Annotated in this window: 99 protein-coding genes and 2 pseudogenes (1 of these 101 running past the window's edge); 59 read left to right on the top strand and 42 right to left on the bottom strand. The window is 59.0% G+C overall.

Annotated elements, in window-relative coordinates; genetic code table 11:
• Both K0F88_RS07605 and tag read right to left on the bottom strand, forming a co-directional pair.
• Positions 1–503, bottom strand: partial view of a lysophospholipid acyltransferase gene (locus K0F88_RS07605; protein WP_219094722.1) — the 5' portion only. Its footprint begins 385 nt before the window's first position; 503 of the gene's 888 nt are visible here — the first part of the coding sequence; it begins with the start codon at positions 501–503; the stop codon falls past the left edge of the window.
• A 40-nt stretch (positions 504–543) separates the two neighbouring features.
• Positions 544–1,101 (bottom strand): DNA-3-methyladenine glycosylase I, encoded by a 558-nt coding sequence (tag, locus tag K0F88_RS07600; RefSeq protein WP_219094721.1) that lies wholly within the window; start codon positions 1,099–1,101, stop codon positions 544–546.
• A gap of 81 nt (positions 1,102–1,182) precedes the next feature.
• On the opposite strand from tag, the gene glyQ reads away from it, so the two are divergent.
• The 4 genes from glyQ (at position 1,183) to K0F88_RS07580 (ending at position 5,593) form a co-directional block, all read left to right on the top strand.
• A complete protein-coding gene (gene glyQ / locus K0F88_RS07595) occupies positions 1,183–2,136 on the top strand; it encodes a glycine--tRNA ligase subunit alpha (RefSeq protein ID WP_008155694.1) in 954 nt (317 codons plus the stop codon).
• On the top strand, positions 2,133–4,187 hold the full coding sequence (glyS, locus tag K0F88_RS07590; RefSeq protein WP_219094720.1) for a glycine--tRNA ligase subunit beta: 2,055 nt from the start codon (positions 2,133–2,135) through the stop codon (positions 4,185–4,187). The genes glyQ and glyS overlap by 4 nt, the downstream gene beginning before the upstream one ends.
• Before the next feature lie 4 nt (positions 4,188–4,191).
• On the top strand, positions 4,192–4,731 hold the full coding sequence (gmhB, locus tag K0F88_RS07585; protein ID WP_167362290.1) for a D-glycero-beta-D-manno-heptose 1,7-bisphosphate 7-phosphatase: 540 nt from the start codon (positions 4,192–4,194) through the stop codon (positions 4,729–4,731).
• 82 nt (positions 4,732–4,813) lie between these two features.
• Positions 4,814–5,593, top strand: coding sequence for a 1-acyl-sn-glycerol-3-phosphate acyltransferase (locus K0F88_RS07580; RefSeq protein ID WP_219094719.1), 780 nt, complete (start codon positions 4,814–4,816; stop codon positions 5,591–5,593).
• 265 nt (positions 5,594–5,858) lie between these two features.
• Here the strand turns inward: K0F88_RS07580 and gyrB are convergent, their stop codons facing one another.
• The 4 genes from gyrB to dnaA are packed head-to-tail and all read right to left on the bottom strand — an operon-like array spanning position 5,859 to position 12,075.
• Positions 5,859–8,282, bottom strand: coding sequence for a DNA topoisomerase (ATP-hydrolyzing) subunit B (gene gyrB, locus K0F88_RS07575; protein ID WP_219094718.1), 2,424 nt, complete (start codon positions 8,280–8,282; stop codon positions 5,859–5,861).
• Positions 8,283–8,287: 5 nt separating this feature from the next.
• Positions 8,288–9,391: a DNA replication/repair protein RecF gene (gene recF / locus K0F88_RS07570; protein WP_219094717.1), complete on the bottom strand. Its 1,104-nt coding sequence runs from the start codon at positions 9,389–9,391 to the stop codon at positions 8,288–8,290.
• A gap of 20 nt (positions 9,392–9,411) precedes the next feature.
• On the bottom strand, positions 9,412–10,515 hold the full coding sequence (dnaN, locus tag K0F88_RS07565; protein WP_008155702.1) for a DNA polymerase III subunit beta: 1,104 nt from the start codon (positions 10,513–10,515) through the stop codon (positions 9,412–9,414).
• Positions 10,516–10,554: 39 nt separating this feature from the next.
• Positions 10,555–12,075: a chromosomal replication initiator protein DnaA gene (gene dnaA, locus K0F88_RS07560; RefSeq protein WP_219094716.1), complete on the bottom strand. Its 1,521-nt coding sequence runs from the start codon at positions 12,073–12,075 to the stop codon at positions 10,555–10,557.
• A 566-nt stretch (positions 12,076–12,641) separates the two neighbouring features.
• Between dnaA and rpmH the strand changes: the two genes are divergently transcribed.
• From rpmH to K0F88_RS07420, 29 genes and pseudogenes are all read left to right on the top strand, one after another.
• A complete protein-coding gene (rpmH, locus tag K0F88_RS07555; protein WP_003213577.1) occupies positions 12,642–12,776 on the top strand; it encodes a 50S ribosomal protein L34 in 135 nt (44 codons plus the stop codon).
• Between the two features lie 16 nt (positions 12,777–12,792).
• A complete protein-coding gene (rnpA, locus tag K0F88_RS07550) occupies positions 12,793–13,194 on the top strand; it encodes a ribonuclease P protein component (RefSeq protein ID WP_219094788.1) in 402 nt (133 codons plus the stop codon).
• Positions 13,187–13,432 (top strand): membrane protein insertion efficiency factor YidD, encoded by a 246-nt coding sequence (gene yidD, locus K0F88_RS07545; RefSeq protein WP_074872215.1) that lies wholly within the window; start codon positions 13,187–13,189, stop codon positions 13,430–13,432. The genes rnpA and yidD overlap by 8 nt, the downstream gene beginning before the upstream one ends.
• 2 nt (positions 13,433–13,434) lie before the next feature.
• Positions 13,435–15,120, top strand: coding sequence for a membrane protein insertase YidC (gene yidC, locus K0F88_RS07540; RefSeq protein WP_219094715.1), 1,686 nt, complete (start codon positions 13,435–13,437; stop codon positions 15,118–15,120).
• A gap of 79 nt (positions 15,121–15,199) precedes the next feature.
• On the top strand, positions 15,200–16,570 hold the full coding sequence (mnmE, locus tag K0F88_RS07535) for a tRNA uridine-5-carboxymethylaminomethyl(34) synthesis GTPase MnmE (RefSeq protein WP_219094714.1): 1,371 nt from the start codon (positions 15,200–15,202) through the stop codon (positions 16,568–16,570).
• A 550-nt stretch (positions 16,571–17,120) separates the two neighbouring features.
• Positions 17,121–19,019 carry a tRNA uridine-5-carboxymethylaminomethyl(34) synthesis enzyme MnmG gene (gene mnmG, locus K0F88_RS07530; RefSeq protein ID WP_219094713.1) on the top strand — a complete coding sequence of 633 codons (1,899 nt, stop codon included), beginning with the start codon at positions 17,121–17,123 and terminating at the stop codon, positions 19,017–19,019.
• Positions 19,016–19,660 carry a 16S rRNA (guanine(527)-N(7))-methyltransferase RsmG gene (gene rsmG / locus K0F88_RS07525; RefSeq protein ID WP_102594524.1) on the top strand — a complete coding sequence of 215 codons (645 nt, stop codon included), beginning with the start codon at positions 19,016–19,018 and terminating at the stop codon, positions 19,658–19,660. Before mnmG ends, rsmG begins: the two co-directional genes overlap by 4 nt.
• 18 nt (positions 19,661–19,678) lie before the next feature.
• Positions 19,679–20,476: a ParA family protein gene (locus K0F88_RS07520; protein WP_090177596.1), complete on the top strand. Its 798-nt coding sequence runs from the start codon at positions 19,679–19,681 to the stop codon at positions 20,474–20,476.
• Positions 20,477–20,485: 9 nt separating this feature from the next.
• Positions 20,486–21,358, top strand: a complete 873-nt coding sequence (locus tag K0F88_RS07515) for a ParB/RepB/Spo0J family partition protein (protein ID WP_077748853.1) — start codon at positions 20,486–20,488, stop codon at positions 21,356–21,358.
• Positions 21,359–21,506: 148 nt separating this feature from the next.
• Positions 21,507–21,914: a F0F1 ATP synthase subunit I gene (locus K0F88_RS07510; protein WP_010465473.1), complete on the top strand. Its 408-nt coding sequence runs from the start codon at positions 21,507–21,509 to the stop codon at positions 21,912–21,914.
• 16 nt (positions 21,915–21,930) lie between these two features.
• Positions 21,931–22,800, top strand: a complete 870-nt coding sequence (atpB, locus tag K0F88_RS07505) for a F0F1 ATP synthase subunit A (RefSeq protein ID WP_162437614.1) — start codon at positions 21,931–21,933, stop codon at positions 22,798–22,800.
• A 133-nt stretch (positions 22,801–22,933) separates the two neighbouring features.
• Positions 22,934–23,191, top strand: coding sequence for a F0F1 ATP synthase subunit C (gene atpE / locus K0F88_RS07500; RefSeq protein WP_002555987.1), 258 nt, complete (start codon positions 22,934–22,936; stop codon positions 23,189–23,191).
• Positions 23,192–23,247: 56 nt separating this feature from the next.
• On the top strand, positions 23,248–23,718 hold the full coding sequence (locus K0F88_RS07495; RefSeq protein ID WP_007948090.1) for a F0F1 ATP synthase subunit B: 471 nt from the start codon (positions 23,248–23,250) through the stop codon (positions 23,716–23,718).
• 12 nt (positions 23,719–23,730) lie between these two features.
• Positions 23,731–24,267, top strand: a complete 537-nt coding sequence (locus tag K0F88_RS07490) for a F0F1 ATP synthase subunit delta (protein WP_059403768.1) — start codon at positions 23,731–23,733, stop codon at positions 24,265–24,267.
• A gap of 21 nt (positions 24,268–24,288) precedes the next feature.
• Entirely contained in the window at positions 24,289–25,833 is a 1,545-nt protein-coding gene (gene atpA, locus K0F88_RS07485; RefSeq protein WP_008007884.1) for a F0F1 ATP synthase subunit alpha, read from the top strand.
• Between the two features lie 50 nt (positions 25,834–25,883).
• Positions 25,884–26,744: a F0F1 ATP synthase subunit gamma gene (gene atpG / locus K0F88_RS07480; protein ID WP_219094712.1), complete on the top strand. Its 861-nt coding sequence runs from the start codon at positions 25,884–25,886 to the stop codon at positions 26,742–26,744.
• Positions 26,745–26,771: 27 nt separating this feature from the next.
• Entirely contained in the window at positions 26,772–28,151 is a 1,380-nt protein-coding gene (gene atpD, locus K0F88_RS07475) for a F0F1 ATP synthase subunit beta (protein WP_008155715.1), read from the top strand.
• A 45-nt stretch (positions 28,152–28,196) separates the two neighbouring features.
• On the top strand, positions 28,197–28,622 hold the full coding sequence (locus tag K0F88_RS07470) for a F0F1 ATP synthase subunit epsilon (RefSeq protein WP_007969909.1): 426 nt from the start codon (positions 28,197–28,199) through the stop codon (positions 28,620–28,622).
• Between the two features lie 116 nt (positions 28,623–28,738).
• Complete coding sequence (glmU, locus tag K0F88_RS07465; RefSeq protein ID WP_219094711.1) at positions 28,739–30,106, top strand: bifunctional UDP-N-acetylglucosamine diphosphorylase/glucosamine-1-phosphate N-acetyltransferase GlmU; 1,368 nt, start codon at positions 28,739–28,741, stop codon at positions 30,104–30,106.
• A gap of 217 nt (positions 30,107–30,323) precedes the next feature.
• Positions 30,324–31,100: a DeoR/GlpR family DNA-binding transcription regulator gene (locus K0F88_RS07460; RefSeq protein ID WP_010465456.1), complete on the top strand. Its 777-nt coding sequence runs from the start codon at positions 30,324–30,326 to the stop codon at positions 31,098–31,100.
• Position 31,101: 1 nt separating this feature from the next.
• Positions 31,102–32,934 (top strand): glutamine--fructose-6-phosphate transaminase (isomerizing), encoded by a 1,833-nt coding sequence (glmS, locus tag K0F88_RS07455; RefSeq protein WP_219094710.1) that lies wholly within the window; start codon positions 31,102–31,104, stop codon positions 32,932–32,934.
• Positions 32,935–33,580: 646 nt separating this feature from the next.
• Positions 33,581–33,739, top strand: a pseudogene (locus K0F88_RS32265) (flagellar hook protein FlgE); the annotation flags it as partial.
• 175 nt (positions 33,740–33,914) lie between these two features.
• Positions 33,915–34,661, top strand: coding sequence for a response regulator (locus K0F88_RS07450; RefSeq protein ID WP_219094709.1), 747 nt, complete (start codon positions 33,915–33,917; stop codon positions 34,659–34,661).
• Positions 34,658–35,722 (top strand): ATP-binding protein, encoded by a 1,065-nt coding sequence (locus K0F88_RS07445; RefSeq protein WP_219094708.1) that lies wholly within the window; start codon positions 34,658–34,660, stop codon positions 35,720–35,722. The genes K0F88_RS07450 and K0F88_RS07445 overlap by 4 nt, the downstream gene beginning before the upstream one ends.
• Positions 35,723–36,391: 669 nt before the next feature.
• A complete protein-coding gene (locus K0F88_RS07440) occupies positions 36,392–37,096 on the top strand; it encodes a glycosyltransferase family 25 protein (RefSeq protein ID WP_219094707.1) in 705 nt (234 codons plus the stop codon).
• Positions 37,097–37,244: 148 nt separating this feature from the next.
• Entirely contained in the window at positions 37,245–37,583 is a 339-nt protein-coding gene (locus K0F88_RS07435) for a YceK/YidQ family lipoprotein (RefSeq protein ID WP_219094706.1), read from the top strand.
• A gap of 161 nt (positions 37,584–37,744) precedes the next feature.
• Entirely contained in the window at positions 37,745–38,647 is a 903-nt protein-coding gene (locus K0F88_RS07430; RefSeq protein WP_094469868.1) for a LysR family transcriptional regulator, read from the top strand.
• A 130-nt stretch (positions 38,648–38,777) separates the two neighbouring features.
• On the top strand, positions 38,778–39,404 hold the full coding sequence (locus K0F88_RS07425; protein WP_094469869.1) for a glutathione S-transferase family protein: 627 nt from the start codon (positions 38,778–38,780) through the stop codon (positions 39,402–39,404).
• 65 nt (positions 39,405–39,469) lie between these two features.
• Positions 39,470–41,500: a pyridoxamine 5'-phosphate oxidase family protein gene (locus tag K0F88_RS07420; protein ID WP_094469870.1), complete on the top strand. Its 2,031-nt coding sequence runs from the start codon at positions 39,470–39,472 to the stop codon at positions 41,498–41,500.
• A 65-nt stretch (positions 41,501–41,565) separates the two neighbouring features.
• Here K0F88_RS07420 and K0F88_RS07415 read toward each other — a convergent pair whose 3' ends face one another.
• The 8 genes from K0F88_RS07415 to K0F88_RS07380 are packed head-to-tail and all read right to left on the bottom strand — an operon-like array spanning position 41,566 to position 50,552.
• Positions 41,566–42,696 (bottom strand): glycosyltransferase family 4 protein, encoded by a 1,131-nt coding sequence (locus K0F88_RS07415; protein WP_094469871.1) that lies wholly within the window; start codon positions 42,694–42,696, stop codon positions 41,566–41,568.
• 1 nt (position 42,697) lies between these two features.
• Entirely contained in the window at positions 42,698–43,828 is a 1,131-nt protein-coding gene (locus tag K0F88_RS07410; protein ID WP_094469872.1) for a glycosyltransferase family 1 protein, read from the bottom strand.
• Positions 43,812–45,179, bottom strand: a complete 1,368-nt coding sequence (locus tag K0F88_RS07405; protein WP_094469873.1) for a glycosyltransferase family 1 protein — start codon at positions 45,177–45,179, stop codon at positions 43,812–43,814. Before K0F88_RS07405 ends, K0F88_RS07410 begins: the two co-directional genes overlap by 17 nt.
• Positions 45,176–46,426: an ABC transporter ATP-binding protein gene (locus K0F88_RS07400; RefSeq protein WP_094469874.1), complete on the bottom strand. Its 1,251-nt coding sequence runs from the start codon at positions 46,424–46,426 to the stop codon at positions 45,176–45,178. The genes K0F88_RS07405 and K0F88_RS07400 overlap by 4 nt, the downstream gene beginning before the upstream one ends.
• Positions 46,426–47,223 (bottom strand): ABC transporter permease, encoded by a 798-nt coding sequence (locus tag K0F88_RS07395; protein WP_094469875.1) that lies wholly within the window; start codon positions 47,221–47,223, stop codon positions 46,426–46,428. Before K0F88_RS07395 ends, K0F88_RS07400 begins: the two co-directional genes overlap by 1 nt.
• Positions 47,224–48,666, bottom strand: a complete 1,443-nt coding sequence (locus K0F88_RS07390; protein ID WP_219094705.1) for a mannose-1-phosphate guanylyltransferase/mannose-6-phosphate isomerase — start codon at positions 48,664–48,666, stop codon at positions 47,224–47,226. It lies immediately after the preceding gene.
• 3 nt (positions 48,667–48,669) lie between these two features.
• A complete protein-coding gene (gene gmd, locus K0F88_RS07385; RefSeq protein WP_094469877.1) occupies positions 48,670–49,641 on the bottom strand; it encodes a GDP-mannose 4,6-dehydratase in 972 nt (323 codons plus the stop codon).
• Complete coding sequence (locus K0F88_RS07380; RefSeq protein WP_094469878.1) at positions 49,638–50,552, bottom strand: GDP-mannose 4,6-dehydratase; 915 nt, start codon at positions 50,550–50,552, stop codon at positions 49,638–49,640. Before K0F88_RS07380 ends, gmd begins: the two co-directional genes overlap by 4 nt.
• A 429-nt stretch (positions 50,553–50,981) precedes the next feature.
• Here K0F88_RS07380 and K0F88_RS07375 point away from each other — a divergent pair, with 429 nt between their 5' ends.
• The 6 genes from K0F88_RS07375 (at position 50,982) to K0F88_RS07350 (ending at position 59,307) form a co-directional block, all read left to right on the top strand.
• Positions 50,982–52,547 (top strand): glycosyltransferase, encoded by a 1,566-nt coding sequence (locus K0F88_RS07375; RefSeq protein ID WP_255142132.1) that lies wholly within the window; start codon positions 50,982–50,984, stop codon positions 52,545–52,547.
• The gene (locus K0F88_RS07370) at positions 52,541–53,839 is read left to right on the top strand and encodes a glycosyltransferase (protein WP_094469880.1); all 1,299 of its coding nucleotides are present in this window, start codon (positions 52,541–52,543) and stop codon (positions 53,837–53,839) included. The genes K0F88_RS07375 and K0F88_RS07370 overlap by 7 nt, the downstream gene beginning before the upstream one ends.
• 52 nt (positions 53,840–53,891) lie before the next feature.
• Positions 53,892–55,049: an acyltransferase gene (locus tag K0F88_RS07365; protein ID WP_219094704.1), complete on the top strand. Its 1,158-nt coding sequence runs from the start codon at positions 53,892–53,894 to the stop codon at positions 55,047–55,049.
• Complete coding sequence (locus K0F88_RS07360) at positions 55,043–55,864, top strand: class I SAM-dependent methyltransferase (protein WP_094469882.1); 822 nt, start codon at positions 55,043–55,045, stop codon at positions 55,862–55,864. The genes K0F88_RS07365 and K0F88_RS07360 overlap by 7 nt, the downstream gene beginning before the upstream one ends.
• A 145-nt stretch (positions 55,865–56,009) precedes the next feature.
• Positions 56,010–57,203 (top strand): DUF3142 domain-containing protein, encoded by a 1,194-nt coding sequence (locus K0F88_RS07355; protein WP_094469883.1) that lies wholly within the window; start codon positions 56,010–56,012, stop codon positions 57,201–57,203.
• Positions 57,190–59,307, top strand: a complete 2,118-nt coding sequence (locus K0F88_RS07350) for a hypothetical protein (protein ID WP_219094703.1) — start codon at positions 57,190–57,192, stop codon at positions 59,305–59,307. The genes K0F88_RS07355 and K0F88_RS07350 overlap by 14 nt, the downstream gene beginning before the upstream one ends.
• Before the next feature lie 3 nt (positions 59,308–59,310).
• On the opposite strand, the gene K0F88_RS07345 is transcribed toward K0F88_RS07350, so the two are convergent.
• Positions 59,311–59,940 (bottom strand): LysE family translocator, encoded by a 630-nt coding sequence (locus K0F88_RS07345; RefSeq protein WP_094469913.1) that lies wholly within the window; start codon positions 59,938–59,940, stop codon positions 59,311–59,313.
• Between the two features lie 146 nt (positions 59,941–60,086).
• On the opposite strand from K0F88_RS07345, the gene K0F88_RS07340 reads away from it, so the two are divergent.
• Positions 60,087–60,560, top strand: coding sequence for an Lrp/AsnC family transcriptional regulator (locus K0F88_RS07340; RefSeq protein WP_219094702.1), 474 nt, complete (start codon positions 60,087–60,089; stop codon positions 60,558–60,560).
• A 55-nt stretch (positions 60,561–60,615) separates the two neighbouring features.
• On the opposite strand, the gene lpdA is transcribed toward K0F88_RS07340, so the two are convergent.
• Complete coding sequence (lpdA, locus tag K0F88_RS07335; RefSeq protein ID WP_094469886.1) at positions 60,616–62,016, bottom strand: dihydrolipoyl dehydrogenase; 1,401 nt, start codon at positions 62,014–62,016, stop codon at positions 60,616–60,618.
• Positions 62,017–62,233: 217 nt separating this feature from the next.
• Between lpdA and hflK (K0F88_RS07330) the strand changes: the two genes are divergently transcribed.
• From hflK (K0F88_RS07330) to cfaB, 5 genes are all read left to right on the top strand, one after another.
• Positions 62,234–64,192 carry a protease modulator HflK gene (gene hflK, locus K0F88_RS07330; protein WP_219094701.1) on the top strand — a complete coding sequence of 653 codons (1,959 nt, stop codon included), beginning with the start codon at positions 62,234–62,236 and terminating at the stop codon, positions 64,190–64,192.
• Positions 64,189–65,226: a protease modulator HflC gene (hflC, locus tag K0F88_RS07325; protein ID WP_219094700.1), complete on the top strand. Its 1,038-nt coding sequence runs from the start codon at positions 64,189–64,191 to the stop codon at positions 65,224–65,226. Before hflK (K0F88_RS07330) ends, hflC begins: the two co-directional genes overlap by 4 nt.
• On the top strand, positions 65,223–66,281 hold the full coding sequence (hflK, locus tag K0F88_RS07320) for a protease modulator HflK (protein WP_219094699.1): 1,059 nt from the start codon (positions 65,223–65,225) through the stop codon (positions 66,279–66,281). Before hflC ends, hflK (K0F88_RS07320) begins: the two co-directional genes overlap by 4 nt.
• Positions 66,278–68,188, top strand: a complete 1,911-nt coding sequence (locus K0F88_RS07315; RefSeq protein WP_219094698.1) for a cation-translocating P-type ATPase — start codon at positions 66,278–66,280, stop codon at positions 68,186–68,188. The genes hflK (K0F88_RS07320) and K0F88_RS07315 overlap by 4 nt, the downstream gene beginning before the upstream one ends.
• A gap of 215 nt (positions 68,189–68,403) precedes the next feature.
• Positions 68,404–69,585, top strand: a complete 1,182-nt coding sequence (cfaB, locus tag K0F88_RS07310) for a C17 cyclopropane fatty acid synthase CfaB (protein WP_219094697.1) — start codon at positions 68,404–68,406, stop codon at positions 69,583–69,585.
• Here cfaB and cls read toward each other — a convergent pair.
• A complete protein-coding gene (gene cls / locus K0F88_RS07305; RefSeq protein WP_219094696.1) occupies positions 69,582–71,021 on the bottom strand; it encodes a cardiolipin synthase in 1,440 nt (479 codons plus the stop codon). The two genes, cfaB and cls, sit on opposite strands and share 4 nt — an antisense overlap.
• A 131-nt stretch (positions 71,022–71,152) precedes the next feature.
• Here cls and K0F88_RS07300 point away from each other — a divergent pair, with 131 nt between their 5' ends.
• Entirely contained in the window at positions 71,153–71,674 is a 522-nt protein-coding gene (locus K0F88_RS07300; protein ID WP_094469893.1) for a DUF3617 domain-containing protein, read from the top strand.
• A 79-nt stretch (positions 71,675–71,753) separates the two neighbouring features.
• Here the strand turns inward: K0F88_RS07300 and K0F88_RS07295 are convergent, their stop codons facing one another.
• Genes K0F88_RS07295 through folE2 form a run of 7 tightly spaced genes read right to left on the bottom strand, consistent with a single transcriptional unit; the run spans position 71,754 to position 77,901 of the window.
• Complete coding sequence (locus K0F88_RS07295) at positions 71,754–72,659, bottom strand: His/Gly/Thr/Pro-type tRNA ligase C-terminal domain-containing protein (protein ID WP_094469894.1); 906 nt, start codon at positions 72,657–72,659, stop codon at positions 71,754–71,756.
• Positions 72,660–72,689: 30 nt separating this feature from the next.
• The gene (locus K0F88_RS07290; protein WP_219094695.1) at positions 72,690–74,027 is read right to left on the bottom strand and encodes a dihydroorotase; all 1,338 of its coding nucleotides are present in this window, start codon (positions 74,025–74,027) and stop codon (positions 72,690–72,692) included.
• A gap of 2 nt (positions 74,028–74,029) precedes the next feature.
• A complete protein-coding gene (locus tag K0F88_RS07285) occupies positions 74,030–74,590 on the bottom strand; it encodes a DapH/DapD/GlmU-related protein (protein WP_219094694.1) in 561 nt (186 codons plus the stop codon).
• Entirely contained in the window at positions 74,587–75,462 is an 876-nt protein-coding gene (locus K0F88_RS07280) for a metal ABC transporter substrate-binding protein (RefSeq protein ID WP_219094693.1), read from the bottom strand. Before K0F88_RS07280 ends, K0F88_RS07285 begins: the two co-directional genes overlap by 4 nt.
• Before the next feature lie 11 nt (positions 75,463–75,473).
• Positions 75,474–76,340 (bottom strand): metal ABC transporter permease, encoded by an 867-nt coding sequence (locus K0F88_RS07275; RefSeq protein WP_219094692.1) that lies wholly within the window; start codon positions 76,338–76,340, stop codon positions 75,474–75,476.
• Positions 76,340–77,008: a metal ABC transporter ATP-binding protein gene (locus tag K0F88_RS07270; protein WP_094469899.1), complete on the bottom strand. Its 669-nt coding sequence runs from the start codon at positions 77,006–77,008 to the stop codon at positions 76,340–76,342. Before K0F88_RS07270 ends, K0F88_RS07275 begins: the two co-directional genes overlap by 1 nt.
• On the bottom strand, positions 77,005–77,901 hold the full coding sequence (gene folE2, locus K0F88_RS07265; RefSeq protein ID WP_219094691.1) for a GTP cyclohydrolase FolE2: 897 nt from the start codon (positions 77,899–77,901) through the stop codon (positions 77,005–77,007). The genes K0F88_RS07270 and folE2 overlap by 4 nt, the downstream gene beginning before the upstream one ends.
• An 86-nt stretch (positions 77,902–77,987) precedes the next feature.
• Between folE2 and K0F88_RS07260 the strand changes: the two genes are divergently transcribed.
• Positions 77,988–79,184, top strand: coding sequence for an N-acetylmuramoyl-L-alanine amidase (locus K0F88_RS07260; RefSeq protein ID WP_219094690.1), 1,197 nt, complete (start codon positions 77,988–77,990; stop codon positions 79,182–79,184).
• Here the strand turns inward: K0F88_RS07260 and K0F88_RS07255 are convergent.
• Positions 79,181–79,558, bottom strand: a complete 378-nt coding sequence (locus K0F88_RS07255; RefSeq protein ID WP_094469902.1) for a glutamine synthetase — start codon at positions 79,556–79,558, stop codon at positions 79,181–79,183. The genes K0F88_RS07260 and K0F88_RS07255 overlap by 4 nt on opposite strands.
• Before the next feature lie 143 nt (positions 79,559–79,701).
• Here K0F88_RS07255 and zigA point away from each other — a divergent pair, with 143 nt between their 5' ends.
• Positions 79,702–80,910, top strand: coding sequence for a zinc metallochaperone GTPase ZigA (gene zigA / locus K0F88_RS07250; RefSeq protein ID WP_219094689.1), 1,209 nt, complete (start codon positions 79,702–79,704; stop codon positions 80,908–80,910).
• Entirely contained in the window at positions 80,910–81,560 is a 651-nt protein-coding gene (locus tag K0F88_RS07245; protein WP_219094688.1) for a DUF1826 domain-containing protein, read from the top strand. Before zigA ends, K0F88_RS07245 begins: the two co-directional genes overlap by 1 nt.
• On the opposite strand, the gene K0F88_RS07240 is transcribed toward K0F88_RS07245, so the two are convergent.
• Positions 81,557–81,913, bottom strand: a complete 357-nt coding sequence (locus tag K0F88_RS07240) for an NADH:ubiquinone oxidoreductase (RefSeq protein ID WP_094469905.1) — start codon at positions 81,911–81,913, stop codon at positions 81,557–81,559. The genes K0F88_RS07245 and K0F88_RS07240 overlap by 4 nt on opposite strands.
• A gap of 27 nt (positions 81,914–81,940) precedes the next feature.
• On the opposite strand from K0F88_RS07240, the gene K0F88_RS07235 reads away from it, so the two are divergent.
• Complete coding sequence (locus tag K0F88_RS07235; RefSeq protein WP_094469906.1) at positions 81,941–82,906, top strand: GTP-binding protein; 966 nt, start codon at positions 81,941–81,943, stop codon at positions 82,904–82,906.
• On the opposite strand, the gene K0F88_RS07230 is transcribed toward K0F88_RS07235, so the two are convergent.
• Positions 82,903–83,316, bottom strand: a complete 414-nt coding sequence (locus tag K0F88_RS07230) for a DUF3301 domain-containing protein (RefSeq protein ID WP_010465383.1) — start codon at positions 83,314–83,316, stop codon at positions 82,903–82,905. The two genes, K0F88_RS07235 and K0F88_RS07230, sit on opposite strands and share 4 nt — an antisense overlap.
• A gap of 120 nt (positions 83,317–83,436) precedes the next feature.
• On the opposite strand from K0F88_RS07230, the gene pdxY reads away from it, so the two are divergent.
• Complete coding sequence (gene pdxY, locus K0F88_RS07225) at positions 83,437–84,309, top strand: pyridoxal kinase PdxY (protein ID WP_219094687.1); 873 nt, start codon at positions 83,437–83,439, stop codon at positions 84,307–84,309.
• 128 nt (positions 84,310–84,437) lie between these two features.
• Here pdxY and K0F88_RS07220 read toward each other — a convergent pair whose 3' ends face one another.
• Positions 84,438–84,920 carry an acyl-CoA thioesterase gene (locus K0F88_RS07220; RefSeq protein WP_219094686.1) on the bottom strand — a complete coding sequence of 161 codons (483 nt, stop codon included), beginning with the start codon at positions 84,918–84,920 and terminating at the stop codon, positions 84,438–84,440.
• A 204-nt stretch (positions 84,921–85,124) separates the two neighbouring features.
• Between K0F88_RS07220 and K0F88_RS07215 the strand changes: the two genes are divergently transcribed.
• Complete coding sequence (locus tag K0F88_RS07215) at positions 85,125–86,888, top strand: cation:proton antiporter (RefSeq protein ID WP_219094685.1); 1,764 nt, start codon at positions 85,125–85,127, stop codon at positions 86,886–86,888.
• Positions 86,889–86,909: 21 nt separating this feature from the next.
• On the opposite strand, the gene K0F88_RS07210 is transcribed toward K0F88_RS07215, so the two are convergent.
• The 4 genes from K0F88_RS07210 to uvrD form a co-directional block, all read right to left on the bottom strand.
• On the bottom strand, positions 86,910–87,317 hold the full coding sequence (locus K0F88_RS07210; RefSeq protein WP_010465379.1) for an SMI1/KNR4 family protein: 408 nt from the start codon (positions 87,315–87,317) through the stop codon (positions 86,910–86,912).
• Positions 87,318–87,453: 136 nt separating this feature from the next.
• On the bottom strand, positions 87,454–88,326 hold the full coding sequence (locus K0F88_RS07205; RefSeq protein ID WP_219094684.1) for a Tim44 domain-containing protein: 873 nt from the start codon (positions 88,324–88,326) through the stop codon (positions 87,454–87,456).
• A gap of 179 nt (positions 88,327–88,505) precedes the next feature.
• A complete protein-coding gene (locus K0F88_RS07200; protein ID WP_219094787.1) occupies positions 88,506–88,946 on the bottom strand; it encodes an EamA family transporter in 441 nt (146 codons plus the stop codon).
• A 157-nt stretch (positions 88,947–89,103) separates the two neighbouring features.
• Entirely contained in the window at positions 89,104–91,287 is a 2,184-nt protein-coding gene (gene uvrD / locus K0F88_RS07195; protein WP_219094683.1) for a DNA helicase II, read from the bottom strand.
• Positions 91,288–91,545: 258 nt separating this feature from the next.
• Here uvrD and K0F88_RS07190 point away from each other — a divergent pair, with 258 nt between their 5' ends.
• From K0F88_RS07190 to K0F88_RS07180, 3 genes are all read left to right on the top strand, one after another.
• The gene (locus K0F88_RS07190) at positions 91,546–94,419 is read left to right on the top strand and encodes an EAL domain-containing protein (RefSeq protein ID WP_219094682.1); all 2,874 of its coding nucleotides are present in this window, start codon (positions 91,546–91,548) and stop codon (positions 94,417–94,419) included.
• A 135-nt stretch (positions 94,420–94,554) separates the two neighbouring features.
• Positions 94,555–95,421: a transcriptional regulator HexR gene (gene hexR / locus K0F88_RS07185; protein WP_008027445.1), complete on the top strand. Its 867-nt coding sequence runs from the start codon at positions 94,555–94,557 to the stop codon at positions 95,419–95,421.
• Positions 95,422–95,582: 161 nt separating this feature from the next.
• Positions 95,583–95,792, top strand: coding sequence for a PA3496 family putative envelope integrity protein (locus K0F88_RS07180; RefSeq protein ID WP_017341588.1), 210 nt, complete (start codon positions 95,583–95,585; stop codon positions 95,790–95,792).
• On the opposite strand, the gene K0F88_RS07175 is transcribed toward K0F88_RS07180, so the two are convergent.
• Positions 95,734–96,696, bottom strand: a complete 963-nt coding sequence (locus K0F88_RS07175; protein WP_219094681.1) for a LysR family transcriptional regulator — start codon at positions 96,694–96,696, stop codon at positions 95,734–95,736. The two genes, K0F88_RS07180 and K0F88_RS07175, sit on opposite strands and share 59 nt — an antisense overlap.
• Before the next feature lie 189 nt (positions 96,697–96,885).
• On the opposite strand from K0F88_RS07175, the gene K0F88_RS07170 reads away from it, so the two are divergent.
• Both K0F88_RS07170 and oadA read left to right on the top strand, forming a co-directional pair.
• Positions 96,886–98,301: an acetyl-CoA carboxylase biotin carboxylase subunit gene (locus K0F88_RS07170; RefSeq protein WP_008156643.1), complete on the top strand. Its 1,416-nt coding sequence runs from the start codon at positions 96,886–96,888 to the stop codon at positions 98,299–98,301.
• Positions 98,302–98,312: 11 nt separating this feature from the next.
• Positions 98,313–100,121, top strand: a complete 1,809-nt coding sequence (oadA, locus tag K0F88_RS07165) for a sodium-extruding oxaloacetate decarboxylase subunit alpha (protein WP_219094680.1) — start codon at positions 98,313–98,315, stop codon at positions 100,119–100,121.
• A 136-nt stretch (positions 100,122–100,257) separates the two neighbouring features.
• Here the strand turns inward: oadA and K0F88_RS07160 are convergent, their stop codons facing one another.
• From K0F88_RS07160 to K0F88_RS07145, 4 genes are all read right to left on the bottom strand, one after another.
• Positions 100,258–102,117, bottom strand: coding sequence for an autotransporter domain-containing protein (locus K0F88_RS07160; RefSeq protein WP_094469931.1), 1,860 nt, complete (start codon positions 102,115–102,117; stop codon positions 100,258–100,260).
• A 708-nt stretch (positions 102,118–102,825) separates the two neighbouring features.
• Positions 102,826–103,599 (bottom strand): autotransporter domain-containing protein, encoded by a 774-nt coding sequence (locus K0F88_RS07155; RefSeq protein WP_374039710.1) that lies wholly within the window; start codon positions 103,597–103,599, stop codon positions 102,826–102,828.
• 7 nt (positions 103,600–103,606) lie between these two features.
• Positions 103,607–104,443 carry an amino acid ABC transporter permease gene (locus K0F88_RS07150; protein ID WP_094469919.1) on the bottom strand — a complete coding sequence of 279 codons (837 nt, stop codon included), beginning with the start codon at positions 104,441–104,443 and terminating at the stop codon, positions 103,607–103,609.
• A complete protein-coding gene (locus K0F88_RS07145) occupies positions 104,440–105,261 on the bottom strand; it encodes an ABC transporter substrate-binding protein (protein ID WP_094469920.1) in 822 nt (273 codons plus the stop codon). The genes K0F88_RS07150 and K0F88_RS07145 overlap by 4 nt, the downstream gene beginning before the upstream one ends.
• A gap of 111 nt (positions 105,262–105,372) precedes the next feature.
• Between K0F88_RS07145 and K0F88_RS07140 the strand changes: the two genes are divergently transcribed.
• A complete protein-coding gene (locus K0F88_RS07140) occupies positions 105,373–106,272 on the top strand; it encodes a homocysteine S-methyltransferase family protein (RefSeq protein ID WP_094469921.1) in 900 nt (299 codons plus the stop codon).
• 133 nt (positions 106,273–106,405) lie between these two features.
• On the opposite strand, the gene K0F88_RS07135 is transcribed toward K0F88_RS07140, so the two are convergent.
• The 3 genes from K0F88_RS07135 to K0F88_RS07125 are packed head-to-tail and all read right to left on the bottom strand — an operon-like array spanning position 106,406 to position 108,174.
• The gene (locus tag K0F88_RS07135) at positions 106,406–107,077 is read right to left on the bottom strand and encodes a GNAT family N-acetyltransferase (protein ID WP_219094679.1); all 672 of its coding nucleotides are present in this window, start codon (positions 107,075–107,077) and stop codon (positions 106,406–106,408) included.
• A gap of 17 nt (positions 107,078–107,094) precedes the next feature.
• Positions 107,095–107,541, bottom strand: a complete 447-nt coding sequence (locus K0F88_RS07130) for a GNAT family N-acetyltransferase (protein WP_094469923.1) — start codon at positions 107,539–107,541, stop codon at positions 107,095–107,097.
• 9 nt (positions 107,542–107,550) lie between these two features.
• Complete coding sequence (locus tag K0F88_RS07125) at positions 107,551–108,174, bottom strand: FMN-binding negative transcriptional regulator (protein ID WP_219094678.1); 624 nt, start codon at positions 108,172–108,174, stop codon at positions 107,551–107,553.
• A gap of 90 nt (positions 108,175–108,264) precedes the next feature.
• Between K0F88_RS07125 and K0F88_RS07120 the strand changes: the two genes are divergently transcribed.
• Entirely contained in the window at positions 108,265–109,815 is a 1,551-nt protein-coding gene (locus K0F88_RS07120; RefSeq protein WP_219094677.1) for a PLP-dependent aminotransferase family protein, read from the top strand.
• A gap of 4 nt (positions 109,816–109,819) precedes the next feature.
• Here the strand turns inward: K0F88_RS07120 and K0F88_RS07115 are convergent, their stop codons facing one another.
• Together K0F88_RS07115 and K0F88_RS32260 are read right to left on the bottom strand one after the other, a co-directional pair.
• Positions 109,820–114,358, bottom strand: a complete 4,539-nt coding sequence (locus K0F88_RS07115) for a dermonecrotic toxin domain-containing protein (RefSeq protein WP_219094676.1) — start codon at positions 114,356–114,358, stop codon at positions 109,820–109,822.
• A gap of 141 nt (positions 114,359–114,499) precedes the next feature.
• Positions 114,500–115,343: pseudogene (locus K0F88_RS32260) on the bottom strand (hypothetical protein); the annotation flags it as partial.

Below are 115,343 nucleotides of genomic sequence, written 5' to 3'. Positions count from 1 at the left end.
GTGGAAGCGGCCACGCGGTTGCCCAATTGCACGCGCTGTTTGCGCAGCAAATCATCCACCGCTTTCAGTTTCGGCGGTCGGTAGAAAATGATCGGTTTGCACTGGTTGCAATAGAAGTGGTTCAACACTTCCCAGTTGCCCAGGTGACTGGTGATGCCGACCACGCCTTTACCGGAGGCTAGGGCGTCCTTCAACACGTCGAGCCCTTCGACTTCACGTACCAGGTCGATGGAACGCTGGGCCGGCCAGATCCAGGCGCAGGCGCTTTCGGTCAGGGACTTGCCGATGTCTTTCAGGCTCTGGCCGACCAGACGCTCGCGTTCAGCCGGGTCCATTTCGGGGAAGCACTTGGCGAGGTTGATCCGCACCACATCGCGGGAACGGTTGGGGGTTTTCCACATGACCCAGCCAATGGCCGAGCCCACGGCTTGCACCGCCCGCCACGGGAGCAGGGCAAACAGCCGCAGAGCGCCTACCAGCAAGGCGCCTTTAAACTTATCCACAGGTCACTCCTGATCTTGTGCTGTGCGCGAGGCGGCCATTCTAACCGCCGTTGGCGAGCTGAGCGTAGCGGTCGCAGTCTTGCGTATGGTCCATGACCATGCCCGAGGCCTGCATCAGCGCGTAGCAAATGGTCGGACCGACGAACGTGAAGCCGGCCTTTTTCAGGCCTTTGCTCATCTCCACCGCAGTCGGCGTGACCGCCGGCACCTCGGTGCGATCCTTGAAATGATTGATCAAGGGCGTTCCGCCGACGAAGGACCAGAGAAATGCTACCGGGTCCTCCAGCGCCAGCCAGGCCTGGGCGTTGCGACGGGCCGCATTGAGTTTGAGGCGATTGCGAATGATGCCCGGATCGAGCATCAATTCATCGATTTCCGCGTCGCTCATCTGCGCCACCCGTTGTACGTCGAAGCCGAACAATACCTCGCGATATCGCTCACGTTTACGCAGCACGGTGATCCAGGAAAGGCCAGCCTGGAACCCTTCGAGCAAAAGCAACTCGAACAAACCCTGCGCATCGCGTAGCGGCGTGCCCCACTCCTGATCGTGATAAGCCATGTACAGCGGATCTTCGGAACACCAAAAGCAGCGTGGCATAAGGCTCCAGGGGGCGTGCGCAGGACCGAATCGGGTATACTCCCGCTCTTTAAATCGCAGCCCAAGAAACAGGTGAATTTCGTGAGCCAGCCTACGCCAGCCGTGCGTACCTTCCAAGACTTGATCCTCGCCCTCCAGCAATACTGGGCCGAGCAAGGTTGTGTGGTACTTCAGCCCTACGATATGGAAGTAGGCGCCGGCACTTTCCACACCGCTACATTCCTGCGCGCCATTGGCCCGGAAACCTGGAACGCCGCTTATGTGCAGCCCAGTCGTCGCCCGACTGACGGCCGCTACGGCGAAAACCCGAACCGTCTGCAGCACTACTACCAGTTCCAGGTAGTCCTGAAGCCGAACCCGGACAACTTCCAGGAACTGTATCTGGGCTCCCTCAAGCACGTCGGCCTGGACCCGCTGGTCCACGACATCCGCTTCGTCGAAGACAACTGGGAATCGCCGACACTGGGCGCCTGGGGTCTGGGCTGGGAAGTCTGGCTCAACGGCATGGAAGTGACGCAGTTCACTTACTTCCAGCAAGCGGGCGGCATCGAGTGCTACCCGGTGACCGGCGAGATCACTTACGGTCTCGAGCGTCTGGCCATGTACCTGCAAGGCGTGGACTCAGTCTATGACCTGGTCTGGGCTGACGGCCCAATGGGCAAAGTGACCTACGGCGACGTGTTCCACCAGAACGAAGTGGAGCAGTCGACCTACAACTTCGAACACGCCAACGTCGAGAAGCTGTTCGAACTGTTCGATTTCTATGAAAGCGAAGCCAAGCGCCTGATCGAACTCGACCAGCCGCTGCCATTGCCGAGCTACGAAATGGTGTTGAAGGCCTCCCATACCTTCAACCTGCTGGATGCACGCCGGGCGATTTCGGTGACTGCGCGTCAGCAATACATCCTGCGTGTGCGCACCCTGGCGCGTTCCGTTGCGCAAGCCTACCTGCTGGCTCGCGCCAAGCTGGGCTTCCCGATGGCGACCCCGGACCTGCGTGACGAAGTACTGGCCAAGCTGGAGGCTGCACAATGAGTGCTCAAGATTTTCTGGTTGAACTGGGCACCGAAGAACTGCCACCCAAAGCCCTGAACACCCTGGCCGACGCGTTTCTGGCCGGTATCGACAAGGGCCTGCAAGCCGCTGGCCTGAACTACGAGACCAAAACCGTCTACGCCGCACCACGTCGTCTGGCTGTGCTGATCACCTCGCTGGCCACCCAGCAACCGGATCGCAGCATCAACCTCGACGGCCCTCCACGTCAGGCCGCGTTCGATGCCGAAGGCAACCCGACTCAAGCGGCCCTGGGCTTCGCCAAGAAGTGCGGCGTCGACCTGAGCGAAATCGATCAGAGCGGCCCGAAACTGCGCTACAGCCAAAGCATCGCCGGCAAACCGACCGCGAGCCTGTTGCCGACCATCGTTGAAGATTCGCTGAACGACCTGCCAATCCCGAAGCGCATGCGCTGGGGCGCTCGCAAGGAAGAGTTCGTTCGCCCGACCCAGTGGCTGGTGATGCTGCTCGGTGACCAAGTCATCGATTGCACGATCCTCGCCCAGAAGTCCGGCCGCGACTCCCGTGGTCACCGCTTCCATCACCCGGAAAGCGTGCGCATCACTTCACCTGCCAACTACCTGAGCGACCTGCGTGCCGCTTACGTACTGGCCGACGCCAACGAGCGTCGCGAACTGATCAGTAAGCGCACCGAAGAGCTGGCGACGATGCAGGAAGGTACTGCCATCGTTCCCCCAGCCTTGCTTGATGAAGTGACCGCGCTGGTTGAATGGCCGGTGCCGCTGGTGTGCTCGTTCGAGGAACGTTTCCTCGACGTGCCGCAAGAAGCCCTGATCACTACCATGCAGGACAACCAGAAGTACTTCTGCCTGCTGGATGCCGACGGCAAGTTGCTGCCACGTTTCATCACCGTGGCCAACATCGAAAGCAAAGACCCGCAGCAGATCATCGCCGGTAACGAGAAAGTGGTTCGCCCACGCCTGACCGACGCCGAGTTCTTCTTCAAGCAAGACAAGAAGCAGAAACTCGAAGACTTCAACCTGCGCCTGCAAAACGTGGTGTTCCAGGAAAAACTGGGCAGCGTCTACGACAAGGCCGAGCGCGTTTCCAAACTCGCCGCGTTCATCGCGCAACGCATTGGCGGCAACGCAGCCTGGGCTTCCCGTGCCGGCCTGCTGTCCAAGTGCGACCTGTCGACCGAAATGGTCGGTGAGTTCCCGGAAATGCAAGGTGTCGCCGGTTACTACTACGCCCTCAACGACGGCGAGCCGGAAGAAGTCGCTCTGGCACTGAACGAGCAGTACATGCCGCGCGGTGCCGGGGCTGAATTACCGACCACCCTGACCGGTGCGGCCGTGGCCATCGCTGACAAGCTCGACACCCTGGTCGGCATCTTCGGTATCGGCATGCTGCCAACCGGTAGCAAAGACCCGTATGCCCTGCGTCGTGCTGCACTCGGCGTGTTGCGCATCCTGATCGACAAGAAGCTCGACCTCGACCTGAACGACGCCGTGGCATTCGCGGTGAATGCGTTCGGTGCCAAGGTCAAGGCTGCCGGCCTCAACGATTCGGTATTGGAATTCATCTTTGACCGTCTGCGTGCCCGTTATGAAGACGAAGGCGTGGACGTCGGGACTTACCTGTCGGTCCGTGCCCTGAAGCCGGGTTCTGCCTTGGACTTCGACCAGCGCGTTCAAGCCGTGGAAGCGTTCCGCAAATTGCCGGAAGCCGCAGCCCTGGCCGCCGTGAACAAACGCGTTTCGAACTTGCTGAGCAAGGTCGAAGGCTCCATTCCTTCGGTCGTGGAAGCCAAGTATTTCGACAACGCCAACGAGTTCTCCCTGTACTCGGCGATCCAGCAGGCTGACCAGGCTGTGCAGCCAATGGCCGCTGCGCGTCAGTACAGCGAATCGCTGGCACGTCTGGCTGCCTTGCGCGAGCCGGTTGATGCGTTCTTCGAGGCCGTGATGGTCAACGCTGAAGACGCCAAGGTCCGCGCCAACCGTTACGCATTGCTGGCACGCCTGCGTGGGCTGTTCCTCGGCGTTGCCGACATTTCGATGCTGGGCTGAGGGACTGCTGTTGAAACTGCTGATTCTCGATCGGGACGGGGTGATCAACTACGACTCCGACGCTTACATCAAGTCGGTGGAGGAGTGGATTCCGCTCCCCGGTTCGATCGAAGCCATTGCGCAGTTGAGCAAGGCCGGCTGGACGGTGGCGGTGGCTACCAACCAGTCGGGCATCGCTCGTGGCTATTACGACATCGCGACCCTGGACGCCATGCACGAGCGCTTGCGCTCGTTGGTGGCAGAGCAGGGCGGCGAAGTCGGGCTGATCGTCTACTGCCCGCACGGGCCGGACGACGGCTGCGATTGCCGCAAGCCAAAACCCGGGATGTTGAAAACCATCGCCGCTCATTACAACGTATCGCTGACTCATCTATGGTTCGTCGGCGATACCCTTGGTGACCTGGAAGCCGCCAAAGCCGTCGACTCTCAACCAGTTTTGGTAAAGACCGGGAAAGGCGAAAAGACTCTGGGCAAGACCCTGCCGGTGGGCACCTTGATTTTTGACGATCTTGCGGCGATTGCCGCAGAACTTATCCACAATTAGAGTGCTTCGATTGTTCCTGACCAAGGATTGATCGGGAGTGCGCTTGAATAGGCGGGCAGTGCCCGCAACGGTAAATGTCGCCATGTCGATACTGCAGGCCATCAGAACCTTCCTCTTTTACCTGCTGCTGGGCACCAGCTCCTTGCTTTGGTGCAGCCTGAGCTTTTTTATCGCGCCGTTTCTGCCGTTCAAGGCGCGGTATCGCTTCATCAACGTGTACTGGTGCCGCTGCGCCTTGTGGCTGAGCAAAGTCTTTCTGGGCATCAGCTACGAAGTGAAGGGCGCCGAAAACGTGCCGGACCAGCCTTGCGTGATTCAGTCGAACCACCAAAGCACTTGGGAGACCTTCTTCCTCTCCGCCTACTTCGAGCCGTTGAGCCAGGTGCTCAAGCGCTCATTGCTGTTCGTCCCATTCTTCGGCTGGGCCATGGCCATGCTGCGACCGATCGCCATCGACCGCGACAATCCGAAAGCCGCGCTCAAGCATGTGGCGAAGAAAGGCGATGAATTGCTGAAGGATGGCGTCTGGGTGCTGATCTTCCCCGAAGGGACTCGCGTTCCGTATGGCACCATCGGCAAGTTCTCACGCGGTGGCACCGCGTTAGCGGTCAATGCCGCACTTCCAGTCCTGCCAATTGCGCACAATGCGGGCAAGTTCTGGCCGAAAACCGGGTGGCTAAAGAAGCAAGGCGTCATCACCGTCATCATCGGCGAGCCGATGTACGCCGTGGGCAGTGGGCCGCGCGCCATTGCCGAGCTGAATGACCGGGTGCAGAGCTGGAACGAGCAGATGCAGCGGGAAATGGGTTCGCTTCCAGCCGCTCCTGCGGCCCCCTCGGCCAACGATCAAGTGGCTGTCTGAGATTCTGTGGATAACCTGTGTACCGTTTTACCGAAAATTAACGTTTTATGAACATATCTTTATGATTTATATACATATTTCTTAAGCTCATAAAACTTGGGAAATGGTGCATAAGTTTTTTTCGGGCGCAAAAAAACCGGCTGATATAGCCGGTTTTTTTATGCCCGCGATTTGTGATGATTTTTGTTCTGAGGACATTTTTGAAGATGAAAAAAAAGCCAACGCTGAGCGTTGGCCTTTTTCGTTTGGCAGGTCCGCTACTGGATCAGAAGTCCAGGTTGGACACCGCCAGGGCGTTGCTTTCGATGAAGTCACGGCGAGGTTCGACCGCATCACCCATCAGGGTGTTGAAGATCTGGTCTGCGCCAATGGCGTCTTCGATGGTCACTTTGAGCATCCGGCGCTGGCTTGGGTCCATGGTGGTTTCCCACAGCTGATCCGGGTTCATTTCGCCCAGACCTTTGTATCGCTGGATGGTGTGACGCTTGGTGCTTTCAGCCATCAGCCATTCAAGGGCTTCCTTGAACTCGGTGACCGGCTTCTTGCGCTCGCCACGCTGGATGTACGCACCGTCGTCCAACAAAGTGCTCAGTTGAGCGCCCAGCGATACAACGGTTTTGTAATCGTTGCTGCCGAAGAAGTCACGGTTGAAGGTGACGTAGTTCGACAGACCGTGGGAGATCAGTTCGACCTCTGGCAGCCAGACGTTACGTTCACGGTCTTCACGCAGGCTGGCTTTATAGACCAGGCCAGACTTCTCGACAGTGCGCAGACGAACTTCGTACTGGGCCATCCAATCCTGCATCGCTGCGTGATCGGACAATTGCTCCAGGCTGACAGCCGGCAGGTAGATGAAGTGCTCGGTCAGTTCCTGTGGGTACAGGCGCGACAGACGCTTGAGGGTCTTCATTACCAGACGGAAGTCATTCACCAGACGCTCGAGGGCAGGTCCGGAAATACCCGGGGCATCCTCGTTCAAGTGAAGGCTCGCGTCTTCCAGGGCCGACTGCGTCATGTACTCTTCCATGGCGTCGTCGTCTTTGATGTATTGCTCTTGCTTGCCTTTCTTGACCTTGTACAGCGGCGGCTGCGCGATGTAGATGTAGCCGCGCTCGATCAGCTCCGGCAACTGACGGAAGAAGAAGGTCAGCAGCAGGGTACGGATGTGCGAACCGTCGACGTCAGCATCGGTCATGATGATAATGTTGTGGTAACGCAGCTTGGCGATGTTGTACTCGTCGCGGCCGATGCCGCAGCCCAGGGCGGTGATCAATGTGCCCACTTCTTGCGAAGAGATCATCTTGTCGAAACGCGCCTTCTCGACGTTCAGGATCTTGCCTTTCAACGGCAGGATGGCCTGGGTGCGACGGTTGCGACCCTGCTTGGCGGAGCCGCCAGCAGAGTCACCTTCCACGAGGTACAGTTCGGAAAGGGCAGGGTCTTTTTCCTGGCAGTCAGCCAGTTTGCCCGGCAGGCCGGCGATATCCAGCGCGCCTTTGCGACGGGTCATCTCACGGGCTTTACGCGCCGCTTCACGCGCACGAGCCGCGTCGATCATCTTACCGACGACCAGTTTGGCTTCGTTCGGGTTTTCCAGCAGGAAGTCGGAGAAGTACTTGCCCATTTCCTGTTCGACCGCGGTCTTCACTTCGGAAGACACCAGCTTGTCTTTGGTCTGGGAGCTGAACTTCGGATCAGGCACTTTTACCGAGATGATCGCGGTCAGGCCTTCACGGGCATCGTCACCGGTGGTCGCGACTTTGTGCTTCTTCGCCAGGCCTTCCGCTTCGATGTAGGTGTTCAGGTTACGCGTCAGTGCGGAGCGGAAACCCACCAAGTGAGTACCGCCATCGCGCTGTGGAATGTTGTTGGTGAAGCACAACAGGTTCTCGTTGAAGCTGTCGTTCCACTGCAAGGCGATTTCCACGCCGATGCCGTCTTCGCGCTGGATGTTGAAGTGGAACACCTGGTTGACCGGAGTCTTGTTGGTGTTCAGGTATTCAACGAACGCACGCAGGCCACCTTCGTACTTGAACAGCTCTTCCTTACCGCTGCGTTCATCCTTGAGGACGATACCGACACCGGAGTTGAGGAAGGACAGTTCACGAATCCGCTTGGCCAGGATGTCCCAGCTGAAGTGAATATTCTTGAAGGTCAGATCGGATGGTTTGAAGTGAATCTGGGTGCCGGTGGTTTCGCTCTCACCGACGATTTTCATCGGTTCTTTCGGAACACCGTGAATGTACGTCTGTTCCCAGATCTTGCCGCTGCGGCGAACGGTCAGGACCAGCTCTTCAGACAGGGCGTTGACCACCGAAACACCTACACCGTGCAGACCGCCGGATACTTTGTAGGAGTTGTCGTCGAACTTACCGCCGGCGTGCAGCACGGTCATGATGACCTCGGCCGCGGAAACGCCTTCTTCTTTGTGCACGTCTACCGGGATGCCACGGCCGTTGTCGCGAACGGTGATGGACTCATCCGGGTGGATGATGATGCTGATATCGTCGCAGTGGCCAGCGAGCGCTTCATCGATGGAGTTGTCGACTACCTCGAAGACCATGTGGTGCAGACCGCTACCATCGTCGGTGTCACCAATGTACATACCGGGACGTTTACGGACGGCATCCAGGCCTTTCAGCACTTTAATGCTCGTTGAGTCGTAGGTATTCGTATTTTCTTCGCTCAATGCCTTCACTCCCGATGGTCGTGGGTCTGGGTGATACGGCCCTGTTCCACGTGGAACAGAGCGACTGGCGTTTCCGTCTGCCAGCCGTCCCTCAATAATTCGTGATCTACACAGGTGATAAACACCTGGCAGCGTAAGTCTTCCAGCAAGCGGCAAAGCGCGCGACGGTGGTGCTCGTCCAATTCAGACGGCAGGTCATCCACCAGATAAATACACTGACCACGTCGGGCCTGGCTCACCAGATGCCCTTGGGCAATCCGCAATGCACAGACCACCAACTTCTGCTGACCACGGGACAAGATGTCCGCGGCGTTATGTGCGCCCAATCTAAGTCGCAAATCAGCACGTTGTGGTCCGGCTTGGGTATGACCCATTTGCTGATCCCGCTGAAGGGACCCGGCGAGCACTGCACTTAACTCCCGGTCCTTGTCCCAACCGCGGTAATAGCTGAGCGTCAAACCCTCGAGCTCAACCAGTTCGCTCAAGGTCTGTTCAAAGACTGGTTTCAAGGCTTTGATGTAAGCGCGGCGGTATTCATCTATTTCAGCGCTGGCCTGGCACAGTTCCCTGTCCCAAACCGCTTGCGAAACGGCGTCAAGTGTACCATGCCGCAGCCAAGAGTTTCTCTGGCGCAGGGCCTTCTGCAAGCGCTGCCAGGTGGACATGAATCGCGGTTCCACGTGGAACACGCCCCAGTCTAGAAACTGCCGACGAATCTTCGGCGCGCCTTCCAGCAGGCGGAAGCTGTCCGGGTTAATCAACTGAAGCGGCAGGATCTCTGCCAGTTGCGCCGCACTGCGGGCATTCTGGCCGTCTATACGAATCTGGAACTCCCCCTGCCGGTCGCGAGATATCCCCAAGGCGCTGTGTCCGCCCTCGGCCAACTCAACCTGCCCAAACACCGTGCACGCCAGTTGCTCGTACTGAATGACGGGCAACAATCGGGTGCTACGAAACGAACGGCCAAGCCCCAGCAGGTGAATGGCTTCCAGAACACTGGTTTTGCCGCTGCCGTTGGCGCCGTAAAGAATATTGATTCGGGGGGAGGGGGAGAAGGTCACCGGGTGCAGATTGCGCACCGCGGTGACCGAGACGCGACTTAAAGACATCTAGCTTCTGCTGAGCATGATTACAGACGCATCGGCATGACAACGTAGGCCGAGTCGTCGTTGTCGGACTCTTGCACCAGCGCACTGCTGTTCGAGTCGGACAGGATCAGGCGAACCTGCTCGGTCGTCATCACGCCCAGCACGTCGAGCAGATAGCTCACGTTGAAACCGATTTCCAGATTGCCGCCGTTGTACTCAACGCCCACTTCTTCTTCAGCTTCTTCCTGCTCCGGGTTGTTCGCCTGGATCTTCAGCTGACCGTTGGCCAATTGCAGTCGGATACCGCGGTACTTCTCGTTGGACAAGATCGCTGTACGGCTGAACGCTTCACGCAGGGCTTGGCGATCACCGAGTACCAGCTTGTCGCCGCCTTTTGGCAGAACGCGCTCGTAGTCAGGGAATTTGCCGTCGACCAGTTTCGATGTGAAGGTGAACTCGCCAGTGGTCGCGCGGATGTGGTGTTGACCCAGCACGATGCTGACGATGCCGTCCGGCTCGGTCAGCAAACGCGCGAGTTCAAGGATACCCTTGCGCGGCACGATGACCTGGTGACGATCCGGCTGACCGATATCGGCCTTCATCGAGCACATGGCCAGACGGTGACCGTCGGTGGCTACAGCGCGGATGATGCCTTCGGACACTTCCAGCAGCATGCCGTTCAGGTAATACCGCACGTCCTGCTGGGCCATAGCGAAGCTCGTGCGTTCAATCAAACGACGCAGTTTGCTCTGCTCCAGGCTGCAAGTCAGCGACCCTGGGCCTTCTTCGACCGTAGGGAAATCGTTGGCCGGCAGGGTCGACAGGGTGAAGCGGCTACGGCCGGCCTTCACAACGAGCTTCTGCTCGTCGACCTTGATGTCGATCAGCGCGTCGTTCGGCAAGCTCTTGCAGATGTCCATCAGCTTGCGCGCAGGCACAGTGATGGAACCTGGGTCCGCAGGCTCTTCGAGTTGCACACGACCGACCAGCTCGACTTCCAGGTCGGTACCGGTCAGCGACAATTGCTGGCCTTCGACAACCAGCAGCACGTTGGAGAGCACCGGCAAGGTCTGTCGGCGCTCGACGACGCCTGCGACCAGTTGCAGGGGTTTCAACAGGGCTTCGCGTTGAATGGTGAAATGCATGGTCTAGTCCCTTGCCTTAATAAGCTGCGCTGGTGTTCATCAAGTGGTCAGTGTACGCAGCAGGTTCTTGTAGTCCTCGCGGATGTCCGCGTCGGATTCCTTAAGTTCGTTGATCTTGCGGCAGGCGTGCAAAACGGTCGTGTGGTCGCGGCCGCCAAACACATCGCCGATTTCCGGCAGGCTGTGGTTAGTCAACTCTTTGGACAACGCCATTGCAACCTGACGCGGACGTGCAACCGAGCGTGAACGACGCTTGGACAGCAGATCGGAAATCTTGATCTTGTAGTACTCGGCGACCGTGCGCTGAATGTTATCCACAGAGACCAGTTTGTCTTGCAGCGCCAACAGGTCTTTCAGGGATTCGCGAATCAATTCGATGGTGATGTCGCGGCCCATGAAGTGCGAGTGGGCGATCACGCGTTTAAGCGCGCCTTCCAGCTCACGGACGTTGGAGCGGATACGCTGGGCAATAAAGAACGCCGCATCGTGTGGCAGATCGACTTTGGCCTGATCGGCCTTTTTCATCAGGATCGCGACACGGGTTTCCAGCTCCGGCGGCTCGACGGCAACCGTCAGGCCCCAGCCGAAGCGGGATTTGAGGCGCTCTTCAAGGCCTTCGATTTCTTTCGGGTAGCGGTCACTGGTGAGAATGACCTGCTGGCCACCTTCAAGCAGGGCGTTGAAGGTGTGGAAAAACTCTTCCTGGGAGCGCTCTTTGCGGGCGAAGAACTGAATGTCATCGATCAGCAACGCATCGACCGAACGGTAGAAGCGTTTGAACTCGTTGATCGCGTTCAGCTGCAGGGCCTTGACCATGTCGGCGACGAATCGCTCCGAGTGCAGGTACACGACCTTGGCATTCGGGTTCTTCTTTAATAGATGGTTACCCACAGCGTGCATCAAGTGGGTCTTACCCAAGCCGACGCCGCCATAAAGGAAGAGCGGGTTGTAACCGTGCTTGGGGTTGTCCGCGACCTGCCAGGCCGCAGCCCGGGCCAGCTGGTTGGACTTACCCTCGACAAAGTTTTCGAAGGTGAAGGTGCGGTTCAGGTAACTGGTGTGCTTGAGCGCGCCTTCGACTTGCACCGTGCGCTGCTCGGAGCGAATAGGAGCCTGTTGCGAGCTGGCACCAGCCATCGGGTCGAAGCTGTCGCGAGACGGCTCTTCACTGACCTCGGCCACTTTTTGTGTCGCACGCTTGGTCGGTGCGGCGGTCTGGGTTGGCGCTGGAGCGCTGACAGGCGCTTGAGCGGCCTGAGCGTGGGAAGCCGCGGCGGCCAACGGTGCATTCGGTGCCGCACGCGGTGCCGAACTGCGTTTGCTGCCTATTAATAAGGAGAGCGCAGGCGCCATGCCATTGCCATGCTCATCCAGCAGTTCAAGGACGCGGCCCAGGTACTTTTCGTTGACCCAGTCGAGAACAAAACGATTCGGTGCGTAGACACGCAACTCGTCGCCTTCGGCTTCGACCTGTAGTGGACGGATCCAAGTGTTGAATTGTTGGGCAGGCAGCTCATCGCGCAAAAGCTCCACGCACTGCTGCCAAAGTTCCACTGACACGGATATCCCCTAAGTTGAAAGCCGGTGAGGCAAAAACAAGCGGCCATTGTAGCGGCCAGACGCCCACTTATCCACATGCAGGTTGCGCACAGGCCATGAATTATCAACGCGTTAACCGCCAAAAAGGCGACCAATGGTATGTGCATAAGCTCTGTGGATAACCGCCCATGAGGGCACTGGACAAGTGGAGGTGAAACTCGGTGGATAACCTGCCTGTGGATAACCAGCCATTCCACACACAGCTTATCCGACAGTGCAGCACAGGCTGCCCCCTGTTTTCCACCGTAGTTGTCATTCTCTGTACAGCACGGAATAGAAGGGCAAAAGGTAGTTATCCACAGATGATCGCCTCCCTAGCTTTTATAAGCTTTACAGAAAAGCTTTAAATAACTTCCTTCTTTATTTCTATATCTAGCGAAGACCTGCGGACGAGAAAACGCCTGGAGATCTATTTATAAGGAAACGCTGGTTGGAAATTGACCTAGAGGCTTGCTTTCTCTAGAATCCCCGGTCTCTTAAAACGGGGGCCATTCCGGCCCGTTGTGGACGAACCAGGTAACACGACAATGAAACGTACTTTCCAACCAAGCACTATCAAACGCGCTCGTACCCACGGTTTCCGTGCTCGCATGGCTACCAAGAACGGTCGTGCCGTCCTGTCGCGTCGTCGCGCCAAAGGTCGTGCGCGTCTGGCAGTTTGATAATCCGGCACTGGAGGTGAGTCAGGACTTCAGTCGGGAAAAGCGTCTGCTTACTCCCCGGCATTTCAAGGCAGTCTTTGACTCCCCTACCGGCAAGGTTCCGGGGAAAAATCTCCTGCTCCTTGCGCGCAACAACGATCTCGATCACCCCCGTCTCGGGCTGGTTATCGGGAAAAAGAGCGTAAAGCTCTCCGTCGAGCGCAATCGCCTCAAACGTCTGATGCGCGAATCGTTTCGCCTGAACCAGGATTCGCTGGTCGGTTGGGACATCGTTATCGTCGCGCGCAAAGGTTTGGGTGACGTAGAAAGCCCCGAATTGATTCAGCATTTCGGCAAGCTCTGGAAGCGTCTGGCACGTAGCAAGCCGGTACCAGCAGCCAAAACCGAAACTGTAGGGGTAGACAGTCCCGATGCGTAAACTGGCACTCGTTCCGATCCAGTTTTATCGCTATGCCATTAGTCCTCTGATGGCCAGTCACTGTCGTTTCTACCCCAGTTGTTCCTGCTACGCGTATGAAGCCATAGAAAATCATGGCCTTCTGCGCGGTGGCTGGCTGGCCTTTCGTCGTTTAGGTCGCTGTCATCCGTGGAATCCCGGTGGTTATGACCCGGTTCCATCTATCCCTACCTCCCGTTCTTCTTCGATGGCCGAGTAATCATGGATATCAAACGCACGATCCTGATCGTCGCCCTGGCAATCGTGTCCTACGTTATGGTTCTTAAATGGAACCAGGACTATGGCCAGGCTGCCCTGCCGACTCAGAATGTTGCTTCCAGTACTACCGCACCGGGCCTACCGGACACGGCGACTGGCAATAATGCTTCTGTCAGTGACGACATTCCACGCGCCGCAAGTGATACCAGTGCAACTGCACCTACTGAAACTCCAGTAGCTGTAAGCAAAGACCTCATCCAGATCAAAACGGATGTGCTCAACCTGGCTATCGATCCACAAGGTGGTGATGTTGCGCAACTGACGTTGCCGCTGTATCCACGTCGCCAGGACCATCCGGAAATTCCATTCCAGTTGTTCGATAACGGCAACGAGCGGACTTATCTGGCCCAGAGCGGTCTGATCGGCACCGACGGTCCGGACGCAAGTCCAGCCGGTCGCCCGGTTTACTCCTCGGAGAAGAAGATTTACCAGTTGGCTGACGGTCAGGACCAATTGGTCGTGGACCTCAAGTTCAGCAAGGACGGCGTCAACTACATCAAGCGTTTCACCGTGAAACGTGGCCTGTATGACGTAACCGTTTCCTACCTGATCGACAACGAAAGCGCCAAACCCTGGTCGGGTGCGATGTTCGCCCAGCTGAAGCGTGACGCCAGCTCCGATCCTTCTTCCAGCACTGCCACCGGCACCGCGACTTACCTGGGCGCCGCCCTGTGGACAAGTAACGAGCCGTACAAGAAAGTGTCGATGAAGGACATGGACAAGGCTCAGCTGAAAGAAACCGTTAACGGCGGTTGGGTTGCCTGGTTGCAACACTACTTCGTGACCGCGTGGATTCCGGCGAAGGGCGAAAACAACCTCGTCCAGACCCGTAAAGACAGCAAAGGCAACTACATCATCGGCTACACCGCTCCGGCAGTGACCGTTGCGCCAGGTGCAAAAGCTGAAGTCAGCGCTGTTCTGTACGCCGGTCCAAAAAGCCAGGCTGTGCTGAAAGAGTTGTCCCCAGGTCTGGAATTGACTGTCGACTACGGCATTCTGTGGTTCATTGCCCAGCCAATCTTCTGGCTGCTGCAACACATCCACGCGCTGATCGGTAACTGGGGCTGGTCGATCATCTTCCTGACCATGCTGATCAAAGGGATTTTCTTCCCGCTGTCGGCTGCCAGCTACAAATCCATGGCGCGCATGCGTGCAGTGGCACCGAAACTGGCTGCGCTGAAAGAGCAACATGGCGATGACCGGCAGAAAATGTCGCAAGCCATGATGGAGCTGTACAAGAAAGAGAAGATCAATCCGCTGGGTGGTTGCTTGCCAATCCTGGTGCAGATGCCGGTTTTCCTGTCGCTGTACTGGGTTCTGCTGGAAAGCGTTGAAATGCGCCAAGCGCCGTTCATGCTGTGGATTACTGACCTGTCGATCAAGGATCCGTTCTTCATTCTGCCGATCATCATGGGTGCAACCATGTTCATCCAGCAGCAGTTGAACCCGACTCCTCCGGATCCGATGCAGGCGAAGGTCATGAAGCTGATGCCAATCATCTTCACCTTCTTCTTCCTGTGGTTCCCGGCTGGTCTGGTGCTGTACTGGGTTGTGAACAACTGCCTGTCCATCGCCCAACAGTGGTACATCACTCGTAAAGTCGAAGCGGCTACCAAAGCAGCTGCCTGATTTACACTGTGGATAACCACTCAAAACGCCCCCTAGTGGGGCGTTTTGCTATCTGTCACTTTTGTCTGGGTACCGGTTTATGAGCGTTCCTCGGGAAACCATCGCAGCTGTCGCCACCGCCCAAGGTCGCGGCGGTGTAGGCATCGTCCGTATTTCCGGGCCGTTGGCGAGCCTTGCCGCCAAGGCGATCAGCGGTCGGGAATTGAAACCTCGATTTGCCCACTACGGCCCGTTTCTCAATGAAAACCAAGAGGTGCTGGACGAAGGCATCGCGCTGTATTTCCCGGGACCGAACTCCTTCACCGGCGAAGACGTGCTTGAACTGCAGGGGCACGGCGGGCCGATCGTTCTCGATATGCTGCTCAAACGTTGCCTGGAACTGGGCTGTCGTCTGGCTCGGCCAGGAGAATTCAGTGAGCGCGCCTTCCTCAACGACAAGCTCGACCTGGCCCAGGCGGAAGCCATCGCCGACTTGATCGAGGCCAGTTCTGCACAGGCTGCACGAAATGCCCTGCGCTCCTTGCAGGGCGCATTCTCCGAGCGTGTGCATAACCTCACCGAGCAATTGATTGGCCTGCGCATCTATGTCGAAGCGGCGATCGACTTCCCTGAAGAAGAAATCGACTTCCTGGCCGACGGCCACGTACTGGCCATGCTCGACAAAGTGCGCGATGAATTATCCACAGTGCTTCGTGAAGCCGGGCAAGGTGCCTTGTTGCGCGACGGGATGACCGTGGTCATTGCCGGCCGGCCTAATGCCGGCAAGTCCAGTCTGCTGAACGCCTTGGCCGGGCGAGAAGCCGCGATCGTGACCGAGATCGCCGGCACCACCCGGGACATTCTTCGCGAACATATCCACATCGATGGCATGCCGTTGCACGTGGTCGACACCGCCGGTCTGCGGGATACCGATGACCAGGTGGAAAAAATCGGCGTCGAGCGGGCGTTGAAAGCCATCGGCGAGGCAGATCGGGTGTTGCTGGTGGTCGATGCGACCGCTCCTGAGGCACTTGATCCATTCGCGTTATGGCCGGAGTTCCTCGAAACCCGCCCGGATCCAGCCAAAGTTACGCTGATTCGCAACAAGGCTGACCTGACAGGTGAAGCCATTGCGCTGGAGGTCAGTGAGGATGGCCACGTCACCATCAGCCTCAGTGCAAAATCCGCCGGCATGGGACTGGAACTGCTGCGCGAACATCTCAAGGCCTGCATGGGCTACGAGCAGACCTCGGAAAGCAGCTTCAGTGCTCGCAGGCGTCACCTTGATGCATTGCGACACGCCAGCGCATCCCTTGAGCACGGCCGAGCACAGCTGACACTGGCGGGCGCCGGTGAACTGCTGGCCGAAGATTTGCGCCAGGCTCAGCACTCTTTGGGTGAAATCACCGGCGCTTTCAGCTCCGATGACCTGTTGGGACGCATTTTTTCCAGCTTCTGCATCGGTAAATAGTCCTTCCGATATTCACAGACAGGCCGTTCGCGCCTGTCTGTTCATTCCCTTGTCTTAAATTTCCTCCAGTGCCGAGCGGATTCTTTCTGCTTGAGCGGATTTTCCGTGCCCGGGATTTGCTCGATCAGCACTTTTCTGTGGATTAAGCCCTGTGAGTAACTGCCACTAAGGGCAGTTGATAACAGGGCCTGAAAACTGAAGATAACCGCCCCTGTGGATAACCACCTCTTTCATCCACAGGCTTAAACCGGTTATCCAAGGGCCTCCTTGGCACATGACCACAGGGTTTTGAATCTCTGTACATATTGAATATAAAGGCTTGTAGAGATCTATCCACAGAAAGGTGGGTCAGTAGAAATAAACATAAAAACAAAGATTTAATAAATTTCTCTCTTTTTAATTTCTATAACCCCGACTTCTCCACAGCTGGTTAAATTTTGTGCAAAGGGTTCTTTAGGAAGGGCGAAGTCCCTATACTTGCCGACCAGGTCCAGAAACCTGAGCTCAAACTATTCCTGATTACCTAACTGAAGCAGGCACGAGGTGCGTGGTGGATTTCCCTTCCCGTTTTGAAGTGATCGTCATCGGCGGCGGTCATGCCGGTACCGAGGCAGCACTGGCCTCAGCACGTATGGGTGCGAAAACCCTGTTGCTGACGCATAACGTGGAAACCCTCGGTGCCATGAGTTGCAACCCTGCCATCGGCGGGATCGGTAAAAGCCATCTGGTGAAAGAAATCGATGCCCTCGGCGGCGCGATGGCCATGGCTACCGACAAAGGTGGTATTCAATTTCGCGTATTGAACAGCCGCAAAGGTCCGGCCGTGCGTGCCACTCGTGCTCAGGCAGACCGGGTTCTGTACAAGGCCGCTGTCCGTGAAGCATTGGAAAACCAGCCGAACCTGTGGATATTTCAACAAGCCGCTGATGACCTGATCGTCGAGCAGGAACAAGTGCGCGGTGTTGTCACCCAGATGGGTCTGCGTTTCTTCGCCGATTCCGTGGTGTTGACCACTGGCACGTTCCTCGGTGGACTTATCCACATCGGCTTGCAGAATTATTCGGGTGGCCGTGCCGGCGATCCGCCGTCAATTGCCCTGGCTCATCGTCTGCGCGAATTGCCACTGCGGGTCGGTCGCCTGAAAACCGGTACGCCACCGCGTATCGACGGTCGTTCTGTGGATTTCTCGGTGATGACCGAGCAGGCAGGCGATACACCGATCCCGGTGATGTCTTTCATGGGTTCCAAAGAGCAACATCCGAAACAGGTCAGCTGCTGGATTACCCACACCAACGCCCGCACCCACGAAATCATTGCCGCGAACCTCGATCGTTCGCCGATGTATTCCGCTGCCGGTGAGATCGAAGGCGTCGGTCCGCGTTACTGCCCGTCGATCGAAGACAAGATCCACCGCTTTGCCGACAAGGAAAGCCACCAGGTCTTCATCGAGCCGGAAGGTTTGACTACGCACGAGCTGTACCCGAACGGGATATCCACATCCTTGCCGTTCGACGTGCAATTGCAGATCGTGCAATCGATCCGCGGTATGGAAAACGCACACATTGTTCGTCCCGGCTACGCCATCGAGTACGACTACTTCGACCCGCGTGACTTGAAATACAGCCTCGAAACCAAAGTCATCGGCGGTCTGTTTTTTGCCGGGCAAATCAACGGCACCACCGGTTACGAAGAGGCCGGCGCCCAGGGTTTGCTGGCCGGTGCCAACGCCGCGCTGCGTGCACAGGGCAAAGATGCCTGGTGCCCGCGTCGCGACGAGGCGTACATCGGGGTGTTGGTCGACGACCTGATTACTCTCGGAACTCAAGAGCCGTACCGGATGTTCACGTCCCGTGCCGAGTACCGACTGATCCTGCGTGAAGACAACGCCGACCTGCGCCTGACCGAAAAAGGTCGCGAGCTGGGTCTGGTGGACGACGCGCGTTGGGCGGCTTTCTGCAAGAAACGCGAAAGCATCGACCTCGAAGAACAGCGCCTGAAAAGTACTTGGGTCCGCCCGGGCACTGAGCAGGGCGATGCGATTTCCGAGAAGTTCGGTACGCCGCTGACCCACGAATACAATTTGCTCAACCTGCTGAGCCGTCCGGAAATCGACTACGCTGGTCTGATCGCCGTGACCGGTGGGGGCGCGGAAGATCCACAAGTGGCCGAGCAGGTCGAAATCAAGACCAAGTACGCCGGCTACATCGATCGCCAGCAGGATGAAATCGCTCGTCTGCGGGCCAGCGAAGATACAAAACTGCCTGTGGATATCGATTACACGAACATTTCCGGTCTCTCCAAAGAGATCCAGAGCAAGCTCGGCGCGACCCGTCCAGAGACCTTGGGCCAGGCGTCACGTATCCCGGGCGTTACGCCGGCAGCGATTTCGCTGTTGATGATTCATTTGAAAAAACGCGGCGCGGGCCGTCAGTTGGAGCAAAGCGCTTGAGTTCGTTGGTCACCTCGCAACATGCCGAAGAGTTATCCACAGGTGCTCGCCAGCTCGGTGTCACGCTGACAGAAGCCCAGCACGCGCAGCTGCTGGGCTACCTGGCCCTGTTGATCAAATGGAACAAGGCTTACAACCTGACCGCCGTGCGCGATCCGGACGAAATGGTCTCCCGTCATCTGCTCGATAGTTTGAGCGTGATGTCGTTTGTCGAGAATGGTCGCTGGCTGGACGTTGGCAGCGGCGGCGGCATGCCGGGTATTCCGTTGGCCATCCTGTTTCCAGAGTCGCAAGTGACCTGTCTGGACAGCAACGGCAAGAAAACCCGCTTCCTGACACAGGTCAAACTCGAACTCAAACTGGATAACCTGCAAGTTATCCACAGTCGTGTCGAAGCTTTCCAGCCTGCCCAGCCATTCAACGGGATCATCTCCCGGGCGTTCAGCAGCATGGAAAACTTCAGCAACTGGACTCGCCACCTGGGCGATGCCGACACACGCTGGCTGGCAATGAAGGGCGTTCATCCGGCCGATGAGCTGGTAGCATTGCCGGCAGACTTCCACCTCGATAGCGAACACGCCCTGGCCGTACCTGGTTGCCAAGGCCAACGCCATCTGCTGATACTGCGCCGCACGGCATGATTGGGAACACAAGCAAGAATGGCTAAGGTATTCGCGATAGCGAACCAGAAAGGTGGTGTGGGTAAAACCACCACCTGCATCAACCTCGCAGCTTCCCTGGTCGCTACCAAGCGCCGGGTGCTGTTGATCGATCTCGATCCACAGGGCAACGCCACCATGGGTAGCGGTGTGGATAAACACGGGCTGGAAAACTCGGTCTACGACCTGTTGATCGGCGAGTGCGACCTGGCTCAGGCCATGCACTACTCTGAGCACGGCGGGTACCAACTGTTGCCGGCCAACCGTGACCTGACTGCGGCCGAAGTCGTTCTGCTGGAAATGCAGATGAAGGAAAGTCGCCTGCGCAGTGCGTTGGCGCCGATCCGTGAAAATTACGATTACATTTTGATCGACTGTCCGCCGTCGTTGTCGATGCTGACGCTGAACGCGTTGGTCGCGGCTGACGGGGTGATTATCCCCATGCAGTGCGAGTACTTCGCGCTCGAAGGCTTGAGCGACCTTGTGGATAACATCAAGCGCATCGCTGAATTGCTCAACCCGAATCTGAAAGTCGAAGGCCTGCTGCGGACCATGTATGACCCGCGCCTGAGCCTGATGAACGATGTCTCGGCGCAGCTCAAGGAACACTTCGGCGAGCAGCTGTACGACACCGTCATCCCGCGCAACATCCGTCTGGCCGAAGCACCCAGCTATGGCATGCCGGCGCTGGCCTACGACAAAGCATCGCGTGGCGCTATCGCCTACCTGGCGTTGGCCGGCGAGCTTGTTCGTCGTCAGCGCAAAAACTCACGCACCGCCGCCGCTCAGGCAACTTAAGGAATCCCCATGGCCGTCAAGAAACGAGGTCTCGGACGTGGACTGGATGCACTGCTGAGTGGTCCGACTGTCAGCTCGCTGGAAGAACAAGCGGTCCAGGCCGATCAGCGTGAGCTGCAGCACCTGCCCCTGGACCTGATCCAGCGCGGCAAGTACCAGCCGCGTCGGGACATGGATCCTCAGGCGCTGGAAGAACTGGCGCAGTCGATCAAGGCCCAGGGCGTGATGCAGCCGATCGTGGTGCGTCCGATTGGCAGCGGTCGTTTTGAAATCATCGCCGGTGAACGCCGCTGGCGCGCCAGCCAGCAGGCTGGCCAGGAAACCATCCCGGCGATGGTTCGTGATGTGCCGGATGAAACCGCGATCGCCATGGCGCTGATCGAGAACATCCAGCGCGAAGACCTCAATCCCATCGAAGAAGCCGTGGCCTTGCAGCGTTTGCAGCAGGAATTCCAGCTGACTCAGCAACAAGTGGCCGAAGCCGTGGGCAAATCCCGCGTGACCGTGGCCAACCTGCTACGCTTGATCGCGTTGCCGGAAGTTATCAAGACCATGCTGTCGCACGGCGACCTGGAAATGGGTCATGCCCGTGCTTTGCTCGGTTTACCGGAGAATCAACAGGTTGAAGGGGCGCGACATGTTGTCGCACGGGGGCTGACTGTGCGCCAAACCGAGGCACTGGTTCGCCAGTGGTTGAGTGGCAAACAGGAGCCTGCTGAACCGGTTAAACAGGACCCTGATATCGCCCGACTCGAGCAGCGCCTGGCTGAACGCCTAGGCTCTGCGGTGCAGATCCGCCACGGAAAGAAGGGAAAAGGGCAGTTGGTTATTGGTTACAACTCCCTCGATGAGCTTCAAGGTGTGCTCGCGCACATTCGTTGAAACATTTCCTCATGTAGCGTGCAGTCGGAAATCACTACCTGACAGTTGAATAGGGGCAGAACCGCCCCTATACTCTGCGCGCATTTTGTCGGCACAAATTATGCCAAGTTATTGAATTCTGGCAGCCGACCATTGGGGAGTAATTGTGATGGAAAGCCGCACGCCAAACCGCTTGCCGTTCCATCGCCTGGCAGTTTTTCCGGTGTTAATGGCTCAGTTTGTCGTTTTGCTGATCGCCGCTTTGGCGCTCTGGCAATGGCACGGAGTCGTTGCCGGGTACTCAGGACTCTGCGGAGGCCTGATAGCCTTGCTGCCCAATGTTTATTTCGCTCACAGGGCATTTCGGTTTTCCGGCGCCCGAGCAGCCCAAGCCATCGTCCGGTCTTTTTATGCCGGTGAGGCGGGCAAACTGATTTTGACGGCAGTGCTCTTTGCATTGACGTTCGCAGGTGTGAAGCCATTGGCGCCGCTAGCTGTATTCGGCGTCTTCGTGTTGACCCAACTGGTCAGCTGGTTCGCGCCCCTGCTGATGAGAACAAGACTTTCGAGACCTTAGGGCGTTTGAGGCAACCATGGCAGAAACAACCGCTTCGGGCTATATCCAGCACCACTTGCAGAACCTGACCTTCGGTCAGCACCCAACTGGCGGGTGGGGTTTTGCCCACACCGCAGCAGAAGCCAAAGAAATGGGCTTCTGGGCTTTCCACGTCGATACTCTCGGCTGGTCGGTCGCGTTGGGTCTGATCTTCGTTCTTCTTTTCCGCATGGCGGCGAAGAAGGCGACTTCCGGTCAGCCTGGTGCTTTGCAGAACTTCGTTGAAGTATTGGTCGAATTCGTCGATGGCAGCGTGAAAGACAGCTTCCATGGCCGTAGCCCGGTGATTGCACCGTTGGCACTGACCATCTTCGTCTGGGTCTTCCTGATGAACGCCGTCGACCTGATCCCGGTCGACTGGATTCCTCAGCTGGCCATCCTGATCACCGGTGATGCGCACATTCCGTTCCGTGCCGTATCCACTACTGACCCGAACGCTACCCTGGGCATGGCCCTGTCGGTGTTCGCGTTGATCATTTTCTACAGCATCAAGGTCAAGGGCATCGGCGGCTTCATCGGCGAACTGACCCTGCACCCGTTCGGCAGCAAGAATATTTTCCTGCAAGCGCTGCTGATTCCGGTGAACTTCCTGCTGGAATTCGTGACCCTGATCGCCAAGCCGATCTCCCTGGCTCTGCGACTGTTCGGCAACATGTATGCCGGCGAGCTGGTGTTCATTCTGATCGCTGTGATGTTCGGCAGCGGTCTGCTCTGGCTTAGCGGCCTGGGCGTAGTTCTGCAGTGGGCGTGGGCTGTGTTCCACATCCTGATCATCACCCTGCAGGCGTTTATCTTCATGATGCTGACCATCGTTTACCTGTCGATGGCGCACGAAGAGAACCATTAAGACCAGTCTCGACTAGTCTGATGTCCCACCCGGTCAAACGGGTGGGTGCCCGAACAGGGCTATGAAACGATTTGTTTTACCGCTTTAAAATCTAAAAAACCTAAACCATACGACGTAAAAGTCGGGAGGAAAGATGGAAACTGTAGTTGGTCTAACCGCTATCGCTGTTGCACTGTTGATCGGCCTGGGCGCACTGGGTACCGCAATTGGTTTCGGCCTGTTGGGCGGCAAGTTCCTGGAAGGCGCAGCGCGTCAGCCAGAAATGGTTCCAATGCTGCAAGTTAAAATGTTCATCGTTGCCGGTCTGCTCGACGCCGTAACCATGATCGGTGTTGGTATCGCTCTGTTCTTCACTTTCGCGAACCCATTCGTTGGTCAACTCGCTGGCTAATTACTCGAACCTTCGAGTAATTGGTGTGATGTGCAACGAACGAGCGAGGTGTTGGCGTGAACATTAATGCAACCCTGATTGGCCAGTCCGTTGCGTTCTTCATTTTTGTACTGTTTTGCATGAAGTTCGTGTGGCCTCCGGTCATCGCGGCTTTGCACGAACGTCAGAAGAAGATCGCGGATGGACTGGACGCTGCCGCCCGAGCAGCTCGCGACCTGGAGCTGGCCCAAGATAAAGCGGGTCAGCAACTGCGCGAAGCAAAAGCTCAGGCAGCCGAAATCATTGAGCAAGCCAAGAAACGCGGTAACCAGATCGTTGAAGAGGCTGTTGAAAAAGCCCGTATCGACGCTGACCGTGTGAAGGTTCAGGCTCAGGCCGAGATCGAGCAGGAACTGAACAGTGTCAAAGACGCGCTGCGTGCCCAACTGGGTAGCCTGGCAGTCTCTGGTGCCGAGAAGATCCTGGGTTCCACAATCGATCAAAACGCGCACGCGGAGCTGGTAAACAAACTGGCTGCTGAAATTTAAGCGAGGGCGATCATGGCAGAATTGACCACGTTGGCCCGACCTTACGCTAAGGCAGCCTTCGAGCACGCCCAGGCCCACCAGCAACTGGCCTCTTGGTCAGCCATGCTCGGCCTGGCTGCAGCAGTGTCGCAAGACGACACTATGCAGCGCGTGCTCAAGGCCCCGCGACTGACGAGCGCAGACAAGGCCGCCACGTTTATTGACGTGTGCGGCGACAAGTTTGATGCCAAGGCACAGAACTTCATTCACGTCGTTGCCGAAAACGACCGTCTCCCGCTTTTGCCGGAGATATCCGCTCTTTTCGACCTGTACAAGGCCGAACAAGAGAAGTCGGTAGACGTTGAAGTGACCAGTGCTTTTGCATTGAACCAAGAACAGCAAGACAAACTCGCCAAGGTTCTCAGTGCACGACTCAACCGGGAAGTGCGCCTGCAAGTCGAGGAAGACAAATCCCTTATCGGGGGCATTGTCATCCGCGCCGGCGACCTGGTTATCGATGGCTCGGTTCGCGGCAAACTCGCGAGCCTTGCCGAAGCATTGAAATCTTGAGTTTGAAGGGGCAGCAGAGCAATGCAGCAACTCAATCCTTCCGAAATAAGTGAAATTATCAAGGGCCGCATCGACAAGCTCGATGTGACCTCCCAAGCCCGTAACGAAGGCACTGTCGTCAGCGTATCTGACGGTATCGTGCGGATTCACGGTCTGGCCGACGTCATGTACGGCGAGATGATCGAGTTTCCGGGCGGCGTCTTCGGTATGGCTCTCAACCTGGAGCAAGACTCCGTAGGTGCCGTTGTTTTGGGCTCCTACCAGTCTCTGGCTGAAGGCATGAGCGCCAAGTGCACCGGCCGCATCCTCGAAGTTCCGGTTGGTAAGGAACTGCTGGGTCGCGTTGTCGACGCACTGGGTAACCCAGTTGACGGCAAAGGTCCGCTGAACAACACCGAGACCGATGCGGTCGAGAAAGTTGCTCCAGGCGTGATCTGGCGTAAGTCGGTAGACCAGCCTGTACAGACTGGCTACAAGGCTGTCGATGCCATGATTCCTGTCGGCCGTGGCCAGCGTGAGCTGATCATCGGTGACCGTCAGATCGGTAAAACCGCTCTGGCGATCGACGCGATCATCAACCAGAAAGACAGCGGCATTTTCTGCGTCTACGTCGCGATCGGTCAGAAGCAATCGACCATCGCCAACGTGGTTCGCAAGCTGGAAGAAAACGGCGCACTGGCTAACACCATCGTCGTGGCAGCGAGCGCTTCGGAATCTGCAGCACTGCAATTCCTGGCACCGTACTCCGGTTGCACCATGGGTGAATTCTTCCGCGACCGCGGTGAAGACGCGCTGATCGTTTATGACGATCTGTCCAAGCAAGCAGTGGCTTACCGCCAGATTTCCCTGCTGCTGCGCCGTCCACCAGGCCGTGAAGCTTACCCAGGCGACGTGTTCTATCTCCACTCCCGTCTCCTGGAGCGCGCATCCCGCGTTTCGGAAGAATACGTAGAGAAGTTCACCAACGGCGCAGTGACCGGCAAAACCGGTTCCCTGACCGCACTGCCGATCATCGAAACCCAGGCTGGCGACGTTTCCGCGTTCGTTCCGACCAACGTGATTTCCATCACCGACGGTCAGATCTTCCTGGAATCGGCCATGTTCAACTCCGGGATCCGTCCTGCTGTGAACGCCGGTGTTTCGGTATCCCGTGTGGGTGGTGCCGCTCAGACCAAGATCATCAAGAAGCTCTCCGGTGGTATCCGTACCGCTCTGGCTCAGTACCGTGAACTGGCGGCATTCGCCCAGTTCGCTTCTGACCTGGACGAAGCGACCCGTAAGCAACTTGAGCATGGTCAGCGCGTTACCGAGCTGATGAAGCAGAAGCAATACGCACCAATGTCGATCGCTGACATGGCGCTGTCGCTGTATGCCGCTGAGCGTGGGTTCCTGACTGACGTCGAAATCGCCAAGATCGGCAGCTTTGAACAAGCGCTGATTGCTTTCTTCAACCGCGATCACGCCGATTTGATGGCGAAGATCAACGTGAAGGGTGACTTCAATGACGAAATCGACGCTGGCATGAAAGCCGGTATCGAGAAGTTCAAGGCCACCCAAACCTGGTAAGCCGCAGCGGGAGCCGCAAGGCTCCCGCTTGCTAACCTGATAGGTGTTACATGGCAGGCGCAAAAGAGATTCGCAGTAAGATTGCGAGCATCAAAAGCACGCAAAAGATTACCAGCGCCATGGAAAAAGTGGCGGTCAGTAAAATGCGCAAGGCACAAATGCGCATGGCTGCTAGCCGTCCTTATGCGGAGCGCATCCGCCAGGTTATTGGCCATCTGGCCAACGCCAACCCGGAATATCGCCACCCGTTCATGCTCGACCGTGAAGTAAAGCGCGTCGGTTATGTTGTGGTGAGCAGTGACCGTGGTCTGTGTGGTGGCTTGAACACCAACCTGTTCAAGGCTTTGGTCAAGGACATGGCGGTAAACCGCGAAAACGGCGTCGAGATTGATCTGTGTGTTGTTGGTAGCAAGGGTGCGGCTTTCTTCCGCAACTTCGGCGGTAACGTCGTAGCAGCTATCAGCCACCTGGGTGAAGAGCCATCGATCAATGATCTGATCGGCAGCGTCAAGGTGATGCTGGATGCCTACCTCGATGGTCGTATCGACCGTCTGAGCGTTGTGTCCAACAAGTTCATCAACACCATGACGCAATCGCCTACCGTGGAGCAGTTGATTCCACTGGTGGCAACCCCGGATCAGGAACTCAAGCACCACTGGGATTATCTGTACGAACCGGACGCCAAAGAGCTGCTTGACGGCTTGATGGTCCGTTACGTGGAGTCGCAGGTCTACCAGGCGGTGGTCGAGAACAACGCGGCTGAACAAGCTGCGCGGATGATCGCGATGAAGAACGCTACCGACAACGCCGGTGATTTGATCAGCGATTTGCAGCTGGTCTACAACAAGGCGCGTCAGGCTGCGATCACCCAAGAGATCTCGGAAATCGTCGGCGGCGCTGCCGCGGTTTAACGGTTCAAATATTCAGAGGATCCAGCTATGAGTAGCGGACGTATCGTTCAAATCATCGGCGCCGTTATCGACGTGGAATTTCCACGCGACAGCGTACCGAGCATCTACAACGCGCTGAAAGTAGTGAGCGCGGCTGAAACCACCCTCGAAGTTCAGCAACAGCTGGGCGACGGCGTGGTTCGTACCATTGCGATGGGTTCCACCGAAGGCTTGAAGCGCGGTCTGGAAGTCACCGACTCTGGCGCTGCCATCTCCGTACCAGTCGGTAAAGCGACGCTGGGCCGGATCATGGACGTTCTGGGCAACCCGATCGACGAAGCTGGCCCGATCGACACCGAAGAGCGCTGGGGCATTCACCGTCCTGCGCCAACCTTCGCTGAACAAGCGGGCGGCAACGACCTGCTGGAAACCGGCATCAAGGTTATCGACCTGGTTTGCCCGTTCGCCAAGGGTGGTAAAGTCGGTCTGTTCGGTGGTGCCGGTGTAGGCAAAACCGTAAACATGATGGAACTGATCCGTAACATCGCCATCGAGCACAGCGGTTATTCCGTGTTCGCCGGTGTGGGTGAGCGTACTCGTGAGGGTAACGACTTCTACCACGAGATGAAGGATTCCAACGTTCTGGACAAAGTGGCACTGGTTTACGGTCAGATGAACGAGCCGCCGGGTAACCGTCTGCGCGTAGCACTGACTGGCCTGACCATGGCCGAGAAGTTCCGTGACGAAGGTAACGACGTTCTGCTGTTCGTCGACAACATCTATCGTTACACCTTGGCCGGTACTGAAGTATCCGCACTGCTGGGCCGTATGCCTTCCGCAGTAGGTTACCAGCCGACCCTGGCCGAAGAGATGGGTACTCTGCAAGAGCGTATCACTTCGACCAAGAACGGTTCGATCACCTCGATCCAGGCGGTATACGTACCGGCGGATGACTTGACTGACCCGTCGCCAGCGACCACCTTCGCCCACTTGGACGCCACCGTCGTTCTGTCCCGTGACATTGCTTCCCTGGGTATCTACCCGGCGGTCGATCCACTCGACTCGACTTCGCGCCAGTTGGACCCGAACGTAATCGGCCAGGATCACTACGACACCGCTCGCGGCGTACAGTATGTTCTGCAACGTTACAAAGAACTGAAGGACATCATTGCGATCCTGGGTATGGACGAGCTGTCGGAAGCCGACAAGCAGTTGGTAAACCGTGCTCGTAAGATCCAGCGTTTCTTGTCGCAGCCGTTCTTCGTGGCTGAAGTCTTCACCGGTGCCTCGGGTAAATACGTTTCCCTGAAAGACACCATTGCTGGCTTCAAAGGCATCCTCAACGGTGACTACGACCACCTGCCAGAACAAGCGTTCTACATGGTCGGCGGCATCGAAGAAGCGATCGAGAAAGCCAAGAAACTGTAATCCCGGCGCCTGGCAACGGGCGCTAATTTAGGTTGAGGCAATCAGATGGCTATGACAGTCCATTGCGATATCGTCAGCGCGGAAGGGGAAATCTTTTCCGGTCTGGTCGAGATGGTGATTGCGCACGGTGCACTGGGTGATCTTGGTATCGCCCTGGGTCACGCGCCGTTGATCACTAATCTCAAGCCGGGCCCGATCCGCCTGGTCAAGCAGGGCGGGGAAGAGGAGGTGTATTACATCTCCGGTGGTTTCCTCGAGGTTCAGCCGAACATGGTCAAGGTTCTTGCCGACACCGTGCAACGTGCTGCCGACCTGGACGAAGCCTCCGCTCAGGAAGCCGTTAAGGCTGCCGAGAAGGCCTTGCATGAGCGGGGCGCGGAATTCGATTACGGTTCTGCTGCCGCACGTCTGGCCGAGGCTGCAGCTCAGCTGCGCACCGTCCAGCAGATCCGCAAGAAGTTTGGCCACTAATAGGCCATTGCTTGTTGCGCGATTGATTAAAAAGGGTAGCCTCGGCTACCCTTTTTTCTTTTCCGATTTTCATAACCTGGTCGCAGCCGCTGACCACCCAGGATTGGTAGCCAGTCATGTCTCTTGAAATCGTTATCCTCGCTGCCGGCCAAGGCACTCGCATGCGTTCGGCGTTGCCGAAAGTTCTGCACCCGATCGCCGGCAACTCGATGCTTGGCCATGTTATCCACAGCGCCCGGCAACTTGATCCACAACGCATCCATGTGGTGATTGGCCATGGTGCTGAAGCGGTGCGCGAGCGTCTGGCAGCCGACGATCTGAATTTCGTCCTGCAGGACCAGCAGCTCGGTACCGGCCATGCGGTGGCTCAAGCCGTGCCGTTCATCGAGTCCGACACCGTACTGATCCTGTACGGTGACGTTCCGTTGATCGAAGTTGAAACCCTGCAACGTCTGCTCAAGAAAGTGGCCCCGCAGCAATTGGGCTTGCTCACCGTCGAGCTGGATGACCCGACCGGTTATGGCCGCATCGTCCGCGATGCCGCCGGCAAGGTCACGGCCATCGTCGAGCAGAAAGACGCCAACGAGTCCGAGCGCGCAATCACCGAAGGCAACACCGGCATTCTGGCCCTGCCTTTCGCGCAACTGGGTGGCTGGATGAGCCGACTCTCCAACAACAATGCCCAAGGCGAATATTACCTGACGGACGTGATCGCGATGGCGGTCAGCGATGGTCTGGTGGTGGCCACCGAGCAGCCCCATGACGCCATGGAAGTGCAGGGTGCCAACGATCGCAAGCAGCTCGCCGAACTCGAGCGTCATTATCAGTTGCGCGCCGGTCGCCGCTTGATGGCTCAAGGCGTGACCCTGCGTGACCCGGCTCGTTTCGATGTACGCGGTGAAGTCACCGTCGGCCGCGACGTTCTGATCGATATCAACGTGATCCTCGAAGGCAAGGTCGTCATTGAAGATGACGTGGTGATCGGCCCGAACTGTGTGATCAAAGACAGTACCCTGCGCAAAGGCGTGGTGATCAAGGCCAACAGCCATATCGAAGGCGCGATCCTGGGCGAAGGCAGCGATGCTGGTCCATTCGCACGCCTGCGTCCGGGCACGGTGCTTGAGGCTCGCGCGCATGTGGGTAACTTTGTCGAGCTGAAGAACGCGCATCTGGGTGAAGGCGCCAAGGCCGGTCACCTGACGTATCTGGGGGACGCCGAAATTGGCGCGCGCACCAACATTGGCGCGGGCACCATCACTTGCAACTACGACGGCGCCAACAAGTGGAAGACCGTGTTGGGTGAAGATGTGTTCATCGGTTCCAACAATTCGTTGGTGGCACCTGTGGATATCTCTTCCGGCGCAACGACGGCGGCTGGTTCGACCATTACCCAGAATGTGGATAACGCGCAGTTGGCGGTGGGTCGGGCGCGTCAGAAGAACATTGATGGCTGGAAGCGGCCGGTTAAGATCAAGAAGAGCTGAGTTATCCACATAGCATTTGCAGGTTTAGTTATACACAGCCTGATTGATCGTCATCGCGGGCAAGCCCGCTCCCACAAGGATTTCGCACGACCTTGTGGGAGCGGGCTTGCCCGTGATGCGTTTATCCACAGATATTTTTTCTTGCACCCGCTTGACGAAGTTTCGCCAATAGGTTTTGATTGCTTCCGTTATCTTTCGAATCGAAACTTACCAGCACATGTCGAAGCGCAATACCCCCCAACGCCGCCACAACATCCTCGCCTTGCTCAATGAACAGGGTGAAGTCAGTGTGGATGAGCTGGCCAAGCGCTTCGAAACTTCGGAAGTTACGGTTCGCAAGGATTTGGCCGCGCTTGAAAGTAATGGTCTGCTGCTGCGCCGCTATGGCGGAGCGATCACCATGCCTCAGGAGTTGGTCGCCGACATCGGCCAGCCGGTTTCCAAATACAAACAAGCCATTGCTCGCGCCGCTGTTACGCGGATTCGCGAACATGCACGGATCATCATCGACAGCGGCAGCACCACCGCCGCCATGATTCCGGAACTCGGCCAGCAACCGGGACTGGTGGTGATGACCAACTCCTTACACGTTGCCAATGCGTTGAGCGAGCTCGAACACGAACCGGTGCTGTTGATGACCGGTGGCACCTGGGACCCGCATTCCGAGTCCTTTCAGGGGCAGGTCGCCGAGCAAGTACTACGCTCTTACGACTTCGACCAGTTGTTTATCGGTGCCGATGGTATCGACCTGGTTCGCGGTACCACCACCTTCAACGAATTGCTGGGGCTGAGCCGGGTCATGGCTGACGTCGCCCGTGAAGTAATCGTGATGGTGGAGGCCGACAAGATCGGCCGCAAGATTCCCAACCTGGAGCTGCCCTGGAGCAGCGTCCATACCCTTATTACCGATGAACGCCTGCCACTTGCGGCGCGCGATCAGATTCAAGCCCGCGGCATCAATTTGATTTGCGCGGCTGTCAGTCAGGAGAAATAGCATGTGTGGAATTGTCGGCGCAGTCGCAGAACGTAATATCACCGCCATCCTGCTCGAAGGCCTCAAGCGCCTGGAATACCGTGGCTATGACAGCGCCGGTGTGGCGGTCTTCACTAACGACGAAAAGCTCGAGCGCATGCGTCGCCCGGGCAAAGTCAGTGAGCTGGAAAACGCGCTTGAAGCCGAGCCACTGATCGGTCGCCTCGGCATCGCCCACACCCGTTGGGCCACTCACGGCGCCCCGTGCGAGCGCAACGCGCACCCGCATTTCTCCGGCGACCTGGCCGTGGTCCACAACGGCATCATCGAGAACCACGAAGCCCTGCGCGAACAGCTGAAAGCCTTGGGTTACGTGTTCACCTCGGACACCGACACCGAAGTCATCGCTCACCTGCTGAACCACAAACTCAAGGACCTGAGCGATCTGACCGTGGCCCTCAAAGCCACCGTTAAAGAGTTGCACGGTGCTTATGGCCTGGCCGTTATCAGCGCCGATCAGCCGGATCGTCTTGTGGCAGCGCGTAGCGGCAGCCCATTGGTGATCGGCCTGGGCCTGGGTGAAAACTTCCTCGCGTCCGACCAGTTGGCCCTGCGCCAGGTCACCGACCGCTTCATGTACCTGGAAGAAGGTGATATCGCCGAAATCCGCCGCGACAGCGTGCACATCTGGGACGTGAATGGCCAGTCCGTCGAGCGCGAAACCGTGCAGTACCGCGACGGCGCCGAAGCGGCCGACAAGGGTGAATTCCGCCACTTCATGCTCAAGGAAATCCACGAGCAACCGGCCGTGGTTCAACGCACCCTCGAAGGTCGTCTTAGCCCGAACGGTGTCTTGGTGCAGGCGTTTGGTCCACAGGCTGCCGAGCTGTTCGCCAAAGTGCGCAACGTACAAATCGTCGCCTGCGGCACCAGCTACCACGCCGGCATGGTTGCCCGTTACTGGCTGGAAGAACTGGCCGGCATCCCGTGCCAGGTCGAAGTCGCCAGCGAATTCCGCTATCGCAAAGTCGTGGTGCAGCCGGACACCCTGTTCGTCACCATTTCCCAGTCCGGCGAAACCGCCGACACCCTGGCCGCCCTACGCAACGCCAAGGAACTGGGCTTCCTCGCCAGCCTGGCGATCTGCAACGTCGGTATCAGTTCGCTGGTGCGTGAATCCGACCTGACCCTGCTGACCCAGGCCGGTCGCGAAATCGGCGTGGCCTCGACCAAAGCCTTCACCACCCAATTGGTCGGCCTGCTGTTGCTGACCCTCTCCCTGGGTCAGGTTCGCGGCACCTTGGCCAAAGGCGTCGAAGCCACCCTGGTTGAAGAACTGCGTCGCCTGCCAGCCCGTCTGGGCGAAGCCCTAGCCATGGACAGCACCGTGGAGAAAATCGCCGAGCTGTTCGCCGAGAAAAACCACACCCTGTTCCTCGGTCGTGGCGCGCAATTCCCGGTAGCGATGGAAGGGGCCCTGAAACTCAAGGAAATCTCCTACATCCACGCCGAAGCCTACCCGGCGGGCGAACTGAAGCACGGCCCGTTGGCGCTTGTGGATAACGACATGCCCGTGGTCACCGTGGCGCCGAACAACGAACTGCTGGAGAAGCTTAAGTCCAACCTCCAGGAAGTCCGCGCCCGTGGCGGCCAGCTGATCGTCTTCGCAGACGAAAAGGCTGGCATGACCAACGGCGAAGGCACCCACGTTGTCCACATGCCGCACATCCACGACATCCTGTCGCCAATCCTCTACACCATCCCGCTGCAGTTGCTCTCGTACTACGTGGCGGTGTTGAAAGGCACGGACGTCGACCAGCCGCGGAACCTGGCGAAGTCGGTGACGGTGGAATAAGTTATCCACAGCTGACTGGCCGAAACCCCCGTATTTACGGGGGTTTCTTTTTTTGGGCTGAACTATCGTGCAGATTCTCCTCTTCGAGCTCAAGCAATCGCTAGCTCTATCGGAGTGCGGTACCCCAGATATCCGAAGACAGTGCTTCCTTGCGTTATGACCACGGATTTTTTATTAACAATTAATAAACTGATGTCAGTTGCAAATCCGTAGCTCGAACAATCAAATACCGCAGCGACCTTGAAGCCAAATAAGCCAGGAGAGTGTGGAACAACTTGAGATCGAGAGGCGTTTTTCCGGGCTGTTCAACACGTTCATTGGGCCATTGTCACTGAAGAAATGTTCAGTCCCGATTTGATCAAGACTTGCTCAGTAAGGTTATTACGCCCCCCATACCCCGTTCTTAGCAAAAAATCCTCATCTCCACCGTAACTCCACAAAACCTCCCGCAAAACAACATGATCCCCTGCACACAATGCAACCCGCTGCAGAAATGCCGGAGACGGGTTTCTCCGTTGCTCGTGAATTGACTGCAAGACACATTGAGGCTGAACACCTGAGATGGGGCATGCAGTCAAAATTCCTCCCTCCCAAGCTGTGCTCGCGCGCCCGCACACAATCTAAACCGGTAAGAGAAGGAGCTGGTATGTCTTTTAACAGTGGCCTAAGCAGCCTCTATGCAGCCAACGGAAAGTTGGATGTCACCGGTAATAATGTTACGAACGCTGCGATTACTGGCTTCAAATTCTCGCGCGCAGAAAACGCGGACGTATACTCTGCGACCAAACTGGGAAGCGGCCGCAAATGGTCATTTCTACCGCGAACGAGATGTTAGGCACTCCTTCGCAAACGCTTTAACCAACTGCATGCCTTGCACGCAGTCGCCGAAAATCTGTAGTCGATCTACGTGCGCGAATTCTGATGGCCGCCACGGTGGGATTACGTGCGCGACAGACGACTTTAAATTCATCGAGCAAAATATGAATGACTTCTCTGCTCTATCCCACCTGACGAGAAATGCCAGAGAAACGCACGCACTCATTTTGATTGTGGAGGACGAGCCAGATATAGCGGACATTCTGATTGCCTATTTGAAACGCAGTGGCTTTCGCACGGCTCATGCGCTTGACGGGCAACGAGCCCTACAGATGCATCAGACCCTCAAGCCCGACCTGATGTTGCTGGATGTGCTTATGCCGAATCTGGACGGCTGGAAGGTGCTGGCGGAGGTTCGCCATCGAGGCAACACACCGGTGATCATGCTTACGGCGCAGGATCAGGACGTGGACAAACTGATGGGGCTGCGTATCGGTGCCGACGACTACATCGTCAAACCGTTCAACCCGGCAGAAGTGGTCGCCCGGACCCAGGCGGTGTTACGGCGCTCCATCGATTACAAGCATGGCAGCGGCACGAGCGTGCTGCGGGTGGATGCATTTGAAATCGACATCGAAAGCCATGAAGTTACCGTGTGCATTGACGGTAACAAGGTACCGCTTGTCTTGACTGCAACGGAATTCAAGTTGCTGGTTCAGTTGGCAAAGTCCCCGAAAAAAGTGCTCAGTCGGGCAGAGCTTTTAGCCACCAGTTCTCCTGAGAGTGACAGTCTTGAACGTACCGTCGACAGTCACATCAGCAAGTTGCGCAGAAAGATCGAAGATTTGGGTTTACAGGGTGTACCAGCAAGTATCCGAGGCGTCGGCTACCGATTCGGGAGTATCGCGTGAAAATGCTCAATGGCTTGAGCGGCCAGATCATTTTGTCCATGTCTGCGGTGGTGTTGTGCGTTATCACCCTGGCGGTGATCGGCTCGTATGTATTTTATGCAATGTTATGGACATTCTGGCCGCTCTCCAACGAGGAGCTGGATCAATGGATGCCTTCCAGTATTGAATGGGTATGGATGGGCCTGACCACCTTTGTCAGCCTGGCCGTGGGATGTATCGTTGCTGTGAAGTTATCTCGACGAATTCTCATGCCCTTGAACTCTGTCGCCGCGAGCCTTCGAAAGTTGGCAAATGGCGATCTTGAAGTACAGGCCGTTGCCGGTGACCAATCAATAGGCGAAGCGGCGTTGTTAGTCGATGACTTTAATAGCATGGCCAAACGATTGAAACGCATGGCGGAAGAACAGGCTTTTTGGAATGCGGCTATTGCACACGAACTGCGCACGCCCCTCACTATCTTACGCGGCCGTTTGCAGGGTTTAGCTGAAGGGGTATTCGAACCGGACACTTTGCAATTCTGCAGCTTGTTGAATCAGGTGGAGGGGTTGACCCGGTTGGTTGAAGACCTTCGGGTGGTCGGCTTGGCGGACAGCGGTTATCTCGAGCTGAACCTGCGCGAAGCCGACCTGGCGACCGAGATAGAAGACGATATCCGGTTGTTCGAGCCCAGCCTGCAGGCAGCTGGTTTTGTCCTGCGACTGTATCTGCAAAGACGCCCTGTCCGCTGCGACCCGGCGAGGATCTGCCAAGCACTATTGGCACTGCTGGACAATATTCGACGTCACGCGACACCTGGGAATGTCGTCGTTCATCTGTCCACCCGAAATCAGATCAATTACCTGAGAGTAAGAGATGACGGCCCCGGCATTGATGAGCACCTTATCATGCGTATTTTTGACGCGTTCCAGCGCGGTGAAAACTCGCGCTCGCGGGCTCAGTGTGGCAGTGGATTGGGTCTGGCAGTAGTGCGCGCCATTGCCCTCGCACACGGAGGTACCGTTACCTGTCGAAACGTGGAAAACGGGGGAACATTGTTTGAACTTAGCTGGAATGCCAGATAAAAATCATATATGAAAAAGTACGTCTTTATTTTGAGATTCAAGAGAAGAATAAATTATCGACACTTTGCCTTGCTGGACCCCGATGGTGTTTGTATCACCTTAATGAGCTGTGGTACTAAACCAGAAAACGGGTACTGGGTAGAAGTCAAAGAAATGAATCTAACTTGGTTGGGCCGACCTCTCCCCAGTAGGTCCCTGATCGTTTAGCGATTGCGGGAAATTAAGCAACCTCGCGCATCTATCGTCATGCTCATTGGAATACAAAGCTTCTGTGGACTGCTTGGCGTAGATCAATGCTAAACGCACAACAAGGTCGAATTAACGCTTACTGATCAATGTTTGAATCCCTCCGATTCTCACCGAATAAAGCAAGGATACTAGCTGCTACTGGCTCACCCGTTGTTCGCCAGGCCGGTAGAATTCAACATTAACATTTAATCTCCATCGTGCCTCCATACACTCTCCCACAAAAATCCATCTTCCTTGCGCACAATCAACGTGTCTATCACCCACCATGACATTAGGCATTTACGTCGATTATTGATCCTACGCAGATAAGTGGGGGACACATGTGATGCGACAGCCGCTCCCCTTTCACATCCAAGTCCGGGCTTTGAGCTGAAACGGCACGATCAGGAGTGGCAATGTCTTTAAAATCGGAGCTTTCTCATGAACGCAGTTATTGACAACGGATTGCCCAAAAAAAAGGATTTGAGTCAACTGAAAATTGATGGCGTTTTCTGTATCAGTCTTCAGAAGCGGACTGATCGACGCGTGCTGTTGAATCGCGAGTTCGAAGGTAGTGGACTGACCATTGAGTTTGTGATTGTGGACCGTGATGACGAAAATCCAGAACGAGGCTGCTTTGAATCCCACGTCAGATGCGCGAAGTTAGCCCTGCAGCGAAACTACCGGCGCGTACTGATTCTCGAGGATGACGCAACACTGGTTTCGTTTAACCAGAGCCAAGTAAAGCAGATGAACGCATTTATGAACCTGCGCGAACCTGAGTTACTCTACTTGGGCGCGAACCTTGGGAAAGTTTGGCTAACCTGGAAAAGAGGCATTGCACGAGTGCGGGCAAAGGGAACACATGCCTACATTCTGTCCAATAGGGGATGCCGACATTTGTTAGGACACGCCCCCTACGCTGGCATCGCGATCGACAACGTTTATTCCAAAAACTTCAAAGGTTATATGGCGTTCCCGATGCTGAGCCAGCAGCAGCCTGGAGAAGTTTTTTCAAGCGACGTACAAGACCAGTCCGGTGCCAGGATGTCTCCATCTGCAGCGTACTGGCGTGAGAACTGGCGGAAGCAGTACACACAAGCATTCAAAAATATCGGGAAGACGATATTGCATTACAAACTTTGAACAGACATGACGTGGTTGTCGATACCTTATATTCAGGCGAGGTCGTCGAACGTTGGTGTAAACGTCCACTGACTGAGTTATCCCGATTCCAAATCGCGCCCAAGATTTTCGTTAAACTATCGGTTCTTGCTAATGGATGGAGCTGTGCATGATAAATACACGTAGCCTGTTGCTCGTCGCTATAGGTTTGTTTCTTTCGGGGTGCGGTACGATCAATACGGTTTTTCGTTCGGATGAGGTGGCCGGGCATAAACTCAAAGAGTGGAAAACAAATTGTGGCTCCATTCCGCGCGTTTACAGTGGATTTTTCTATGACTTTTGTGTTCTGGATGGCCCGCCTGATGTGAGTGAGAGGAATCCCGCGGCGCCTGCCGGTATTCCGTTGATGCTAATAGATTTCATACCGTCTGTTGTTTTTGATACGCTCTTCCTGCCTTACACGATTTATCGTCAGAATGTAGATGGCAATATAGAAATTCCTAACTAGAGACGATCTGCAATAAGCGCCATCCGAGATAATCCGCGAAAAGTCTTCATTACAACAAAGCTTCAATTATTGAAAGCCAGTTGTTACTGGCCTTTGAGGGTAGATTGAAACCCGCGATTCCGGATACCAGAGACTCATCTCCCTCCCACTAGGACTTTGCCATGGACAGATTCCAGGAAATGCAGGTTTTCGCCGCCGTGGCCCAAGACCAAGGCTTCTCTGCGGCAGCGCGGCGTTTGGGGATGTCGGCGGCCAGTGTCACCCGGGCGGTGGCGGCGCTGGAGAAGCGCATTGGCACGCAGTTGCTGACGCGTACTACCCGCAGCGTGCATTTGAGCGAGGCGGGGCAGCGTTTTCTGGAGGATTGTCGGAGGATTCTCGCCGAGGTGCAGGAAGCGGAGGATTCGGCAGCCGGCAGTCACGCACAACCTCGTGGGCAACTGACGATTACAGCACCGGTATTGTTCGGTGAGTTGTTCGTCACGCCGCTCACGGTCGGTTACCTCAACCAGTTTCCTGAGGTCACCATCAATGCGCTGCTCGTCGACCGGGTGGTGAGCATGGTCGAGGAGGGCATCGATGTGGCGGTGCGCATCGGTGAATTGCCTGACAGCAACCAACATGCGATTCGTGTGGGCGAGGTGCGGCGGGTGATTTGCGCCTCTCCGGAGTTTCTGGCGAAGCGCGGCAAGCCTCTGCACCCAAATGATTTAGACGGGGCGCCGATTATCGCCACCTCGTCCATTGGCCAATTGAGAACCTGGCCGTTTCTTGAGGCGGGGGAGCCCCTGAACATTCGCCCGGAACCGCGGCTTGTGGTCACGGCCAATCAGGCCGCCATTACCGCCGCGAGCCTGGGGCTGGGCCTGACCCGAGTCCTGTCGTATCAAGTGGCGAGCAAGGTTGCCGCCGGTGAGCTGGAAATCGTGCTGGCTGATTTTGAACTGCCGCCGTTACCCATTCATGTGGTCTATCACGGGGGACGCAAGGCGCCGGTGCGGGTCCGCAGTTTTGTCGATTTCGCGGTGAAGGTGTTGCGTGAGCACCCGGCCTTGCGCGGCTGACGGGTTATTGCGCTGGATGAAATAATGGATTGCGTTTTCTGGCTATTCTGTTGTTTTGGTTGAGAGGGCAAGATAGCTCCCATCGGCGCTGATCTTCCGTGAACGGCGCCTCCACCCAGCGGAGTCGACCATGCAAGCCATCAAACTCTACAACTTCCCTCGCTCTGGCCATGCTCACCGTGTGGAGCTGATGCTGTCCCTGCTGCAACTGCCGACCGAGCTGATCTTTGTCGATCTGGCAAAAGGCGCACACAAACAGCCGGATTACCTGGCGCTCAATCGCTTTGGTCAGGTTCCGGTGATTGATGATCAAGGCGTGGTGCTGGCCGATTCCAACGCGATCCTGGTTTATCTGGCACAGAAATACGGTAATGGTCGCTGGCTGCCAACCGATCCGGTCGGTGCGGCCAAGGTGCAGCGCTGGTTTTCGGTCGCCGCCGGGCCGATTGCCTTTGGCCCGGCAAGAGCCCGGCTGATCACCGTGTTTGGTGCGCCTTACAACGCTGAAGAGGTGATCGCTTACGCCCACACCGTGCTCAAAGTGATCGATCAGGAACTGGCCGCCACCCCCTACCTTGTAGGCAACGAGCCGACCATTGCCGATGTTTCGGCCTACAGCTACATCGCCCATGCACCGGAAGGCAATGTGTCGCTGGACGACTACCCCAACATCCGCGCCTGGCTGGCGCGCGTCGAAGCCTTGCCGGGGTTTGTGGGCATGCCGCGCACCGTCGCCGGCCTGCAAAAAACAGCCTGATGCTCACGGCCCGATTCAGTCGGGCCGTTCTTGTTGCGCGCGATAAGCGCAGGGGAGAAGCCGTTATGGACCGTTCACCTTGGCACGCTGGCGAGAAACAGTTGCAGGCTCACGTAGGTGTAGCCGAGCGAATGGACACATTAGGTCGTAGGGTGATTCGCGGGGAGATGCCGGATCAGCACCGCCTGTTCTATCAGCAACTGCCGTTCATGCTGTACGGCGCGGTGGATGCTGACGGTAACCCTTGGGCCAGTATTCTTGAAGGGTCGCCGGGTTTTGCTCATTCTCCAGCACCTGCGCTGTTGCAGTTCGACAGCCTGCCCGGCAGCGACGACCCTGCGCAATTACAAGCGGGTGCGGCGATCGGTCTGCTCGGAATCGAGCTGCACACCCGGCGTCGCAACCGTATGAATGGTCGAGTCGACGCTGTCACCGCGAGCGGCTTCGGGGTGACGGTGGAGCAATCGTTCGGCAATTGCCCGCAATACATTCAATTGCGTCAGTTTCGCACGGAGCCCTTGGCGGACCCGGCAACCCGTGTCGCGCAGCATCTAAACGCGCTGGATGACGCGGCCCAAGCCATGATCGCCGGGGCCGATACCTTCTTTGTCGCCAGTTATGTGGACGTCGACGGCCAACGCTCGGTGGACGTTTCTCATCGCGGTGGCCAGGCCGGTTTCGTACAGGTGGAAGGTAATCGCCTGACCATCCCGGACTTTGCCGGCAACCTGTTCTTCAACACCTTGGGCAACCTGCTGATCAATCCTCGGGCCGGTTTGCTGTTCATCGATTTCAATACGGGCGATCTGCTGCACCTCAGCGGCCACGCGGAAGTCATTCTCGAAGGCCCGCAGGTCGAGGCTTTTCAGGGGGCCGAGCGGCTGTGGACCTTCGAGGTGGAACGCGTGGTGCGTCGGCCTGCGGCGCTGGCCTTGCGCTGGCGCTTCGATGGCGTGTCGCCCACCAGTTTACTGACCGGCACCTGGGCGCAGGCAAACGCACGCCTGCAAGCCAAGGCCCTGGGCGATCACTGGCGGCCGTTGCGGGTGGCGCGCATCGAACAGGAAAGCCACAACATCCGTTCGATCTATCTGGAGCCAGCCGATGACGCCGGGTTGCCGGTGTTTCAGGCCGGGCAGCATTTGCCCCTGCGATTCAACATTGCCGGCGATGTGCATATCCGCACGTACAGCCTGTCGAGCGCGCCGTCCGATGACTTTTTTCGCATCAGCGTGAAGCGTGAAGGCCTGGTGTCTTCGCACCTGCATGAGCAGATCCGGGTCGGCGATGTCCTGGAAGCCCGCGCGCCCCAAGGGCATTTCACCGTGGCGCCCCATGAGCGGCGGCCGCTGGTGCTGTTGGCGGCGGGTGTCGGCATCACGCCGCTGCTGTCGATGGTGCGTGAGGTGGTTTATCAAGGTCTGCGCACGCGGAGCATCCGCCCGACCTGGTTTTTCCAGAGTTCACGAACCCTGGCCGATCAACCGTTTCGTCCGGAGCTGGACCGCTTGCTTGATGGCCTCGGTGACGCGGTGCTCGTGCGGCGGTTGCTCAGTCAGCCGGAGCCGGATGCTCGCGAGGGGGAAGATTTTGACCTGACCGGGCGAATCGACGGCGACCTGCTCAAGACGATGCTTGAGGTGGAAGACTACGACCAGGTGGATTTTGTCCTCTGCGGCCCGGGCAGTTTTACCCAAGGGCTGTACGACACACTGAGGGACCTGGACATTCGCGACTCAAGGATTCATGCCGAAACCTTTGGCCCGTCGACGCTGCGTCGCACGCCGGACCCGGACGCCGTGGTCATCGAGCAACCACCGGCTGCCACGGTTTCGGTGCCGGTGGTATTCCAGCGCTCGGCCAAAGAGGCGCGCTGGCAGCCAGAGGGCGGCAGTTTGCTGGAACTGGCGGAAAGCCGCGGATTGCGCCCGGAATTCAGCTGCCGCGGCGGTTCCTGCGGGACCTGCAAGACCCGTCTGATCAGCGGGGCGGTGAATTATCCACAGCCTCCGGCGCAAGTGCCTGATGCGGGTGAGGTGCTGATTTGTTGCGCAGTGCCGGCGCAGGGTTCGCAGCCGTTGGTCCTGGATTTGTGAACAATCCAGAGCACCCAGAGAATCCCTTTGTGGGAGCGAGCCTACTCGCTCCCACAAAAAAGCGATTACGCGTAGGACAGGGATTTCTCTTCCAGCAGTTCTTCGTACAACGCCGTCCACTTGCGGCCCATTTCATCAGCTGTGAATAACTGCCGATACCGCGCCTCAGCCTTCGCGCCCATTTCCGCAGCACGTGTCGGGTTTTCCCATAGGGTTCGCATTGCTTCACGGAACGCCTGTGGATTACTCGGCGGCACCACCAGTCCGGTTTCGTTGTGGATATTGATGTAACTGGTGCCGGTGCCGATCTCGCTGGAGATCATCGGTTTGCCGTACATTGCGCCTTCGAGCAGCGAGATGCCGAACGCTTCGGAGCGCAGGTGCGACGGAAACACCACCGCGTAACTCAACTCCAGCAACGCTACCTTGTCCTCGTCACCCAAGCGCCCCAGGAAGTGCAGGTTCTGCAAACCCAAAGCCTTGGCCTGAGCATGCAGTTCGGCTTCCAGTGGTCCGGCCCCGACGATCACCACCGGATAATTCAGCCCTTGCATCGCGTCGAGCAAAATATGCAGCCCTTTGTAATAGCGCATGACGCCGACGAACAGGAAGAACCGGTCACCCACCTGTTTACGCCAGCGTTCAGTACGTGCAGCGTCGGGCTGTGGATAACCTGACTTGTCCAGCCCGTAGGTGATGACTCGGGTTTTCTCGCGGTAGTCCTGAAGCACATTGCTGGTGTGAAAGTAGTTGGGGGAGGCCGCGACGATTCGGTCGGCGCTGTCCAGAAAACGACGCATCAATGGACGGTAGAGTCTGAGCAAATGGCGCTGGCGAATGATGTCCGAGTGGTAGCTCACCACGCAGGGTTTTTGGGCGGCGCTGAAAAAATGCACCAGGTCCATGAAGGGCCAGGGGAAGTGATAGTTGACCACGTCGGCCTCAGCCGCCAGCTCACGAAACTGCTTGAAGATGCTGTAGGAAAAACCGGTGGAGGCCATCTGAAAATCCATCCGGGCCTGATGAACCTGATGCTGGCCAATCTGCAATACGCCAGGTGCCGGGTCGTTGCTCAACGTCAGTACCGTACTGTCGACCGAGTGGCGCGCGCCGCTCTCGCAGAGTTGAAAAATGACCTGTTCGATGCCACCCATCGAGTCCGGCAGGTAGGTCTTGTAAAAGTGCAGTACGCGCATATCAGTCTCCCATTGCCTGGCGGTAAGCGCGGGCCGTGGCCTTCGCGCAACGCTCCCAGGAAAAAAGCTTCGCTTGTTGCAAACCGGCTTCGCGACAGACCTGCCAATGCAGCGGTTCGTCGATGAGTCGGATCATGGCATCGCGCAAGGTGTCTGGATCGTCCGGTGCTATGTAGTTGCCGGCGTCGCCCGCGACTTCCGGCATGGCTGAATGTTGAGTCAGAATCACCGGGGTGCCGCTGGCCATGGCTTCCAGGACGGGCAGGCCGAACCCTTCGTACAACGAGGGAAAGATCAATGCCCGGGCGCCGGCCAGCAGCTGTGCCAGCGCTTCATCGGGCAGATAACCGAGCAGGCACACATCGCCAGTGGCCAGGGCGGCGCGCAATTCATCACTGAACTGTTCGCCCTGCCAACCGGCCATGCCGACGATCAGCAATGGAAAGCGCTGACGCACGGCTTCTGGCAATCGGGCGTGGGCGCGCAGGGCCAGCGTCAGTTTCTTGCGCGGCTCCAGGGTGCCGACGCACAGGAAGTATTCCCGCGCCTCGACGCCGTGAGTCTTGAGCACCGCGTCGATGGCTTCAGGTTCCCGTGGGTGGAAACGTGCGGCCACGCCCAGCGGTGCGACGACAAAGCGTTCGGCCGGCAGTGCGAAATAGGCCTGGGCCTCGTCAGCGATGTACTGCGAATCGGTGAGAATCAGACGCGCCCGCTGCACACCGTCGGCCAGGCGCCGCTCGATTTCCCGCAGGCGCGAGGGGGGTTGCGTTTCGGGGTAGTGCAGGTGCGTCAGGTCATGCAGGGTGATGACGGTCGGGCCGTCGAACGACAGCGGCCACAGGCTCGGTTCGTGATAGAGGTCGATGGTCTTCGAACGCCCCTGGTCGAAGCGTTTCTGCTCCAGCCAGCGCCGGGCTTGATAAGCCCCCGGAATCTGTCGCAGCAACGGCGTCAGTCGCGAATAGCCGGGCATCGCCGCTTCCGGCAAGTCCGAACTCCAGCCCCAACCGTGGAACAGTGCGAGTTCGACATCGGGCTCATCAGCAAGGGCGTTCGCCAGTTCGGCGACGTAATGGCCGATACCGGTGCGTGGGGCTTGAAGGATCCGGGCGTTAAGGGCAATTCGCATGTTGCCTCTCTTGCGCGACCGGCGCGTCTTTCAGATTGCGCAGGGTGCGTTCGGCCAGTTGCGCACTGGCTTCCCGCCAGCCGATCCACTGCCACTCCGCCACGCTACGGGCGGCCGGGAATTGCCCGGAGCGTTCGAAACCCGTGACCAGGTCTGCCAGGCTTTGCGGTTCGGCGAGGTCAAAATACGCCATGAACTCGCCACCGATTTCGCGAAAGATCGGAATGTCGCTGCCCATGGCCGGCAATCCGCGCTGCATCGCTTCGACCAAGGGCAGGCCAAAACCCTCGACCCAGGACGGAAACACCAGCGCGCTGGCGTGGGAATAGGCGTGTTCGAGGCTGGTGTCGCTCAGGTCGTTGAACATGAACAGGCGTTGGTTCAGCTGCGGGTGGTTGCGCACGCGGGCGAGCAGGGCGTCGCACTTCCAGCCGATGCGCCCGGCGATGCACAATCGGGCTTGCGAACCTGAGGCCCAGGCGCGTTCGAAAGCGTCGAGCAGGTAATCGTGGTTTTTACGCGGCTCGATGGTGCTAACCATCAAAAACACGGGTTCCGGTGTTTTGAACACGCGCGTCAGTCTCGGCTCGACGGCTGCAGAGGCTTCGCTCAGGTCCAGTTCGGAACCGAGGTGAAAATAGTCGAACCAAAGCGCCTCGGCTTCCGCCGGACCCAGCCGACGTTGCAGTTCTTCACGCACCTGATCGCGCACCGTGGCGGAGATCGCCACGTAGCCATCAGCGGTTTGGGTGATCCAGTTGAACCACTCGTTGAAAATCTGCACCAGCCGCGTGTCGTAGAACTGCGGGTGAGACAGCGGGATGAGGTCGTAGATCACCGAAACGATGCCCACACCTTCACGCTTGAGCTGTTCGGCAAACGGGAAGAAATCGCTGTGCCAGGAAGAGTCCAGCAACACCAGTTGATCACCCGGCTGATGTTGCAATGGCGAGCACCGTTTGGGCAGTTGATACTGGTTGATGGCGTCGATCAGGCGTAAAGGAATGCTGAAGCAGGTGATCGCCGTGAGGCGGTAGGCCACGTACAGCAGGCGTTTGACCACTCGCGAGTGACTGCGATTGTGCAAGCGTTGATGCAGTTGCCAGAAACGATGAGCCAGCCGTCCCAATCGTCCGGCGAAGGTCATCAAACCATCGAAAAACGGGATGTTCAACGCGCCGAGTTTCAACACCCGATAGAGTTTGCCCTTGAGCATCACGACGGGGATGCACTGCGCACCGTCGATACTTTCCGGCAGCTGGTTGATGACGTTACGCACCACCCGCTGAATGCCCGAATTGACCTTTGGGTGCAAGAAAACGTGGGTGCATTCCACCAGAAGACGCGTCATGGCGTGTGCTCCGAAACAATCGCCTCGGAGCGTGTAATGGTGGTTTTCGCCGCCAGCCACGAGCAGCCGACGAAGTCTTCATGCCGGTTGTTGATCACATGGAACACCAGCCCGTAATCGCGCCATTCGTAGTTGCGATCCAGATGCGAGTCCAGCCGCGACAGGCTCAGGGACACGGAATAGTTGCCCTTTCCCAAGCCCATGACGAAGGAAAAACGGTACGTGTAACGCTCCCCGGTGTGCAGATCGGTCAGGGCCTTGTCCTGACGATGGGTGTTGATGCCATACATCATCTGACCCAGACGGTCCTTGAGGATGAAGCCGAGCACTAATCGCTCGATGTCCTGACGGACTTCCACCTGGACTTCCAGCACTACGCTCTGACCGACCTCTGCAGCGTCGATGGACCGATCATTCTCGTCCAGCAACCGCACACTGAGAATGGCCGCTTCACCGGTGCCGGAAACGGTTTGGACTTCTCCGCCGGCGAGCATTTCCTGGCGGACCACCTGGCCTTCACGCTCGGCCATCAGGGCGTTGTAGTAATCCAGGACCGCTTCGGGTTTGCCGTACATGGCCATGCAGCCGTCTTTGAGCAGGATCGCCGAATCGCATATCGACTGGATGGCCGAGCGATCATGGGACACGATCAGCAGGGTGGTGCCGGCCTTGCGGAAGCTGCGGATGCGTTCGAAGCTCTTGTGCTGGAAGTAGGCATCGCCCACGGACAGGGCTTCGTCGACGATCAGGATGTCCGGCCGCCGTGCGGTGGCCACGCTGAACGCCAGGCGCATCTGCATGCCGCTGGAGTAGGTGCGCACCGGATGGTCGATGGCTTCGCCGATTTCCGCGAAACTTTCGATCTGTGGCATCAGCGCTTCGATGTCATCGACCTGCATGCCCAGCAATTGCCCTGCCATGATTGCATTCTGTCGGCCGGTAAAGTCCGGGTGAAAGCCCATGCCCAGTTCCAGCAGCGCCGCCACCCGGCCTTCGAGTTCGATCTTGCCGCAGGTAGGTTGGGTGGTGCCGGTGATCATCTTCAACAAGGTGCTTTTGCCCGCGCCGTTGGCCCCGACGATGCCCACCGCTTCACCGGGGGCAATCTCGAATTCGACGTTTTGCAGCACCCAGTGCTGGTGGTGACGCAGGGGCGAAAACGGGATCAGCCACTCGGCCAGTCGGCTCCAGCGGGTCGGGTATTGCTTGTAGGCCTTGCCCAGGCCGGTGACGCGAATATGCCCCATCAGAGTTCATCCACCATTTCACCGACACGCTGGCGAAACAGACGCAGACCGATCAGACAGAGCACCACGCCAGTGACAAAAATCGGCAGCAGCGAAGTCCAGACCGGCCATTGCCCATAAAGAAACATGTTTTGATAGCTGACAATCAGGTTGGTCAGGGGGTTGAGTTGCAGCAGGCGCTGAACCCAGTCCGGCAGGATGCTCATCGGGTACACAATGGGCGTCAGCCAGAACCAGAATTGCAGGCAGATGCCGAAGAGTTGCCCGACGTCCCGGAAGAATACGTTCAACACGCCGAGTACCATTCCCAGCCCGGCACAGAACATCATTTGCAACGCCATCAGCGGTATCAACGCCAGCAGCGCCATGCCTGGCCAACGTCCCGTGAATAGCAGAAACCCCAGAAAAAGGCCGATGATGATCGCGAAGTTGATGCCGGCGTTGATCAATACAATCACCGGCAGGCAGACCCGCGGGAAACTGATTTTCTTCAGCAGGTTGGCGTTTTCCAGAAACATGTTCTGGCTGCGCAGGGTGATTTCCGCAAACAGTCCCCAGGCGAGCAGGCCGCCGCACAGGTACACACTGTAGGCCATGCTGTCATCCACACCCGGCAGGCGGGCGCGCATGATGTGAGAAAAAATCACGGTGTAGACGATGATCATCGACAGTGGATTGAGCACAGGCCACAGGGCACCGAACAGCGAATTGCGATAACGCGCCTGAAACTCTCGCTGGACGCTACCGAGGATGAACCCTCGATAGCTGCACAGTGAGCGGTATAGGGAAAGCAGCATTCAAACCGTCCTGCCATATTGGTCTTCGAAGCGAACGATATCGTCCTCTCCCAGGTATTCACCGCTTTGCACTTCAATGATCACCAGGTCGATCACGCCCGGGTTTTCCAGGCGATGCTTGTGACCGGCGGCAATGAAGGTCGATTCGTTCTTGGCCACCAGGTGGGTGCCGGTGCCGTTGTTGGTGACCTTGGCCATGCCTTCGACGACCACCCAGTGTTCATTGCGGTGGTGGTGCATTTGCAGCGACAGCTTGGCGCCAGGTTTGACCACGATGCGCTTGATCTTGAAGCGAGGGCCTTCCTCGAGCACGGTGTAGGTGCCCCAGGGCCGGCTGACCGTGCGGTGCAGGCGATAGGCCTCGTGCTTTTTGTCCTTGAGCTGTTTGGCCACCCGGCGCACATCCTGAGCGCGATCGGCGTGGGCCACCAGCACCGCATCGGCGGTGTCGATGATGATCAAGTTATCCACACCCACCGCGGCCACCAGCCGGTCTTCGCTCTGGACGAAGTTGTTGTGGCTGTCGACGAACACCGCGTCACCGCTGGCCCGGTTGTTCTGCGCATCCGCCGGCACCAGCGCGGCCACCGCGCCCCAGGAGCCGATGTCGCTCCAGTCAAAACCGGCGGGCACCACGACTACTTTGTCGGAGCGTTCCATCAAGGCGTAGTCGATGGAGATGTCAGTGATCTCGGCGAACAACGCCGGGGATAATTCCTGTTGCAGGCACCCGGCTGTTTCCACGGGAGCGCTTTGGGTCATGCAGGTTTGCGTCTGCTCCAACAGGTCGGGGGCATGAATTTGCAATTCGGCCAGCACGGTCGTGACCGAGAAGCAGAACATCCCCGAGTTCCACAGGAACTTGCCGCTTTCCAGGTAATGGGTGGCGGTTTGCAGGTCCGGTTTTTCGACGAAACGCTGGACCTTCGCGGCGCCTTTTCCGTCCAGCGCCGCACCGGTCTCGATGTAGCCGAAACCGGTCTCCGGGGCCGTCGGCACCACGCCGAACGTCACCAGGAAACCATCCTTGGCCAGTGCCACGGCGTGTTCGACCGCAGACTTCAAGGCGTCTTCGTTGAGGATCAAATGGTCGGCGGGCATCACCACCATGATCGCGTCATCACCGTGCAGGGCTTGCAGTGACAGGGCGGCGGCGGCGATGGCCGGGGCCGTATTGCGGCCTGTCGGCTCCAGCAGAAAATGCCCGCGATGGCGACTTAGCTGCGCCTCCTGATAGTGATCCTTGCTCTGGAAGTAGTAGTCGCGGTTGGTCACCGTGACGATATCGCCCCAGCCATCGAGCAAACCGGCCGCTCGCCGATAAGTCTTGCCCAGCAGCGACTGACCGTCGGGCAGGGTCATGAACGGCTTGGGATGGCCCTCGCGGGACACCGGCCATAAGCGAGTACCGGCACCGCCGGAGAGAATCACAGGAATCAGCATGGCCTACTCCTTGGCGACGCGTTTCATGTCCGCATCCATCATCATGCGGATCAAGGTATCCAGGTCGGTTTTTGGCTTCCAGCCCAATACGCGCTGGGCTTTGGCCGGGTTGCCGAGCAGCACTTCGACCTCGGCCGGGCGGAAGAACGCCGGGTCGATTTTCACGAAGTCGCGGTAGTTCAGGCCCACGTGATCGAAGGCGATGCGGCACATCTCGCGCACGGTGGTGGTCACGCCGGTGGCGACCACAAAATCGTCAGGCTTGTCCTGTTGCAGCATCAGCCACATGGCTTCGACGTAATCGCCGGCAAACCCCCAGTCGCGTTTGGCGTCGATGTTGCCCAGCAGCAGTTCCTGCTGTTTTCCCTGTTTGATGCGGGCGGCGGCGTCGGTCACTTTGCGGGTCACGAACTCGATGCCGCGCAGGGGCGATTCATGGTTGAACAGGATCCCGCTGCTGGCGTGCAGGTTGAAACTTTCGCGATAGTTCACGGTGATCCAGTGGCCATACAGCTTGGCCACGCCGTAAGGGCTGCGCGGGTAGAACGGCGTGTTCTCGTCCTGTTGCTCGGCCTGGATCAGGCCAAACATTTCGCTGGTAGACGCCTGGTAAAAACGCGTGTGCGGACTGAACTGGCGGATCGCTTCGAGCAGGTGAGTCACGCCCAGCCCGTCAACGATGCCGGTGGTGACCGGTTGATCCCAGGAGGCCGCGACAAAGCTTTGCGCCGCCAGGTTGTAGATTTCGTCCGCAGCGGACTTGATCACCGCGCGCTGCACCGAGCAGGCATCGGCCATGTCACCGTCCAGGTAAACGATGTCCCCCTCGACCCCCATTTCACGCAAACGCCAGCGTGCATCGCTGCTGCGACGCGCCACCAGGCCGTGGACCTTATAACCCTTGTCCAGCAGCAGTTTGGCCAGATAAGCGCCGTCCTGACCGGTGATCCCTGTGATCAATGCACTTTTTGTCATTCTTCTTTTACTCGTTTCTCCCAGTCGGACAGGATCGCCCGCAGGGATTGTTGTGTTGTGATTTCAGGCGTCCATCCTGTGGTCTGGGCGAGCTTGGCAGAGCTGCCACAAACGCGACGCTGATCTGCGCGGCGAAGACGCGCAGGATCCTGAATCAATTGCATGTCGACCTGGGCGAGGTCCCCCAGTTGTTCGATCAGGCTGCGGATGCTCTGCTCGCGCCCCGAGCAAATGTTGTAGACCTGCCCCGGCGTGCCCTTTTCCAGCAGCGCCAGATAGGCCGACACCACATCGCCCACGTCCAGGAAGTCGCGTGTGACGTCGATGTCCCCGACTTCCAGTTGCGGGGCTTGCAGGCCTTGTTTGATGCGGTTGATCTGCCGCGCGGCGCTGGCGATGACGAAGCTGTCTTTCTGGCCAGTGCCGATGTGGTTGAACGGGCGGGCAACCAGTACCGGCCAGCCTTCGCTCAGGCCCCATTGCAGGCTGAGGAATTCGGCTGACAGTTTGCTCACGGCATACGGGTTGCGCGGGCAGGGTGGCTGGAGCTCGGTAATGGGCAAGTGTGATTCGGTCACTTGCCCGTAGACGTCGCCGGAGCTGACGTACAGGAAAGTCCCTTTGAAGCCGCGGGACTTGAGTGCCTGAAGCAGATTCAAGGTGCCGAGCAGGTTGATCGTCAGCGTGCGTGCCGGATCGCGGAAGGCTTCGGGAACGAAGGTCTGGCCGGCCAGGTGAATGACCGCGTCGGGCATCTCGGGCCAGAGGCCGTCGAGGGTGCCTGGCTCAGCAAGATCGTAACGGGCGGCGACAGGCAGAAGCGCCCATTCCGAGGCATCAGCCTTCAGGCGAGATTGGATGTGTTGTCCTACGAATCCGCTGAGACCCGTAATGAACAGACGCTTTTTCAAACAGCGGCCCCTTGGTCATACACTTCGTCCATTCCCCACAGGCTTTATGGAAATGTCTGACGGACCGGGTGGATTGCTTGGTCGAAAGACGGGCGAAATGTTTTGTTGTAGTTGTTTGGTAGCCAATCTGTGCCAATTGCGCAGCAATTTCAACAGGTCCCACCGTGACCGGTCAGTTCTCGTTAGCGTAGCCCGATTTATTCTCGCCGGGCGGTTCACGAATCCTCAGCGGATGTGTTTAGAATGCCCCTCGTCACGATTATCCAGGGTTCGGCCGGGTGGTATTCACGCCCCGCGAAACTGACCATTAAAACAAGAACGTAGACGGGCAAGAAGACGATGGACGACGACCGGAAAACGCCGGGTCGATCCGTGGCTTTGCCGTCATAGAGTGAGGCTGCCGGGATGGCGGCTTCATCGTGGGATGCCATGAATTTCATTCTTTACTCGGACGTCAACGACAGTTCCATCAGTCAGAGCCTTGGTCGTCCTGAATACAGTTATTACTTCGTGCTCAAGGCTTATCGCCCGGTGCTCGAAAGCCTCGGGCGGGTGCATGTGGTGTCCTCCACCGCCGAGGTCGATCCGCTCTATCGCCAATTGCTGGCCGCCGGCGAAGACAGCCTCTTCCTGTCGTTCACCCCGCCGCAGAAAACCCCGAACGACCTTGAATGCCCGACGATCTGCGTGGTGGCCTGGGAATTCGACTCCATTCCCGATGAGCAATGGGATAACGATCCACGCCAGGACTGGACGCAGATGCTGGCGCGCCAAGGCCGGGTCATTACGCTTTCCAGCCACACGGCCCGGGCGATTCGGCGGGCCATGGGTGAAGACTTCCCCGTGCTGGTCTTGCCCACGCCGTTGTGGGAGAACTTCGCAGACATTCGTAGCCGCCATGCCAGTGTCCCGGTCAATGCCGGTTCGACTCTCGACATCAAGGGCTGCCTCTTCGACACACGCACGCTTGGGCTGTCTGCCGATGCGCTGATTCCCGTACCGCCGACCGCCGAGGAACTGGCGGCGCTGGAGGCATTGAAACCGCCGCCGTTGACGCTAAAGCGCCGCTTCGTCATCGCTCGCCATTACCTGCACATGTGGCGCCGGGACATGGGAAAAACGCTGCCCGTCCCGCTGCATCGCACGCACTTTCTAAGCCAGTGGTACTGGGAGGGCATTCGCGACCTTCTTTCAGATGCTGCACATGAACGGCTTGCCGGGTACCTGCCGGCCATCGCCGGACCGCAGACGATGGCAGTGCCAGAACCTGAACCGCGCGATTGGCCGGACACCACCACCCAGGTCGAGACTCAGGTCGACGGCGTGGTGTACGTCACGGTGTTCAACCCCCGTGACGGTCGCAAGAACTGGCATCAATTGATCACCGCCTTCTGCTGGGCCTTCCGCGAAACGGATGACGCCACGCTGGTGCTGAAGATTACCCAGAGCGATCTTTCGTCCTACTACGACGAGCTGATGACCTTGCTCGCGCAACTCTCGCCGTTCGCCTGTCGGGTGGTGGTGATGCACGGTTACCTGGACGATCCGCAATACGCGCGGCTGTACGAAGCTGCCAGTTATTACGTCAACGCGTCGCGCTGTGAGGGTTTGTGCCTGCCGTTGATGGAGTTCATGGCCAGCGGTAAACCGGTGATCGCCCCGGACCACACCGCCATGGAGGATTACATCGATGAGCGTGTGGCGTTCGTGATCAAGTCCAGCGAAGAGCTGACCATCTGGCCGCAGGACACCCGGATCATCTACCGGACCCTGCGTTATCGACCTGACTGGGGCTCGCTGAAAACCGCCTACGAAAACAGCTACCGGATGGCCAAGGAGCAACCGTTGGAGTACCGGCGCATGTCGGGCGACGCGGTCGAGCGCATGCACGACTACTGCGCCTTCGCCCCGGTGCAGAAGCGCCTGGCGGATTTTTTCGGGCTGACGCCGCAGGCTTTGCCGACAGCGGCCGTGACGGATAACGCCTCATGCTGATCATCATTCATTCGGAAACCAACCAGCACACCATCGCCCAGAACCTTGGCCGTTCGGAGTACAGCTATTACTTCGTCCTCAAGGAATACCGGCCGGTGCTGGAGCGCCTGGGGCGCGTGGTGGAAGTCAGCGACCCGCAGACCGAAGTCGATGCCTTGTACCTCGACGCGCTGTCCCGGGGTGAAGACTGCGTGTTCCTGTCGTTCTCGCCGCCGCATTGCACGCCGGTGCACTTCGCCTGTCCGACGTTGCCGGTGTTTGCGTGGGAATTCAGCACCATTCCCAACGAGCCCTTTGCCGGTGAACCGCGCAATGACTGGCGCACGGTGTTGCACGCCACCGGCGCGGCGATTACCCATTCCGGCTACACGGTAAACGCCGTGCGCGAGGCGATGGGCGCCGACTATCCGATCGTCGCGGTGCCGGCGCCGGTGTGGGATCGATTCTCGGCGCGCGGCGCCCAGTTGCAACGTCAGCCACTGGCGAGTCAGGTGCGCCTGAAGATCAAAGGCCTGGTGGCCGACAGCCGTACCCTGGATTTGCGGGCCTTTGGGCCGGCGCAGTTACGCGCTGGCGAAGGTATCGATTTCGAAGCGCCGCCCCGTGAGCACGAGTTGGTGCTCGACGGCGTGATCTACACCTCGGTGTTCAATCCGGGTGACGGGCGCAAGAATTGGGAAGACATGCTCAGTGCCTTCTGCGTGACCTTCCGTGAAGTGGACGATGCGACGCTGGTGCTCAAACTGACCCACCACGATGCCGAAGAAGCGCTGACCGACATCCTTCACCATTTGTACAAAAACCAGTCCTATCGCTGCCGCATTGTGCTGATCTACGGCTACCTCGCGGATTCGGACTACGAGCAGCTGGTGCAGGCAACCAGCTACGTCGTGAATACATCCTACGGTGAAGGCCAGTGCCTGCCGCTGATGGAGTTCATGTCCTGCGGCAAACCGGCGGTCGCGCCACGCACCACGGCGATGATCGATTACCTGGATGCCGATAATGCATTCCTGATCGACTCTACCGACGAGCTGACGGCCTGGCCTCACGACCCGCGCAGGGCGTTCCGAACCCTGCGTTACGTGACGAACTGGGCGTCGTTGTGCCGCGCTTATCGGGCCAGCTATGACGTCGCCAAAAACGACGCCGAGCGTTACGCGCAGATGTCTGCGCATTCGGTGGCCAGCCTCGAAAAATTCTGCAGCCAGGCCACCGCCGAACAACGACTGAACGCCTTCTTCGCGCAGCTCCTTGAAACCCGCGTCGCTCTGGATACCCGCGAAGCATGATCCGCGCAGTGTTGAATGGGATGGATAACAGGGCAACGTCCAGGAGGACGGCATGAATAACGACAGACGGATCATGGACATCGAGTTGTTGCGTGGTATCGCGGTGCTCGGCGTGTTGTTCCATCACCTGCAAGACAGCCTGTTTGCGGCTCCGGTGCCGCTGTTGCAAGCCATCACCGCATGGGGTCAGCCGTGGTGGGGCGTCGATCTGTTTTTCGCCATCTCCGGGTTTGTCATCGCGCGCAGCCTGATCCCGGCGTTGCAGGGTTGCAGTACGCGTCAGGAGTATTGGCAGCAGACGCGCAACTTCTGGCTGCGCCGGGCCTTTCGCTTGCTGCCGTCGGCGTGGTTGTGGCTGGCGCTGATGTTGCTGGGCTGCATTTTTCTCAATCGCTCCGGGGCGTTCGGCACGCTGCACGCCAACCTTCAGGCAACCCTGGCCGGGGTCGCGCAGTACGCGAACTTCCGCTTCGCCGACAGCTTCTATAACTATGAGTACGGCACCAGTTTCGTGTACTGGAGCCTGTCGCTGGAGGAGCAGTTCTACCTGTTGTTTCCGCTGCTGATTCTGATCTGTCGCAAGCACTTGGTCTGGGCCTTGCTGGCGCTGGTCGCGGTGCAGTTGTTCACGTTGCGCACCCCGATCCTGATGGTGGTTCGCACCGATGCGTTGGCACTCGGCATCCTGTTGGCGATGTGGAGTGCGCAACCCTCGTATCTGCGCTGGGAGCCGACGTTCTTGCGCCGTCCACGGGCCGGGGTGACGGCATTGGTCGCGCTGTCGCTGGTGCTCAGTTTCATGGCGACGGATCGCTTCAACTTTACCAACTACCGCATCGGCACGATCGCCGTGTTGTGCGCGGTGCTGGTCTGGATCGCTTCCTACAATCGCGACTACCTGCTGCCACGGGGCGCGTTGAAAAACCTGATGACGTGGGTCGGCAGTCGCTCCTACGGAATCTACCTGATCCACATACCGGCTTATTTGCTGGTGCGCGAATTCACGTTCCGCTTGCAGGGCGCCGGTCTGCCCAATCCCGGCGGCCATCCGATCCTGACACTGATGATTGCTGGCGGTTTGATCGCTTTGTTGAGCGAACTCAACTACCGCTTCATCGAAATGCCCATGCGTAACCGCGGTGCCTCGCTGGTCAAACGCCTGGGCACGTCCCGAACAGCCGCCCAAACCTCTGGAGCTACCTCATGCTGAGCCTTTTGAAGAAACTCACGGCGGGTACGCCCGCTCCCGTGGCGCCTGTGGCGGACACGGTCGAGAAGGTCGATCCGTACATGCTCGGCCTGCACGACGCGATGCTCAGCGGCTGGTTCAATCAGCAAACCGGCGAGCTGTTCACCGGGTTCCCGGTGACCGCCGAGGACACGCTGCTGGACGTCGGCTGCGGTGACGGCGGTAACGTGCATTTCTGCGGCATGCGCGGGGCGAAGATCATCATCGCCGACATCGACGCGGACAAGGTTGAAGCCACCCGCCAGCGCCTGAGCGACACGCCGGCGCGTGACGTCGAATGCCACGTCACCGACTGCAATCCGCTGCCGATTGCCGATGCCACGGCCACCCGCGTGGTGTCCACCGAAGTCATCGAACACGTGGACGATCCGGCGCAGTTCCTTGCTGAACTGGTACGTGTCGGCAAACCGGGTGCGCTGTATTTGCTCAGCGTCCCGCACCCAAGCTCCGAAGACCTGCAAAAAGACATCGCGGCGCCCGAGTATTTCCAGAAACCCAACCACATTCGCATCATCAGCGAAGAGCAGTTCAAGGCAATGGTCAGCGATGCTGGCCTGGAAGTGCTCAGCCACAGCCAGTACGGGTTTTACTGGTCGATGTGGATGCTGTTGTTCTGGGAAGCCAAGGTCGATTTCAGCAATCCCGACCATCCGTTGCTCAACCACTGGGCCGACACCTGGCAGGCCATTCTGGCGTCGCCCCGTGGCGCGCAGATCAAACAGGCGCTGGACGCGGTCGTGGCGAAAAGTCAGGTGATCATTGCTCGCAAGCCTTAGCGACTGACTTGTGGGAGCGAGCTTGCTCGCGATAGCGATTTATCAGTCGACATCAATGTTGGCTGTTAATCAGCTATCGCGAGCAAGCTCGCTCCCACAGGTTTTGTGTACCCTGTAGCCCTGTGTTTCCAGGATCAGGGATTTCATGTTGTTAGTTCGTCTTTCTGTCCTGCTTGTTGCTCTGGCGCTGCTCAACGGTTGCGAGCAAACAGACGCGCCGCCGCTCGATCAGCAACTCTACGTCTGGCAGCGGCAATGGACGTCAGCCCATGACGCCGCCCTGCAAGATAGTCGCGCGGACTTTTCGACCTTGCGGGTGCTGGCCTTGCAGGCGTTTCCTCAGGCGGGCTGGAGCCGGGCGCGAATAGATCCGGCGCTGCTTAAACGCGATGGCCGGCCGCTGATTGCGGTGATCCGTCTCGATGGCCAACTCAAGGCGCTGGATCAGGGCGACGTCACGGCGCAGATCCAGCAAGTGCTCAGCGATTGGCAAGGGCAGGGGCTAACGCTCTCCGGCGTGGAAGTCGACCACGATGCCGGTAGCGCCCGGCTACCGGCTTACCGCGAATTTCTCACCCACCTGCGCGCGGTTTTACCCGCCGCTTTGCCGTTAAGCATCACTGCATTGCCGGCCTGGCTCGACAGCCCTGAATTGCCGGCACTCTTGGCGACCGTCGACAGCAGCGTGTTGCAGGTGCATGCGGTGAGCGATCCGCGTCGCGGCTTGTTTGACCCCGATCAGGCCCGGCAATGGGCCGAAGCCTGGGGCCGCATCACCTCGAAACCCTTTTACCTCGCACTGCCCGCCTATGGCGTGGCCCTGTTGCCGGGCACCAGCGGTGCGCCAGTCGTGGAAAGCGAAGTGCCCATCGAGCGCACCGGTAAACGCCAGGAATTGCTGGCGGACCCCTTGCAGCTGAGCACTCTCGCCGCCGAACTACGCGCCGACCCACCGGCGCATCTGGCCGGCCTGATCTGGTTTCGCCTGCCGCTGGCGGGTGATCGCCGGGCCTGGAGCCTGAACACGCTGAGGGCCGTGGTTCGCGGAGATTCGCTCGACAGTCGCTTGAGTGTGAAACTCATCGCGCAAGACGACCTCTATGACATCAGCGTCAGCAATCAAGGCAATCTCGACAACGCTTGGCCCGAACGCGTGACACTGGCGGTTCGCGGCTGCGATGGCGCCGATGCGCTGGCCGGTTATGCGTTGCAACAAAGCCCGGATCTGCTTACCTTCACCCGCTTGCGCGACGGCCGGATACCGGCCGGCGAGCAGCGCGCCATCGGTTGGGCACGCTGCGCACACATTGATCAAGGAGGTTCGAATGTTCACCCGTAACTGGCTCCGCCATTTGCTTTGCCTGGGCCTTAGTCTGCCGCTGGGTTCGGCGATGGCCTGCGGGCCGGACTTTCCGATGCGCTTGCTGGACAACCGCGCCCAGTCGCTGGCGGAGCTGCCGGAAGGCAACTTCCAATTCGAGATCAATCGCCTTGGGCATGTGATCGCCGGGCTCAAGAACGTTGCGACGTCCCCTTACAGCATGGAGTTGACCGACTACGCCGAGCAGCGGGACAAGGCCGAACAGGCCGGGTTGACGGTGGAGCAGCAAGCCCTGGTCAAACAACTGCGCGTGCTGACCGATGCCCATCAAGTCGAGACCCAAGGCGCGAGCCTGCCGGCCGAGCTTCGGTTCTATCTGGCGGGTGCGGTGGCGTTCAACGCCGGTGATCACGCGCTGGCCGCCGAGTACTTCCAGAAAGTGCTGGCGCTGCCAGCGGATCAACGCGCATTGCGCAGCACCTGGGCCGCTTATTCATTGGGCCGGACGCTGTTTGCCCAGAGCGCTGAAGCAGACGCAGCGCCTGACCTGTTGGCACAGTCGCGCAAAGCCTTCGAGCAGGCCCGTCAGCTGAGTATCGACGGCTACAGCGACCCGCTGGAACTGGGTGTCGCCAGCCTCGGCGAGGAGGCCCGCGTGGCGCGCACCGCTGGCGACTGGAACAGCGCCATCAACCTGTACGCCACGCAAAATCGTCACGGCTCGGCAGTGGGTTACACCTCGCTGAAGCTGTTGATGGCGGATCTGCTGGCAATGCCTGAAGATCAGTTGACCGAGTTGCTCAAGGGCAAACCGGTGCAGCAACTGGTGACGGCGTCGCTGATCAGTCGCCTGGGCTGGTCATTCGGTGATCAACCGCCGAACGAACTGAAGCTGATCAAACTTCTGCAAAGCAGCACCCGCGGCAGTCTGGACAACGCGGACCGACTGGCGGCGATGAATTATCAACAGGGTGATTACGTTAGCGCCAAAGCGTTCCTTGAGCATGCCGGGGACGGCGGTCTGGCGTGGTGGCTGCGGGCGAAACTGGCGTTGCGTGAGGGTGACAAAAGCGCAGCGGCTGCAGCGTATGCCAAGGCGGCCCAGGCCTTCCCGCAGAACGAGTCGTGGGGCGAGCGACGCACGCCTGACTATGATTTCGAAAGCCTGCAGCCCAAGTGCCGGGTCGAGGGTGAAAGCGCGATCCTGGCGCTGCAACGCGGGGATTACCTGCAAGCGTTCGATCAGCTTTATCGCAGCCAAAGTATCTATTGGTTCGATGCCGCGACCGTTGCCGAGCGGGTGCTGACCGTCGATGAGCTCAAGCATTACGTCGACACTCAAGTGCCGGCACCGCCAGCGCTGAGCCAGCAGGATCGTGACAACTACGTGCCCTTGCCGGTGGCGGCGCAACTGCGCAATCTGCTCGGGCGTCGGTTGTTGCGCGAGGAGCGCTACGACGAAGCGTTGGTGTACTTCGACAATCCCGATCTACAGAAAAAAGCCCGGTTTTATGCGCAACAGCGGCAGTTGGCCGATGCGGCGTGGTGGCCGACCAAACGCGCCGCCGCCCTGTTCAACGCTGCCTGGACGGCGCGCGATTGGGGCATGGACATTCTGGGTTATGAAATGGCCCCGGACTACGCCACGTTTGGCGGCAATTACAGCCTGGAGACGACTGAACTGAAGGTCGGCCCATTGGTGGCCGAAAGTGAAGTCCAGCGCCAGCAATCCAGTGCCGCGAAGCCTGACGAGCGCTACCACTATCGATTCGTCGCCACGGCCTTGGCCAGTCGCGCCGCCGATAACCTGCCTCACACCAGCCAGGCCTTTGCTGCCGTGTTGTGCTCGGCGGCGGGGTGGAACAGCAGCCTTGAAGACCAAAGTGCGCTGTACCAGCGCTATGTCAAAGAAGGGCCCTATGTGGCTTGGGCGGGGGATTTCGGCCACCAGTGCCCGTATCCCGACTTCGAGAATGCCAGCAAACGTTATGTCACCCAGGCGACTGACGCCGCCCGTTCGGTGCTGCGGCCGTACAAGTGGCCGTTGCAGATCGGTGGTGTTATCGCAGTGACGGCCGCGGCGCTGGTGTTGATCAACCGGCGCCGCCGTAAAGCGCAGTAAGGCTCAGGCCTGTTGAACAAAGGTCAGCCGCACGGCGAAGCCGATCAACAAGCTGCCGAACAACCACTGTTGCAGGCGCTGGGCCGAGGGACTGCGTTGCAGCCAGCGGCCGAGTGCGGCGCCGGTCAAGGCGTAGGCGCTGTCGAACAGCAAACCGGTGCCGACCAGCAGCATGCCCAATACCGCAAATTGCGCGAGCACCGGTCCGGCGTGAGGGTTGATGAACTGCGGCAATAACACTGAGCAGAACAGCAACGCTTTGGGGTTGAGCAGGTTGGTCAGCAAGCCGCGCTGGATTGCGTCTTGCCATCGAGGTTGTTCGAGGGGGGTGTTGCCGCCATTCAGGTTCGGCAACATCGTGGTTCGCAGGCACTGAATGCCGATCCACAGCAGGTAAGCGGCCCCCGCCAGGCGCACCACGTCGAAGGTCCACGGCGCGGCTTTGAACAGCGCCGCCAGCCCCAACGCGGCCAACGCCACATGACAACCACGAGCAATGCCCAGGCCCACCGCCGTTGCCAACGCCGCGCCTTTGCCCTGACGGGCGCCGGTTTGCAGGAGCAAAATCATGTCCGGGCCGGGCAACAGATACACCACCGCCAGCGCCATGAAAAACAGCCAGAGTCCTTCCACGTTGCACCCCATTCGTTTGTCGATTCGGTAGCGTCAGTCTAGGGCTCAAGGGTGGGGCAGGTGCTTGCGTAGTCAGCTTCTAAACGCTTTGGAATTGGCATAACCTGCCACTTTGTGACGAACAAACCATCAGGATCTACCAAGCCATGAAACTGGATGCCTACGACCGAAAGATTCTCGCGGCCCTGCAACGGGACGGGCGCTTGAGCAATGTGCAATTGGCCGAGGAGATCGGTTTGTCCGCTTCCCCCTGTTTGCGCCGGGTGCGGATGCTGGAGGAGGCCGGCGTGATTCGCGGCTATCAGGCCAATCTTGATCGTGACGAAGTGGGGCTTGGGCTGACGGTGTTTGTCGGGGTCAAGGTTGAGCGCCACAACGATGAGCAGGCCGAAGCTTTTCGCCTGGCCGTCACGGCACTGCCGGAGGTGATTTCGGCGTTCCTGGTGTCAGGGGAATCGGATTTTCTGCTGCAAGTGGTGGTGCCGGATTTGCGCGGGTATGACCGCTTTCTCACGGAACGACTGCTGAAATTGCCGGGCGTGAGCGACATCCGCAGCAACTTTGCGATTCACACGGTGAAGACGCCGGGGGCGTTGCCGTTGGGGCATTTGCCGCTTTAGACCGAGCAGGATCGTTCCCACGCTCTGCGTGGGAGCGATCATCTGGCAGGCTGGCTTACATCTGCGTCGCCATCCCCTCCACATTCATCGCCGCCTGACGCAACGCCTCGGATCGCGTTGGATGCGGATGGCATGTCAACGCAATGTCCTCAGCCGATGCGCTGAACTCCATCGCCACACAATATTCACCAATCATTTCACTGACACTCGGCCCCACAAGGTGCACGCCGAGAATCTCGTCGGTGCGCTCATCGGCCAGCACTTTGGCAAAGCCTTCTGTCTCGTGGTTGATCTTCGCCCGGCTGTTGGCGGTGAAGGGGAATTTGCCGACCTTGTAGGCACGGCCTTCAGCCTTGAGCTGCTCTTCAGTTTTGCCGACGCTGGCCAATTCAGGCTTGGTGTAGATGACGTTGGGGATCAAGTCGTAATTGACCTCGCCTGCCTTGCCGACGATCTGCTCGATGCAGGCCATGGCTTCGTCTTCGGCCTTGTGCGCGAGCATCGGCCCGGACGTGACGTCGCCGATCACCCACACCCCCGCAGCTTCGGTGCGGTGGCCCTTGTTGGCGAGCATGCCGCGCTTGTCAGTGGTGAGGCCAACGTTCTCTAGCCCCAGGCCCTGGGTATAAGGCCGGCGGCCGATGGACACCAGTACGTAATCGGCTTCGATCAGCTCGGCGGTGCCGCCAGCCGCGGGCTCGACGCTGAGCTGGACGCCGTTTGCCGAGGTGGTGGCGCTGGTGACTTTCGAGCTCAACTTGAAGCTGATGCCCTGTTTGCTCAACGAACGCTGCAGGGTTTTACCCGCCTCACCATCCACGCCGGGGCAGATCCGGTCGAGAAATTCGACCACCGTCACCTGAGCGCCCAGGCGCCGCCACACCGAGCCCAGCTCCAGGCCGATGACGCCGGCCCCGATCACCACCAGGTGCTTCGGCACTTCGGCCAGCGACAATGCGCCTGTGGAATCGAGGATGCGTTTGTTATCGATCTCGACGCCGGGCAGGGGAGTGGGCTCGGAGCCAGTGGCGATGATGATGTCCTTGGCACTCAGTTCGGTCTTGCCGCCCTGGCTGTCGGTCACCGTCACTTTGCCCGGCCCGTCAATATGGCCCCAGCCTTTGATCCAGTCGACTTTGTTTTTGCGAAACAGAAATTCGATGCCCTTGGTCAGCCCGGTCACGCTTTCATCTTTCTGCTTCATCATCTGGGCGAGGTTGAGGGTGGGTTTGACCTCGATGCCCAGGTTGGCAAATTCCGAGCCCATGGCCGCGTCGTAGAGTTCCGAGGCATGCAGAAGCGCCTTGGAGGGCATGCAGCCGACGTTAAGGCAGGTGCCGCCGAGCGTCGCCCGACCTTCCACGCACGCCGCTTTCAGGCCCAGTTGGCCTGCGCGGATCGCTGCGTTGTAGCCGCCGGGGCCACCGCCCAGTATCACGACGTCATAAGTGCTCATGGATGTACTCCTGGACTGAAAGGGGAATGGGCTGGATAACCGTAGTCTTTGATTAAAATTACGGACGTAATATGTGCGTTTGTGGGTATTTCGGTCAAGGCTTCAGCAAGGCGACAGGTTGGGCATCTTTAGATAGAGCGATTTAGTACAAAAATTTCACTACTTTCGTTATATGGTAACGAAATGCGATGTGGCCAATGATAAGCACTGGGGTGGTATGCAACTCGATCTCGAAGTCGATGGAACGCAGGTAGCCGGGCTGCCGCGCTTTCAGCAGGCGGTTTTTCAAGGGCGGCGATTGCGTCAGTTCGCCATCGGCCTGAGTGCCTTGGCGGCGGTCGGGTTGGTGTTGGCGTTTTTTGTCGGGCTGTTTGCGCCGTTGTCGCTGTGGGCCCCGTTGCTGGTGAATCAGGGCGCCGGTTTGCTGGTGCTGATTGCCGGCCTGCAATCGGCATGGTGGGTGACTCAGTGGCGCGCGCAAGCGATGAATCCACCGCTGCCAGTGGTGGTTTCGGATGAAACCGTTGCTCCCGAAGGCTGGTATGAGCGACTGCTGGAGCGGCTCAGTCAGCGCTGGGTGCGCATGCTTGGGCAGATCGGTGCGCCGACCCTCTGGCTCGCTGGTTGGGCGCTGTTGACGATCTTCAGCATCAGTCAGTTCTGGAACCTCGCGTTGCCGCCTGCTGCGTTGGGATTATCAGCGAGCGTTGGCGCCGCGCTGTCGTTGTTGCTGGCCTTTGGTTTGCTGGTGCTTGAGCGTCAGCTCGCCCAGGAAAACGTCGCCCAATGGCCAGAAGCGGGGCAGTTGGCGCAACTGAGCCGAGTGGCGATCATTTGCCTGGTGTTAAGCGCTTTATGTCTGTTGTTCGGCAGCGAAACCTCAGTTTGGCCGGCGCGGTTGGCGGTGCTGATCGGCATGCTGCCAGGACTGGTCGCGGTCGAGTTGCTGCTACGTGCGGTGTTATCGCTATTCAGCCCTCGCCGTGAACAACTGGAACCAACGTTATTGGCGCGAAGTGTTGTCGCCGACATGCTGCGCTGGCCGCCACAACCGTTGCTGGCGTTGCAGCACGAACTGCATAACCGCTTCGGCATCGACTTGCGGCAGATTTGGGCCTTCACCTATATGCGCCGGGCGTTTTTGCCGGTGATGGCGGTAGTGGCGATTGTCGGGTGGTCGCTCACCGGCGTTCACGAAATACCCCTGCAAGGGCGGGGCATCTACGAACGTTTCGGTAAACCGGTTGAAGTGTTCGGTCCTGGTTTGCACGCCGGTTTGCCGTGGCCATTGGGCCGGGTTCTGAACGTTGAAAACGGCGTGGTTCACGAGTTGGCAACAAGTGTTGGCGAAACATCGGCGCCGATCGTTCTGGAGCCAGCAGAAGGGCCTGCGCCGGTGATTGCCAATCGCTTGTGGGACGCCAGCCATGTGAACGATAAATCCCAAGTGATCGCCAGCAGCCGTGCCGATAAGCAGAGCTTTCAGATCGTTAACATGGACGTGCGTTTTGTCTACCGCATCGGTCTGACCGATCAAGCGGCGCTGGCCGCGACGTACAACAGCGCCGATGTACCGACGCTGATTCGCAGCACCGCCAGCCGGATTCTGGTTCACGACTTTGCCTCGCGGACCCTCGATGGTTTGCTCGGCGAGGACAGGGTAGGGCTGGCCGAAGAGACCGGCCGCGCCGTGCAATCCGATCTGCAGAAGCTCGACAGCGGTGTGGAAATTCTCGCCACGGTGGTCGAGGCGATCCATCCGCCAGCCGGTGCAGCCAACGCTTATCACGGGGTACAGGCGGCGCAGATTGGTGCCCAGGCATTGATCTCGCGTGAGCGCGGGGCGGCAGCAGAGGCGACCAATCAGGCGCAATTGCAGGCCAGCATCGCCCGCGATCAGGCGACGGCCAGTGCGCATGAAATCAATTCCACCGCCAAGGCGGCTGATCTGAAATTCACCGCCGAACAAAAAGCGTATGCCAGCGCCGGCCAGGCATTCTTGCTGGAACAGTATTTCAGCCAACTCACGCAAGGCTTGGCCAACGCCCGATTGCTGGTGCTCGATCATCGTCTGGGCGGCAACAGCAATGCGCCGACCATCGACCTACGTACCTTCACGCTGCCGGCCGATCCTGTGTCGCCGCGCAACAGTGCTCAGCCAGGAGCTGCCCATTGAGCCAGTCGCACACTCACGATCATGACGACCACGCCGGCCACGATCACGGACATGGCGGACATCACCACGGTCACCACCATCATCACGGTGATCCGCAGGAAGCCGGTCCATTCCCGTGGCGGCGCATGGGGTGGGCGGCGTTGCTCGTGGCATTCGCCATCGCGGCAGCGAGTCTGGTGCAGGTTCGTTCGGGGGAGGCCACGGTGATCACTCGCTTCGGCAATCCATCGCGGGTGCTGTTGGAGCCGGGTCTCGGCTGGCGCTGGCCGGCACCGTTTGAAGCAGCCATTCCGGTCGACTTGCGGCTGCGCACCACCTCCAGCGGTTTGCAGGATGTGGGCACGCGCGACGGTTTGCGCATCATTGTTCAGGCTTACGTGGCGTGGCAGGTACAGGGCGACCCGGACAACGTGCAGCGCTTTATGCGCGCCGTGCAGAATCAGCCGGACGAAGCGGCGCGGCAGATTCGCACGTTTGTCGGGTCGGCACTGGAAACCACTGCGAGCAGTTTCGATCTGGCCAACCTGGTGAACACCGATGCCAATCAGGTGCACATTGCCGACTTCGAAGCGCAGTTGCGTAAACAGATCGATCAGCAGTTGCTGACCACGTATGGCGTTCGCGTGCTGCAAGTGGGCATCGAGCGTTTGACCCTGCCGTCGGTGACGCTCACCGCCACCGTCGATCGCATGCGCGCCGAGCGTGAAACAATTGCCACTGAACGCACCGCCATCGGCAAGCGGGAAGCCGCGCAAATTCGATCGGCTGCCGAACGTGATGCGCGAATCGTACAGGCCGATGCGACGGTCAAAGCCGCCGATATCGAAGCCCAATCCCGTGTCGAAGCCGCACAGATTTACGGCCGTGCCTACGCCGGTTCGCCACAGCTTTATAACTTGCTGCGCTCCCTCGATACCTTGGGAACGATCGTCACCCCGGGAACCAAACTGATATTGCGCACCGATGCCGCACCTTTTCGGGTGTTGGTTGACGGTCCGCCGACCCTCGATAACAAGTCCGGGTCGCAGCCATGAATTTAGTTCCACGTGGAACACATGAGTTAAGCAGCCCCTGGATTCAGGCTGGGCGATTGGCTTTTTTGGCGCTTTACGGCGTGACAGTTCTGGCTGCGTTAGCTTGGGCATTCTCCAATGTGCGGCAGATTGATCCTCAGAATCGGGCGGTGGTCCTGCACTTCGGCGCGCTGGATCGCATCCAGAATGCCGGGTTGCTGTTGGCTTGGCCGCGCCCCTTTGAACAAGTGATTTTGTTGCCGGCAGCTGATCGGGTAATCGAGCGTCGGGTGGAAAATCTGCTTCGTAGCGATGCTGCCTTGCAGGCCGATCGGGTGGCATCCTTCGCGACACCGTTGAGCGATGCCCTCGCTGGGTCGGGCTATTTGCTGACCGGTGACGCGGGCGTGGTGCAACTGGATGTACGGGTTTTCTACAAGGTCACCGAACCCTACGCCTTCGTGCTTCAGGGTGAGCATGTGCTACCGGCACTCGATCGATTGGTCACGCGCAGCGCTGTTGCCCTGACTGCCGCGCGAGACCTGGACACCATTTTGGTGGCGCGACCGGAACTGATCGGTAGCGACAATCAGGCGGCAGAACGTCGCGAACGTCTGCGCGGTGATTTGGTGCAGGGCATCAATCAGCGTCTGGCCGAGCTGACCACGACGGGACAGGGGCTGGGTATCGAAGTGGCGCGATTCGACGTGCAATCGAGTCTGCCCGGCCCGGCAGTGAACGCTTTTAATGCGGTGCTGACCGCCAGCCAGCAAGCCGACAAAGCCGTCGCCAATGCGCGCACCGAGGCCGAGAAACTGACCCAGACCGCCAATGAACAAGGCGACCGGACACTGCAAGTCGCCCACGCTCAGGCGAGCGAACGACTGGCCAAAGCTTCGGCTGATACGGCCACGGTGTTGAGCCTGGCCCAAGCGCAACAACAGGGCACTGACCCGCAAATGTTGCTACGTATCTACCGCGAGCGGATGCCGAAGATTCTCGGCCAGGCCGGCTCGGTAACGACGGTCAATCCGAAAGATGATTCCCGCCTGATCATTCAGGGAGCAGCGCAATGACCACCCCAACCGCCGCCGCACCCAGCCTGTTGTCCTCGGCTGAACAACGCAGCGCTGCACGCCAATTGACCCTGGCCATGCTTGCCCTTGGCTTGCTCAGCCTCGGGTTGATCTGGCGCTGGTTGTCGCCGGAGCAGACGGGCGTCAGTCAATTGCTGTTGGGTTTTGCTTCATTGCTGGTGGCCGTGCCGGTGATGCGTTCAGCGTGGTACAGCCTGCGATATCCGAGTCTGCACGGGATCACCGATCAGTTGATCGCCCTCGCCATGCTCGGTGCCTGGGCGACGGGTGATCTGCTGACTGCTGCGTTGCTGCCGATCATCATGATCTTCGGCCACGTGCTGGAAGAGCGCAGCGTGATCGGTTCCCAGGAAGCGATTCGCGCCCTCGGTAAATTGACCCGCAGTCACGCTCGCAAGGTTCAGGCGGACGGTGCCATCGTCGAAGTCGACAACGGCACACTTAAAACCGGCGACATTGTCGAGGTACGGGCGGGCGACCGAGTGCCGGCCGATGGTCGGGTGTTGTCCGGTCAGGCGAGTCTCGACACGGCATCAATTACCGGTGAGTCGGTGCCGATCGAGGCGGGCGTCGGCATGCAGGTCTTTGGCGGGGCGATCAACCTCGACGGTCTGTTGCGCATCGAAGTGACACGCACCGGCAACGAATCGACCCTCGGTAAAGTCATTGCCCTGATGCAAAGCGCCGAGCGTTCGAAGCCGCCGATCACCCGTTTGCTCGAACGCTACGCCGGCAGTTACATGGTGCTGGTGTTGCTGCTGGCCGCAGTGACCTGGTTTGTCACCAACGATGCCCAGGCGATGCTCGCGGTGCTGGTGGCGGCGTGTCCTTGCGCGTTGGTGTTATCGGCACCAGCCACGGCGATTGCCGGCGTGGCGGTGGCGGCGCGGCACGGGATTCTGATTCGCAGCTCGGCGTTTCTGGAAGAGTTGGCGGACCTCACGTCGCTGGTGGTCGACAAGACCGGAACCCTGACGTTTGGCACCTTGCGCTTGCAGTCCATCGAGAGCCCGCTGGAGGATCGCAGCCACGTGTTGAAACTCGCTGCCAGCCTCGGCTCGGCCAGCAGTCATCCGGTCAGCCGTGCACTCGCCGGTCTGGTCACGCAGGAACATTTTCTGCTGCTGTCGGACATCCACGAGCGCCAGGGCCTGGGCGTGGTCGCGATGACGGAGCAGGGCGAGGCAGCGCTGGGCCGTCCAGAGCTATTCGCGCAACTGGGCATCGCCACTTCAGCGGTTCCCGAACACGATGGCCCGATTGCCGGGTTGGCACTCAACGGTGAATTCCTGGCCTGGCTGTTGCTGGCCGACAGTGTCAAACCTGAGGCGCGTTTTGCCTTGAGCGAATTAAGAGAGTTGGGCTTGGGCCGTCAGCTGTTGCTTACGGGCGATCGGCACAGCGTCGCGCACACGCTGGCAAGGGATGTTGGCATCAGCGATGTTGAAGCGCAGGCACTGCCTGAGGACAAACTCAACCGCGTGCTGACAGAAATCGACAACGGTTTCCGGCCGATGGTGGTCGGGGATGGCATCAACGATTCGCTGGCACTCAAGGCCGGCGTCGTGGGGGTCGCCATGGGCGCGGGTGGCGCGGACATCGCGCTGGCGTCGGCGGACATTGTGTTGATCGGCAGCGACCTGCGTCGCCTCGGAACCTGTGTCCGGTTGAGTCGCCAATGTCGGCAGACCTTGCAGGTCAACGTGATCATTGGCCTGGGATGGACCCTGGCGATTGTCGCATTCGCGGCATTCGGCTGGCTCGGTGCTGCGGGGGCGATGATTGCAGCGTTACTGCATAACCTCAGTACGTTGTTGGTGCTCGGTAACGCGGGGCGTCTGCTGCGCTTTCAAGAGCCATTGCTGAAAATCAAAGACGAGGCTTGAACGCCTCTAATCCAAGGCTATGGGGCAAAACCAACTTTTTAGAACTGTGCATCAAGTTTGTAGTCATCTAGGGTGAGGACCATCTGCTTTTGTGGACTCACGACGGCTGATTTAAGCGCCGCGAGTTATAGAAAAACGCTATTTAATCGATAGCCAGCTATTTTTCCAAGATGGTCTACCCTCACATCAGACGTCTGAAACAAGGGGGACTTTTCATGCTCGCGCAACTTCCACCGGCCTTACAGAATCTGCAGTTACCGATACGCCTGCGACTCTGGGACGGCCATGAATTCAACCTGGGGCCGACGCCCAGCGTCACTATTGTGGTCAAGGACCCACAAATGGTTACCCAGTTTACTCATCCAAGCCTGGACGCGCTCGGAGCGGCGTTTGTCGAAGGCAAGCTGGAACTCGAAGGCTCCATCAGCGACGTGATTCGCGTCTGCGACGAATGGAGCCAGGCATTACTCGGTGACCAAGACAGTCATCCCGTGCGCACCGTCCACGACAAGGAAACCGACGCGAAGGCGATTTCCTACCACTACGATCTTTCCAACGCGTTTTATCAGCTGTGGCTCGACAGCGACATGGCGTATTCCTGTGCCTATTTCGAGACCGGCAGCGAAACGCTGGAGCAAGCCCAGCAAGCCAAATTCCGTCACCTGTGCCGCAAGCTGAGGCTGCAACCGGGTGAATATTTGCTGGACGTCGGTTGCGGTTGGGGCGGATTGGCTCGGTATGCGGCCCGTGAGTTCGGCGCGAAAGTGTTCGGGATCACCCTGAGTAAAGAGCAACTGGCGTTGGCCCGTGAACGGGTGACCGCCGAAGGCCTGGACGATCTGATTGAACTGCAACTGCTCGATTATCGCGATCTGCCTCAGGACGGTCGTTTCGACAAAGTGGTCAGCGTCGGCATGTTCGAACACGTCGGCCACGCCAACCTGGCCGAGTACTGCAAGACCTTGTTCGGCGCGGTGAAAGAGGGCGGGCTGGTGATGAACCACGGCATTACCGCCAAGCACACGGATGGCCGTCCGGTTGGACGCGGTGCCGGTGATTTCATCGAGAAATACGTGTTCCCCAACGGCGAGTTGCCGCACCTGTCGATGATCTCCGCCGAGATCAGCGAAGCGGGGCTGGAGATTGTCGACGTCGAGAGTCTACGCCTGCACTACGCACGCACCCTGGACCATTGGAGCGAACGCCTGGAGGACAATCTGGAAGCCGCTTCCAGGCTGGTTCCGGAACAGGCGCTGCGGATCTGGCGCTTGTACCTGGCTGGATGTGCTTATGCATTCGCCCGAGGCTGGATCAACCTGCACCAGATCCTCGCGGTGAAAGCCCACGCCGATGGCAGCCATGAACTGCCATGGACGCGCGACGATATCTACCTTTAGAGAATCGGTGAAATAAGCCGGGCGATCCGCATGCCGACCTGTTGCAAGCGGCGGGTCTCCCGGCTTTCTTCTTTGGCGATCTCGTGGGCCTGGGCGAAGTCATCGTTGAGCATCTGTTCCACCTCGGCGGCAAACGCACTGTCGACGGTCAGCAACATCACCTCGAAATTGAGCCGGAACGAACGGTTGTCCAGATTGGCGCTGCCGATGGCGCTGATTTCACTGTCGATCAACACCACCTTCTGATGCAGGAAACCCGGCGCGTACCGGAACACTCGCACGCCTGCGCGCACGGCTTCGAAGGCATAGAGGCTTGAGGCCGCGTATACGATTCGGTGGTCCGGTCGTGAGGGCAGCAGCAGCCGCACATCCACGCCTCGAAGAACGGCCAGTCTCAACGCGGCAAACACGGCTTCGTCAGGGATGAAGTAGGGGCTGGTGATCCACACCCGTTCTGTCGCCGCATGGATGGCTTCGACGAAGAACAGCGAACAGGTTTCATAGGAATCGGCCGGGCCACTGGCGAGCAATTGGCAGAGCACACCGTCGTCCGGATACACGTCCGGCAGGATCAGCGGTGGCAATGATCGCGCCGCCCAGAACCAGTCTTCGGCAAACGATTCCTGCATGCAGGCCACCACCGGCCCGCACACGCGGACGTGGGTGTCGCGCCAGGGCGCCAGCGGTGGTTTCTCGCCCATGTATTCGTCGCCGACGTTATGCCCGCCGACGAAGCCCAGAATCCCGTCGACCACGACGATCTTGCGGTGATTGCGGAAATTGACCTGGAAGCGGTTGAGCCAGCCGCTGCGGGTGGCGAAGGCCTTGACCTCGACACCGCCGTCACGCAACGGCTGCACGTAACTGTGGGGCAGGGAGTGGCTGCCGATGCGGTCGTACAGCAAGTGGATCGCCACGCCTTCTGCGGCTTTCTTCAGCAGCAGGGTTTGCAGGCGCTGGCCAAGACGGTCGTCGTGGATGATGAAGAATTGAATCAGCACCGCTTCCTTCGCATTGTCGATGGCTTCGAAAATCGCGTCGAAGGTGGCTTGGCCGTTGATCAGCAAGCGCACTTCGTTGTTCGCCAGGCACGGCATGCGCCCCAGTTTCGGCATCGCCCGCAGGGACGCGTAGGCGTTGGAAGCGCGTGCGGTCAGCGCCTCTTCTACCCAGGGCCGCCAGTTGAGCTCGGAGATGGCCTTGCGCATTTCCTCGTTGGCCTGGCGCCGCGCCTTGATGTAGCCATCGAAGGTGCTGCGGCCGAAGACCAGGTACGGAATCAGCGTGAGATAAGGCATGAAGATCAACGACAGGGCCCAAGCGATAGCTCCCTGGGCGGTCCGGACGGTGAGTACCGCGTGGATGGCTGCGATCAGGCCCAGCGTATGAAGCAGTGCAATCATGTAGCCGAAAATGTGCGGTCCAAAGTAATCCATGGGGCAGCCTTGCTCCTGAAGATTCAATGCTTAACAGACCATGTTCCGTGCAGAATGTCGCTATTTAATTGGCCCATGAACTGAAGCCTATGGCTGACGTCTAACGGCCACTACTGATCAGGAGTTACTCGATGAACGTTCGTCTGCTGGGTTTGGCCGTGGCTTTAGGTTTAGCACTTCCTGTGGCCGCTCAGGCGCAGATGCTGCAGCCAGGTTTGTGGGAGTTGACCACGAGCAACATGAAGGTCGATGACCAGAACCTGCCGGACCTGCAGCTGATCCTCGGTCAGTTGCAGGGCCAGATGACCCCGCAACAGCGCGCGCAGCTGGAGAAGCAGGGCATCACCATGGGCGGAAAGGGGATTCGCGCGTGTCTGACGCCGGAGCAGGTGAAGTCGGACAATATCCCACTGACGGATCCGCAATCGGGCTGTAAACAGGAAATCACTGAGCGCAGCGGCAATCAGTGGAAATTCCGTTTCAGCTGTCCGAAAGCGCAGGGTGCGGGTGTCGCTACCTTCCTCAGTGATCGTGAGTTCACCACCAAGGTCAACGGCACGTTCAATGCGACCGGCATTCAGCAGAAGGGTAGCCTTGATACTCGTGCGGTGTGGCTGGGTCAGGATTGCGGAACGGTCAAGCCGAGGGCTTAACAGCTTCGCGGGCAAGCCTTGCTCCTACTGGGTCGATGTAGATCCTGTGGGAGCGAGGCTTGCCCGCGAAGAGGCCGGCTCAGACACCCTCAATGCCCGTTGACCTCAGCCAGTCACACACCGCCTCAACAGCCATCCTGCCGAAATCCTCTCCGGTACGGCTGCGCACACTGACAAACCCACCTTCTTTTTCTTTCTCCCCGATCACCACCAGATACGGCACCCATTGGCTGTGCTCGCGGATCTTGTGGTGGACTTTCTCGTTGCGCAGATCAGAACGAGCGCGCACGCCACCTCGGCGCAACGCCTCGGTCACCGACTGTGCGTAATCCGCCTGACGCTCGTCCATGCTGACAATGATCACGTGCGGCGGCGCCCGCCAGTCATCCAGTTCCTGTTGGCTGGGCCAGCACGTGCCATAGATCCGTTGTGGCGCGGTACCGCTGATGTGATCGAGCGCGAATGCCTGCAACACCCGGGTTGCGGGAACATGTGGCCCCACTGACATGCACTCGAAGTCCCCAAGGAGGTAGGTCAATGACTTTTCCGGGGGCGTCGATTCGGTTGACAGCTTTCGGCGCCGGATCGAATGGTTGGTTGCTGCCAGGGTCCTCATGCGCGCTTCGATGCCGGCAAGGTCGATCAGATTCAAAGGACGCTCAAACGCGAACTCATAAAAGAAGCCATCACCCAGCGCCGATCCAGTGTGCAATTGTGCTTTTGGATGCAGTTGCTTGATGGCCACCGCCAGCATCAATGCACAGGAGCGTCGCAAGATCTCCAACCCATCGGGCTCTTGAGGCGTGACGATGCTGACCCGGGCATCGGCCTCGATCATGAATTCACAGTCCACCAGAACGCCGTCCACCCGACCGGCCACGGCTGCTTTGGCCAACCCGATGCCGATGCTCGCTGCGAACTCATACACCGACAACGGTTGGTCGTATTCACGCAATGAACCATCGCTCAGGGTGATGTGAATCATGTCGGTGCTCTCGAGTGCAATAAACGCGCGTTAGCGCATAAACCGTAGGGGTAAACCCTGACAGTTGTCATTAAGACGTTTGTCGTGCCAGGCGATTTGCCCCGATACGATCGTGGTGCTGACGCTGTGGCGAAAATGCTGGCGGGCGAAGGGTGTCCAGCCGCATTGCGACAAGATCGGCTGCCTGGAAACGGCCACGCCTTCTGGCTCGGGTTTGATCAGAACGAGGTCGGCCCAGTAGCCTTCGCGCAGATAGCCGCGGTCGGGAATGGCAAACACATCAGCCACGCGATGACTGGTCTTGGCCACGAGGGTAGTTATCGGCAGCACTTCGTCGATCACCAGTTCCATTAATGCAGGAAGCGCGTGTTGCACCAATGGCAAGCCGGCCGGGGCTTGGTGGTAGGGCCGTTGTTTTTCCGCCCAGGTGTGCGGCGCGTGATCGCTGCCGATGACGTCCAGTCGATTGCTCATCAGGGCTTGGCGCAGGGCATTACGATCGGCCTGGGTCTTGATCGCCGGATTGCACTTGATCAGGTTGCCGAGGCTCAGGTAGTCACGATCATCGAACAGCAGATGATGCAGGCAGACCTCAGCGGTAATGCGTTTGTGTGTCAGCGGTTTGTCTTCGAACAGCGCCAGTTCCTGCGCGGTGGTCAAATGCAAAACGTGCAGGCGGGTGCCGTGTCGCTTGGCCAGATCCACGGCCATTGAGGACGAACGAAAACACGCTTCGGCATCGCGAATCTGCGGGTGCACCGCGGCGGGAATGTGCTCCCCAAAACGCTCGAGCACTTTCGCAGCATTGGCTTCGATGCTGGGCGTGTGTTCGCAATGGGCCAGCAGGATGGTCGGCACTTCGGCGAACAATCGTTCAAGTGTCTGCGGGTCGTCCACCAACATGTTGCCGGTAGAGGCGCCCATGAACACTTTCACGCCAGCCACTTCGCAGGGATTGAGCGCCGCAACGGTGTCGAGGTTGTCGTTGCTCACACCAAAGTGGAAGCCGTAGTTGGCGACGGAGTTGATCGCCGCTCGACGCTTCTTGTCAGCGAGTGCCGCAAGGGTCAGGGTGGCCGGGTTTGTGTTGGGCATGTCCATGAAACTGGTGATGCCGCCCGCCACGGCGGCCCGCGATTCGGTGTAAAAGCTACCCTTGTCCGGTGCCCCGGGATCTCGGAAATGCACTTGGTCATCGATCATTCCAGGCACGAGCCACTGCCCTTGTGCGTCGATTTCGACGTGGGCATTTTCGCCGTGGATGCTGCTGGCGATCTTCACGATCCGGCCGTTGCTCACCAGCAGATCACCCTCGAATTCCCGACCTTCGTTCACCAATCTGGCATTGCGAATCAGCACGCTGCTCATGGTCAAAACTCGTTCTGCAGGGCTTTGTAGCCGCGCACCAGATCGACGTTGGTGCGCGCCACGTCTTCGGAAAATTCCGAGGCACTGACGCTCACCGGTGGGAACTGCGACAGGTCGGTGTTAGGGCCGATGCGGGTGGTGGAGGGCACGTAGAAGTCCTCGGGCAAGTCACGACCGTCGACCACTGAGTTGTGCCGCACCACGCAGCCATCGCCGACCGCGCAGTTGAACAGCACGCTGTTGAAACCGATGAACACTCGATCACCAACCGTGCAAGGGCCATGAACGATGGAGCGGTGAGCGATCGAACTGAACTCGCCGATGGTCACCGCCGCGCCGGACTTGGAGTGGATCACCACGCCATCCTGAATGTTCGAGTTGGCGCCGATGGTGATCGGCTCCATCTCGCCTGATGCATCCACTTCGTCGGCCCGAATGACTGCATAGGGCCCGACAAAAACGTTTTCGCCGATCACCACTTTGCCGCAGATGATTGCAGTTTTATCCACGTAGGCGGACTCCGCAATTTGTGGCAAATCGCCTGAGGGGTTCTTGCGGATCATGGTTTGCTCAATGCGTCGTAGAGGGTGTTGAGGTTGTATTCGAACAGTCCGGCGAAGGTACTCGCCGGACCGGTTGCGGCGAGCGCATCGGAGTACAGCGTGCCACCGATGTGCGCGCCGCTTTCATCGGCAATCTGCTTGAGCAGACGGGCATCCTTGATGTTTTCCATGAACACCGCTTTGACTTTGGCCTGACGGATTTGGGTGATCAGCGCGGCGACTTCGGCGGCCGAAGGTTCGCGTTCCGTAGACAGGCCTTGCGGTGCCATGAAGTCGATGCCGTAGGCCTGGCCCAGATATCCGAATGCATCGTGGGAGGTGACGATCTTGCGATTGCCCGGTGGCAGCGAACCGAGTTTGGCCTTGGCTTCGGCGAGCAGTGCGTAGATCTGTTTCAGGTAGGCCTGGCTGTTGCGTTCGTAGTCGGCTTTGTTCGCCGGGTCGGCAGCGATCAGCGCCTTGGTGATGTTGCTGATGTACAGCTCGGTGTTGGCCAGGTTGTGCCAGGCGTGAGGGTCGGGCACGGTCTCGCCGTCTTCATCCAGGGAGCGCGGAATGACGCCGTGGCTCGCGCTGATGACGGGGGCCTTGGCCTCGGTGCTGGTCACCAGGCGGTCCAGCCAAGGCTCGAAACCTAAACCGTTTTTGATGATGAGTCTGGCCTTGAGCAAGGCTTTGGCATCGTCCGGGGTCGGCTCGTAGGTGTGGGCATCGGCATCAGAACCGACCATGTTGGTGATCTGAATATGGTCGCCGCCGACCTGATGGGTCATGTCGGCGAGGATGCTGAAACTGGTGACCACCTGAAGTTTTTCCGCCGCAGACAACGACATCGACAGCATCAGACTGAACAGCACGAGTAAAGCGCGCATCGGAAAGCACCTCATTGGGATGTGAGCAAAGGCGGGCGGCGCAGCAAGCCGTGCACCGGACCGAACATCACGGACAGCACGTACAAACCGCCCGCCACCAGCACGATCGCCGGGCCGCTGGGCAGCGAGTAGTAGAACGACAGCAATAGGCCGAGCCATACCGAGAGGCAACCGAGCAGGGCGGCAATCGCAATCAAGACGGGTAAACGGCGACTCCAGAACCGCGAAGCGGCGGCCGGCAACATCATCAATCCGACCACCATCAACGCACCGATGGCCTGGAAGCCGATCACCAGGTTCAGCACCACCAGGGTCAGGAATACGCCGTGGGCCAATGGGCCGAGGCGGCTGACGGTGTGCAGAAAAAGCGGGTCGAGGGTGTCCAGCAGCAAGGGTCTGTAGATCAGCGCCATGGCGATCAGGCTGAATCCGGAGACCCACAGCATGCCGGTCAGCGTCGGTCCGTCGACCGCCAGTGCCGAGCCGAACAGCAGGTGAAGCAGGTCCAGGCGTTTGCCGGCGATGCCGAGGATCAGCACGCCGCTGGCGAGGGAAATCGGATAGATCGCAGCGAGGCTCGCGTCTTCGCGCAACCCCGTCCGACGGGTGATCCAGGCGGCGAGTCCGGCCATGCTCAGGCCTGCGCCAAGGCCGCCAATGGTCAGTGCAGGGAGGCTCAAACCGGCGAACCAGAAACCGAGGGCCGCACCCGGCAGGATGCCGTGGGCCACGGCGTCGCCGATCAGGCTCATCCGGCGAAGGATCAGAAACACGCCCAACGGCGCGGTGCTGCAAGCCAGGACCAATCCACCAAAGAGTGCCCGACGCATGAAGACAAACTCGTGGAACGGTTGCCAAAGTTGAGTGGCAGCGAGCATCAAGCCACCTGCGCTTGCGGTGGTTGGCGGATGAGTTCGGTACTGGGTCCAAGGACGCAACCGCTGCTTTTGATCAGCAGGCTTTGAGGAATGTGTTGGCGAACGGCGGCCAGGTCATGACACACGACCACCAGGGTTCGACCTTCGGCGTGCCAGTTATGAAGGTGTTTCCAGAGCAGCGTCTGGCCCAGCTCATCGAGCGCGGCGTGGGGCTCATCTAGCAGCAGCAAAGGCGCTTCGGCAAGACTCAATCGGGCGAGTAGGGCGCGCTGCAATTCGCCACCGGAAAGGGCCATCAACGGGCGCTGTTCCAAACCCGTCAGGCACCAGTCTTCCAGCACGTCTTTGAGGCGTTGGCGGCGTATCTCTGGAGATTGCTTGCTGCCCCAGAAACCAGCGGCTACCAACTCCTGGAGGCTGATGGGGAATTGCCTGTCGAGGTGTTGCTGTTGAGGGAGGAAGGAGAGCGAGCCCTTGCGTGGAATATCGAGGCTGACTTTTCCGGCCAGGGGTTTTTGCAGCCCCGCGATCACTTTCAGCAGACTGCTTTTACCTGAGCCATTGGCGCCGATCACGGCAGTCAGACTGCCTTTGGGCAATTCTAAATCCACAGGTGGCGTGAGCGGTTGACCGGGTGCACCCCAGCGCAATGCCTGGCAACGGATCATGCGGTCACCCAGTTCCATCGGCTTTCGGCAACGGCATCGTGAGCATGAAGGCTTTCGGCGTGGACGACGCGTATGTGGAAAGCGTTGATGCCGGGGGAGCGTTTCAAGGCCAGATTCAAACGGCGAGCGGCGTCCTCGCAGAACATCAGGTTTTGCCCATTGGCCAGGGCGAAGGCTTGTTCATCGGCGCGTTTCACGGCGGTTTGTACGGCAGTGCCGAGTGCCGCTTCGGCGTCATTGATGAGTGCAATCAGCGGCAGCTCATCCAGATAGTCGTCCAGTCGCAGCTGTAAACGTGCGTTGCTGCGTTGGCTGTGAGGTGTCGCAACGATGCCTTTGGTAGAGCCAAGCCAGGCCAATACATCGGCGTGTTGCAGCGATTTGTTGGCGAAGTCGTCGATGAATTGTTGCTGAATCAACTGCCGGGCAAGTGCGGCTGAACACGGACAGGTCGAGGAATATGGAACATCGATTTTTAGTTCCACGTGGAACATCGTGTTTTTCAAACGCGCTTCGATGCTCACTGGATAGGTTTTCCAGCCGGCCAACGGACTGATCAACGCCGGCCTTTTGATCAGTAAATCCGCATCAATTTTTAAGTAAGCGCTGTGGGACAGCCCTTCATGACTGTCGAGAAAACTTTGCAGAACTCGCCGCAACAGGGCGGATGTCAGGTTTTCCTGCTCAAGTGCTTCCAGCGCTAAATACAGACGCGACATGTGAATACCGCGCGCTTCTCCATCATCGAGGCTCACGCCGGCGTCCGCCTTTGCGCTAAGCCGTTGGCCATCGAACAACACAGGAAGAGCGATGCCGCACATGCCCACCCATTCGAGTGGCAGGGCTTGGCGTGAAGCCTGCGCGGCGATATCCGGCAGAGTCAGCGCATTCATGAGCGGGTCCGTCGTGGGAGTGGGGTTTCATATGTTATGTTATTACATTGAAATCGACCATGCCTTTTTCACGAGCGGCTTCCAACATGCACAGACGTCACCTGCTCAACTGGATGCTGGCCTGCGCGGCCTTCGCTTTGCCCTTTGGTGTTTCGGCCACGCAGATTCGCAACGCGCGGCTCTGGCGATCGGATGACAAGCTACGTCTGGTGTTCGATTTGAGCGGGCCGGTGCAGTACAAAACCTTTTCACTGAGCGCTCCCGAGCGGCTGATCATTGACCTGCGTGGTGCCAGCCTCAGCGGCGACTTCAGTCAACTGGCCCTTGGCAATACTGTCATTCGCTCGATCCGTTCCGGGCATTTTGGTCAGGGCGATACGCGGATCGTCCTCGACCTCAACGGCCCGGTGCAGCTCAACAGTTTTCTCTTGCCGCCGCAGGATGGGCAAGGCGATCGGCTGGTGCTTGATCTGAAGACGGCAGCGCCGTTACACATCGCAGTCGCGCCTGAAGCGGCCGTCGACAAGGCTCACCCCAAGCGCGACATCATCGTGGTGGTCGACCCCGGTCACGGCGGCAAAGACCCCGGTGCGCTGGGCGCCAAAGGGGAACGAGAGAAAGACGTTGTCCTGTCCATCGCCCAGCTATTGGCCAAGCGACTGAAACGCGAGAAGGGCTTCGATGTGAAGCTGGTGCGCAACGACGACTTCTTCGTTCCGCTGCGTAAACGCGTCGAGATCGCCCGCAAGCACAACGCCGATATGTTCATCTCGGTGCATGCGGACGCGGCGCCGCGTCTCACCGCTTCAGGTGCCTCCGTGTATTGCTTGTCGGAAGGAGGCGCCACCTCGGCCACGGCGCGTTTCATGGCGCAGCGGGAGAACGGCGCGGATCTGTTGGGTGCCACCCGTCTGCTCAATCTCAAGGACAAGGACCCGATGCTCGCCGGGGTCATTCTCGACATGTCGATGAACGCCACCATCGCCGCGAGCTTGCAGCTGGGCAGCACCGTGCTCGACAGCCTGGCGGGCATCACCACGCTGCATCAGAAGCGCGTGGAACAAGCGGGATTCGCGGTGCTGAAGTCGCCGGACGTGCCATCGATCCTGGTGGAAACCGGCTTCATTTCCAACGCTCGCGACAGCCAGCGACTGGTGACCGCACGCCATCAGCAGGCTGTGGCTGATGGATTGTTCGAAGGATTGCAGCGCTATTTTCAGAAGACCCCGCCGCTTGATAGCTTCATCGCCTGGCAACAGCAGCATAAAAAAGCGCAGGCCTAGCAGCCGCTGATCCTGCTACAGGTGAACCTGGCGCTACTGCCGCCAGAGCTGGAGAAGCGATTGATCGTAGTCCAGCCGACTCGCCGGTTGTAACCGACCCAGGCTTCGCCGTCGGAAGCAATACCGGTGAAAAACGTGAGCTGACCGTAACGGCTGTTGGTCTGCGCCCAATAGCGTTTGCCCACCCTTTCGAAACCGCGCAAATAGATCGTGCTGCCAACGGTGTTGACGCTATAGGCATTGCCATCGGCATCCACGCAGGCGAGCAGATTGGCGCTTCGGGTGCACTTCGCCAGGCTCGGCACTTGCGCCCAGGCGCCTACGGCAAACAACAGCGAAAAGCTTATCAGCGCTGATTTCAGGGCAATGCGCATGGGAGTTCTCACGGAGTGGGCGGGTTTCAGCATCGTGCCCTTTATCGAGGAGGACAAGAGCGGGCTGGCTTGATTGCGTTGTTATACTATAACATTCAAATCAGCCCGACACTGCGATCGGGCATCTCTGTGAGGAAAACCTGATGCCCAATCGTCTCCCCGTGACCGTCCTGTCAGGCTTTCTCGGCGCCGGTAAAAGCACGCTGCTTAACTACGTGTTGCGTAACCGCGAGAATCTTCGAGTCGCCGTGATCGTCAACGATATGAGCGAGATCAACATCGATGGCAGCGAAGTCCAACGCGATGTCAGCCTGAACCGCGCCGAAGAAAAACTCGTGGAGATGAGCAATGGCTGCATTTGCTGCACTTTGCGCGAAGACTTGCTCGAAGAAGTCAGCAAACTCGCCAGGGATGGACGTTTCGATTACCTGTTGATCGAATCCACCGGCATCTCCGAGCCATTGCCCGTGGCGGAAACCTTCACCTTCCGTGATGAGCAAGGGCAGAGCCTGGCCGATATCGCGCGGCTCGACACCATGGTCACAGTGGTCGATGGCATGAACTTCCTGCTCGACTATCAGGCGGCCGAAAGTCTCGCTTCCCGTGGTGAAACATTGGGCGAGGAGGACGAGCGCTCGATCACCGACCTGCTGATCGAGCAAATCGAATTTGCCGACGTGATCCTCATCAGCAAGATCGATTTGATCAGCCGCCACGAACGCGAAGAGCTGATCGCGATCCTTGAACGCCTCAATGCTCAGGCGCACATCATCCCGATGGTCATGGGTGAAGTCCCCCTGAAGGAAATCCTCAACACCGGGCGTTTCGACTTTGAGAAAGCTGCTCAAGCGCCAGGTTGGCTGCAAGAGTTACGCGGCGAGCACGTGCCGGAAGCCGAGGAGTACGGCATCGCCTCGACGGCCTACCGAGCCCGTCGACCGTTTCATCCGCAACGTTTTTTCAGCTTCATTGATCGACCGTGGGTGAACGGCAAACTGCTGCGCTCCAAAGGCTTTTTCTGGCTGGCCAGCAAGCACACGGACGCGGGTAGCTGGTCCCAGGCCGGTGGCTTGATGCGCCATGGTTTCGCCGGGCGCTGGTGGCGCTTCGTGCCGAAAACCCAGTGGCCGCAGGACGAAGAAAGTACGGCCGGTATCATGGAAAACTGGACGGCCGCCACCGGCGATTGCCGCCAGGAACTGGTGTTCATCGGTCAGAACATCGACTTCGCGCAACTCACCGCTGAACTCGACAATTGCCTGCTGAGCGATGATGAAATGGCCTTGGGTGTCGAGGGTTGGCGTTTGCTGTCAGATCCGTTCGGTCCTTGGCACGAAGAGGTTGCCGCCTGATGTTGGCGCCCAGCCTGAAGCCGAGGCCGGTCGTTCATCAGGTTCTAGGTGAAACGCCACAAACCCTGACTCGAGTTCTTGAAGACGGGGTAAACCTGGCCGTCTGGCAGCGCCAGCTCCCGGCGCACATCAGTGATTTCGGGTGCATGTTGCTGTCCCTGAACGAGCCACTGGCCGAGTCGCTGGTCCTGGAGTTACCCAACGAAGACACCGAACCCAATCTGCATGGATTGGCCTCAGGATTCAGCGATCTCGAAGGCTATGCCGGTTTCATTGCCGACGTGTCCTGGCTGGTCAGCGCATTCGCCTGTCTGCTGGGCGCCAAACGCATCGGCCTGCGCGTGCGGGTCTTGGACAAGGCCATGTGCCCGCGCTTTCACGTCGATCATGTGCCGGTGCGGCTGATTACTACGTATTGCGGCATCGGCAGTCAGTGGCTGAAAGAAGGGGTGATGGATCGCCGGAAACTGGGCAAGCCTGAGGCCGAACCCACCGAAAATTCGCTGGTCGAGCACATTGCCAGCGGCGAAGTGGCACTGCTCAAAGGCGAGAAATGGCACGGTAATGAAGGATTCGGCCTGATCCACCGTTCGCCGCAACCCGCGCCGGGCGAACGTCGTTTGATTCTGACCCTGGATTGGCTGGGTTAAGGCTTGAGCCAGTTGCCTTGGCTTTGGCCTTCGCAAAACGGCTTCAGATACGCCGCATCGGTCGCCACGCCGTAATAGTGAATATCTTGCCGGTAAGGCATATTGGCGACTTGGGCGTTGCTGCACACGCCGAACGCGCCCTTGGGGCATTGGTCGACGTATTGCACGTCGACTTTCTGCCCGGGCAGGTTCGGTTGGCAGAAGCCGTCGGCGAAGAGCTTTTGCGGGATGTTGCGGTTCTGCTGGCAGACTTTTACGTCGAGTCGCTCGGCCGTGCTATGTACTACGCACGCCTGTGCCAGCGCCTCGCCGGAACAGAGCGCCAACACCAACGACAATCCCATCAACCGCATCCATTACCTCCTCAGAAAACATCGACCATGTTGCAGAACATTCCCACTCACGTCATTGCCGGCCCATTGGGTGCGGGCAAGACCAGTTTGATCAAGCACCTGCTGGCGCAGCGGCCAGCGAACGAACGCTGGGCGGTGCTGATCAACGAGTTTGGCCAGATCGGCCTCGATGCCGCGCTGCTGACCCAGGACGCCGATGGTATCGCACTGGGGGAAGTGGCCGGGGGCTGTTTGTGTTGCGTGAACGGAGCGCCGTTTCAGATCGGCCTCGGGCGGTTGCTGCGCAAGGCACGGCCGGATCGGCTGTTCATCGAGCCTTCGGGGCTTGGGCATCCGGCGCAGTTGCTCAGGCAGTTAAGTGAGGCGCCGTGGCAAGGCGTACTGGCGGTACAACCATGTGTACTGGTTTTGGATGCCCAGGCGCTCGCGGTCGGCAAACCATTGCCCGAGGCGCAACAGGAGGCGTTGAGCAATGCTGGATTGTTGTTGCTGAACAAGGCGGAAGGTCTCGACGTCAATGATCGCCAGCGAATCGCCGCGCAGCTGCCTGCTCGCCCGTTGTACTGGACCCAGCACGCGTGCCTGCCGTTAAGCGAATTACCGGGCCTTGGCGTTCAGGCGGAGGCGGGTGTGGATAACTTCATCGTGCCCAAGGGATTGGCGCAGATGCCGGCCATCTGGATCGATCCTGCGCTGCCGATTTGCCTGAGTCAGGCGCAGGAGGGCGGCTGGAGCGTCGGCTGGCGTTGGCATCCGACTCAGACTTTCGATGTGGCGCGCGTGGGCCAGTGGCTTGAAAGCATTGCCTGGCGGCGGGCGAAGCTGGTTATCCACAGCGTCGACGGTTGGGTGTCAGCCAATGCGTTGGATAACTCGCCATTGGAATGGCAGCCGAGTGAATGGCGCCAGGATTCGCGGATCGAATTGATTTTCGACGAGCAGCAGGAAATGGCTTCACTGCAAAAAGCGTTGGGCGACTGTCTGACCGGTTAAGGACGCCACTTGGTGTGTTCTTGCCGCCACTGGCTCAGCTCGATCACTTCAGCGCGAGGCTTCTCCACGTCGACCACCGCAGGCGTGTCGTCGAACGGCATCGGGTAAGGCGCCAGTTCGATCTGCGCGCTGTGGGCGCCGAATTGGGTGATGGTGCCGTTGTGGCGGGTTTCGCCGGTCACGGTGAACTCGAAGTTGTACACCCGGGCCAGGCGCCGTCGGTCGTTGGCATCTTTGATGAACGCGATCTTTTTCAATGCCACGTTGCCGTCCAGCAGCTCGATGCCGAGCTTGGTGCAATGCAGCTTGACCCGTTCCAGCGCGCGCTCGCGCAGCCCGTGGTTGTGCCACAGCCATGCGCCGCCAGTGGCGAGCAGCATCAACACGAAGATATTTCCGAGGGTCAGCATCAACAGGTTGCTCCAACAAGATAGTGCCAGCTTAACTGCGTCGCCGGTCTGTCGTACAGGCCGTGTTTAGTCGCATACTGCGCGGCTCGAATTTCAATCGTTTGACGGAAAACACACCGCATGAAACGTACGCCCCATCTGCTCGCCATCCAGTCCCACGTGGTGTTCGGCCACGCTGGCAACAGCGCCGCGGTTTTCCCGATGCAGCGGGTCGGGGTGAATGTCTGGCCGCTCAACACCGTGCAGTTCTCCAACCACACGCAATACGGCCAGTGGGCCGGTGAAGTGCTGGCGCCGCACCAGATCCCCGAGTTGGTTGAAGGGATCGCGGCGATTGGCGAGCTGGGCAACTGCGATGCGGTGCTGTCCGGTTACCTCGGCAGTGCGGCTCAGGGCCGGGCGATCCTGACGGGTGTGGCGCGGATCAAGTCGATGAACCCCAAGGCGCTGTATTTGTGCGACCCGGTGATGGGCCATCCGGAGAAGGGCTGCAGCGTGCCGGCCGAAGTCAGCGATTTCCTGCTGGAAGAGGCGGCTTCGGTGGCGGACTTCATGTGCCCGAACCAGTTGGAGCTGGACAGCTTCTCGGGGCGCAAGCCGCAGTCGCTGTTCGATTGCCTGGCAATGGCGCGCGCACTGCTGGCGCGTGGGCCTAAAGCGGTGTTGGTCAAGCATCTGGACTATCCCGGCAAACCGGCGGATGGCTTCGAGATGTTGCTGGTAACGGCCGAAGGCAGCTGGCACCTGCGGCGTCCGCTGCTGGCGTTTCCGCGTCAGCCGGTGGGTGTGGGTGACTTGACGTCGGGGCTGTTTCTGGCGCGTGTGCTGTTGGGCGACAGCCTGTTGGCGGCCTTCGAGTTCACGGCGGCAGCAGTGCATGAAGTGCTGCTGGAAACCCAGGCGTGTGCCAGCTATGAGCTGGAACTGGTGCGAGCTCAGGACCGGATTGCGCATCCGCGGGTGAAGTTCGAAGCGACTGCGATCAGCCTCTGATCCACGTTGAGCCTATTCGCGAGCAAGCCCGCTCCTACATTTGCCCTGCGTCGTTCACAGCGTCAAGTGTGGGCGCGGGCTTGCTCGCGAAGGCTATCTAAAGCACACCATCAAACGGGCTGAACGGCTCAGGCATCGCCCTTGATTTCCTGATACCGCTTTTCCAGTTCCTGCCGAATCTGCCGACGTTGCTGGGCTTGGATGAAGCGGCGTTTGTCTTCGCTGTTCTGCGGTTGCAGCGGCGGGACAGCCGCCGGTTTGCGGTCGTCATCCACCGCCACCATGGTGAAAAAGCAACTATTGGTGTGGCGCACCGAGCGCTCGCGGATGTTCTCGGTCACCACCTTGATGCCCACTTCCATGGACGTGTTGCCGGTGTAGTTGACCGAGGCCAGGAAGGTCACCAGTTCGCCGACATGAATCGGCTCGCGGAAAATCACCTGGTCCACCGACAGGGTCACCACGTAGCGGCCGGCGTAACGGCTGGCGCAGGCGTAGGCCACTTCGTCGAGGTATTTGAGCAGGGTACCGCCGTGAACATTGCCAGAGAAGTTGGCCATGTCGGGGGTCATCAATACCGTCATCGACAGCTGGGCGTTTCCGGGTTCCATAGCGTTCTCACGGGTCAAGGCAGAATGGCGGAAGGGCGGCACCTCTGCGGGTGCCTGGTCGGTTTTTTTCAAACCACAGTTATCGGGACGCCGGGCAGCTGGTCGCCGTCACGCCGGATCGATCTGTTTCCATATATTGCACCGCCTTTCTGGCGGAAGTCGCGGTGTTAACCTCCGAACGTCCACCTCAAGGAGCCCCACACCATGCATGCCATCAGTTTTATTCAGGATCTGGCAGTGATCATGTTGGTCGCAGGTGTGGTGACGGTGCTGTTCCACCGCTTCAAACAGCCGGTGGTGCTGGGCTATATCGTCGCCGGCTTCATCATCGGCCCGCACACACCGCCGTTCGGCCTGATCCACGACGAGGAAACCATCAAGACGCTCGCTGAACTCGGGGTGATTTTCCTGATGTTCTGCCTGGGCCTCGAGTTCAGCCTGCGCAAGCTGTTCAAGGTCGGAGCCACGGCATTCATCGCGGCGTTCCTCGAAATTGTGCTGATGATCTGGATCGGCTACGAAATCGGCCAATGGTTTGACTGGAACACCATGGACTCACTGTTCCTCGGCGCGATCCTGGCGATTTCATCGACCACCATCATCGTCAAGGCGCTCAACGACCTGAAGATGAAGAACGAGCGCTTTGCCCAGCTGATCTTCGGCGTGCTGATCGTCGAGGACATCCTCGGTATCGGCATCATTGCCTTGCTGTCGAGCATCGCGGTCAGCGGCACGGTCAGTTCTGGCGAAGTGTTTTCCACGGTGGGCAAGCTCTCGCTGTTCATGATCGTTGCGCTGGTGATCGGCATTTTGCTGGTGCCGCGATTACTGGCCTACGTGGCGAAGTTCGAAAGCAATGAAATGCTGCTGATCACCGTGCTGGGCCTGTGTTTCGGCTTTTGCCTGCTGGTGGTCAAGCTCGAATACAGCATGGTCCTGGGCGCGTTCCTGATTGGCGCGATCATGGCCGAGTCGCGGCAGTTGCTGAAGATCGAGCGCTTGATCGAGCCGGTTCGCGACCTGTTCAGTGCAATCTTTTTCGTGGCCATCGGCTTGATGCTCGATCCCATGATCCTGCTGCAATACGCCTGGCCGATCGCAGTGATCACTGTGGCCGTTGTGCTCGGCAAAATGCTTTCCTGCGGTCTCGGGGCCTTTATCGCCGGGAATGACGGACGCACCTCACTGCGCGTGGGAATGGGGCTTTCGCAGATTGGCGAATTCTCCTTCATCATTGCCGCGCTGGGCATGACGCTGCAGGTCACCAGCAACTTCCTCTACCCGGTCGCCGTGGCAGTTTCGGTGCTTACCACGTTGCTGACGCCGTATCTGATCCGCGCGGCTGATCCGCTGTCGATCAAGCTTGCTGCGGTGATGCCGCAGCGACTGGGTCGAGTGTTGGGGATGTATGGCGAGTGGCTGCGCAGTATCCAGCCTCAGGGCGAGGGCGCGTTGCTGGCGTCGATGATCCGAAAGATTCTGTTGCAGGTCGGGGTGAATCTGGCTTTGGTGATTGCGATCTTCTTTTCCGGCGCGTATTTCGCCGAACGCATGTCCGCGTACCTGCAAGACTGGATCAGTGATCCGAGCTGGCAGAAAGCGTTGATCTGGGGTGGAGCGTTGCTGTTGTCGCTGCCGTTCCTCATCGCCGCCTATCGCAAGCTCAAGGCGCTGTCGATGCTGTTGGCGGAGATGGGCGTTAAGCCGGAGATGGCAGGGCGCCACACGCAGCGAGTGCGCCGGGTGATCGCCGAAGTGATCCCGATCCTCTCGCTGCTGGTGATCTTCCTGCTGCTGGCAGCTTTGTCGGCCAGTATTTTGCCGACCAACAAGTTGCTGGTACTGATCGTCGTGGTCGCCGCCACGGTGGCGGCGCTGCTCTGGCGCTGGTTTATCCGCGTGCACACGCGGATGCAGGTGGCCTTGCTCGAAACGCTGGACAACCACAAGGAATCGTCCGGGCATTGACCACGCGGCGTGTCAGACGACTCAGCTTTCCAGCCAGACGTCCCGTGCCCAGTGCCACACCGATTCCCAGGTTTCTTCGGCAACCAGTTCTTCCTCGGCCAACCACAGCACCACGGTGCCGTCTTCTTCGACCAGATAGTAGTTGTCGCCGTCCTGACAGATCGGGATCATGCTGCGGTCGACGCCAGCGTCCCAGGCGTTGGCTGCAACGTCCGGCAGGTAGGTGTGGGATTGCGGGTCGGTGACGGTCACCGGCTCCAGGCTGCCGTAGACGACGTCGCTGACGGTCAGCAGAAACTCTCTGAAGACGAAGGGAATGTCGATGAACAGTTGTTCCTCGATTTCCACGATCTGGTCTTCGTCAGGCAACTCCAAGGGGACCGGTACCGGTTCGTTGGCTTCACGCAGTTGTTCGATGATTTCTTCCACGTCCGGGATCCTCTTGCTTGATGGCGCGGTTTAGTTGGGGCGGTTTATACAGTAGCTCGCTACAGATGCAACTGCGAAATAGAAAACCCCGGCCGAGGCCGGGGTTTCTATTACAGCATGCATAACGCGGAGGGGATCAGCCGTTCTGGCGGATACCGGCCACCAGCCAAGGCTGGTTTTCGCCCTGCGGACGTTCCATGTTCCAGCTTTCGCTGAACACTTCGCCCTGGTCGAAACGCGAAGTCTTCGACACACCGGTAAAGGTCAGGGTGGCGATGGTCTTGTCGGCACGATCATCCACGCCGTCCAGTTGAACATTGAGGTTATCAATGTAGGTGGACTGGAAACCTTCGCCCAGGTCGGCACGTTCGCGCTTGAGGAACTCCAGCAATTGCGGGGTCACGAACTCGGCGATCTTGTCCATTTCGTTGGAGTCCCAGTGTTGCTGCAGGGACTGGAAGTGGTTGCGGGCCGCTTCAATGAAGTTCTGTTCATTGAACCAGGCTGGCGCGTTGATTACCGGACGAGCGGCAGCAGGTGCTGCCGAGCCGCCGAAGATCGAACCCATGCCGGCAGGCTTCTGCTCGAACACTTCACGTTGCATCGGTGCGCCAGCTGGAGCCAGATGCTCCTGTTGCTTGCGACGACGAGCGGCGATGAAGCGGAAGATCAGGAACGCAATGACAGCCATGATCAGGATGTCGAAGATCTGCATGCCCTGGAAGCCGCCGCCCATGAACATGGAGGCCAGCAGGCCACCGGCAGCGATGCCGGCCAGAGGGCCGAGCCAGCGCGAAGCTCCGCCGGCCTTGGCGGCAGCGCCAGCGGCACCGGCCGCGCCCGCAGTGGCAGCAGCACCACCGGCGGCAGAAGAAGGAGCCATTTGGCTGGTCTGGTGAGTCGGCGCAGCGCCGGAGCTCTTGCCGCCACCAAAGCGCTTGGCGTTGGCGTCGAGGCTCATCGTCAGGCCGATGCACAACGCCATGGCGATGCTAAGAAAACGTTTCATAAAGGGAATTCCCATTTGTGGATGGCACGCGCGCCATGTTGCACAGCTGAACTGTTACTGGCTAGCGGCAGAGTGTTTCGGGCTTTTGCCTGACAGGTTGCGTTCAGCTTCGGTCAGCGCAATAGGGCCTGTTAACTTTGGTCTGTAGGACAAGTGGATAAGTTCTGCAGGAAGGATATCTAGCGTCGCAAGGCCAGCATGACCACCCCGGCCGTTATCAGGCTGATTCCGCCCCATTGGCGCAAGTCGAGCCGTTCTCCCAGCAGGACCACCCCCAACACTGCCACGAGCACCACACTGAGCTTGTCGACTGGGGCGACGAGCGACGCCGGGCCGAGCTTCAACGCACGGAAATAGCAGATCCACGATGCGCCGGTGGCGAGCCCTGACAGCAGTAGGAATACATAGCTCTTGGCGGAGATAGATCCTAATGACTGATATTGGCCCGTGGCGTACAAAATCAAGGCCAGACTGACCAAAACCACCATTGTGCGTAACAGGGTGGCGAAGTCGGAGTTGACGTTTTCGATGCCGATCTTCGCGAAGATGGCGGTCATGGCAGCAAATGCTGCTGACAACAGGGCCCAGAATGTCCAGGAGGAAACGAAGCCTGAGCCCATGGTTTGCACCTTTATAAGTTCAACCGATCGCTTGGATGCCACACAAAACCCTGTGGGAGCCGGCTTGCTCGCGAAGAACGAGAACGCGGTGTTTATGAAAAACCGCAGCGTTGCCTTCGCGAGCAAGCCCACTCCTGCATTAGTTCTCTGGCGGGCTTTAGATCGCCTCCAGCTTGGCGTAACCCAACATCAGCCACTTGCTGCCTTCGCTGAAGTTCACCTGCACGCGAGCTTGAGCCCCGGCGCCCTCGAAGTTCAGGATCACGCCGTCGCCGAACACCGAATGCCGCACGGCCTGACCGAGGCTGAACCCGGTGTCCGGGATCTCGCTGCCGCCAAACAGGCTGCTGGAGCTCTGTTGCTGGCCACCGCCGAACGGACGGCTGACGCTGTTGGACAGCCGCACTTCCTGGATCAGGCCTTTCGGCACTTCACGTACGAAACGCGACACTTTGTTGTAAGTCTCGCTGCCGTACAGGCGTCGGGTTTCTGCATAGGTCATCACCAGGTTTTGCATGGCCCGAGTAATGCCGACATAGGCCAAGCGGCGCTCTTCCTCAAGACGGCCGGGCTCTTCCAGGCTCATCTTGTGCGGGAACAGGCCTTCTTCCATGCCCACGAGGAACACGTAAGGGAATTCCAGGCCCTTGGCGCTGTGCAACGTCATCAGCTGAATGCTGTCTTCGTGCTCGTCGGCCTGGGTATCACCAGCCTCCAACGACGCATGGCCAAGAAATGCCGCCAATGGCGTCAGGTCTTCGTCTTCTTCAGCGTTTTCGAAGTTGCGCGCGGCGCTGACCAGTTCCTCAAGGTTTTCTACCCGGGCCTGGCCTTTCTCGCCTTTTTCCGCTTCGTGGTAGGCAATCAGCCCCGACTGTTCGATAACCGTCTGAGTCATCAGGTGCAGCGGCATGTCCATGCACTTGGCGGCAAGGTTCTCGATCAGCTCGATAAACGCGCCGAGCGCGCCCGCTGCGCGACCGGTCAGGCCTTTATTAGCGACCAGCAAACGCATGGCTTCCCACATCGAGACATCGCTGTGGCGCGCATGGTCGCGAATCGCTTCGACGGTTTTCTCGCCAATGCCACGGGCCGGAACGTTGATGACCCGCTCCAGCGCCGCATCGTTGCCGCGACCTTCCAGCAATCGCAGGTAGGCCATGGCGTTCTTGATTTCTGCCCGCTCGAAGAAACGCTGACCGCCATAGATGCGGTACGGAATGCGCTCGCGCAGCAAAGCTTCTTCCAAAACGCGCGATTGGGCGTTGGAGCGGTACAAAATCGCGATATCGCTACGGGCCAAGCCGGTTTTCAGCGCGCTTTCGATGGTTTCCACCACGTAGCGTGCTTCATCGTGCTCGTTGAACGCAGCGTACAGATTGATCGCTTCGCCTTCGCCGCCATCGGTCCACAGCTCTTTACCCATGCGCCCGGTGTTGTTGGCGATCAGGGCGTTGGCAGCCTTGAGAATCCCGGCGGTAGAGCGGTAGTTTTGCTCCAGACGAATGGTCTGGGCATCCGGGAAATCGTCGGAATACTGATAAATGTTCTCTATTTTCGCGCCACGCCAGCCGTAGATCGACTGATCGTCGTCGCCCACCACCATCAAACTGTCGCCGCCCTTGGCCAGCAGACGCAACCAGGCGTACTGCACGGCGTTGGTGTCCTGGAACTCGTCCACCAGAATGTGCCGGAAGCGCTTCTGGTAATGGGCCAGCAGGCCCGGGTGATCGCGCCACAGGTCGAGGGCACGTAGCAGCAATTCGGAGAAGTCGATAACACCGGCGCGCAGGCAAGCGGCCTCGTAGGCCTCATAAATGCTGCGCATGGTCGCCAGGAACAGGTCGCCGCTGGCTTGAATGTGTTGCGGACGCAGACCTTCGTCTTTCTGCCCATTGATAAACCACTGAGCCTGACGGGCCGGCCAGCGTTGCTCGTCCAGCCCCAGCTCGCGGATCACCCGCTTGACCAGCCGTTGCTGGTCGTCGCTGTCGAGAATCTGGAAGGTCTGGCTCAGGCCGGCTTCCTGCCAATGCGCCCGCAGCAAGCGGTGCGCCAGGCCGTGGAACGTGCCGACCCACATGCCGGCCGGGTTGATACCCATCAGCTGCTCGATGCGATGACGCATCTCGGCAGCGGCCTTGTTGGTGAAGGTCACCGACAGGATCGAGTGGGGCGAGGCGTTCTCGACCTGGATCAACCAGGCGATACGGTGCACCAGCACTCGGGTTTTACCGGAACCAGCACCGGCCAGGACCAACTGACGACCCACGGAGGCAGCTACGGCCTGGCGTTGGGCATCGTTGAGGGAGTTCAGCAGAAGGGAGAGATCATCGCGCATCGGGGCATTCTAGGGTGCGCCGTCACACCGGGCAAACCGAGCTTTGCATTAGCCGATAAAAGAAGCGCGGATGACGACCGGTCAGTCACTGGCTGCAAGCGTTGACGGGGCTCGCTCCAAGGGTTTTCAGGGGGCGGCGGGGGGCTGAAATTTTGTCGATTTTATGATCTGGGGCAGTTTGGTAAGGGCATCGGCTTGTGTATGCTCCGTCCACGTTTCGGGCTCATGCTCATCATTATAAGAACAAGAACATTGCCTATGACCCTCAGCTCTGACCTGTCGGGCCCTTCTGTGGAGCCCCGGGTTATCCGCAAGCAGTACGCCATGGAAATGGCGGTCGAGCGCACGCGCCTGCTCTACCAAGGCTCGCTGCTGCCCACGCTGTTCATGCTGATTAACGGTCTGGTCTGTGCCGGACTGCTCTGGAGTCCGCAGCGCTACTTCATCGTCAGCGTCTGGCTGATCTGGCTTCTATCGCTGGTGGCCCTGCGGGTGATTCAAGTCGCGGCCTTCGATTCGGCCATTCCCAATCGCCAGGCTCATCCGGTCTGGCGTCGAATGTTCCTGCTGGGCTCCGCCATGACAGGCCTGACCCTGGCCGGTGCCGGCATCGCCCTGGTCCCCGCTGATAATTTCATGCAACAAGCCTGGGTATTCGGCCTGATCGGCGCCGCCGCCCTTTCGGCGAGCGTCGCCTACGCGGTCAGCCTGCCGGCGTTTCTGTCCTTTACCTTGCCCTGCCTGTTGCCGGCCATCACCTATCTGTTCTGGGGTGGCGATGAACAAGGCCAGGGTTGGGGCTGGTTCGGTCTGATTTTATTGGGCGCGTTGAGCGTGGTGGCCTGGCAGGTCAATCGGTTGATCGACAGCGGCTTGCTGCGGCGTTTCCAGAATCAGGCCCTGATCGAGCATCTGCAGCAGGCGCAGAGCTGCGGTGACCAGCTCAATCACGAGCTGGCCAAAGAGATTGATCACCGCCGGTGCGCCGAAGACAAGTTACGCGAAGCCCAAGTCGAGCTGGAAAACCGGGTCGCCCAGCGCAGCCTTGAACTGGACGCGGCCAACCAGGCCCTGAGCAAGAGCGAAGCGCGGCTGGCGCTGGCGTTGAAGGCCAGTGAACTCGGGCTGTGGGACTGGAACCTGCAAACTGACGAAGTCCATCACACCCAGCTTCAGGAGTTGTTCGGCCTGGAACCGGAATTCGTCACCGCGATGCTCAGCCACCTCAAGCCGCGCCTTCACCCTGAAGACTTGCCGTCGCTACGCCGTGCTCTCGTCGAGCATCTGAAAGGCCGCAGCGAGGATTACCAGATCGAATACCGGGTGCGGCATGGCGACGGCCACTGGGTCTGGATCGAGGACCGTGGGCGGGCGGTCGAGCGCAGCGACAATGGTCGGGTGATCCGCATGGTCGGCACCCGCCGCGACATCAGCGCGAGCAAGGGCCAGGAAGAACAGCGCCAATTGGCGGCGACGGTGTTCGAGGCGGCCAGTGAAGGCATCGTGATTTTCGACCCCAATTACGCGCTGATCGCAGTCAATCAGGCGTTCAGCCGCGTCACCGGCTACGACATTGAAGACATGCTTGGGCGCAACGTCGTCGAGTTGCCGTGCAGCCGCGATGCGCGCCGACGCTACGGCGCTATCCATCATGCGCTGGAACAGCACGGCACCTGGCAGGGCGAACTGGTGGAAACCCGCAAGAACGGCGAGCTCTATCCGCAGTGGCTGCAACTGAACGCTGTTCGGGATGCTCGGGGAAAAGTGAGCCATATTGTCGGCTTCTTCGCCGATCTGTCCGCTCGACGGGAATCCGAAGAGCGCATGCGCTACCTGACCCATTACGATGAACTCACTGGCCTGGCCAACCGCTCGCTGTTCCGCGAACGGCTGCGCGAGGCTCATCAGCGGGTGCGTCAGGGCGGGCGTCGCAGTTTGGCGCTGCTGCATATCAACCTGGATCGTTTCAAGTTGCTTAATGACAGCCTCGGCCATGAAGTTGCCGACCAGTTGCTGCAGAAAATGGCCCGGCGGCTGGTCAACGCATTGCCCGAGGCAGACACCATTGCGCGGCTTTCCGGTGACGAATTTGCGGTGATATTCGACGCCTACGGCAACCTGTCGAGCCTGGCCCGCGTGGCGACCCGATTGTCGACCAAATTGCGTTTGCCGATCACCGTCGATGGTCATGAACTGGTGGTCAGCGCCTCGATGGGCATCAGCATGTTGCCGGACACCGCCCGGGAAATTTCCGCGTTGGTCAGCCAGTCGAACATTGCCATGCAGCACGCCAAACACTTGGGCGGCAACAATTTCCAGTTCTACACTGAAAGCTTGCAGGCCAGCACCCTTGAGCGATTGCAGCTTGAAAATCAGCTGCGCAAAGCCATCGACGAAAAGCAACTGCAAGTCTATTACCAACCCAAACTTTGCCTTGAGACGGGTCGCCTGAACGCAGCCGAAGCCTTGGTGCGTTGGGATCATCCGACCATGGGCCGCGTGCCACCGGGGGACTTTATCGGTCTGGCCGAGGAAACCGGCTTGATCGGTCCGATCGGCGAGTTCGTGTTGCGCCAAGCCTGTTGGCAGGCCTGCGAATGGCAACGGCAGGGGCTTGAGCCGATTCGCGTGTCGGTCAATTTGTCGGTGCATCAATTGCGCCAGGGCAAGTTGGTCAGCCTGGTGCGGCAGGTACTGGAGGAAACCGGTCTGGCGCCGCACTACCTGGAACTCGAACTCACCGAAAGCCAGTTGCTGGACAGCGTCGAACACATCATCGCGACGTTCCAGCAGTTGCGGGATCTGGGCGTGAAACTGGCGATCGACGATTTCGGCACGGGCTATTCGTCCCTGAGCTACCTCAAGCGCATTCCCGTGGATTACGTGAAGATCGATCAGGCGTTCATACGCGGCCTGGGGCAGGGCAGCGAGGACGCGGCGATCACCCGGGCGATCATCGCCATGGCGCATGGTTTGTCGCTGAAAGTGGTGGCTGAGGGTGTGGAGCGGGCAGAGCAGCTGGAATTCTTGAAAGCCGAGCGCTGCGATGAGGTGCAGGGTTATCTGGTCAGTCGGCCGGTCGAAGCCGATGGCCTGGCTGCGCTTTTACGTGAGGACGCAAAACCCTTGTAAGTGCTACATGGAGCGCATGTGGCGTGGAATGGGGACATCGAGTTACGCATTGAGCAGGCAAAAAGCCGATTCATGTAGTATAACTACAAGCTTGCTACATCCCCGGCACCTGCCAATAACAAAGAGTCCAGCCCCTTGAATCTGCTGCAACACATCGCCCAGTCACGCCACCTCTTACGCAAGTCGGAGCTCAAGGTCGCCGACCACGTGCTGCTTGATCCGGCGGCGGTGATGCACAGCTCCATGGCCGACCTGGCCCACAGCGTGGGCATCAGTGAGCCGACCATCGTGCGCTTCTGCCGCGCCATCGGTTGTTCCGGTTTCCAGGACTTGAAACTGAAGCTGGCGCAGAGCCTGGCGGCAGGCGCGAGTTTTGGTCAGTTTGCGATCCATGAAGACGATTCGGTCGCGGACTACAGCCTGAAAATCTTCGACACCACCCTGCACACCTTGATGGAAGTTCGCGAGAAGCTCGATCCGGTGGAGTTGCAGCGAGCTGTGTCGCTGATGTCCCAGGCTCAGCGCGTCGAGTTCTACGGCTTTGGCGCATCGGGCGCGGTGGCGGCGGATGCCCAGCACAAATTCTTCCGTTTGCTGCTGACTGCGGCGGCGTATTCCGATCCGCACATGCAGGCGATGTCGGCGGTAACGTTGAAACCGACCGATGTGGCGATCTGTATTTCCCAGTCCGGGCGTTCCAAGGATTTGTTGATCACGGCCAACCTGGTGCGTGAGAGCGGCGCCTCGTTGATCACGTTGTGCCCGAGCCAGACGCCGTTGGCCGAGCTGTCGACCGTCAACCTGGCGATTGATGTGCATGAAGACACTGAAATCTACACGCCGCTGACCTCGCGTATCGCCCACCTGGTGGTGATCGACGTATTGGCGATGGGCGTGGCCATGGCGCGCGGGCCGAGCCTGGTCAACCACCTCAAGAGCGTCAAACGCAGCCTGCGCAGCTTGCGGCTGTCGCCAAAATCGGTGAAAGCCCTCGACGATTGACCCCAAGTTCGAGCGCGGACCCTGTGGCGAGGGAGCAAGCTCCCTCGCCACAGGGTTCGCAGCCAACCTGTGAGCTTCATCATTTTGTAACCCGCCCGCCGCCAAACCGTCATCCCGCGCGCCTATCTTGAAACTCCCGTAATCGCCTTGGGAGACTCGAAATGGCCCAGCCCTACGAAGAACGCAACAGCGCCGTCAAAACCCGTCGTCAGCAAGAAGATCAGCGCCGCATGGAGTTTCGCCGCGCCATCGAAGACCGCTGCGAACGCCGTCAGCTGCTGGCCGAGATCGGTGATTTTCCGGATCTGGAACTCAATTACTGGCAGGCCGCTCCCGCAACTTCCCGTCGAAACGCTCAACCAGGGCGCTGATCTGCACCCGCTCGCTGCGGATAAACGCAAGGAATGCGTGGGCCACCGGTGACAACCGTTTGGCCTTGGCCTGCACCAGGCACCAGCTGCGATACAGCGGCAGTTCTTCGACCGGTAACTCAATCAATCCACCGGTCGCCAACTCAAGGTTCAGGGCGTGGCGCGTCAACAGCGCGACGCCCAGACCCGCCAGCACACATTCACGCTGGGCTTCGGCCGATGCGACCTCCTGGGTCTGGTTGAAGTGCACGCGTTTCTCTTTGAAATACTCTTCACACGCCAGACGCGTTCCAGAGCCGGGTTCGCGCAGCAACAGGGTGTAAGGCTCGAGGTCTTGCAAGCGCAGCGGCCCCATGTGGCACAGCGGATGATCCGGCGGCGCGACGGCAACGATCGGATTGTTGAGGAACGGCAGAAACTCCAGCCCCATGTCCTGCGGCACCATGGACATGATCACCAGATCGTCGCGGTTATCAGACAATCGACGGATCACCTGCCCTCGGTTGACCACCGTCAGTTGCAAATTTACCTCGGGATGCTGACGCTTGAACGCAGCAAACAGGTGCGGTACGAAATATTTGGCGCTGGATTCCACCGCCAGTTTCAGCTGGCCCTGCAGTGATCCCTGCATGTCCGACAGCTGCATATCGAGGTTTTCCAGGCGCCCGAAAATGTCCCGACTGGCACGCTGGAGTGCTTCGGCGGCCTCGGTCATGTAGAGTTTTTTGCCGACGTAATCGAACAATGGCTGACCAATCAGCTCCTCGAGTTGACGAATCTGTAGGCTGACGGCCGGTTGTGTGAGAGACATTTCGTCGGCTGCCCGGCTGTACGACCTCAAATCACAGACCTCATTGAAGATCTGCAATTGACGCAATGTCATACGCATCAATGACTTACGCATTTTCTAATCGCTCTCACCACAGGCTGATGGATCAACTATAAGTCTTTGCTTATGGCTAACCCAATAATTATTCATTTTTGTTAATCCCTTGTGGGGGCTAGTGTGGGGCTGCGACTAAATCGAAACATTTAGTCACGCGTCGACCTGCCTAGCAGGTCGTGGGTACCACCGGCTCAAGGGAACCTCCAAGTGATAAAAAAGATCCTGATCGCCAACCGTGGTGAAATTGCCGTGCGAATCGTGCGTGCATGCGCCGAGATGGGCATTCGCTCGGTCGCGATCTACTCCGACGCCGACCGCCATGCCTTGCATGTGAAGCGTGCCGACGAGGCCCACAGCATCGGTGCCGAGCCACTGGCCGGTTACCTGAATGCGCGCAAGCTGGTGAATCTGGCGGTGGAAACCGGCTGTGATGCCTTGCATCCCGGCTACGGTTTCCTCTCGGAAAACGCCGAGCTGGCAGATATCTGCGCTGAACGCGGCATCAAATTCATTGGTCCATCGGCTGAAGTCATCCGCCGCATGGGCGACAAGACCGAAGCGCGCCGTAGCATGATCAAGGCGGGCGTGCCGGTCACTCCAGGCACCGAAGGCAACGTCGCGGACATCGCCGAAGCCCTGATCGAAGGTGATCGCATCGGTTACCCGGTCATGCTCAAGGCCACCTCCGGTGGTGGCGGCCGGGGTATTCGTCGCTGCGACAGCCGTGAAGAACTCGAACAGGCTTTCCCCCGCGTGATTTCTGAAGCCACCAAGGCCTTCGGTTCAGCGGAAGTGTTCCTGGAAAAATGCATCGTCAATCCGAAACACATCGAAGCGCAGATCCTCGGCGACAGCTTTGGCAACGTCGTGCACCTGTTCGAGCGTGACTGCTCGATCCAGCGCCGCAACCAGAAGCTCATCGAAATTGCTCCAAGCCCGCAACTGACCCCGGAACAGCGCGCCTACATCGGCGACCTGTCGGTGCGCGCAGCCAAGGCCGTGGGCTACGAGAACGCCGGCACCGTGGAGTTCCTGCTCGCCGAGGGTGAGGTGTACTTCATGGAGATGAACACCCGGGTGCAGGTGGAACACACCATCACCGAAGAAATCACCGGGATCGACATCGTCCGTGAGCAGATCCGCATTGCGTCCGGCCTGCCGCTGTCGGTGAAACAGGAAGACATCCAGCACCGCGGTTTCGCGCTGCAATTCCGGATCAACGCCGAAGACCCGAAAAACAACTTCCTGCCGAGCTTCGGCAAGATCACCCGTTACTACGCGCCCGGCGGCCCCGGCGTGCGCACCGACACGGCGATCTACACCGGCTACACCATTCCGCCGTTCTACGACTCCATGTGCCTGAAACTGGTGGTGTGGGCGCTGACCTGGGAAGAAGCGATGGACCGTGGCTTGCGCGCCCTCGACGACATGCGTCTGCAAGGGGTCAAGACCACCGCCGCGTACTACCAGGAAATCCTGCGTAACCCTGAATTCCGCAGCGGCCAGTTCAATACCAGCTTCGTTGAAAGCCACCCTGAACTGACCAACTACTCGATCAAGCGCAAACCCGAAGAGCTGGCCCTGGCCATCGCCGCCGCCATCGCCGCCCACGCAGGCCTGTGAGGAATAAAACAATGTCCAAGAAAATTCACGTTACCGACACAATCCTGCGCGACGCCCACCAATCGCTGCTCGCCACCCGCATGCGCACCGAAGACATGCTGCCGATCTGCGACAAGCTCGACAAAGTCGGCTACTGGTCGCTGGAATGCTGGGGCGGTGCGACGTTCGACGCCTGCGTTCGTTTCCTCAAAGAAGACCCGTGGGAGCGTCTGCGCCAATTGCGCGCCGCGTTGCCTAACACGCGCCTGCAAATGCTCCTGCGTGGCCAGAACCTGCTGGGCTACCGCCACTACAGCGATGACGTGGTCAGGGCTTTCGTTGCCAAGGCTGCGGTCAACGGCATCGACGTATTCCGCATTTTCGACGCGATGAACGACGTGCGTAACCTGCGCGTGGCCATCGAAGCCGTAAAAGCGGCCGGCAAACATGCCCAAGGCACCATCGCGTACACCACCAGCCCGGTGCACACCATCGACGCGTTCGTGACTCAAGCCAAACAAATGGAAGCCATGGGTTGCGACTCGGTGGCAATCAAGGACATGGCCGGTTTGCTGACGCCATACGCCACCGGCGAACTGGTCAAGGCGTTGAAATCCGAGCAATCGCTGCCGGTGTTCATCCACTCCCACGACACCGCTGGCCTGGCCACGATGTGCCAACTCAAGGCCATCGAAAACGGTGCCGATCACATCGACACCGCGATCTCCAGCTTCGCCTCGGGCACCAGCCACCCGGGCACCGAGTCGATGGTCGCCGCCCTTAAAGGCAGCGAGTTCGACACCGGCCTGAATCTGGAACTGCTGCAAGAGATCGGCCTGTACTTCTACGCCGTGCGCAAAAAATATCACCAGTTCGAAAGCGAGTTCACCGCCGTCGACACCCGTGTGCAAGTCAACCAGGTACCGGGCGGGATGATTTCCAACCTGGCCAACCAGCTGAAAGAGCAGGGCGCCCTGAACCGCATGGCGGAAGTGCTGGCCGAAATCCCGCGGGTTCGTGAAGACCTCGGTTTCCCGCCGCTGGTAACCCCGACCTCGCAAATCGTTGGCACCCAGGCGTTTTTCAACGTGCTGGCCGGCGAGCGCTACAAGACCATCACCAACGAAGTGAAGCTCTACCTGCAAGGCGGCTACGGCAAGGCGCCGGGCACCGTTAACGAGAAACTGCGTCGTCAGGCGATTGGTAACGAAGAAGTGATCGATGTGCGTCCGGCCGATCTGCTGAAGCCGGAAATGACCAAGCTGCGTGCCGAAATCGGTGCCGTGGCCAAGTCTGAAGAAGACGTGCTGACCTACGCCATGTTCCCGGACATCGGCCGCAAATTCCTCGAAGAACGTGCGGCCGGCACCCTGACGCCAGAAGTGCTGCTGCCGATTCCTGAAGCAGGCGGTGTGACCTCGGCCGGTGGCGAAGGCGTGCCAACCGAGTTCGTCATCGACGTCCACGGTGAAACCTACCGCGTCGACATTACCGGTGTCGGCGTCAAGGCCGAAGGCAAACGTCACTTCTACCTGTCCATCGACGGCATGCCGGAAGAAGTGGTGTTCGAACCGCTCAACGAATTCGTCAGCGGCGGTAGCAGCAAGCGCAAGCAAGCCACTGCTCCGGGCCACGTCAGCACCACCATGCCGGGCAACATCGTCGACGTGCTGGTCAAGGAAGGCGACACCGTGAAAGCGGGGCAAGCCGTGCTGATTACTGAAGCAATGAAGATGGAAACCGAAGTCCAGGCGGCCATCGCCGGTAAAGTCACCGCCATCCATGTGGCCAAGGGCGACCGGGTGAACCCGGGCGAAATCCTGATCGAGATCGAAGGCTGAGTTAACAGCCTCGATACACCGTTTTAAACCTCGGGGGGGCATGTGCTCCCCTTTTTTTTCGTCCGGAGTTTCGCATTGGAAAATGTGGGAGCGAGCAGGCTCGCTCCCACAGGTATTGCGGTGAATCAGTGGTTGATCAGAACGCCATCCGCCACTGCCCCATCACGCCATGATTGCGGCTGTCAGTGCCGATCTCACCATTAAGGCCGACCCCCAACGTATGTTTCGCTGACAAGCCAAGGTCCAGACCTGCATCCACCAGCAAGCTGTCACGGTCCAGCGGCGCACCGGAAACGGTGAAGTTCTTCCCGCCCGTTGCCAGTCGTTGACGGGTGTCGCTGTCGATATCCCCGTAGGTGTGTTTCCAGCCGGCACTGAACCGCGGGGTCAGTTGCATGCCGTTATCCAGCGTGTTGATCTTCGCCAGTCGCAGGCCGAACGTGCTGTTGAGGTTGTTCTGGGTTTGGCCTTGGACTTTCAACGCTGCCGCGCCGCCTTTTTCCGTGTAACCGTCGCGCTGATAGCGTTGGTAGCCAAGGCTGGCAAACGGTTCGATGCTGACATTGGCTCGCCCCAGGTTGTAACCCACTTCGGCGAAGGCCTGCTGGGTGCTGGCCGCGTAACGGCCTTCGGGGCGGTCGCTGAAACTGTTGAAGGCAACCCGACGTTGAGTGCTGCCGTCGTGATTGCTGTAGGTCGCGCCGAGGCGTAGCGACATGGGGCCGCTCTGGCGCAGGGCATAGGCGCCCAAGTGCCAAGAGTCGAGATCGCCGTCGAGTTCGCGGCTGTCCAGGCGGGTCTCGGACTTACCGCCCATCACACCGATACGCCATTCCTCATCGACGCCCCAATCCGCGCCCAGGACGAGGCCTTTAGTCGAGGTTCGCAGAGCGTCGTGGTCGCGATCCAGCGTCCCGCCGTGTCCCAAGGCTTGCAGCCAGACCCTGCCGTTTTCCTGGCTGCCGGCGGCGAGGCGTGATGCATTGGATCGGTTGCCGGGTTTGTTGTACGCGCTGGCGCTGTCCAGTTGACGCATGGTCGAGAGCAGGGAGGTGCTGACCGGGCTGTCACTGTTCAGGGTTGCCTTGGCGAGGTTGGCGTTGCTGTCACCGGCCAGTTGCTCAAGAGCGTAGGTGGCTGTGGATCTATCGGTGGTGAGCAGGGCGGTGACGGCCGCATTGGACTCACTTGTTTTAGCCGCCGGCTCGTCCACGCTTTGGCCAAACGCTCGAGCATTGTCGTCTGCGGCAAAATCCTCTATCGGTACTCCATTGCGAGCGTAGTTGAGCACCACATCAGTCTTGGAGTAAGACAGCTTCGGCGTCATGTACGCCAGATTGCTGGTGACGCTGCCGAATTTGCCTACCAACTGGCCGGCTTTGAGCACTGTGAAATCACTGCTGTCGGGATAGTTGCCCGGCAGTGCAGCAACCTCCAGTGAGGCATCCTCAAGTGCTGCAATACCTTCGACGATGATGGTGGGAGACTTGCCGGTAGCCGTTACGCCGTAGGAGAGCGTGGCACCGTCTGTGAATATCAGGTCTCCTCTGACGTGTGGGGCGCCAAGCCGCTCATTGACTTGCAATGTGCCGTCTACATAAAGATGGCGTACTTCACCTTGGCCACCGTAGCGACCACCTTCGCGAACAATGGCATCACCCGCGATACTGCCCATGTTGAACAGCGTTGCGCCGTCCAATACCTCGGCTCCGCGGTCGAAGTCGTCTTTACCCGTCAAAGACCAAGTGCCTTGCGCGACTTGCAACCCGGAAAAGTTACTGGTTTTGTCGAGTACGCCGCCGTCGGGGGAGTCGAGCAGTATTGCGTTTTTCCCGCCACCGCCCTGGATTTCTCCTGCAAAACTGACTCCGTTACCGACGATTAGAAGGTCATCTTCCTCCCCCAGTTTCAGTGAGACGCCGTCGATGCTTTTGTACCGCCCCGCTGCCGTGGTGCGCTTAGTGGTATCGGCATTCGCGAAGTCGTCGAACGTGATCGGCAAATCAGCTTCTACGGTTTCGAGTGGGACGTCCGTGGTCTCGGGAAACTCGTAAAGATGTGCCGGTGGATCAATGGGTGCCGTAGTTGAGGCTCCAGGTGGCACAGGGTTCGCTGGTACTTCAGTCGTTACCGGATTGGGTTCGCCTTCGGGTATTGCGGGCGATTGCGGTGGGAGCGAATCGTCTGCAGTTTCGGGAAAGTCGTAAAGATGCGCGGCGAGATCTACCGGTTCCGGAGCCGCCGAAACCGTTGGCAACTGAATCACCGGTTCTTGAGGCTTTAGCGAGGCCGGTTTGACGGCGTGCTGCATCGGACCAATGAAATTCCTGATCGCCAAAAGGTCATCTTTTTTAGACCAAGCGGCTACTCGATCTTTCTTGGCAGGTGTTTCGACAGGGGCTTTAGCGTCTGCTTCCTGAGCCATCGATATTTCGATGCAGCCAAGAGAGAGGGCGATCGCCAGGGCGAGTCGATGCGGGCGATAAATGGACGACGTGGGCATTGAGTCTGACCTTGTTTTTGAGAAGGTCGAACTCTAGGAGGGAGCGCGGGTGCTTGAATGCCGGGCGTTTCCGGCATTTTTGAAGGGCCTTGGAAATTCGGTTGTAGCAAAAATCCAACTCCGCAGATTACGTGTGCATTGGCCTGCACACGGTGGGATTTTTGCCTACAACCTTTCGGGGGCGGTCTGTTCTTTTACAGGTCAGAAACTCATCTGCCACTGCCCAATCAACCCATGATTGCGGCTGTTGCTCCCCATCTCCCCGCTGTACCCAACCCCCACCGAATGCCGCGCCGAAATGCCCAGGTCCAGCCCGGCTTCCAGCACCAGACTGTCACAGTCCAGCGAACTGCCATCAACGCTGAAGGCTGTCCCCCCGACCACGAATGTCTGGCGCGTCGAGTTGCTGACATCGCCATAGGTGTGCTTCCAGCCAGCGGTCATGCGGGGCGTCAGGCTCATGCCGTTTTCCAGCGAACTCAGGTGCGCCAGGCGCAGGCCGAAGGTGCTGCTGACGTTGTCCTGGGTTTGCTTGTCGACCTGAAGTGCAGCGGCGCCGCCTTTTTCCTGGTAGCTGTCGCGGTGATAGCGCTGGTAGCCGAGGGTGGCAAACGGCTCGGCACTGAGTCGGCCGCTGCCCATTGCGTAGCCCGGTTCGGCGAAGGCCTGTTGGCTGTCGGCGTCGTAATCGCCTTTTGGGCGGTCGCTGAAGCCGTTGAAGGCCACCGTGCGTTTGCTTTCACCTTGATGACCGCTGTATGCGGCACCGAGGCGCAAAGCGAAGGGGCCGCTTTGGCGTAAGGCATAAACGCCGGCGTGCCAGCTGTCGACATTGCCATCGACGCCCGTGGCATTCACCGCCAGGGTTGAGCTGTTCAGGTTCGCCAACCCGCCGACCTTGATTGGCGCGCTGCTGCCATCGGCATTGACGCCGTAGGCCAGGGTGTTTTTACAGATTGATGTCTGCGTGTGCACCTTAAGCCTAACTCCGACTCAAGTAAGCCTTCCCATAATGCCGCTCCATCCTTGCCTGAATCAGCTCCAGCCCAATCGACATCACCCAGTAAATAATCGCTGCGGTCGTCAACATCTCGATATACCGATAGCTCGACCGCCCATACGATTGCGCCAAAAACATCACCTCCCAAACCCCCATCACCGAGATCAGCGACGAGTCTTTGAGCATCGAGATGAATTGGTTGGTGGTCGGCGGGATGATGGTGCGCATGGCCTGGGGCAGGGTGACGCGCCAGAAGATCACGGTTTCGCGCATGCCCAGTGCCAGGGAGGCTTCGCGTTGTCCGTGGGGGACGCCGAGGATGCCGGCGCGGAAGATTTCGCTAAGGTACGCGCCGTAGTTGAGTGACAGTGCAATGATGCCGGCGGTGACTGCGCCCGGGACGACGCCCAGTTGCGGCAGGCCGAGGTAGATCAGCAGGATCTGGATCAGCAGCGGCGTGCCGCGAAAGAACGAGGCGTAGAAACTGGCGATGCCGAAGGCCACGGCGCTTTTCGACAGCCGCGCCAGGGCGGTGATGAAACCCAGCAGCGACGATGTCACGATTGAGGCCAGGCACAGAAACAGTGTCAGCGCCGCGCCTTGCAGGAAGCCGTTCGGCGCCAGGTGCAGGCCGATCAGGTTGGGCAGTTTGTCGAGGATGATCGAGAACTTCAGGTCGAAGCTCAGAAAGAAACTGGCGAACAAACCCAACATCGCTGCCCACGTCAGGTACAGCCGCGTGCGGAAACCGAAGATCTGTTGCAGTCTCGACTCAGCCACCGGTTGCGGCGGCTGAGGAGGTTTTGGGAAAGAAGTCATTGACTGATATCGGCGCCGATCCATTTTTGCGAGAGCTTGCTCAGGGTGCCGTCCTGTTTCAGTTGCGCAAAGACCTCTCGCACCTTGGCGTCCCACTGCGCGTCACCTTTCTCGATGGCCACCGAGTTCGGCTCCGAATACAGCGGCTCGCCGGCCAGCTTGAAGCGTTTGTCTTCGGTCAGGCGCGGTTGCGCGGTGACGAGGTTGGTGAGGATCGCATCCAGCCGCACGCCAGCGCCGAGGCCCAGGTCCTGGAACGCCACGTTGTCAGTGTCATACGGCGCGATCTGCACATCCTCGAACGGATACTGCAGTTGGGTGTCTTCGGCACCTTCGATCACCAGGTTTTTGTTCAGGTAACTTTCGTAGCTGGAGGCGCTGGTGAGGCCGACTTTCTTGCCGCTGAGGTCCTTGGCGCTGTGAATGCGATCATCCTTGGCATTGACCACGATCACGGCTGGCGAAGCGTAGTACTCGACCGGGAAATCGAAGACTTCGGCCCGCGCCTTGCTCGGCGTCATCGAGCAGACGCAGATGTCGTAACGGCCGCTCCAGCGACCGGCGGCGATGACGTCCCAGGACGGTGTTTCCAGACGCAGTTTGACGCCCAGTTTGTCGGCCACGGCTTTGGCCACATCGACGTCAAACCCGTCGAGTTGGTTCTGGTCGTTGAGGAACGAAAACGGTGGATAGCTTTCCATCAACACGCCCACCAGTTCTTTCTTCTGCTCGATGCGGTCCAGCGTTGCTCCGCCAAAGGCTTGGGTGGAGGCAGCCAGAATCGTCAGGCCCAGGGCCAGGAGTGGTTGAAATTTCACAGTCGATCCCTGAAAAAAAGTGGTTGTGATTAACCGGATGGTGCGTATTAAATAGTTATAAGAACTACCTTGGTAGTGAGTTATTTTCATAAGCATATGAGTGAAAAGCATATGAGCGCAGGAAGCACGGTAATTCTGGATGGCGGCATGGGTCGTGAGCTGCAGCGCGCAGGAGCGCCCTTCAGGCAGCCCGAGTGGTCGGCGCTGGCCTTGAGTGAAGCGCCACAGGCAGTCGAGGCGGTGCACGCGGCTTATATCGAAAGTGGCGCCAGCGTGATCACCAGCAACAGTTACGCGGTGGTGCCATTTCACATAGGCGAAGAGCGTTTTGCAGCAGAAGGGCAGGCCCTCGCTTCGCTGGCCGGTGAATTGGCGCGGCGTGCGGTGGAGGCTTCGGGCAAGGCTGTACGTGTGGCCGGCTCGTTGCCACCGTTGTTCGGCTCCTATCGCCCAGACCTTTTTAACGCTGCTCGGGTGACTGAATTGCTGACGCCGTTGGTCAAGGGGCTGGCGCCTCATGTCGACCTGTGGCTAGCCGAAACACAGAGCTCAATCGTTGAGGCGCGGGCGATTCACGCCGGTCTGCCGAAGGATGGAAAGCCGTTCTGGCTGTCCTTTACCTTGAAGGATGAGGATACGGACGAAGTGCCGCGTTTGCGTTCGGGTGAGCCTGTCGCTGAAGCTGCTGCGGCGGCGGCTGAACTGGGTATCGAGGCGTTGCTGTTCAACTGCAGTCAACCAGAAGTGATCGGTGCTGCGATTGATGCGGCGCGGGAAACTTTCCAGCGTTTGGGGGTGACGATTCACATCGGCGCGTACGCCAATGCCTTCCCGCCACAACCGAAAGAGGCCACGGCCAACGACGGTCTGGACCCGTTGCGCGAAGACCTCGATCCACCGGGGTATCTGCAGTGGGCGGCCGACTGGAAAGCGCGCGGCGCCAGCCATCTGGGCGGATGCTGCGGGATTGGGCCGGAGCATATTGCGGTGCTTGCCCAAAAGTTAGCGTGATGCCAATCGTCGGAACGCCGCCCGGAGCCGGCTCGCTCCCACACGGGTTATGTGTTGATCACAACAGTGTGGTCAACCGAAAACCTGTGGGAGCGAGGCTTGCCCGCGAAGGCGTCCGTCCAGGCGCCGTAAATTACCCGCGGCACTCGACCAGTGTTTTCACCTGCCCGGAATCCGTCTGGTTTTCATCGGAAAGCCACCGCTCAAACCCCGCGCTAATCGCCGGCCATTCTGAATCCAGAATCGAATACCACGCCGTATCCCGGTTCTGCCCTTTCACCACCATGTGCTGACGGAACACGCCTTCAAAACTGAACCCCAACCGCTCGGCCGCATACTTGGAGCGGGCGTTGCCGTTGTTGCACTTCCACTCCAGGCGCCGGTAGCCCAGTGCAAAGGATTCCTTGGCCAGCAAATAAACCGCCTCGGTGCTTTTCGGCGAACGCTGCATTGGCGCGCCGAAGGTGACGTGGCCGATTTCGATGCGACCTTGGGCCGGGACGATCGACATCAGACTCAGGATGCCCTGCACATCACCGCTGGCACGGTCGATCACGCTGAAGAAATACGGGTCGCTGTTGGCCGCATGGTTGTTCAGCCAATCGTTGAAAGCGCTGCGTTCCGGGAAAGGGCCGTAAGGCAAATAGTCCCAGAGTTTCGGGTCCGATCCCGGGCCTTGCAGGGCTTTCCACAAACCCTCGGCGTGAAGCGCCGGGTCGAGTTTTTCCAGGCGGATGAAACGCCCTTCAATGGTTTGAACCGACGGCGCCGGAGCGCCTTTCCAGTCTGCGAGTGAAGTCGACACGGTGTTCTCCTTGAACCTTAAAGGGCTTTGCGAAACTGGATGAAACCGGGGCGTTCGGCGATGCGCTCGTAGAGCTGGATCGCGGTGGCGTTGGTTTCGTGGGTCAGCCAGTGGACCTTGCAGCAACCATCCGCTTTGGCGGTGGCGTACACAAATTCAATGAGCTTGCGGCCAATGCCGGTGCCTCGGGTTTGCGGTGTTACCAACAAGTCTTGAAGGTAGCAGGAGTTTTCGATGCTCCAGTTCGAGCGATGGTAGATGAAGTTCACCATGCCGACTGCTTTGCCATCGACCCACGCCAGCGCCGAATGAGTCGGTTCATTCTGGTCGAGCATGCGCTGCCAGGTGCTGTCCGTGACAGCTTCGGGCAATTCGGTGTTGTAGAAGCGCAGGTAGGCTTGCCACAGCGGCAGCCAGGCGGCGTGATCGTCTGCGCGGACCTGGCGAATTTCAATCTGACTCATGTTCATTCCTTAACGCATCAAGTGGGCGAGGGCTAGGTCGTGCACATCAGGGCTGGCAGCGAGCCCCTCGCGGACACCGGCGATGTCTGCGGCGCTGCGGTTCTGACTGAGCTTGCGCTTGCCTTCCAGGCGCTGGATCGGCAGGGCAAACCCGACGATGGCCTTGAGCATGCCGTCGATGTAGTCGGCGGGCGCGTCGGTGACTTTCCATGGCTGCTGGCGACTCGCTTCGTGACGATCAGTTAGCGCGCTCACAAGGTTGAGCAGGCGATCAGCATCGGTGAACACCTCGGCTGTTCCGTAAGCGTGCACGGCGATGTAGTTCCAGGTCGGCACGACTTTGCCGTGCTCGGCTTTGCTCGGGTAAAACCCCGGGCTAACGTATGCATCGGCACCGGCAAAAATCACCAGGGCTTCGGCACTGTTCTGCAGTTCCTTCCACTGCGGATTGCCCCGGGCGAAGTGGCCGTAGAGGGTGCCATTGGGGCCCTGCTCAGGATTGAATAACAGCGGCAGATGACTGGCTTGCAAGCCTTGTTCGCCGTGGGTGACCACCATGGCGAGACGCGTGTCGAGTATCTGCTGCTGCAGTTCGTGCAAATCGTTGATGGCAAAACCGCTGGGGTTGTACATGGAAATAGTCCTTGGCGAATGCGTCCATCCTAGGCAGGCTATTGGTCTGTTGTAAGAGCCATTAATGACCAATTTCATAGGTCCATTGTCATGAGCGAAACGCCGCTGTCACTGTCCTTCAACCCCGCCGGTATCGAACTCGACCGTCGCCAAGGCCTGAGTCGCCAGCTCTATCAGACCTTGCGCCTGCGGGTGCTCGATGGACGACTGGCCAGTGGCACGCGATTGCCGGCCACTCGGGATCTGGCAGCGGCGTTGGCGATTTCCCGCAACAGCGTGGTGCGGGCCTACGATCAACTCTATGCCGAGGGGTTTATCGAAGGGCGTGTCGGTGACGGGACTTACGTCGCGCAATTGCCTAAAACCGCGGCATCGCCAAAAAAATTATCCACAAAAGTATCCACAGGGTTGTCAACAGGGTTACCCACAGCCTTATCCACAAATTGGCTGGATTTACCTGTAATTTCATCCAGTAAAGTTATCCACAGCGGTGCGTTGGGACGCGTAGAAAAGAACCATTTGGCCCTGCCGCCGAGCGGTCCGCCGCGAGCCTTTCGGGTCGGTGTGCCGGCGTTCGATCTGTTTCCTTTTGAGGTCTGGGCCAAGCTCAATGCGGCTTTCTGGCGTAAACCGGATTTACAGCAACTGTGTTATGGCGATCCGGCGGGTGATGAGCGTTTGCGCGGCATGATCGCCGCATATTTGCGCAGTTCGCGAGGGATGCAGTGTTCGGCTGAGCAAATAGTGATCACCAGTGGCGCACAGCAGGGGATTAGCCTTTGTGCACAGCTGCTGGTGGAACCGGGCGATGGGGTGGCGATCGAGAATCCGGGGTATCGGGCGGCAGGTCACGCGTTCGCTGTGGCCGGTGCGCAATTGCATGGCGTGGCGGTGGACAGTGAGGGCATCGACTGCAACGAATTGAACGGCCTCAGCGATTGTCGACTGGCGTATGTCACGCCGTCACATCAATACCCGACCGGGGTGGTGATGAGCCTGGCGCGACGTCTTGAGTTACTGGCCTGGGCCGAACGCACCCAAGGCTGGATCGTCGAGGACGACTACGATGGCGAATACCGTTACAGCGGCGCGCCACTGGCCCCGTTGGCCGCACTCGACCGGCAGGGCCGGGTTTTGTACGTCGGCACGTTTGGCAAAGTTGCCTTCCCGGCACTGCGCCTGGGTTACCTGGTGTTGCCGCCAACGCTGGTGCAGGCGTTCTCGCAACGTCGAGCGGTGGACGTCCGGCATTCCGAGGTCAGTACCCAGGCGGTCATGGCCGAGTTCATGGCCGCCGGGCATTTCCAGCGGCATATCCGTCGCATGCGCCGCGCGGCCCTGAGCCGACGCAATACCTTGCTGGCCGGTTGGCCGCAGAATATTCCCGGCATCGGCAGCCTGCCGAGTGTTGCGGCAGGGCTGCATCTGACCGTGGCGGTCGACTCACAGGCCCGCGAGCGCGAACTGGTGGAGCAGGCGGCCAGCGTCGATGTCGAGATCAATGCGCTGAGCGGCTACTGGCTGCCGGATTCGACGAAACCTGCGGACCAGCGTGCCGGTCTGGTCCTGGGTTTCGCGGCGGTGCCCGAGGCGGCCATCAGCGCCGCACTCGGGCGACTGGAAACGGTCTGGCGTCGTTAGGTGGCTACGCTGCGGAGTTTGCCTGTGGTTCCAGGTCCAGAAACAGTTTTCGTAGCGCAGGATCTTGTAACTTCCTGAACACCCCATCGATGGGTTCGAAGATGGTCAACGCCTGTTGCTGTTCCAGTGACAGTGTTTTCAGATAGTCATCTGACACTTTCAAATGGGCCGCGGTGGGTGTATTCGCCGGACTCGACAGCGTCTCGTAGTGGAAGTGCGCCACCCATAACGGCTGATTGCGGGCCTTGTCGACAATCCGGTACTCCTGGAAAAAGTCGCCGAGCCCTCGGGTCTGTATGCGGCCACGTCTATCGCGGCTGATGTCGAGCTGCCCGTTTTCATGCATCCATTTGAAAATGCTCTGGGACGGTTTGCGGCGCGTGTAAAGGTCGGCGCGAACACTGACCCCTTCCTTGCGCAGGCGAGTGGCCCCATCACGTAACTCGCGGCTCAACGTGGCAACCGGGACAGGCGAGGCTTCGTGCTTGCTGCTGTTAATCACGGCTTGATCAACGCTGCTGGCAGCCTGCTCCAGTTTCAATGCCTGCTGATCGAACACATCCTGAATGTCGGCAGGGATGCGTCTTGGGAGTAAAGCGTCCTTACGGGTGCGCTCGATGAATGTGTTCGTGTCCAGATTCAGCTCGATGCCGGCCTCGATCGTTCCCGCATCATCCAGTACCGGTACGGATTGTTGATAAACGGCGGGGGTAAATGACTTGAGCGGATCAACCGTGGTTTTTTCGGGTTCATTTTTGCCGGAATCCCGCGGCCGGGTCTTGCGCACTTTGATTGGTTGTCGTGACGTACCCGGTTGTACTCGTTCTACAGGAGGTTGCACGGCTATGGGTTCCGGTTCCGGGAGCAACGTCTGTAACCGGTTCTGTGCGAGCTGCGCGAATTCGCCGATGAGCGATTGCACATGATCGAGCCTGGTTTGTTTGACCAGTCCGGGGTACGTGCCTGGCAATTCCTGAATGCGCTGGTCAGCGTCGGCAAAGGTCTCCACCAGACTGTTCAATTCCTCGACATGCGCCTGCACATCGGAATGTTCGCCTTCAACTTTCATCAGGTCAGCCATTTGAATCGCGGCCTTCGCGGCGCTCGCAGCGATATGTCCCACCGCGTTACGGGCCTGCTGCATCAGGGGGCTGGCCTGTTCATTGAGGCACAGCTCCTGCGACATGCCGATCTCGTTGGCCTTGATATCCAGCACGGTAAATGAAGGCGCGAGTTTTCTGATCTGCATCGCGCGTTCAACGCCAGGGCGTCCGGCCGCATGCATGTCCCCGAGTGTCGACGCAAACAGGGTCAGTTTTTCAATCAGCTCGTCACCGATGTCGGACGCTTTCTGCACATTGTCGACGAACGTTTTCCAGGCAACGGGTTCGTTTTGTTGGCCCCTGGTCAGAACACGGGTGGCCAGACCGTACTCGGATCGTTTCAGGACAAACCACAAAGACAGATTCTTCTGCAGCACCACGCTCATGCGAAGCAAGTCTTCCCGGTAGTTTTCCGTCCCGCCGAGGGTGCGCCATTCGCGCAGTTGTTCCAGCGCCTGGCGATACTCGCCGATCGTTACCTCCAATTTTTCCATGTACGGCGCCGTTCGTTGATCGTAGTTTTCGGCGTTGGCCTGCTCGATGCGGTCATGTAACGTTTTCAGTTCGGTTTCCTTCGCCTTTTCCTGGTCTTTGAAAGCGCTCAGGACTTCCCCCAGATGGCCTCTGCGCTGCGCATCAACCGCCTCCTGGTGGCGGCTGAACGCATTACCGGCCCCCCCTCGCAAACGCAGACGCAGGTCGAGCACCCATTGCCCGTGGCCGTTATCCATCAGCATCGGACCATTGCGCTCAGGCTGATCCGGGTAAACGATATGAACCTCCTCGTCGCCTTTCACGTCGACGTAAAACCACCGATCACCTACCTGTGCGTAGTTTCTGAAGTGATGTTGGTAAAAATGCGGAGGGGCTTCTTTAGCCTTCGTAACGTTTGCGTTGGCAATATCGAGAGCCGCGACTTTGAGCGTGTCCAGGTAAGCGCCCAGTGCGGTCGGTGTTCGGCGTGGAACCGAGCCGGCCAGCGCCAGGGAGGAAAGATGACTGGGCGGAAGATCCGGGGCCAGTGGGGCGGGATTGAGCGTGACAGCCACGGGCTCGACTTGGGGCTGTGCAGCCTTCTCCCTCGACAGCTGCTCGATCCGGGGTTTGCTTGAAACCTTTCTGCGTCGCATCACCGCGTGATGGCTGAGGATAATGCCGATCGTCAGCAGAATGTCCGACACCGACGTCCATTCGATGAAGCGGTCATCCTGGTCATGGGCATCGAGTGCCTGTTGGATCTGATTGATGGTTTGCCAGACCCAGACGGCGGTGCCGACCGCACCGCTGAGCACATTCGAGGCGACGTTGAAGAGCGCCCAACCACTGTCCTTCAACACGTCCCAGCGCCGTTCGGCATTGGATCGCGATTGCCGGTCGGCGAGGTTCACCAGCATCTGTGCGTTGTTTTTGAACAGCGCAGACAGAATATCGCCAGTGATCTCGACGCTTTCGAAAACCACGCGCCCGAACTTGTCTGCCCGATGCAATGGATTGACGAATTGTTCCGCGATCAGCCACGGAGAGGGCAGTCCGGTGGGAAAAACAGACTGGGCATATTCAAAGCTCAGGTTTTCATCGGGCAACCAGGCCAGCACTGTATCTCTGAGGTCGCCCGGTTGGTGCAACGCGTACAAAAGGTTTTGCCTCGAAGGGTATTGCAGCAGGGGCTCATCGATCATCGGCCGATAGAGCAGGCAAGGTCCGCTGTATGCGTCTCGAGGGCTGATGATGAACATGTTGTCCACGGTGTCGCTGCTGCTGATCAAGCGATGTTGCGGCGTCAGGGTCAGCGGGTAGAGGGCGATGGTTTTGCTGGTGACATCGGGATCGAGCAGCTCGCAGACGTATTGGTAACCGCGCTCGTCCACGCCGGTTTCAGGCTTGAATCGGGCTTCTAATGCCTGCAGCGGCAGCAAAGAACGCAATTGATCGCGATAGAAGTTTTCCTGACGTCGTGAGGCAACCGGGTCCTCCAGCAGCTTGGGCTTGATAAGGTCGGGATAAGCCGTTCCGATGTCCACTCGCGCAGACACGATGGTGAGAAATTCAGCGGTGAGCCAATCCGGTACGGTCTCCCCACCCTTGAAGAATACGGTCGCCATGTAGGGTGCTTCGTTCTCCATAGCGAAGTCGGCGAGCGTTTCAATGCGTTGATCGAGGGGGTTAGGGAGGGTGAAATTGCCGGAGGTAAAGCTGTTGGTGATTTTGATCCGCACATCATCGAGCGCAAGACTCGCTGCGCCGACCGCCAGTGGATCGGCGATGATCGCTTCACGCATCAGCCGCTGGGCATAGTCGGTGATGGACGGGATCTCGGCATTGGCCAATTGGCTGTCCGGTTGGCGATACAGCTTGCCCAGTGCACTGATGTAGCGGCCGTAGTCTTGGATATCCTCGGATGAGGCGTTGCGCAACCAATCGGGAATCGCTTTGTTCAGTTGCAGGAGTCGCGCTTTTTCGTTGGGGTCGAAGCCGGTTTCGGGCTCGACCTCGACCTCGTCCGCCGGGGCCTCAATAAACCGCAATGAGTTAATGGCGTCGAGTTGTGATGATATCGACGCCCACGCCATGTGATCGAAGACGTTGCCTTCCGGCTCGTAAAGCCGCCACGTCAGATCGCGTCCTGCGCGTTGTTCTTCCAGGCGTGCGGGAAGCGAGTTGCCGAGTTCTTCCATCGAACTGAACGACTCATACGCGCGCTCGATGGTGTACATCACCAGCAGTTGGCGCTTGCGATACGTGGCCTTGAGCACGAGCGCGCTGCCGATCAATAGATGGCGGGTGATGTCATTCTCGACGGTATCGATATCGAGAAGGCACGCCTGAATGGCGGAAAATTCTCTGTTTACATTTTTACGGGTGGTTTTGTCCGGATCGCTGAACACTTCCCGCGCCATCGCGCATTCATCGGCGTCCCAGCCTTTGACCTTCTGCACGTTCAACGCCTTGCGCAGCGTGTCGGAAAGCTTGTGCCAGCGGGGGATCGCATGCCCCTTGGCATTCCAGAACGCCAGTTGCCGTGCTTGAGCCTCGACGAACAGTATCGACGCCGAATCATTGAGTATCTTTGCAATGTCCTCGATGCAGACGGCGAGGTGAACCGGGTTTTTGCTGCCCGGTTCGAGGGTCAGGAAGTGCTCGCCTTCGAGATAGTTGGCCGTTGTTCCATACAGGCCCTGGCGCATAAGCGCCAAGGTCAGTGACTCGAACTCGGTTTGGCCCGCTTCGACATGGTCGTCCACGATGAGCCATTGAGGGGTGCCGACGTACGCGTCATCAGGGTCGATCTGCAATTCTGGCGAGTTTTTTTCCAGTGCCTGGCGCAGCAGGTGCGAAGCCACTTCACTGAGTGTCGGGCCGTGGCTGGTCAGGCTTACAAGGTCACTGGTTTCCACTAAGGGTGTCGAGTCAGTTCGGGGCAGTGAAGTGTTGTTGCTCATGGCGGATACCTGGGCGCAATGACGAGGCCGGGAAAGCCTCTTGGGTCATCGAAGGTAATCAGCCAGCGCCCATCAGGGGCGGTAGATAGATATCGCGGGCAAAAAAAGACCCGCATAGGCGGGTCTCATGTTCAGCACGGTTTAGGACCCTGAGGCCGGCACTTTTGCAAAGAACAAGGTGGTCGCCAGTTGCGCACTGATTTCGCTGCGGTAGATCGAGATCGCCTGGAGGTCTTCGTTCGCGTGGCGGGCCTCGGTTGCGCCGCCCAGCAGCCGTTGCTGCACGGTTTTCAGGTGCGCCGCGGTGAAGGTTTGTGCAGGCGAAGCGGGCTGCGCATAGTGGAAGTGGGCATACCACAGAACACTTTGGCTGCTGTGATCGCGGATCTCATATTCCTCGAGATAGTCTCGTTTACGGCTTTTGAGCAAGCGTCGGCCGGGGTTCTTGACGATGTCGACCTGACCTTCGCTTTGCAGCCACAAGACGCGTTCCGCCGTCGGTGGCTGTAGTTTGGTCATGCTGATTCGCGTCACGCGTCCCAGGCTGTAGAGTCTGGTGGCTTCGTCGTTCAGTTGCTTGGCCACTATGACGGCGGATCCAGGACCCCCGTCGGTGGAGTTGGTGGCGATCAGCGCTGTGTCGATTGCGCTGGCGGCGTCCTGTAATCGGTGAGCCTGCTGATGAAACATTTCCTCGATTTCCACGGGTATTCGTCGCGTGCCTTTTGAGTGGGCCTGCGTTCGACGAATGAACGCATCCAACCCCTCCAGCAATGCCTGGCCTTGAGCAGTGCTTGCACTCAAGTCTGGTTGGACGCCGCCGGGGGTGACCTGTTTCGGGGCCACTCTTTCAACCCAGACCCCCGGGGTCTTCTCATGGAAGGTCGAGATGACTTTACCGGTCAACGCCGAGGTCACATCAATCAGTTCTGACCCTTGCATCACGGAGTCGGCACGTGGCTGGCCCACCACCGTACCTTTGTAG

The sequence above is a fragment of the Pseudomonas sp. UMAB-40 genome, from assembly GCF_900095275.1.
GTDB classification, from domain to species: Bacteria; Pseudomonadota; Gammaproteobacteria; order Pseudomonadales; family Pseudomonadaceae; genus Aquipseudomonas; species Aquipseudomonas mandelii_B.
The sequence above is the reverse complement of the archived record's forward strand: the minus strand, read 5'-3'. Positions and strand labels throughout refer to the sequence as shown.

Bases quoted from the DNA above. Each gene is read 5' to 3' on its own strand.
- uvrD (WP_219094683.1), bottom strand. From the start codon at position 91,287: ATGCGCGATGATCTCTCCCTTCTGCTGAACTCCCTCAACGATGCCCAA.
- atpD (WP_008155715.1), top strand. From the start codon at position 26,772: ATGAGTAGCGGACGTATCGTTCAAATCATCGGCGCCGTTATCGACGTG.
- K0F88_RS07220 (WP_219094686.1), bottom strand. From the start codon at position 84,920: ATGGAACCCGGAAACGCCCAGCTGTCGATGACGGTATTGATGACCCCC.
- K0F88_RS07245 (WP_219094688.1), top strand. From the start codon at position 80,910: ATGTTGGCGCCCAGCCTGAAGCCGAGGCCGGTCGTTCATCAGGTTCTA.
- gmd (WP_094469877.1), bottom strand. From the start codon at position 49,641: ATGACAAAAAGTGCATTGATCACAGGGATCACCGGTCAGGACGGCGCT.
- K0F88_RS07300 (WP_094469893.1), top strand. From the start codon at position 71,153: ATGAACGTTCGTCTGCTGGGTTTGGCCGTGGCTTTAGGTTTAGCACTT.
- K0F88_RS07370 (WP_094469880.1), top strand. From the start codon at position 52,541: ATGCTGATCATCATTCATTCGGAAACCAACCAGCACACCATCGCCCAG.
- K0F88_RS07230 (WP_010465383.1), bottom strand. From the start codon at position 83,316: ATGCTGACCCTCGGAAATATCTTCGTGTTGATGCTGCTCGCCACTGGC.
- K0F88_RS07450 (WP_219094709.1), top strand. From the start codon at position 33,915: ATGAATGACTTCTCTGCTCTATCCCACCTGACGAGAAATGCCAGAGAA.
- cfaB (WP_219094697.1), top strand. From the start codon at position 68,404: ATGCTCGCGCAACTTCCACCGGCCTTACAGAATCTGCAGTTACCGATA.
- K0F88_RS07140 (WP_094469921.1), top strand. From the start codon at position 105,373: ATGAGCGCAGGAAGCACGGTAATTCTGGATGGCGGCATGGGTCGTGAG.
- K0F88_RS07400 (WP_094469874.1), bottom strand. From the start codon at position 46,426: ATGGGGCATATTCGCGTCACCGGCCTGGGCAAGGCCTACAAGCAATAC.
- recF (WP_219094717.1), bottom strand. From the start codon at position 9,391: ATGTCTTTAAGTCGCGTCTCGGTCACCGCGGTGCGCAATCTGCACCCG.
- hflK (WP_219094701.1), top strand. From the start codon at position 62,234: ATGCAACTCGATCTCGAAGTCGATGGAACGCAGGTAGCCGGGCTGCCG.
- K0F88_RS07470 (WP_007969909.1), top strand. From the start codon at position 28,197: ATGGCTATGACAGTCCATTGCGATATCGTCAGCGCGGAAGGGGAAATC.
- K0F88_RS07460 (WP_010465456.1), top strand. From the start codon at position 30,324: ATGTCGAAGCGCAATACCCCCCAACGCCGCCACAACATCCTCGCCTTG.
- pdxY (WP_219094687.1), top strand. From the start codon at position 83,437: ATGAAACGTACGCCCCATCTGCTCGCCATCCAGTCCCACGTGGTGTTC.
- lpdA (WP_094469886.1), bottom strand. From the start codon at position 62,016: ATGAGCACTTATGACGTCGTGATACTGGGCGGTGGCCCCGGCGGCTAC.
- yidD (WP_074872215.1), top strand. From the start codon at position 13,187: ATGCGTAAACTGGCACTCGTTCCGATCCAGTTTTATCGCTATGCCATT.
- K0F88_RS07280 (WP_219094693.1), bottom strand. From the start codon at position 75,462: ATGCGCGCTTTACTCGTGCTGTTCAGTCTGATGCTGTCGATGTCGTTG.
- K0F88_RS07125 (WP_219094678.1), bottom strand. From the start codon at position 108,174: ATGTACAACCCCAGCGGTTTTGCCATCAACGATTTGCACGAACTGCAG.
- K0F88_RS07515 (WP_077748853.1), top strand. From the start codon at position 20,486: ATGGCCGTCAAGAAACGAGGTCTCGGACGTGGACTGGATGCACTGCTG.
- dnaN (WP_008155702.1), bottom strand. From the start codon at position 10,515: ATGCATTTCACCATTCAACGCGAAGCCCTGTTGAAACCCCTGCAACTG.
- mnmE (WP_219094714.1), top strand. From the start codon at position 15,200: ATGAGCGTTCCTCGGGAAACCATCGCAGCTGTCGCCACCGCCCAAGGT.
- K0F88_RS07175 (WP_219094681.1), bottom strand. From the start codon at position 96,696: ATGCGTAAGTCATTGATGCGTATGACATTGCGTCAATTGCAGATCTTC.
- K0F88_RS07375 (WP_255142132.1), top strand. From the start codon at position 50,982: ATGAATTTCATTCTTTACTCGGACGTCAACGACAGTTCCATCAGTCAG.
- K0F88_RS07415 (WP_094469871.1), bottom strand. From the start codon at position 42,696: ATGCGCGTACTGCACTTTTACAAGACCTACCTGCCGGACTCGATGGGT.
- K0F88_RS07340 (WP_219094702.1), top strand. From the start codon at position 60,087: ATGAAACTGGATGCCTACGACCGAAAGATTCTCGCGGCCCTGCAACGG.
- atpB (WP_162437614.1), top strand. From the start codon at position 21,931: ATGGCAGAAACAACCGCTTCGGGCTATATCCAGCACCACTTGCAGAAC.
- K0F88_RS07150 (WP_094469919.1), bottom strand. From the start codon at position 104,443: ATGACTTCTTTCCCAAAACCTCCTCAGCCGCCGCAACCGGTGGCTGAG.
- K0F88_RS07435 (WP_219094706.1), top strand. From the start codon at position 37,245: ATGATAAATACACGTAGCCTGTTGCTCGTCGCTATAGGTTTGTTTCTT.
- K0F88_RS07115 (WP_219094676.1), bottom strand. From the start codon at position 114,358: ATGAGCAACAACACTTCACTGCCCCGAACTGACTCGACACCCTTAGTG.
- atpE (WP_002555987.1), top strand. From the start codon at position 22,934: ATGGAAACTGTAGTTGGTCTAACCGCTATCGCTGTTGCACTGTTGATC.
- K0F88_RS07390 (WP_219094705.1), bottom strand. From the start codon at position 48,666: ATGCTGATTCCTGTGATTCTCTCCGGCGGTGCCGGTACTCGCTTATGG.
- K0F88_RS07405 (WP_094469873.1), bottom strand. From the start codon at position 45,179: ATGACGCGTCTTCTGGTGGAATGCACCCACGTTTTCTTGCACCCAAAG.
- K0F88_RS07240 (WP_094469905.1), bottom strand. From the start codon at position 81,913: ATGCGGTTGATGGGATTGTCGTTGGTGTTGGCGCTCTGTTCCGGCGAG.
- K0F88_RS07285 (WP_219094694.1), bottom strand. From the start codon at position 74,590: ATGATCCGCAAGAACCCCTCAGGCGATTTGCCACAAATTGCGGAGTCC.
- zigA (WP_219094689.1), top strand. From the start codon at position 79,702: ATGCCCAATCGTCTCCCCGTGACCGTCCTGTCAGGCTTTCTCGGCGCC.
- K0F88_RS07580 (WP_219094719.1), top strand. From the start codon at position 4,814: ATGTCGATACTGCAGGCCATCAGAACCTTCCTCTTTTACCTGCTGCTG.
- K0F88_RS07205 (WP_219094684.1), bottom strand. From the start codon at position 88,326: ATGAAACGTTTTCTTAGCATCGCCATGGCGTTGTGCATCGGCCTGACG.
- K0F88_RS07180 (WP_017341588.1), top strand. From the start codon at position 95,583: ATGGCCCAGCCCTACGAAGAACGCAACAGCGCCGTCAAAACCCGTCGT.
- K0F88_RS07130 (WP_094469923.1), bottom strand. From the start codon at position 107,541: ATGAGTCAGATTGAAATTCGCCAGGTCCGCGCAGACGATCACGCCGCC.
- oadA (WP_219094680.1), top strand. From the start codon at position 98,313: ATGTCCAAGAAAATTCACGTTACCGACACAATCCTGCGCGACGCCCAC.
- cls (WP_219094696.1), bottom strand. From the start codon at position 71,021: ATGGATTACTTTGGACCGCACATTTTCGGCTACATGATTGCACTGCTT.
- K0F88_RS07350 (WP_219094703.1), top strand. From the start codon at position 57,190: ATGTTCACCCGTAACTGGCTCCGCCATTTGCTTTGCCTGGGCCTTAGT.
- K0F88_RS07315 (WP_219094698.1), top strand. From the start codon at position 66,278: ATGACCACCCCAACCGCCGCCGCACCCAGCCTGTTGTCCTCGGCTGAA.
- hflK (WP_219094699.1), top strand. From the start codon at position 65,223: ATGAATTTAGTTCCACGTGGAACACATGAGTTAAGCAGCCCCTGGATT.
- K0F88_RS07355 (WP_094469883.1), top strand. From the start codon at position 56,010: ATGTTGTTAGTTCGTCTTTCTGTCCTGCTTGTTGCTCTGGCGCTGCTC.
- K0F88_RS07510 (WP_010465473.1), top strand. From the start codon at position 21,507: ATGGAAAGCCGCACGCCAAACCGCTTGCCGTTCCATCGCCTGGCAGTT.
- glmS (WP_219094710.1), top strand. From the start codon at position 31,102: ATGTGTGGAATTGTCGGCGCAGTCGCAGAACGTAATATCACCGCCATC.
- atpG (WP_219094712.1), top strand. From the start codon at position 25,884: ATGGCAGGCGCAAAAGAGATTCGCAGTAAGATTGCGAGCATCAAAAGC.
- K0F88_RS07410 (WP_094469872.1), bottom strand. From the start codon at position 43,828: ATGCGAATTGCCCTTAACGCCCGGATCCTTCAAGCCCCACGCACCGGT.
- K0F88_RS07365 (WP_219094704.1), top strand. From the start codon at position 53,892: ATGAATAACGACAGACGGATCATGGACATCGAGTTGTTGCGTGGTATC.
- K0F88_RS07215 (WP_219094685.1), top strand. From the start codon at position 85,125: ATGCATGCCATCAGTTTTATTCAGGATCTGGCAGTGATCATGTTGGTC.
- atpA (WP_008007884.1), top strand. From the start codon at position 24,289: ATGCAGCAACTCAATCCTTCCGAAATAAGTGAAATTATCAAGGGCCGC.
- K0F88_RS07260 (WP_219094690.1), top strand. From the start codon at position 77,988: ATGCACAGACGTCACCTGCTCAACTGGATGCTGGCCTGCGCGGCCTTC.
- K0F88_RS07440 (WP_219094707.1), top strand. From the start codon at position 36,392: ATGAACGCAGTTATTGACAACGGATTGCCCAAAAAAAAGGATTTGAGT.
- folE2 (WP_219094691.1), bottom strand. From the start codon at position 77,901: ATGAATGCGCTGACTCTGCCGGATATCGCCGCGCAGGCTTCACGCCAA.
- K0F88_RS07235 (WP_094469906.1), top strand. From the start codon at position 81,941: ATGTTGCAGAACATTCCCACTCACGTCATTGCCGGCCCATTGGGTGCG.
- K0F88_RS07200 (WP_219094787.1), bottom strand. From the start codon at position 88,946: ATGGGCTCAGGCTTCGTTTCCTCCTGGACATTCTGGGCCCTGTTGTCA.
- K0F88_RS07490 (WP_059403768.1), top strand. From the start codon at position 23,731: ATGGCAGAATTGACCACGTTGGCCCGACCTTACGCTAAGGCAGCCTTC.
- glmU (WP_219094711.1), top strand. From the start codon at position 28,739: ATGTCTCTTGAAATCGTTATCCTCGCTGCCGGCCAAGGCACTCGCATG.
- K0F88_RS07360 (WP_094469882.1), top strand. From the start codon at position 55,043: ATGCTGAGCCTTTTGAAGAAACTCACGGCGGGTACGCCCGCTCCCGTG.
- glyS (WP_219094720.1), top strand. From the start codon at position 2,133: ATGAGTGCTCAAGATTTTCTGGTTGAACTGGGCACCGAAGAACTGCCA.
- tag (WP_219094721.1), bottom strand. From the start codon at position 1,101: ATGCCACGCTGCTTTTGGTGTTCCGAAGATCCGCTGTACATGGCTTAT.
- rpmH (WP_003213577.1), top strand. From the start codon at position 12,642: ATGAAACGTACTTTCCAACCAAGCACTATCAAACGCGCTCGTACCCAC.
- K0F88_RS07420 (WP_094469870.1), top strand. From the start codon at position 39,470: ATGGACCGTTCACCTTGGCACGCTGGCGAGAAACAGTTGCAGGCTCAC.
- K0F88_RS07295 (WP_094469894.1), bottom strand. From the start codon at position 72,659: ATGATTCACATCACCCTGAGCGATGGTTCATTGCGTGAATACGACCAA.
- K0F88_RS07270 (WP_094469899.1), bottom strand. From the start codon at position 77,008: ATGATCCGTTGCCAGGCATTGCGCTGGGGTGCACCCGGTCAACCGCTC.
- K0F88_RS07520 (WP_090177596.1), top strand. From the start codon at position 19,679: ATGGCTAAGGTATTCGCGATAGCGAACCAGAAAGGTGGTGTGGGTAAA.
- K0F88_RS07255 (WP_094469902.1), bottom strand. From the start codon at position 79,558: ATGCGCATTGCCCTGAAATCAGCGCTGATAAGCTTTTCGCTGTTGTTT.
- K0F88_RS07395 (WP_094469875.1), bottom strand. From the start codon at position 47,223: ATGCTGCTTTCCCTATACCGCTCACTGTGCAGCTATCGAGGGTTCATC.
- K0F88_RS07190 (WP_219094682.1), top strand. From the start codon at position 91,546: ATGACCCTCAGCTCTGACCTGTCGGGCCCTTCTGTGGAGCCCCGGGTT.
- K0F88_RS07425 (WP_094469869.1), top strand. From the start codon at position 38,778: ATGCAAGCCATCAAACTCTACAACTTCCCTCGCTCTGGCCATGCTCAC.
- K0F88_RS07290 (WP_219094695.1), bottom strand. From the start codon at position 74,027: ATGAGCAGCGTGCTGATTCGCAATGCCAGATTGGTGAACGAAGGTCGG.
- K0F88_RS07275 (WP_219094692.1), bottom strand. From the start codon at position 76,340: ATGCTCGCTGCCACTCAACTTTGGCAACCGTTCCACGAGTTTGTCTTC.
- yidC (WP_219094715.1), top strand. From the start codon at position 13,435: ATGGATATCAAACGCACGATCCTGATCGTCGCCCTGGCAATCGTGTCC.
- K0F88_RS07430 (WP_094469868.1), top strand. From the start codon at position 37,745: ATGGACAGATTCCAGGAAATGCAGGTTTTCGCCGCCGTGGCCCAAGAC.
- K0F88_RS07120 (WP_219094677.1), top strand. From the start codon at position 108,265: ATGAGCGAAACGCCGCTGTCACTGTCCTTCAACCCCGCCGGTATCGAA.